Consider the following 115,343-nt stretch of genomic DNA (forward strand, 5'->3'; position numbering starts at 1 on the left):
AAACGACAGTACCTTCTGAACGAGTATCCTGGATTATCTTAATAGGAGTGTTCGAAGGGGGCAGCTTTTTGATTTGTGCTTGCTGATCTGTTGATTTTCCACGAACATCAATTACCACACGAAATGGATCCGGAAGGCTATAAATTTTATAGCTATCAATACTTTCAATATCAAGCACAACCCTGACCGTGTCTTTACTGAATTGTCCTGTCCTGATGCGTTTAAGCAGACCATCTTCTATGGGTACCGGAGCCCTGTATTGTGGCTCTATATAGCTCTCATGAAAATCGACATATAACCTGCGAGGAGTATTTTCAGTTACCTTGAGAAGTTTTTCCTTATAGTTTACGGGACCTGAAGCCATGATAACCACACGGGAATAATCAGATGATGACCAATACTTTACGGGGAGTACATAGTTAAGTTTACTGAGATTTGAACTCCCAACCATTTCTTTTGGCAGTGCAATGTCGTGATCTGTTGATAATTGCTTCATTTGGTCTGCAGCCTGTGCATGCATATCGCCGGATGGGTAGTCCTGTATGACTTTAATGAAGTTATTTGCAGCTAACTGTGGATTTGGTCTGTCAGTAAGATAAATCAAGCCTATAGCATAATAGGCATCGTCAGCCAGCTTATGATCGGGGAATAGTCGGGCAGCATCTTTGTAATAGCCAATAGACTCATCTAATGCTGAATCCTGCTTGAATCGATGAAACATTTGGTTATTGAGGCGTCCGAGCATATACAGGCAAGCGGCAGCTTGCGGAGACTTAGGACTTGCCAGGTAAATTCTTCTAAAGTTCTGTGCGCCCTTTTCCCAGTTAATCTCTTTTTGGGCTAACTGTTCATTGGTAATCAATTCGTTGAGGTAGAATTTTGCCTGATCGTAGCGCTTATCAAGAGATGGCATATCTTCACCAATAGCCAACGCGATGTTTATTTGAAAGCATTGAAATGCAACAAGAAAAACAAAGGTAGTGAGGATGAATATTGTTGACTGTGAAGGCTTTTTAATCATCAAGAAGTATGTGAGATATTTATCAGGTTTCTCAGCTCAATTAGAATCGCTGAAGGTTGGGGGAGAGCGTAAAAATGAAAGGTCTCTCAGTATTGTATAAGTAGTATTGAATATACAAAAAAGCGGAATGTATGGCAAAGTAAAAGGGCTGACGACTACTTAAGAAATAATCGACAGCCCTGCAGATTGTGCGTGATCCGTGAAAAACAATACAACGGACTGAGTCCTTTTACCTTTAGCCTAAGTCCTGCTTTCATTCTATGCAGAATGCTGGAAAAGCAAAAGATTTGGCAAAGAAAAATGAGAATATATCAGTAATAGACCGTGTTAATTGTTTAAATCCTTTAAGGCGTATATTGCTTCCAAAGCTTTACGTGGAGTGAGATCATCAGCATCAATGTTACGTAAAAGGTCTCTGAGTGGATCAATCGGTGGTTGAAAGAGTGAGAGTTGGTCTGGGTGTGCTCGGTTTTTCTTGTTCTTTCCGGGAGAGGATTTTGCAATTACTGGTTTGCCGGATTGGTCGAATTCCCCTTGTTCAATGTTCTTAAGAATTTCTTCGGCACGTTTAACAACATGCTCAGGAACGCCGGCAAGGGCAGCAACCTGAATACCATAGCTGCGGCTTGTGCCTCCAGCAACGAGTTTGTGAAGAAAAATAATAGAATCATTCCACTCTCTGACAGCTATAGAGAAATTTTTAACTCTAGGCATGGTGGCGGCGAGGTCTGTGAGTTCGTGATAATGCGTAGCGAACATTGTTTTAACGCCAATACCGTTTTTTTGCACAAGATCTTCAGCAACAGCCCAGGCAATCGAAAGACCATCATATGTTGATGTGCCGCGTCCGATTTCGTCGAGGATAACCAGACTTCTTGGAGTGGCATTGTTCAGAATATTTGCCGTTTCACTCATCTCTACCATAAAGGTGGATTGGCCTCGACGAAGGTCATCCATTGCTCCGACTCGTGTGAATATTTTGTCTACGATCCCGATTTTTGCTTCAGCAGCTGGTACGAACCCACCCATCTGAGCAATCAGAACAATGAGAGCTGTCTGACGAAGAACAGTTGACTTACCTGCCATATTCGGACCGGTGATAATCTGGAGTTGCTGGGAGTCGTGATCAAGGTGCGTGTCGTTGGGTACGAATTTACCAGAGGGTAGAGATCTCTCAATTACAGGGTGACGTCCTTCGCGAATAATAATTTCATTGTCATCAGAGATTACTGGACGAGTGTAATTGTAACGCTGGGCTACTTCTGCCAGTGAGCTAAGCAGATCTATTTGTGCAAGTTGATGAGCTGTTTTTAAGAGCTGCGAACTATGGGATGCCAACGTATTACGGATATTGACAAACAACTCGTATTCAAGCTCGAGTCTTCTATCCTGCGCTCCAAGAACTTTACTCTCAAACTCTTTGAGTTCAGGTGTGATGAATCGCTCTGCATTAACAAGTGTTTGTTTTCGTATATAATGATCAGGAACGTTCTCCGAGTGGATTTTGCTTAATTCAAAATAGTACCCGAATACCTTGTTGAACCCGACTTTAAGCTTTGCAATACCGGTAGCTTCACGTTCGCTCTTTTCTAATTCAAGTATTGTTTTTTTCCCATCTCGTTGAATACCAATAAGCTCATCAAGTTCCTCGTTATACCCTTCCCTGATAAGGTTACCATCACGCAAGGTAATAGGTGACTCCGGATTAATCGATGATTCGAGAAGTTCGTATAAGCTGCCCTGAGGATCAAGGTTATGGGCTACGTGGTGGAGTTTTTTTACCTCGCACGATTCAAGTAATGTACAAATAGCAGGGAGCTGCCCGAGTGATTGTTTTAAGGCAAGCATGTCGCGACCATTGCCTGTACCAAGAGTCATTCTGCTTGTGAGTCGTTCGATATCATACACAGAATCAAGAAGAGTACGGAGATCCTGGCGAATGGCAGTGTGCTGGAATAAATAGCTCACAGCACTAAGTCGATTGTTTATCCTGTCTTTATCCTGAAGAGGAAAGAGAAGGCTCTGTTTCAACATGCGGGCACCCATCGGGGTACAAGTCTGGTCGAGAACCGAAAGGAGTGATCCTTCGCGTTTGCCACCAATCAACGTCTGGGTGAGTTCGAGATTGCGCCGCGAGGAGTCGTCAATCTGTAAAATTGCCTGTATATCGATCGGTGTGAGTTGTACGATATGATCTACAGCAGACTTTTGGGTTTCGATTATGTATTCGAGCAGGGAACCTGCTGCTAAAATCCCCTGAGTAAACCCACTGCAGCCAAACCCATCAAGTGTAGCGACACTAAAATGATCATGCAGCTGCTCATGTAGTGACTCCGGGTGATACAATGCTTGGGGACGGAGAGTTAAACAAACACCTGGTAACAGTAATTGCGCACTTTCAAGCAGGTCAGCAAATTGAGTGAGATCGTTTTCGTTCACTATTATTTCTGATGGTGTGAGCCTGGTAATCTGATCGATTACAGGTTCTCCGGTGGATGTCTTATCTGCAAATTCACCTACAAGAAACTCACCTGTACTGGCATCTAGAAAACTGACTCCGTAAAGAGTTTCTCCGGAAAACTCCTTACCAACGATAGCACAGACATAATTATTTGACTTATCGTCGAGCAAAACATCATCGGTAATAACACCGGGAGATATTATTCGAATTACTTCTCGTTTAACTATTCCTTTAGCCTCGGAAGGATTTTCAACCTGTTCACAGATTGCTACACGTTTCCCGGCCTTAACAAGTTTTGTGAGATAGGTTTGCGCTGCATGGTAAGGAATACCGCACATCGGGACTTTGGGGGCGTCACTTTTATTATTACGGGCAGTGAGGGTAATTCCAAGAATCTTTGAGGCAATCTCAGCGTCCTCAAAAAACATTTCGTAAAAATCCCCCATTCTATAAAAAAGAATCGTATCTTTATGTTGTTCTTTAATTTCCAGGTACTGCTGGAGCATGGGGGTAAGCTTGAGATTGGCAGTCATTGCTATATGTAAAGAGTAAAGGTGAAGGTTAATACCTGATAATGATCTACTGATTGCGGCCAAGTGTACATTGAAGGGGATTTAATCTCAAATGAAAGTGGCGTATAAAGTGTTCTGTTGGCTTAGTAACATGAACTTGAAGAATCTATATGAATGTAAATAATGAGTAGGAATGTGCGACATTGATCATTGTTAACATGTTGATGTGATGACTAATAACTGAGCTCTTGGCGCATTCTTCTTAGGTGAAATCTCTTGAATACGGACTGATGTTATTGCAATGGGACTTCATGTATTTTGGCGTGAAGGCCGTTATCAGCAATAGTGAGTATGCAGAAGGTAGCGGGAGCGCCATAGCGACCGGTAGATTGAAAACTGCCTGGATTGATCAGTAAGGTCGGGCCAAGTTTATGGCAAACCGGAATGTGTGTGTGGCCGTAAATGATACAGTCTGCCAGCGGGAAGAGATCGTACATCCTATCCTCAATATTATGACGCGGTCCTGCTCCATGACAAAGGGCAAATGAATAACCGTCAATAGTGAAGGTTCTGTGTGCAGGTAGTACTTTATGTGTATGGGGATTACACATGTTGCCATGAACTGCGTACATTTCTTTACCCTCGAAAGCCTCTAAAATTGATGTGTCGGTCAGGTCGCCTGCATGTACGATAATTGTGCAATCGTTAAAGCACGACTTTACTGCTTTTGTGAACGTTAAGCTGTTGCATTCGATATGAGTGTCTGAGAGTATTCCTATTTTAGTCATTACATGTCTCCTTGAGTCCAGCGTTATCTTGGGATTGTATACCAGGCTTCTGATTGTAACCATCACAAAAGAACGTACATTAAAGAAAAGGGTGACCTTGCCCGAAAAAAACGTCTACCATCGAGCCATGTAAAGTCAGGACAGTTTGGGCTAAATTTTAAGAGTTGCCAAGATAGCCAGAAGGCAGGTATACTGTGTCTTTATGCTATGCTTTTGGGTGCAAAAAAAATTGTATATAATGCACTCCAGATAAAAAATTTGAACTAATCAAATTATCACCAAGAGTTCGGCTTGGCCGAAATTGATGGAGAAATATTATGCTGAGTGCTTCGGACTTACGTAAAGGACTTAAGATACAAATTGACGGCAACCCATATCTAATTACCAACTTTGAATTTTCAAAACCAGGTAAGGGGCAGGCACTATACCGCTGCAAAATGCGGAATATGATCAACGGAAACCAGTTGACCAAGACCTATCGCTCTGGTGACAAATTTGAAAAAGCGTTCCTCGAAGAGCGGAAAATGCAATTTTTGTATCATCAGGATGGTGAATACCACTTCATGGATACTGAAAATTATGAACAGCTTTTCCTGACAGTGGATCAGCTTGGTGATAATGTAAGTTTCCTGATGGACAATATGGATTTGGAAGTTTTATTTTTTAATGATAAACCCATTGATGTGAGTTTGCCGATTTTTGTTAACCTGACTGTTACAAAAGCAGACCCTTGGGTTAAAGGTGACACCTCAGGTACAGATACCAAGCCCGTAACTGTTGAAACAGGATATCAGCTTCAGGTACCTCCTTTTGTTGAGGAGGGAGATAAAATCCAGATAGATACCCGCACTGGAGAATATGTAACTCGGGTGAAAGAGTAAGATATTATGTTGGATGTTCAAGGGTTGCACACTCGTGCAACCCTTTTTTCATTTCTTAGAGCGTTTTTTTCTGAGCAGGGTTTTCTGGAAGTTGATACTCCAATCCGTCAACCGGTGATTCTTCCTGAATGCAATATCGAGCCGATAATTGCGGATGGACAATATCTGCAAACGTCTCCGGAACTGTGCATGAAAAGGTTACTGGCTGCAGGTTGCGATAAAATCTTTCAGATTTGTCATTGTTTTCGAAAAAACGAAGTAGGTAATCGGCATTTAGAAGAATTCACAATGCTGGAGTGGTATCGTCGGGGGAGTGACTATCACCAATTGATGGAGGATTGCGAGTGTCTTCTGAAATTTGTTGTTGATGCGTTTATTAAGAATTCCGGAAATAATCTGATAAAAATCAGAAAATCACTTCTGCTTGAACAGCTTACAAATACCCCTGAAAAAATCACGGTGAGTGATGCTTTCAAAAAATATTCTCCAGTACCTCTTGATCAAGCACTCAAAGAAAATGATTTTGACGAGCTGTTGGTTGAATATGTTGAGCCGCAACTTGGAATTCAGAGGCCAACATTTCTTATTGAATATCCAAGAGAAATGGCCTCACTTGCCATCTTGAAGCAATCGGACCTATTAGTTGCAGAGCGTTTTGAGCTATATTTTAACGGCATTGAACTTGCGAATGGTTTTTCAGAATTAACAGAATCAGCTGAGCAGGAAGCACGTTTTATTGAAGAACTTTCCATCATCAGAACGACCCACGGCCGCAAGCAGAAGATGCCAATCCGCTTTTTAGCTGAAATTGATTCAATTGGTTCTGCTGCAGGTATAGCTTTTGGATTTGACAGACTCTTGATGTTGCTGACTGGTACAAATGTAATAAATGATATTGTCTCTTTTTCCCCGGAGGATTTTTAGCAACCTGCTTTTCCTGAGTACCTGACTTTGGGATGCTGGTTAGTTTTCGTACTAAAGATGGTTGTTCGTTCAGGCGAAAAGACTCTTTTTGTTGTTAGATGTTGATTGTTGGGGCGATATGCTCTAAAGTCACTATACTTTCAACATTATCATTGTATTGCGGGATATCTATTAAGAAATTAATGCTGACATATTACTCATTATGGAAAAACAACAAAGCCTGCTTCTAAAAAAATATTTCGATCTTCTTCTTCGCTGGAAGCTTCTGCTTATAATTTTGCTGTTGATTAGCCTGCCGGTTGGCCTGGTGTATTATGTAAAAACACCTAAGGTCTATATGTCATCGAGTTTACTGAGCTACCAGCAGCAGAGCGTGAGCCCCAACAAAATGTCGCCTGATGTACAATCACGTATAAAAGATATCGTTAGCACATTAACGCAGATTGTAACTTCAAGAACGAATTTGGAAAATTTAATTATAACATTTGCTCTTTATCCTGAAGAACGTGAACGTTTCCCGATGGAAGACGTAATCGATATAATGCGGAAGCATATTGACATTCAGCCGTCAAGAAGAGGTGATACTTTTAAAATATCATTTTCAGGAGAAGATGCAACCAAGGTTGTGAAGGTAACCAATGCTCTGGCGGCGAAATTTATTGAAGAAAATCTTAAATATCGGGAAGAACGGGCTAGTGAAACATCTGCATATACCAGCAACGAACTTGAAATGGCTAAGTCTACAATGGACGCCAAAGAAGCTGCTATGCGTGATTATAAATTAAAATATTATAATGAAATGCCTGGCCAAAGAGAGGCAAATGTGTCTCGTTTGGTATCGCTGCAGGAGCAGTATCAAGGGATGCAGTTGAGCATTCTAGAGCTTGAACGAACAAAAGTCATGATTCAGGAGCAGATTGCAATACGTAAAAGAACAATTGCTGCTGAGGCCGCAGCGCTTGCTGCTACCCTCCCTGAGGGAGCAGTCTCGTCACCTGAATCAGACTTTACATCAAGTTTGGAGCATTTGCGTAAAATGCGGATGTATCTTGAATCCTTAAAAATCAAATATACGGAAAACCATCCTGAGGTTAAGAGGACTCAAAAAATCATACGAAAGCTTGAAGAGGAATTTCAGGCAACTGATGAAGACTCAGGCTTGGCTAAAGGCAAACCTGGTAGAAGCAGGAAGAAGGTCAGTACACCTGATAAAGATCTTTTAGATTTTCAAACGCAGTTTATGAAAACTTCCTTCAAGATTGAAACTATGGAAGCTGAAAAAGAACAACTCAGTGGCAAGATTTCAAAATATGAGGAATGGATAGCTGCAACTCCTGAACGCGAAGCTGAGTGGTCGTCTATAATTAGAGAATATGGACAATTAAAAAGCCATTATGATTCACTGGTAGGACAGGATCTGCAAGCCAAGTCAATGCTGAATCTTGAGAGAAGACAAAAGGGGAGTCAGTTTAAGGTCGAAGACCCTGCCAGATTTCCTGAAAAACCGATCAAGCCGGACTTTTTGAAAATTATGGCATTATGTGTTGTCGGGGGGCTGGGACTCGGTGTAGGCGGAATTCTAGTAGTTGACTTCCTTGACGGGTCGTTCAGAGATCCTGATGAGATTGAGGCGTATCTTGGCGTTCCTGTTATCAGCACAATAGCCCTTATAACTACTGATCGCGAAAATAAGAAGACTCGGCTTTTTGATATCGGTTCTGTGCTGGTTGTCGTTATAGGCATGGTTATGGTACTTGCTCTATTTTGGTATGCATGGAGTAACGGGAAAATCGTATTTTGACAATAGATCGAAGGTGATTTTGATCGAAACAACATTGCCAAAAATATTGCAGAGGTTTATTGGTTTATGGGGAATATAGCAGATGCATTGGAAAAAGCAGGGGTGGAACTCATTGATAAGGGAGTTGCTTCTGAAGGTGAAAATTTCAGGGTGGACAACGAGCGGGAAACAAGAAACGATAATCACAATTTCAGCGATGATTCTAATAGCCCTTCTGATCACCTGACAAATTTGAACACTAATAGTTTCGATGATTGGGATGAACGGATCGATATGGTATCCAACAGGTCCTCTCAAGCATCTGAGGCCTTTAGAGTACTACGATCCCGGATCATGTTTCCAGAAAATGGAATTTCCCGCCCAAAAACTATCATGGTAGCCTCAAGTGCTCCGGAGGAAGGGAAAAGTTTTGTGTCTATCAATCTTGCCGTGGCAATCGCCAGAGGGCTTGATCAGTATTCCTTGCTTGTTGATTGCGATCTACGCCGACCAAGCATTTTGCGACTACTCGGGATGGAGGGAACTGTTTCAGATGGCCTGACTGAGTATCTACGTGAGGAATCAGATTTACCTGCCCTTATACACAAAACTGCAGTTGAAAAGCTCTCTTTCATGGGGAGTGGAACCATTCCGGCTAACCCAGCAGAGCTGCTGTCATCCGGAAGGATGTCGCGGCTTGTTAATGAGTTATCGGGTAGATACACTGACCGCTTTATTATCTTTGATAGCCCCCCCTTCCAGGTAGCTTCCGAAGCAATTGTGCTTTCCAAGAAGGTAGATGGTGTTGTAATTGTTGTAGGAAGTGGAAAATCTGACAGGACCAAGATTAAAACGATGGTTGAAAATATCGGCCCGGATAAGGTTATTGGTGTTGTTTTTAACAGCCATAAGGAAGGGTATTTTGCAAAAAAATTGTTTAATCCTTATGGTGGATACGGTCACTATTACGGAGATGATAAAATTTAGGTACGGCTTCCCCCTGATCTCTGATCAGTTCCAGTGGCGTCAGGTTTGAAATTTTTGTCAGTGAATCATAGTTGGTTCTGTTTACTGACAAAATACTGAAGAAGATGGCGCCGCAAGAACTTTCCTTTGGTGAACATTCTGTGCATTTGTAAAATGGGGGGATTCAACATTCAGAATTGTATATTTAATTCAAGAATGACTCACTTTGTTCACGAGAAATTCGGGCTAAGGTCAAAATGCATCAGCCACTAACGCTCACTATTTTTTACGGTATGGTTTCGGTTTTCGAGTGAGTGAGGATTTCTGGTTTTTCTGCCTGAATCTTCGCTCGATCAAATCTCTTTGTGTTCTCCGCATATTTGCATCTCTTGCTACATAGATCGGTTTTTTACTATCTCTGTCCAGGCCTGTAACATACATTGCTGTTGATATTGTTCCAGGCGTAGGTGTGAAGTCCTGAAATTTGGAAATCTGCATACCGAGTTTAGCCATGTCATCTGCCATTTCCTGGGCATGTTTATCTGTGCAACCAGGGTGAGAGCTTATTACGTAAGGCACAAATTTGAGTTGTTTACCTGCATTTTTACTAAGTGATTCACAGTGGTTAATAAATCTCTTGAGTAAGTTGTGGGGCTCTTTGTGCATCAATCTGAGAACCTCATCACTACTATGCTCGGGAGCAATTTTCATAACTCCTGGTATATGTTTTTTTATGAGCTTTTGCAGTAGTGAGGGGGTGCGAAGCAACAACTCCATCCTCAGACCTGACGAAATGAAAACATGACGAATGTTTTCAATTGATGCAACTTTGTCTAATAATTTAATGAATCGTTTTTCGTCTATAACAAGATGTTTGCAGAGCTTCGGGTAGAGGCAATCCTGTTTTTTGCACCCGCCAATTGCACATGAGGTTCCATAGAGGTTTGCAGTGGGGCCACCAAGATCGCTTATTGTTCCTTTAAAGTCATCCATAGCTGCGAGGGTCTTACACTCGTCGGTTATAGATTCAATTGACCTTGATTGGACTGTAGCTCCCTGATGGCGTGTTATGGCACAGAATGAACAGTTGCCTGAGCAACCTCTCACAATTGTCACCGAGTCTTTTATCATCCTTAGTGCAGGGATGTCGGGTGTTGATGGATGCGGCAGTCGGGTATAGGGCAGTTCGTAGAGTGCATCAAGTTCCCGTGTTGTCAGCGGAGAAGAAGCGGGGTACTGAATGACCCAGTGAGACTGCTGTTTCTGGAGTATAATCTTTTCAGAAGCTGCTCTGCCATGTGCGTCGAGAGCTAATTCAGCATCCAGAAATAGTTTGGAATCCGCTGTGATTTCTTCAAAGGAAGGCAATGACAGAAGAGTACTATTTGTTGTTGAGGTGTCTTCCTGGAATCGCTCTTGAAGCTGTTTCTCTGTTAATCGTTCACAACATCCGCGGATATTTTCTAACGGCTTATTTGCTGCACGCTTTCTTGCAATATCAAGTATTGCATGTTCACCCATTCCATAGATAAGCAGATCTGCTTTCGCGTCAGTGAGAATCGATGCGCGTAGCTTATTTTGTTTATAATCATAATGAGTAAATCGACGCAGCGACGCTTCAAGCCCGCCTAAAACAATTGGTGTGTCGGGAAATGCAGATCTTGCCAGGTTGGAGTAGACGAGGGCTGCGCGATCGGGTCGAAAACGATTGTTTTTGTTCTTCTCAGCTGACCTCCATGGCTGTCCACCGGGAGAGTATGCATCAGTATCTCTGACCTTTCCATTACCTGTATAATTGGCAACAACAGAATCCAGATTACCTCCGGTAATTCCACAGAATAACTTGGGACTAGGAAACGATTTGAAGTCTTTATTGGAGGTGTAGAGGGGTTGTGAGAGTATCGCAACTTTATAGCCATGATGCTCTAGATAGCGCCCTATAAGAGCAACACCAAAGGATGGGTGGTCGACATAAGCGTCACCCGTGACAAGAAGGATGTCTAATTCCTTCCAGCCACGGAGCTTACACTCCTCCCATGAGACAGGTAATGGGTGAATCGTAGGAGGAGTCATGTGTGAAATGCGTAAGATTAAAATTAATGGTTATTCCATATTGTCTAGTTTGGACCTGAAAACTCGACATAATGCCTGAGATGAAAATCAGTTTAACGCCGAGATCAGGTAAAAAGCTAGTTTTAAGCGACAACTATTTAATAACCATTAACCATTAGGTGTACAACGATTGATGCAACATAACCTAGAGCAATTACAGGAGTCCATTTGAGGTGTGCTCCAAAAGTGTAAATTCCTCTGGCAGCGCCCATGAGTGCAACGCCGGCGGCTGAGCCAATTGAAAGAAGGCTTCCACCAACTCCTGCTGTTAATGTTACCAGGAGCCATTGGTTGTGAGACATTTCTGGCAGCATGGTGAGAACAGCGAACATTACAGGAATGTTATCAACGATCGCAGAAAGGACACCAACAATTATGTTTGCAGTTGTTGGACCCATATCATGATACAGAAAAGAAGATACTGTTGCCAGATAACCAAACTGTGAAAGACCACCAACACAAAGTATTACACCGTAAAAGAATAGAAGAGTATCCCACTCTGCCCGTGCAACTTTTCTGAAAAGATCGAATGGGTCCGGCTTAGCGTGATATGTCTGATGTGATAATGGGTTATCGTCAACATCATAATTACGATGTTCTTTTTTCTTCAGATAGTATGAGAAGAACCCGAGGTAACCGAGACCAAGCATCATTCCTGTCGCAGGGGGAAGGTGGAGAAAATTGTGGAATGATACGGCAGTGGTAATAGTGAGCAGAAACAGTGCAATGATTCGTTTCGCTCCAAGCTTCATCTCTTTCTTTTCTTTTGCTGGTTTGGGTTGCTTATTTTCGACAGCAAAGTTCATGAAGAGGGCAGGTACCAGCCAGTTGACGAGTGATGGCAAGAAGATAGCGAAAAATTCGGTGAATTGTACCATCCCTTTCTGCCATACCATAAGGGTTGTAATATCGCCAAACGGCGAGAATGCCCCACCTGCGTTAGCTGCAACTACAATATTGATACACGCTAAAGTGACAAATTTTTTGTCATTGCCACCTACAGCCATAGCAACAGCGCCCATGAGTAAAGCTGTTGTTAGGTTATCTGCAATGGGAGAAATGACAAATGACAGTGCTCCGGTCACCCAGAAGACAGTACGGTAGGAAAATCCACGACTTACAAGCCAAGAGCGTAAGGCCTGAAATACGTTTCTTTCGTCCATACTGTTGATATAGGTCATTGCACAGAGGAGAAAGAGAAAAAGCTCTGCATATTCAAGCAGGTTATGGCGAATTGCTTCTTCGGCAGCATGAGTGTTTCCCATGGATGCAAAAGTGATGGCTACGCAAATCCAGATTATACCCGCTGCTAATAAAACCGGTTTGGATTTACGTAAGTGAATCTGCTCTTCAAAGATAACCAGCGAGTATGCAGCTACAAATAACACAACTGAAAAAATACCCAGTGCTGATGTTGTGAGGCCAGAGGTGTCAACAGCTCCGGCACTACCAGCGCTGGCCATGGCTGTTCCCGTCAGGGTTGCCAAAAACCCAGCGATAAACAATAGCTTTTTCATCTGTAAATCCTTCAATATTAGTGGGGTGCAAAAACAGAAAAACTGATAACTGGGCTAATATAACAGTGAAAGAGGGAGTTGACAAGGGAAGGTGACCGTCCCATCTCAAAGAAAAAGATGGGACGGTCTATTTGTGGTACTAAGGAGTGAGTAATTAACTGTCAGCAGGAATATACTGTGTTAACGGACAGCTTTTACATCCTTTTTCAGGCAGATCTGTATTGGTGTGAACTTTATCAATAAGGGCTGCAACGGCAGCCCGGCTATCTGCAAAAATTTCATCTTCTCCAATTTTTGCCAGAAGGCCGGTGCGTTCCATAACGCTTAGTACCTGACCTTTAAGGCCGCACATAGCAAAGCCAACACCTGCACTGCGTAAACGTTTAACCAGCATTTCCAAGGCTTCTTCACCTGACGCATCCATATCATTGATACCGCGGGCATCAAGAAGGATGTATCGGAGATCCGGTTGCTCGTTGCGATACTTCAGAACCTGCTCGTCAAGATAACTGGCATTAGCAAAAAAGAGTGCACCATCAAAACGAACAACCGAGATATGGCGACAACCTTTGAGGCGGAAATGTTCAGCACTCTGCAGAACTTTTTCTTCGTTCATTGAGAGACTCGCAACAACAGGTCGCATAGATTTATACAGGAACACCGTCATGGAGAGAGCAACACCGACCATGATACCCTTGTCAAGATGCGGGGCAAAGTAGAGCGTAACAGCAAAACTCAGGATAGAGATTGCACCATCATACCACTGGGCCTTCCAGGCATGCACAAACCCTTTAATATTAACAAGGCCGATAACAGCCATCATGATTACTGCTGCAAGAACCGCCTGCGGGAGATGGTAGAGCAGAGGGGTGAAGAAGAGCAGTGTAACGATAACCATAATAGATGTTACAACCGAAGAAATACCGGAAACTGCTCCTGCCTGCAGGTTAACTGCTGAACGGCTAAATGAACCGGATACGGCGTAACTCTGGCCAATAGAACCAATCATATTGGCAAGCCCCTGTCCAACAAGCTCCTGGTTTGGATCAAGTTTTTGACCGGTCTGAGCAGCCATTGCTTTGGCGATGGCAATGGCTTCCATGAAACCTAACAGGGAAATGATAATAGCTGTAGGTAATAATTTCAGGAAAGACTTACCGTTAAGCTCAGGAATAGAGAGAGTTGGTAAACCTTTAGGGATGTCAGCAACAATTGCACCGCCACCCATGAGTTTGATCTTGGCTGCATTGAGTACTTCATTACCAACTTTGATGCGCCATGTATTATTATCAGTGGTGATACCTGCAGGAACCGCGCCTTTAGGGTAGAAAGTGTATGTGCCATCTTTTTCAACACCTTCAAATTTCATATAGCGGATTTCTTCACGCATCATGCTCGCGTCATGTTTGAGAACATCCATCTCTGAGGTGAGAATGGCGATTTCACTCTCAAGTTTTATAAGGTCAATGGATTTGCCATAGCCTGCACTATGTTTAGCTTTTTCTTCATCAACAGCTATACCGGTAGTTGCACGTTTCTGACCGGTTTGAGTAATTGCCTTGATAGTAGTATTGAATTGAGAAATCTTTTCAGAAAGAACCGGATCCTGGATGGCACTTACGTCAACATACGCGTCTTTATTAAAGCCGGTTGCCCATGAGATGACTGTGGTGAGGGCGACAGCAATAAGTACGTTGGGAATTCTCGGGTTTATCTTTTTGAGGGTGACCATTATGGCGACTGCAGCGGCACCATATAACAATGTTGGAAGATGAGTGTAATCCATAGCGGCCTGCGCTACTCTCATCATTGTTTCATAATGATGTGGTGCTTTATCAACATAAACTCCAAAGAATTTTGAGAACTGGGAGGATGCGATGATAATTGCTGCTGCGTTAGTAAAACCGTTAACAACAGGATGAGACAGAAAATTCACTACCAGACCAAGGCGAAGTACACCAAGAGAAAATTGAAAAATACCAACAGTCAGAGCCAATGTAACAGAGTAGGCAATAAACTCAGCTGATCCTGCGGTAGCAAGTGGCTCAAGGGATGCCGCCGACATTAAAGAAACAACGGCAACCGGTCCTGTTGCAAGTTGCCTGCTGGATCCGAAAAGTGCAGCAACCATTGGTGGCAGGAAAGCAGCATACAAACCGTAATATGCAGGGAGTCCGGCAAGCTGTGCATAGGCCATGGATTGCGGAATAAGGACGAGAGCAACAGTTATACCGGCAAGCAAATCGATTTTGAATTTGCCGCCGCTGTAGTCCTTGAACCAGGCGAGGAAAGGGAAAAATTTTAAAATGATATTCATGGTAAACCCTTATATTTTAAAATAATAAATATGTGCGATTACGTATCCAAAAAGATGACTTTTCCTGTGTGAAGGTCGTAGAAAGCAGGTACGACTTTTACTTTGCCTGCCTTAACAAGGTCAGCCACAATAGGCTCTGACTCCGCGATCTTTTTAGCGATCTGCCTGGCAAGTTCTTTTGAAGCATTGTTAACGAGGTCACCGCTTGTCTCTTCAACGCTTTTAATAGCAGTCTGGATTGCTGGTCCAAGGGTGGCTATGTGGCCTTCAAGCGCTGCACCACTGGCGACAGCACTGACAGCTCCACAACTCGTGTGACCCATGACAATAACAAGCGGGGTGTGAAGATGTTTTACAGCGTATTCAATGCTACCGAGTGAATGGTCACCAATGATATTACCTGCCACACGAACGACAAATAAGTGACCAAGTCCCTGGTCAAAGATGTCTACAGGTGGTACGCGTGAGTCTGCACACGTTAATACTGTTGCAATAGGCTCCTGGCCTAGTGCAAGAATCTGCCTGCTTTCCTCGCAGTGATTCGGGTGTTCCAGGTTACCGTTGACGAAGCGTAAATTACCTTCTTTCAAGGTTTTAAGCACGTCTTCAGCTGTGGGGCGGGTGGAATTTTCCTGTCCCATACTCATTCTCCTTTAGTGTAAAAAATTATAAAAAAACATATAAAAAAAAGGTGTTTAAACCGTATAAATTTTGGCAGTGACCTATATATAGTAGGTTCTCTTATCCCAATATAGTAGAACCGCTAATCAAAGCCCTATCAGGGATAAAGTCAAGTAAAAATCCTTGGTTGATGTGTGCATATGAGCACTTTGGTGGTAAATTTGTTACCACTGTTGTGTATAGTGCATATTTTCGTTTGGCGAATGCGATTAACCTAGTAAAACCTGTTTGATGTTATGTTTGTGAAATGCTGTGAACTGCATGGCCTGTGAAATATATAGCTATTTGAACAAGGAGGGGGAGTGATAATGGCTGAAAATGATCCGTATAGAATAGTGTTGGCTGATGACCATGTACTTATACGACATGGTATTAAAAATATTATTGCAAAAAATTGCAATTTTCAGGTGGTTGGCGAGGTCAGTAATGGCGAAGAGCTGTTGAGCCTGCTCGAAACTGAGAAAGTTGATTTAATCATTCTTGACATCTCAATGCCAAAAATTGGTGGTATGGAGGCTGTTGGCCTTGTAAAGGCGAAGTGGTCATGGATAAAAGTGCTTATTCTAACGATGCATAAAACTAAGCAATATTTTTATCATGCGATGACTGCTGGAGCTGATGGGTATCTTGTAAAGGATGATCCAGATGAAGAGCTTTTAACTGCTATCAGGAAGATTCAGTCTGGGAAAAAGTATATTTCGCCCGTTTTAGCTGATGATTTTACAGATGATGTCATCAACAGCTATCAAAATGAAAAGAAAAGTCCATTTCAGGAGCTGACCAAAAGAGAAAAAGAAATCCTGCAGCTTGTAGTGGATGGATATACTTCCAGGCAAATGGCTGACAGTCTCGGACTGAGTCCAAGAACTGTTGATCATCATCGCTCTAATCTGTTACGAAAATTCCAAATGAAAAATAGTGTTGACCTTGTCAACTTTGCCGTACGTAACGGATTTGTGACTCCGGCAAAGTATTGATTGCCCAGCTGCCGGTTTTTTGTCTGACCTTTGTGCTAGTATGTGCTCTATCAAATTGTTATGACGTGTTTTTTTTCAATGTTTATTCATTATTCTTGCCAGAATTTAGGCAGAAACAGGCAGTTGTGCTTTTCTTATCATATTGAATTGGCAGTGAAAAATATATAAACAGGTCGTTAATAGGTATATATACCTAGTGGGATACTGGTATATGCAACAATTGTATTTTTCCCTGAACACATTAATAATACAGCGGCTTGTGGAGAGAAGTTCAGATTTGATTGTGGTAATAGGAGAATGGAAGATGAATAAAGGGGAACTTGTAGCAACAATAGCTGAAACCAGAGGTATTACCAAAGTGCAGGCTGAAAGGGCGCTGAACATCGTCCTGAAAAACATGGCTGATGCAATGGAACGTGGTGAACGTGTAACTTTGGTCGGATTTGGTTCCTTCAGGGTGGTAGAGAGAGCTGCCCAGAAAGGTCGAAATCCTCAGACTGGGCAGACAATCACTATACCGGCTCATAATGTAGTGAAATTTAAACCGGGTAAACGTCTCTGCGAAAAAGTTCAGTAGTCCTTCTCGTGTCACTTCTCTGGGTGTCGTGTTGATCTAATACGCAACACCCAGAGAGCGATTCCTGTCACCACCATGATGGTACTTAGTAGTTGTCCCATGGTCATCATGCCGAAAAGAAATCCTATTTGCTGGTCCGGCTCTCGTGCTAATTCAACAATAGATCTAAAAATTCCATAACAGATCAGGAATAGGGCGAGAATAGAGCCGTGCGGCCAGTTGGGTCTCTTGTCCCACGGACGATTTCTACACCACCAGAGTAGTGTGAATAATACTAGCCCTTCAAGAAACGCCTCATATAGCTGTGACGGGTGTCGTGTCACAGGGCCTCCTGTAGGAAATACCATTCCCCACGGAAGATCAGTTGACCTTCCGTATAACTCGCCATTGATAAAATTGCCGATACGACCAAAGCCGAGGCCGATTGGAATTGTCGCAACATAAATATCAGCACTGGGCCAGAAATCTATTTTATGCTTTCTGGTATAAATCCAGCCGCTGACTATGAGTGCAAAGCAGGCGCCATGAAATGATAATCCTCCTGCCCAGATCGCCAGCAATTCACTGGGGTGTGAGAGGTAATAATCCAGATTGTAAAAAAGTATATATCCGAGTCTGCCACCAATAACGACACTGAGAATAAGAACGAGGTTGATATCCTCAAAATGTTTAGCGAGCTGGGTGAAGTTATGTTGCTTGATCTGCTTGCGAACCAGGAAATAGCTGGAGGCAAATCCAAGAACATACATCAGGCCATACCATCGCACGGCAAGCGGGCCAAGGCTGAAGATTATCGGGTCTATTTCAGGGTAAGTGAGCATTGAGGATTTATAAGGATCCGAGTCTGCGCAAGTGAACCTGCAAAACTGAGATCGCAGCAGGTGTTATTCCGGAGATCCTTGAAGCCTGTCCTAGAGATAACGGTTTGACTGTTGTAAGTTTTTCGACAACCTCATTAGATAGTCCTGACATCGAAGCATAGTCCAAGCCTTCAGGTAGCTTAAGCGCTTCAAGTTTTCTAAAGCGTTCAACTTGTTCTTGTTGTCTGACTATATATCCATGAAATTTTACTTCTAGTTGCACTTCTTCACATTCTTTAGATGTGCTCAGTGTGTTTATCTGTGCTGCGAATTCCTCAGGGAGTGGAAGCATGGCGATTTTTGAGAGGTTCAGCTCAGGGCGTCTGAGGAGATCGGCCAGAGAACATTTTTGCCTGGCGGCTACGCTGTTCAACTGCTCCAGGGCAGCATTCATTTCGTTTGTGGGCTTGATGAACGACTCATTCAGAAGTTTCATGCCTGACTCGACAGCCAATTTTTTCTGAATGAAGATTTCGTAACGATCCTTAGTGAGCAGGCCTGTGTCGTAACCAATCTGGCAGAGTCGCATATCAGCATTGTCTTCTCTCAATAGGAGTCGGTATTCAGCCCGTGAGGTGAACAATCTGTATGGTTCTTTAGTTCCCCGTGTCACAAGGTCATCTATAAGTACACCAATATACGCTTCTGATCTGTTCAGAATTAAAGGATCATGTCCGCGGGTAAAACGAACGGCGTTAATGCCGGCCATTAATCCTTGAGCAGCAGCTTCTTCATAGCCTGAGGTGCCATTTATCTGGCCTGCAAAATATAATCCTTCATACTTTTTAGTGGCAAGCGATGGTAGCAGCTCAAGCGGGTCTACATAATCATACTCAATCGCATATCCCGGTCGAATAATACGCGCATTCTCAAGGCCTTTTATTGAGTTGAGCATAGCTTTTTGTGTAGCAAGCGGTAGACTTGTCGGAATGCCGTTGGGATATACTTCTGTCGTGTCAAGACCTTCAGGTTCAATGAAGATCTGATGTCTGGTCTTTTCAGGAAAGCGCATGACCTTGTCTTCAATTGATGGACAATATCTTGCACCAATTCCCTGGATTACACCGGTGTACATGGGTGACTGGTCAATCCCCTGACGGATTATCTCGTGTGTCTGCTCATTTGTATAGGTGATATGACAAGGCAATTGTGGCAATGTGTATCTGCCACTTGAGCTAAACGAAAAATGAGCAGGAGGATCGTCACTATACTGTGCTTCCAGCTCTGAATAATTGATGGTGTTAGCATCAATTCGCGGAACAGTTCCTGTTTTCATCCTGCCGACCCGGAAACCGGCTTCTTTGAACCATTCGGCAAGATTCGTTGATGGTGCATCTCCAAGCCTTCCTGCGGGGAAGTTTTTGAGACCAATATGAACAAGGCCGTTAAGAAAGGTTCCTGTAGCCACGACTACTGCTCCTGCACGAATCTCCTCATTGAGTGACGTTCTCACTCCACAAACTTTTCCGTCTTCGACAATAAGTGAATCTACAACAGTTTGGCTGATAGAAAGATTTTCCTGACGCTCAAGCACGGATTTCATGCGGAGGTGATAAAGCATTCTGTCAGCTTGTGCTCGTGAAGATCGTACCGCCGGTCCTTTACTGGTATTCAGACGACGAAACTGAATAGACGTTGCGTCGATGTTCCTGGCCATTTCACCACCAAGAGCATCAATCTCGCGTACCAGGTGACCTTTGGCAAGTCCGCCGATAGCAGGGTTGCATGACATTGCCCCTATAGTGTCAGCGTTGATAACTGTAACAAGAGTATTGCAGCCCATTCTGGCACTGGCCAGAGCTGCCTCACAGCCGGCGTGACCAGCTCCGATAACTATCACATCATAGGTGTTCATTAGATATTATGTAGGACTTAAAAGTTTATATAAAGTTTAGCTGAATAGTAAATTTTCTAATCTTTGCTTAATAGTAAAACATTAAAGATTACTGCAATCCCACCAGATGAGAGCCCATCGTGGTGGTGGATCCCGGTGAATTACCAGCTGCCCTTGCTCGTCCTGGGTAGAGGTGTTTTCTAAGTAACGTTTTAACGTATGTTCTTCACTTGTAGTAAGATCCTTGATCATCCATGAATACGATTGTAATGCCTGATCGATATTGTCAAAACGAAGTTCGCGTTCAAGTTCAAGGATGGTTACATTAGGGTGAATTCCCATGGTGTAGAGAATATTCAGTGTATAAATATAGTCCGGGCCTGATTCGAAATTTCTGCCAAGTGCTTCAAAGAGTAATGGGTCGAATGGCGTTGGGGAAATACGATCGGTTATAAAAACATATTTTGAAGAATGAGCGTTGAGTTTTTTAATGGCCTCTGCAATATTATCAACACTCATTGAACGTGATGCTATTGCAATGTCGTGTGGGAGAATGGATTTAGCGTCCCAGTCGTCTTCCCACGCACACTCCACTGTCCGTATGTTTTTCTGCCCGTTTTCCCTGGCGCTGTCTTGTAATATTGCCAGCATTCCCGGGGAGAAATCAAGGGCGGTAACGGAGCGGACTTTTTTTGCTATTGGTAAAGCGAGCGTTCCGGGGCCTGATCCAACATCCAGCACTGTCATGTCTGCTTCAAGGGGGAGGTGTGACATCAGCAGGTCAATATATGGTGATGTTTTATTTCGTGATGCAAACGATGAAGATTTTTTATCCCACTCGGCAGGCCCTTTGCTGGCCCAGCCTTTTCGGTTCCTGGCATTTTGCCAGAGCTTGATCCAATCTATATCTGAATGTGTGATTTGGTTGAAATCTGTCATTAAAGTCACTGAGAAATAAACACTGAAATTTGAGTATGTGCCGGAAAAAAGGTCATGGCTGAAAGTAGCACAGCAAAACATCTTCTGCAAGATGAGGAGTTGTTTGCCAATGAAAATGTTTGACAGTATGATTCTAGTGTGGTTAATATTCTTCTTTTGTGATTTTGAGATCCCCGGTCGAAATTCAGGCAATACTGCCAGAGGGGAAGCAGGGGCTACACAATAGTATTTTAACAATGTGGGCCTGCAAGAACTTGGAAAACTAACATACTCCACCTACTGTGGATTTGTACAACGAGGAAGTGAACAATGAGCAAACGTACTTTTCAGCCAAGCAATATCAAACGTAAACGCACACATGGATTTCGTGCCCGTATGGCAACCCGCGGTGGACGTGCTGTCCTGAATGCCCGCAGAGCTCGCGGTCGTAAACGTCTGGCAGTATAAGTTTACTTTTTTGAAAAGATTTCCATTCTCTAAAGACTCCCAGATTCGTAAAGGCTGGGAGTATGATAGAGTTTACGACCAGGGAAAACGCTTGCACGGTAAGGGGTTTACACTCATTTGCCGTGCAAATGACCTTGGGCACAGCCGGATTGGTGTAAGTGTCAATCGTAAAATTCGTGGCGCAGTCAGAAGAAACCGGCTCAAGCGAATAATTCGTGAGTCTTTTCGTTTGCAGCGCGACAACTATCCATCCGGGGCAGATATTGTGTTCGCTGTTCGTCCTGATTTTGAGTTTTCATCACCCATCAGTATATGCCAGGCTGTTGAACCACTGACCTGTAGGTGGAGAGGAATCCATGAAGGCTGAGATGAAATTATCTCAGGTTCCAAGAATAATTGCATTGGGATTAGTGAGGGGATATCAATATGTAATCTCTCCTTTATTACCACCCAGTTGTCGTTTTATCCCCACCTGTTCGACGTATACCATCCAGGCAATAGAGAAATATGGCGCAATTCGTGGTTCGTTCCTCGGAATTCGTCGCATTTTGCGTTGTCACCCATTTTCCCGAGGCGGTTATGATCCTGTGCAGTAAGCTGTTGCCGCCATTTTTTTCAACCCCATTATCACTGGACCCAGTCTTGTGTGGTAACTTTCATTGGTAAGGACATGGATACCTATAGAACCATTCTGGCAGTAGTACTCTCTTTCGCCATCCTGTTTGGATATCAATATTTTTTCGTAGGATTTGGACCGCAGGAAGTGCCGGTTGAAACCACTGTCGAGGCAACCACCTCAACGGGTGGTACCGGATCAGGAACAACGCAGATTGTTCAGGCACCTGTTCCTGCAGCGGCAGTACCTCAGCCGGCTGTCCTTAATCCTGATGCTAAAGATATTACTGTAGAAACAGAGTTGTATACTGCTGTATTTACCGAGAATGGCGGTGCATTAAAAAATCTTGTTTTACGAAATCATAAGGAAACTAACGCGAAAGATTCGCTTGGTATGGAGCTTGTCAATAGTGATGACTCTACCGGTTATCCTTTGAAGTTCTCCTGGGGTAGTGTTGCAACACAGGACCTACTTTATAAAAGCAGTGGTGCTGATGTAACGTTTGTTAACGGAACGGCTCAACTTGTTATGGAGGCTGATGCTGGCGGTGGTTTGATCATCGTTCGGACGTATACCTTCCAGCAGGACAGCTACCTTATTGACCTTGATGTCAGTGTGCAGAACATGTCAGGTCAGCCCCTTCAAGGTAATGCTCAGCTGCATCAGGTAAACACACCATTCCAAAAGACCGGCAGTCCTGCTGATAGATTTTTATTTAGAGGACCAGCTAGTTATGTGAATGGTGAGCTCTCTGAGGTTAAGGCTGGTGATTTTGAAGAGGGTCCGGTTACAATTCAAGGCAATGTTGAATGGGCAGGATATGGCGGTAACTACTTTATTCGTGCCATGGTGCCACTCGATGGAGCCGGTAACAGTTATGTTATGCAGGGTACCGAAGATCTTACTTACACTACACTGTCCGGTAACCTCGATACTTTACAGTCAGGAACTCAGAAAAATTATCAATACAAGATTTACTATGGCCCAAAGAAGGTAAAACTCCTTCAGGAACTTGGTTACAATCTTGAACGATCTGTGAACTTCGGTTGGTTTGATATTATTGCAAGGCCTACATTGTGGCTGCTCAATTTCTTCTACGGATTTGTCAAAAACTACGGTATTGCCATTATTATGGTAACCATGATGTTTAAGGCAGTTTTCTGGCCGATTACCCAGAAGGGTATGAAGTCTATGAAGAATATGCAGAAACTTCAGCCTAAGATGGTGAAGCTGAAAGAGAAGTATAAGGATGATCCTACCAGGATGAACCAAGAAGTGATGAGCCTGTATAAAACCTACAGAGTAAATCCTCTTGGTGGTTGCCTGCCGATGGTATTGCAGATTCCGGTTTTCTTTGCATTGTATAAGGTTCTACTTCAATCCATTGAGTTGCGGCATGCACCATTTATGTTATGGATAAGTGACCTTTCAGCGCCAGATCGTCTCTGGATCGGGTTTGATCTTCCTTATCTTGGAGGTATTCCGGTTCTGACACTCATGATGGGTGCCTCAATGTATTTTCAGCAGAAGCTTACTCCAACAACTGCAGATCCTGCGCAGGCAAAGATTCTTCAGTTTTTACCAATTATTTTCACCTTTATGTTTCTGAATTTTGCATCCGGTCTGGTACTGTATTGGTTTGTTAACAACCTGCTGTCCATTTTGCAGCAGCAGTTGATAAATCGGGACACTGCAAAGGCTTCATAGCTCCGAACCTGATTTGCTGGCTTGGAGATCGTAAAGCTGTCTGAAGAGAAACTTAAAGAGCAGAGAATATCAATGTCTGTGGAAAAAAAAGATTTTTACGGAAAAGAAGTTACTGACGCGATCAAAAGTGCTTGTGAAAACTTAGGTGTTTCCCAGGAAATGCTTGATATAGAGGTCCTGGAAACAGGTTCAACCGGAATATTCGGACTCATACGAAAGAAAGCAAAAATTCGTGTATCGCTGAAAGGTAAACCTGAGCCGAAGATAATTGAAGAAGTTGTTGAGACAGTTCCTGTTCCTGAGCCTGCTGTAGTAGAAGAGGTTAAGGAAGAGATATCTGTTGAAGAGCCGGTAGCAAAAACTGCAAGTGAACCTGTGAAGGAGCCTGAAGTTAAAGAAACAGTTCCTGCCGATAATGCTATTGCTGAGAGTTCTTCAGAGGCAGAAGAGGTTGATGCATCACCAGAGAGTCTTGAGATTGTGAAGTCTGAAGTCGAACAGCTTGTTACTCTGATGGGTTTTCCCTCGGATGTGCAGGTTGCCGCCGAAGGGCTTTCAATAACATGTGATATTAAGGGTGAACACGAAGAAGCATTGGCTGGACCGGAAGGGAAGACTTTGGATTCCATCCAATATCTTGCACGAAAGATGGTCGCTAGAAAATGCCCTGAACGACTTCGGATAGCTATCAATGTTGGTAACTTCAGAGAGCAACGACTCGAACAGTTAAAAGAGCGTGCTGTTGAGTTAGCTGGCAAGGTTAAAGAGACAGGGAAAACGCATGTTCTTCCGGCGCTGAATCCATCTGAAAGACGTGAGATTCATATGGTCCTTCAGGAGGACAAAGATGTTCGAAGCCGATCTGTCGGTGACGGTCTCTTCAAAAAAATACTGATTTATAAACCCGGTAAAGGTAACCGAGGTGGGCGGCGGAAAAGTCCACCACGTGGCCGAAGAGGGAAAAATAACCGAAACGGCAATTCTTCTAACGAAGAGTAAATATCATCAACCACCCTGTGCCTGCAGGGTGGTTTTTTCATTTGGGCTATTGCGTGGAACACAATCAAACTATTGCAGCCATATCCACTCCTCCTGGATCCGGTGGAATCGGCATAATCCGGATAAGCGGTGAGTTGTCTCTGCCTGTGCTGAAGCAGATTTTTCAACCTCTTGATCAGAACTGTAACTATTTGAGTCATCAGTTGTACTATGGTCATATAGCCGATCCTGAAAGCAGCAAAATTCTCGATGAAGTTTTGGCTGTGTACATGTGCTCTCCCCGCACCTATACACGTGAGGATGTTGTAGAGATACATTGCCATGGTAGCTATCTTGTTTTGCAGAATGTTCTGCAATTGATTCTATCTCGCGGTGTGCAGTTGGCTCAACCTGGCGAATTCACTAAGCGTGCGTTTTTGAATGGACGGATCGATTTAACCAAGGCTGAAGCTGTAATTGATATACTTTCTGCACGTACCCGTAAAGGTGTTGATTTGGCCCAGGAGCAACTCTCCGGGGCTTTGTATAACCAAATAGATGCCATCCGAAAAAGTCTCACGAATATGCGGGCAGTGATAGAGGTCGCTATCGATTTTCCTGATGAAGATCTTGAAATAGTTGATCACTCTCACATGTTGGCTCAGCTTGATACTGATGTAGCCAAGCCAATTGTACAGCTGTTACAAGATGCTGATCATGGCAAAATCTATCGGGATGGAATTGCAGTTGTTATTGCAGGTCTGCCAAATGTCGGTAAGTCCAGTCTGTTGAATACCCTTCTTCAGGAAGAACGAGCTCTGGTAACCGAGATAGCAGGTACAACCAGAGATACAATTGAAGAATACCTCGATATTCATGGAATGCCGGTTCGTTTGATTGATACTGCTGGTATACGTGATAATGCTGAAAAGGTTGAAGAGCTTGGAATACAGCGGGCAAAAAGCCAGATTAATGAAGCAGATCTTGTGCTTTTCATGGTTGATGGTTCCCGTGAAATAACTGATGATGATGTGAAGCTATTCAACTCTGTATCGCATAAACCTCTTGTAGTTGTCGTTAACAAGATTGATGTGGTAGGCAGAAGTGCGAGTTTTACAGAACAGCTTAATACCGATGCGCCTGCTGTGTTTATCTCTGCCAGAGAGCAACGGGGGATTGGTGATCTGAAAGATGGAATATTCCAGCGAGTCACTACCGGTGGAGAACAGTGGGAAGAACGAGGCTGTGCACCTAATGTGCGGCACAAACATGCTTTGCAGCTAGCGCTTGAGGCTGTCAGGCGGGTTGAGGATGCATTTGTAGCAGGCCTTACTGCTGACTTGATAGCAGTTGACCTGCAGGAGTGTCTGGACCAGCTTAACGATATAGTTGGAGAGACGACCACCGAAGACATTCTGGATGTTATTTTTGAGCAGTTCTGTCTCGGCAAGTAATAGAGTAATTGAGGCTGCATCTGGGCAAGGATAACTTTCACAAGCAAAATGGGTATTGCTTGATCAGTGCCAAAGTGAACTCTTTTAACAATTCACTTTGGCACTCTCCTTAAGAAATCAGATCATTTCTAAAACTGCCTTCACAAGTTTTTCCGCACCTTCTGCAATTTGATCAACCCTTGAATCCAGCATGTAGCAAGGAGTTGTCACTAATTTATTCTCTTTATCTATACAGATCTCACAGTGAGTTGTATTTTTATGTGAGGCGCCCATTGCCTGCACATTACCAGCGGTGCCGGGATCCCCTCCGATTGTCAAATATGCTCCAGGAATGAGGCGTGCCAGAATAACCGGTGCAATGCAAAGAGCACCAACAGGCTTTCCCGTAGCGTGCATTGCAAGTATGGCCCTGGAAACTTCATCGTTTACCGTGCATTCAGGACCGGTAAAAGCATAGTCCGATAAATTCTTCGCAGCACCGAACCCACCGGGAATGATAAGCGCGTCAAATGTATCCGCACTAAACTCTGCGAGAGGTTTAATCTTTCCTCTGGCAATTCTGGCAGATTCAGTAAGGACATTTCTCTTTTCATCTACTGGCTCAGCAGTAAGATGATTAATAACATGGGTTTGAATAATGTCTGGTGCGAAGCACATGTAGTCCGCATTGTTTTTATGAATCGCCAGTAAGGAAAGGGTGGCTTCGTGTATTTCGGAGCCGTCCATGTGACCACAGCCGGAAAGAATAACAGCAAGTGTTGGATGTTTCAAAAGGTGTACCTCCTTTTGAGATTGGAAAAGATCAGCTGCCATTGAAGCATAGTTCCAATGGCAGCTGCCTGATAGATCGTAAACGTTCTTCCAAAACGAAAGCCGAACTTGGTATGTCAAACGAGAGCACTTTAAACCTCATCTTTCACACTAAGCACCCTACTGAAACAATATTATTGCCATTTTTAACAAGATTTTGATCATATAGGGGGAGGTGTTGTATACTCTCAGTCCTCAGTCCTCAGTCCTCAGTCCTCAGTCCTCAGTCCTCAGTCCTCAGTCCTCAGTCCTCAGTCCTCAGTCCTCAGTCCTTACCCCTATCACCTCACACTTTACACCTCACATTTTAGCGCTTCAAATTATTGTTGAATTTCCTTTAAAAGTTCCTCAGCTTTTTCTCTTTCTGCAAATGGAGTTTTTGATTCAAGCGCCTTTTGCAGTGCAGGTAATGCTGCAGCTTTATCATTATTGGCGAACTGTGCTTGAGCGAGATGGTAATTAATTACAGGATCATCAGGCTTTTCAGCGAGTGCCTGTTCGAATTGAGAGATTGCAAGTCCGTATGCTTTTCGCTTGTAATGTACCGTCCCCAGTGTGTCCGAAATCCGTGGGTCATCAGGCAGGGCTTGTTTAGCCAGCATTGCCAGACGTAACGCCTCGCCAAGGTCACCATTTTCATCTTGTGCAATCAGGTAAGCAAGGTTATTGGCGGCAGCTGGTTGGTCTGATTTAAGCTCAAGGACACGTTTATACTGTGCTATGGCTTCAGGTATTTGCTGCCTAGCCTCATGTAATGTTGCAAGGCCTAAATTAGCCGGTATTGAATTCGGTTGAGTTTTAAGTAACTCGTTAAATTCAGTGATAGCCTCTTCAGTTTTACCAAGTGAGTGCATCACTTGAGCCCGTATAATATACGGCTGAGGGTTTTGCGGAGCGAGAGCCTGGGCCTTTGCAAAGGCGGTGAGAGCTGGTTCAGCCTGCTTGTCCCTCATAAGAAGCTCGCCCAGCAGCATATAATGGCCGGGTGCGTCTTCTGCGAGTCTTATTTGTTCTTCAACAGTTTTTATAGCAGCTTTTATATCGCCTTTTGATTGAATAGAAGTATACAAGCCAAGCGCTTTTGAGTTGTCAGGAGCTTGTTCAAGCAATTGCTTGAAGAGCTTAGCTGCCTCTTCTGGCTTGTTGTTGCCGAGATATGCAAGACCAAGGCTACCCATTACTTCTATATCGTTAGGGACAGTTTCCTGTATTTTCGATAGAAGCTTTATTGCATCGTCAAAACGCTTGTCCTGAAGGAGTGCTTTAGAGAGAAGCTTTGCAGCGGCGAAGTTGCGAGGGTTGAGGCGAAGTGCCATCGTTGCCTCTTTGCCTGCATTTTCAGAGTCTCCCTGGATGAGCAAAATTTGTGATTGCAAGGTATGGAATCGACTGTTTGCCGGAGACAATTGTAAGGCAGTTCGGCCAGCTTTTTGTGCCAGTTCTATTTCACCAAGGCGGAGATGGGTGAGAGCCAGAAAGTAATTTGGATCGGCCCATTTGGGATAGTTGGTGGTTAACGAGGTTAACAGGTCAACAGCTTCCCTGAGCTTGTTGTCGTTAAGTAAAAGTTTTGCTTTAACAAAGTTTGCTCCACCGTGTGCGGGGTTGGAAGCTAAAATCTCTTCCATGAGTGTGCGGGCCTTGTCGAAATTTTTCAGCTCAAAGTTGATGTCAGCCAAGGTTGATTTGATTTCGAGAGAATCAGGTAAATCTACTAATGCAGATTCAAGAAATTCCAAAGCTTGAGGGAGTTTCCCCTGAGTTTTGTAAAAATTTGCCACGATGAGGCGTAAAGAATCCGATTCGGGTTGTAATTCGATTCCTTTTAAAAAGGCTTTTTCAGCTTCATTAAATTTTTTATTATCATTGTAGTAATTGGCAAGCAGAATGTGTACTTGAGCATTGTCAGGGAAGGCGCTTACAGCTTTTTCAAAGAGTTTTTCAGTGTCTTCAACACGTTTTTGCTGTTGGTAGAGTATCAATAATGAACGATAATTTGTAAAATTCTCAGGGCCTTGTTCGATGGCTTTTAAAAACATTTCTTCACTTTCAGCGAACTTTTCCTGCGCAGCAAAGATTCGGCCCCGAATGTTATAAAAACGGTCTGATTTAGCTTTATCTGCATGTACCTTGTCAAGATACTGTAAGGCAGAATCAAAATTGCCGGAGACCAATTCGAGATTTGCCATAAGCGCAAGTGCGTCCGGATTGGCCGGTGCTTGTTCGAGAACTTTTTCGACATACTTTCTGCTCTCTTCAGTATTTTTTGAGAGTAGATAAAATTCTGCAACCTTAACATTGGCATCCAGATTTGCAGGGTCGAGATTTGCACTTCGCTGCAGCTCGCCAAACGCGGCACGCGGATTACCCTCTTTTAATTGAAGCAGGCCGAGTTGATAACGCGCATCGGCAAACTTCGGGTCGAGTTGGATTGCGTTCCGAAGCTCCAGGATTGCAGATTTTTGGTCTTCTTGTTGGATGTACTCCATTGCCCTACTATAGTGTTTTTGTTTTTTCTGCTCCGGGTCTTGGCAGGCGGATAGAAAAGAAAGTAGAAGCACGATGCAACAAAGGCTGAACCAGCGAGAATGTATCATAGGATTACCTTGTCAAAGATGTTAGTAAATTTCTTATTCTGGATAGGTTATTCGGAACATGTTGTCTTTATATAGTAATTATCTTTGGACAATTTAAGATAAAAAACTACTGTATAATAAATAAAAACGTTTTCCTATCGAAATCAGTGATTTTTTTGTCTGATTATTGTAAGTGTTAGGCGTTTGATCGTTTAGATTTTATAAATAATTGACAGATATCCGGAAATATGATCGAATTTACGATTCTGTTAATAGTTATTAATTTAATTAGAGAGGGTGCTATGACATGGCTTCGTGTAATATTTGCGAGTATTTTGTTTATTGTATTATTTTCGTCTCAGGGGTTTTGTGCACAATCAACTAAGGATATCACAGCATCCGATGATTTAAAACAGAAAGCAAAGGTTTCTGTTCTTGGTTCAGGGGCAGCCACAAAAAGTAGCGAAGTTGAATATATAATTGGTTCAGGGGATTTTCTTGAAATCCAAGTGTATGGTGAAGGGAGTATGGCAGTTTCAGCTCCTTATCCTGCTCCCAGCGGAGTTGGGGAAACTGGGACAGCTGGCAGTGGAGTGCAAGTTAGAATAGATGGGAGAATCTCGGTTAAGCATATAGGTGATGTTGAAGCTGACGGTATGACTTTAACGCAGTTGGCTGATTATCTAAAGATCCTGTATAGCACAGTATATGATGATCCAATAGTGACTGTTGTTCTCAATAAGAGCAACAGTAAGCGTTATACAGTTATGGGCAAGGTTGCCCAACCTGGTATTTTTCAGCTGGAATTTCCTATTAATCTTGTGCAGGTTATTGCAAGATCTGGTGGTTTTACTGAATGGGCAAATTCCGAGATGACTGTTGTGAGGAAAGAGTTGAGCAAAGATTCAAAATTATTTAACGGTAATACCTTACGGTTTGATTATGATGATTTTTTAGGTGGTCGTAAACTTGAGAGAAATATTCTCATTAAATCTGGCGATATAATTATTGTTCACTAAAAAGAAACTCGGGAATTCGCTATGAATATTCGTCTAATATTTTTGACTGTGCCTCTTAGTGTTACATTTGTGATGCAAAGTTATGCTGGTGTAAATACTTTGTCGGGCGGGATAGCTGCTGGATATGACCTAAGTGACAGAGCGTATGTTTCAGATACTCAGGAAGACGACAATACCTCCCGATTCACCATTTCTCCTTATATTACTATTTTGACAGAGTCGATAAAGCAATCTACTGAATTTAGGTACTCACCAACGTTTTATTATGACTTTGATGACAGTGAAAGTGATGTGGACCATAATCTCTCATTAGATTACACAAGGCGCTTAACGCGTAAATGGGATCTTGCCGTATCAGATACCTTCACAAATACAGATCAGTTTACCTCATCTACCCCGGCTGAGTCTGGCAATACTGATACTTATATTTCGCCTGCTGTCGGGTCGACTTATGTTTTACGAGACGAGAATGGTCGTAGGCGCTACTCCAACAACAGTCTATCTATCTCCACATCATATACGTATTACGAAGATAGTAGATTGTCTGTGGCATATGTATATGACATCCTGCGAAATGATGATGATGATTTCGGTACTTCATATGAGGATTACGATAAACACGATCTTGGCTTGGCGGTTGATCACAGAATTAACTCAAAATGGAGGACGGTCGGTTCTCTAGGTTACGTTCGAGGATTGTATGAAACTGTTGGTGCTGAAGATAGTGGTTCTCAGTCTGAGTCAACAGATGATTCTGATGACGTTCATGAATATCGCGCAGGCTTATCCTTGGAGAATGAGTATGTAAGGCATAAAACTTTGAGCTTAGCGTATGCTTTTAATGAAAGCGATTATGATTCTGAAGTGAGAGCTGACGAGCAAATACATGATATAACGTTGGGGTGGAAATGGATTGTTTCACCAACTTTGGACGTTAGTATTGGTGGTGGACCGACGTACAGTACGCGGGATGATACCAGTGGCGAATGGGATTATAATGGTAATGCTTCATTGAACTATAAAATCGAAAAGGGATCATTTACATTATCCACATCAAGTGGGCAGGATTTTGAAAATTTTTCGGGAACTGGTGAGCGTGGGAAAACTGAATTCTGGCAGACAAGGGCAAACTTTAGCTATACACCTATTCAGTACATGACAGTATCAGCATATGGATTATATCGTAACGAAGATCGTGAACAGATTTTAGAGAATACCGAGAATCAAGCAATACTGGATGATTTGGTTTCAGGGGATTCTGTTTCTGATACTCTTGCTTTGGGAACGGAGAATAATCAGAAATTCTCGGTAGGTTGTGGTTTGAGTTATAGGTTTGCTGAGAAGTATGTTGCCGATATTACATATGACTTTACTAATAATCAATCTGATGATGAGGGGAAAGAATACGACGATCACCGTGTACAGTTAACGTTGTCGTATGAGAATGACTTTTTTCAGTGGTAACGCCCTGATAATATATACGAAGAGTTTTTATAATGATAAGTAAAGCCAGAGTTTTAATCGTGCTGGTTTTGTTCGTAGTCACCTGGTACGTGATGGATGTTACCGGTGAGGTTAAACCGGTACCTATTAAAAAAACACTCTCCAAATTTCCACATTCCGTGGGTGAATACTCTTTGTCTAATTCTTTTCAGTCTTCATCTGAGGTTGTTGAGTTATTGGGGGTTGAGGACTACATTCAATACAACTACATTCACCCGGATGGCCGGAGAATAAATTTGTACGTTGGGTATTATGAGGCCGTTGGTATGGGGGCAGGCTATCATTCACCACGTAATTGTATTCCTGGGGGGGGGTGGGGTATAGATAATGTTATACCGCGAACATTAGACGTAAACTCACGAAGTAATGAAAAATCCAATATTTCAGAAATGGTTATCCGAAGGGGTAATGAGTTACAGGTAGTGTATTACTGGTACCAGAACCGAGGTCGGGTTATAGGTTCTGAATATTGGGAGAAGATATATCAGGTTATGGATGCACTTCTATCTGGTCGAAGAGATGGGGCATTTGTAAGAGTTATGGCATCTGTTCCAGGGAATGACCTTAGTACTACCAGGCTTGAGTTGGAAGACTTTTCTGAGAAGGTGATGGAGACCCTTAAAGATTATCTTCCAGGAGCACAAATATGACTAAACAGATGACACAGTTAAATAAGCAGGGGATGATTTGCTGCGGCGTTGTCATTGCTACGCTCCTAGCAATATATTTACCATTTCTGCAAAAACTGGTTTCTGACTGGGGAACAAATGAAGACTATTCTCATGGCTACTTTATTCCGGTCCTGAGTGCGTATTTCATCTGGTCAATGCGTTATCAGCTTGAGAAGATAGAGGTTCGGCCGAATAATGCAGGGTTGATCCTCATAGGGATTGGATTGCTCCAGCTTGTAGTCGGGAAGGTAGGTTCAGAATTATTCCTCCAGAGAACATCTCTAATATTGGTGCTGATCGGAGTAATACTGTTCTTACTTGGTTGGGAGTATTTTAAAAAGCTCCTTTTTCCAATTTTCTATATGGTATTCATGATCCCATTGCCAGCTATTGTATGGAATAATATTGCATTTCCAATGCAACTTTTCTCATCAGCAATTACTGAACAGGTCGTTTATCTATTTGGTATTCCAATCTTTCGGGAAGGAAATGTTCTCCATCTGCCTGAGACTACACTGGAGGTAGTTGCAGCATGTTCAGGTTTGCGATCATTGATGACAATGTTTGCTCTCAGTAGTGCATTGGCCTTTATGTCAAGGCTGAATAAATTAGGGAAATTTATTCAGTTCACTTCAGCTGCACCTATTGCGGTTATCGCAAATATTATTCGGCTTACTGGTACTGCAATTTTGGCCTCACGATTTGGCCCTGAAGTAGCTCATGGTTTTTTACACGACTTTTCCGGTATAGTGGTGTTCGTGCTTGGGCTAAGCCTGCTAATTGCAGTGAACACGTTATTGGCAGGACTGTCTTTCACTCAACAGACTCGATATTGAGATGAGTAACACTGTTCCTGGTGGCTGTTAATAAGCAATAAACGGTTGGTAACACAACGTTTGGCCATTCCTTGGCAGGGTTAGATGCCTAGTCGTAAAATTGAGTGAATTAAGCAGGGGCTTTTGTGGATTTTAGAGAGAGGTGCTCTTAAGTGTTAAGAAACACAGAAATTTGGTTGTTGTCGTATTTTCGACAAATAGGGAAATTTCTCTTGTCTGGTGAGAGAAAACAAGGAAAGCTACATATTCTTTTTACAATTTGCGATCATTATGAACCATATTGGAACAAAGTTGATAGGTCAACTGCATACTCTCGAGTGATGCGATGGCTAAAGCAATACCAAGCAATTGCTGAAAAACATACAGATTCATTTGGTCGAAATCCTAAGCATTGTTTTTTTTACCCAGAAGAAGAGTATGAAGCCGGACTATTGGAGATGGTCAAAGAAATCTGTGACAACGGATTTGGCGAAACCGAAATTCATCTCCATCATGACAATGACACAGCAGATAATCTTCGTTTGACTCTTTTAGATTTCAAACGGAGGCTAGCGGAGGAACATGGGCTTCTTTCTGTAGATAGGGATACTAATGAAATAAAATATGGTTTTATCCATGGCAACTGGGCATTAGATAATTCTCGTCCTGATGGAAAGTGGTGTGGTGTTAATAATGAAATAACGGTTCTCCAAGATACTGGTTGTTATGCCGATTTTACTATGCCGTCAGCGCCAAGCGATACGCAAACATCTACTATTAACAGTATTTATTATGCTATAGATGATCCTAATACACCTAAGTCGCATGATCGTGGCCGAAATGCCTTCGCCGGTGAATCTCAGAGAGATGGCTTATTGTGTATACAGGGCCCGTTAGCTTTCAATACACACAATAGAAAGTTTGGAATTCTACCTCGTATTGAAAATGGACGGGTGGCGGCTAATTCAGGGGTAGGTGTTGATCGACTGAAAGTATGGGATCGATGCAATATACATGTGGCTGGTCGCCCTGATATAGTTTTTGTAAAACTGTATAGTCATGGAACCCAGGAAAAAGATATGGACTTCTTTTTTGATAAAGGTGGTCTGGATGCACTGTTTACAAATTTGGAGAATTACTGTCAAAAAAACGAGTATTGTCTGCACTATGTGTCGGCGAGAAATATGTATAATGTCATTAAAGGTTTAGAAAGAGAAAACAGTCCAAATCCTCAGGATTTATATGATTATGAACTAAAACTCATTCGCTAAATACGGCCTGAGGTCTTTAGCCATATTTACATTAAAATGACGACAAACGTGGTGGATTATATCTTTCTGATATTAGAAATTTTTCGAGAGGGTATGTCGCGAGAAATATGAAATGTGTATAGATCTTTCTTTTATTATTCTTACATGGAATTCCGAAGACTATATTGAGCAATGTATTTTCTCATTTTCAAAGCAATGTGAAAATGAACATATTAATTGTCAATTTATAGTTGTTGATAATGGATCAAACGATACAACATTAGAGAAAATCAAGGAGTTGAATGACGGGTTGGATAATTCAATTACTCTCATTTCCCTTCCCGATAATATGGGTACAACGTATACTCGAAATATTGGTATAAAAAAATCAGTTGGGAAATATGTTTGTGTATTGGATTCTGATACAGAATTTGGTGCTGGATCTATTAAGCAGGTTCTTGATATATTAAATAGTGACAAACGTTTTGGAATAATAGCACCTAAGTTGGTTTTGGGGGATGGTACAATTCAGAATTCTGTGAAAAAGTTCCCAACCTTTATGTTGAAATTGAAAAAGACAATAAAAGCAATATTTAAAGTTAGAATTGTTGATAATGATTTTTATGAAGATTTTCCATTTGAAAAACAATGTGAAGTGGATAGTGCTATTTCCGCATGTTGGTTTTTTCGTAAAGAGTTAGTGGGGGAAGTTGGTTATCTGGATGAAAATATTTTTTATGCACCTGAAGATGTAGATTATTCAATGGTGGTCAAGAAAGCTGGTTATTCAGTTGTTTTTTTCCCAGAACTCAAAATCACACATTTTACTCAACAGATATCACATAAGCAGCCTTTTTCAAAATTATCACTTAGTCACTTTTGGGGGCTAATGTATTACTTCAGAAAACACGGCGGATGGTTTAAAGCATAGTGACCATTGATCTAATTGTAAATTTCAGCCCTCGAATGCAGTTATAGTCATTTGTTGTTTTTATGTTTGATTTTTAAGAAATATGTTGTTGACGAGATAATGCTAAATATGATCTACAAATGACTTTTAGGCCAAGGAAATGAAATTTATATTTGCGTGTCTTTTTGTTAGTCTCTACATTGTTAGACCCTTTGAATTTATTCCTTCACTCTATGGAAGTAGAATTTTACTCCTGTGTGGGGTTTTAGGATTATTGAGTGTAATTCTATCATCGATTAATACTAACCATAAAAAATGGTGTGCAAACGATAGCCTAATTGTTGGGTTCTTTCTTGCCATTCTACTATCACATGTCACTCAATTTTACTTAGCTGGTGTCATAGCGTCGTTCAATAAATTCTTGCCAGCATTTTTTGGATATTTTCTACTGTCTTACTCTGTTGAGACAAAAAAACAAGTGATTATGGTGTGCTATGTCATCGTTTTTTGCTGTTGTTTTGTTGCTGTTGAGGGGTGGTTTGAATACTCTCGGGGGGTATCTTATTTTGGTGTAGAACCCCTATTCCAGGCGTATACATCCAACGGTGAAAGACTGATTCATACGAGGATCAAATGGCTTGGGCCATTTTCAGATCCGAATGATTTAGCATTATTGTTTGTATTGCCTTTTCCTTTTTTAATTGCACGATTTAAACAGAACAAAATAATTTCGTTGATCGCACTGGCACTACTTGTTTTAGGCATTTATCTCACCAATTCTCGTGGTGGAGTGCTATCACTTTTCGTAGCTATCACGGTTTACTTTGTATTGTTGTACCGTAACACTAAAGGGATGATTTTAAGCGTAATTGTAATAGGTTTACTTTTTATACTCGGGCCAAGTAGATTGGGAGAGATATCAGCTGGAGAAAGTTCAGCCTCTGGAAGACTGGATGCATGGTATGCCGGATACCAAATGTTTAAGGAGAGTCCTCTGTTCGGAGTGGGAATGGGGATGTTCACAGATTTTCATGAACTTACTGCTCATAATTCTTTTGTCTTGATAATGGCTGAGTTAGGAGTGTTTGGTTTATTCTTTTTTGTAGGATTTTTTTGGATACCATTAAAAAGTTTTAAATCTTTTTTGTGGGGGGAACAACGTAATGACTTGTCACCCGAGGACATAGCTCTATTTTCAGCATTTGGCGCATGTCTTGCGGCTGTTGTGACATCTATGTCTTTTCTCAGTAGGTCTTATGTTTTTCTTCCATACCTCTTGGTTGCCCTAATTGTCAGGTTTGGATGGGTATTTTCTTCACGAGAATTTATGTTTGAGCCTGGCAATAATGTAATAAAGCAAATATCTATGTTAACGGTTTTAGGTATTATAGGTGTTAACATATTTATAAAAATATTTATATAAGATATTATTTCACTAATGTATTTTAAGGATTAACATTGAGCGGTTCACGCATTTTCAGGGTTGCTAAGAATTCAGCCATATTGGGCTTGCAACAGGTTGCTGTTAACCTTTTGTCAATTGTGGTCGTAGGTTATGTAGCAAGAAGTTTGGGGAAAGTTGATTATGGGATTTTCTCTCTGGCATTTACCTTTTCTATATTTTTCGCTTTTCTGGGGCAATTAGGATTAAGGACTCTTACTATCAGAGAGGTTGCAAGAGAGCGTGGTAAAGCAAATGTATATTTAGGTAAAATAATTCCAGCCCGAATTCTGCTCATAGGAATTATGACTGCAGTAATTCCTATGGTTGCAATGATCATGCAATATGACAAAAAGGCAGTGTATATTATATTTATTGCTGCTTTAGCAAATATGTTTGAACAGCTGTCTAAAATCATCAGTGATATATTTCAAGCTAATGAAGAAATGGGGAAGGTGGCTGTAAGGGACATATTGGTTAGAATATTTACTGGAGTGGCATCAATTGTTGTGCTGAAGGTAGGTTGTGGGCTAGTTACTGTTAGTTGGGTTTACGTAATAGGTGCTATGCTCGGATTATCTTTTAATGCCTATTTGTATAACAGGAGGTTTGAGTTCCCAGCCTTAAGTGTTGATCTGAAATTTATATGGACGAATATTAAGGAGGGCTTGAGTTTCATGTTGCTGGGTATGGCATCGACCATGTATACAAATGTAGATGTGTTCCTTATATCCAAAATACAGGATTTACAATCTGTAGGCGTATATAATGCTGCAGCGAATTTATTTTACAGGTTGAGCTTTGTAGCAGATGCAGTAGCAACTGCAAGCTTTCCAGCTATTGCTCAGTTATATTGGAAAGACTATCAGGGTGCAAGTGAGGTGATGTCTAAATCAATCAATGGAATTATACTTCTTTCAGTGCCTACTGCTATTGGTGGATGGCTACTGGCAGATGATATTATACTTTTGATTTTTGGACAAGAGTATCTGCTCTCAGCAGATGTTTTTAAAATACTCATTGTCTCTGTTCCATTTTTGTTTATTTCACTTCAGATACGTTATTCGCTTGGGGCTATAAAGTTACAGGGTACAGTGCTTAAAGTTGTATTAGTAGGTCTAGTGGTAAATATAGTTCTTAATTGTATTGTTATTCCGATATACGGAGTTATTGGAGCAGCGTGTGCTACTTTGTTTACGGAAATATTAACTTTTATATGGTTAGCTGTACTCGCGAGTAAGCATTTTATTTTAGCTGGAATGTTTAGGGGCATTCGGCTTATGTCTTTACCATTGACACTGATGGTGTTAGTCGTTTTTCTGGATCCTTTAAATAATATTATTATACGTATTGTTTTCGGAGCACTATCATATGTAGGAGCTCTCTATATCCTCGGGAAAGATGAGATCTCTCCTTACTTTAAAATGCTCAAAAAATGAATTGAAAGTTCAATGGAATACAATGATTACAAAAGAATTAAAGTATTGCATGTTGTTCTAAGCCTGAAAATAGGTGGCTTAGAGAAATTTGTGATTGATCTAATGCATCATCATTTGAGCAGTATCGATAGTCATGTGGTTTGCCTGGAAACGTTAGGTGCTTTTGGGGAACAACACGCTGGATTTCCAGTGTTGGTATTAGATAAAAAACCTGGTGTTAAATTGAACTGTGCATTAGCTATCCAAAAGTATGCGAATGCAAACAACATCGATGTTATTCATACACACAATGAGGGGGCTCATTTTTATGGTGCAATCGGCGGTTTTTTGTCCAAGGTCCCTGTTATTCACACCAGGCATGGTGTACACGATTTTACTAGCACTCAGTCTAAATTGCTTGAACGCTTTTCAAGCATGTTATCAGAACGAGTGGTTGGAGTTTCAAAAGATATTTCAGATTTGTACATTAATAGTTTAAACCTAGATGCTAATAAGGTTGCAACTATCCTAAATGGTGTTGACACTGATATATTTTCAGCCAGAAGCTGCAATAGGCAGGAAATATTATTAGCAAATATAGAAAACGATGTCATTCTAATCGGCATTGTAGCGAGACTGGCTCCAGTTAAAGATCATAAAACTCTCTTCACTGCATGTGATTTACTGTCACAATCCTATTCTAAATTTAAACTGGTTGTCGTTGGTGGGGGGCCTGAGGAAAATACGCTTAGACAGCTATCGACTGAACTTGAAATGGAAGACAGAATTATATTTTTAGGTCCTCGATATGATGTGTCAGTTATATTGAATTGCATAGATATTTTTGTTTTGTCCTCTAAAAGTGAGGGGATATCGATAACATTGCTTGAAGCGATGGCTAGTGGGTTGCCTGTTGTAGCAACAGATGTTGGTGGTAATCCTGAAGTTGTTATTGATGGCGAAACAGGGATACTCACACCTCCGGAAGACCCAGAGTCTTTCGCGGAACAACTTTTGAAACTCCTGCAGAGTCGTGAATTGCGTGACGCATATGGTTTAGCTGGCCGACAGCGGGTACTAGATAAATTCAGTATAAGAAGATCAGCAAAAGAGTATGAAGCACTATATCGTAGTATGCTAAAGGGGACGGTTTGAAAAAAAAGTTACTTTTTATCTCTACAATTTTCCCTAATAAATTGTCTAATCAGAATGCTACTTATAGCGTTCATACACTTGAAGGCTTGAAAGATTACTATGATGTTAAGGTCGTTAATCCCATTCCTTGGCATTTGAAAATTAAAAATAATATACAATTTCATTATAAAAAAAATGGGATTTCTGTCTATCATCCCACGCTGTGGTACCCTCCTGGTGTCTTGCGCAATTATTATGGCTGGTTTTATTTGAATTCTATCAAGTCGTGTGTGTCACAAATATTTGGAAGGGATAAAACAGATCTTGTTTTCTCAACATGGCTTTATCCTGATGGGTGGGCAGCTTCTAAAATTGCTGAACTATATTCGATACCTTCTGTTCTGAGGGCTATGGGTACTGATGTTAACAGGTTAAGTAATAATAATTCCGTTACAACAATGACTTTGGAAGCAATAAGTAATGCCAGGTTAACTATCTGCGTAAGCGCAGCATTAAGGGAAAGATTGATACATCTTGGTGCGGATTCTAATAAGTTAGAAGTCTTATATAATGGTATTCATAGAGAGATTTTTCACAAGATGGACCGATCCAAGGTACGGGATGAATTTGCTTGGAGTGAAGAAGAGACAATAGTACTTTATGTCGGTAATCTATTAAAAACAAAAGGGTTAGCTGAATTGGCGATAGCTTATGCTGGATTGATTGATAATCCATTGTATTCAAACGCCAGGCTGGTTATTGCTGGGGAAGGTCCATATAGACGACAATTGCTGGATGATCTGAAACACTATAATGTTGCCGATCGCACCTTATTCATGGGTAATTGTCCTCCACTTCAAATCGCTAAATTAATGAATTCAGCCGATGTTGTATGTTTGCCAAGCTACAGTGAAGGGCGACCTAATGTTGTCGTCGAGGCTTTAGGATGTAATGCTAAAGTTGTCGCTACAGCAGTTGGCGGTACACCTGAATTGAAAAAATTACACAAGAACTTGTATTTAATTCCAGCTAAGGATCCCCAACAGTTACAACAAGCTATAATTAAGGCATTAAACTCCCCTCCTTATGATGACAATGCCGAAGATTTGTATACCTGGCAAGATTATTCAAAAAAATTAGCTAATTGTTTCGAAAAATGAAAATAGTCGATGATTTTAGAGTAAAAGGTAAATGGTTATATGGTGAGGAATCCCAAAAGTCATTTTTTCGATCTCTGTGTAGCGATGCCTCTCTCAGTATGGTCCTTTTTCGCTCAATGGACTTTTTTAATACCCATTTAGTTACGAAACCTCTTGCAGCTGTTATCTGTAAACTTAATGCAATATTATGTGGAGCAGTCATTGGATGTGGGGCTTCCTTCGGTAGAGGCTTCGTTATATTGCATAGCGTTGGCGTCGTTATTAATAAAAAAACATGTGCTGGTTGTAATGTCGTTATTGAAAGTGGTGTAGTTATTGGTGAGGAAAAGCAGGGATGTCCTGTTTTAGGAAATGATATATTCATTGGGTCAGGTGCCAAGGTCTTCGGAGGTATAACCATTGGCGATAATGTGACCATAGGTGCCAATGCAGTTGTTAATAAATCGTTTCCGAGCGATGTCGTAATAGGCGGTGTGCCTGCCAGAATTCTTCTTCATAAAAAATCCAACCAGGCAACTGCTAAATTATGAAAAATGTCCTTGTTGTAGCATATGCCTTCCCCCCCATAGGGGGAGGAGGGGTTCAGCGGGTTACTAAATTTGTAAAATATTTACGAGATTATAGCTGGGAACCTATGGTATTGACAGTAGCCAACCCATCAGTACCAGTTATAGATCAGGCCATGCTGGATGAAATTCCACATGGAATTAGTATCTTTCGTGCCGGGTCAATTGAACCATCATATGCTAAGAAAAAAACACGCTCAGTCTCGGATCCTGGAATCGGAATCCGCTTAATAAAGGTATTGAAAAATATATTATCAAATATATTACTGCCTGATGTTCAGATCCTGTGGTGGCCAGGTCTTATTTTTAAACTGATAAAAATCATTCGCAACGAAAAACCTGATTGTTTGTTTGTTACCGCACCTCCATTTTCTACTTTTATTCCTGTCGTAGCTATTGGCAACATTTTTAAAATACCTGTGGTTCTTGATTATAGGGATGAGTGGAGTTTTTCGCGTAGTCAGTTGGAGAATGCATCTAAGAATCGGTTTGCAAAATTTTTAGATCAGTATTTAGAAAGATACGTAGTATCTAAATGCGATGCTATTACAGTTGCAACTCAGAGCTATTTAGACTCGCTTGTCATGCTATACCCCGTCAATGCAAGTAAGGTGACCGTAATTACCAATGGGTATGATGAACAGGATTTTATTTGTGGTGGTTTTAACGACTCTAGTTGTAATACTTCCGATATTACAATTATTTACTCAGGGACTGTCTGGAAGGCTACTTCTCTTCGCACATTTTGTGATGCTTTACGCTTAGTTTTCCAAAATGATGATACAACTGCTGCAGTTTTACGACTAAAAATATTTGGGAGGGTTGTCGATGCTGAACTTAAATATCTCGAAGAATTCGATTCCGGAAAAAGTATTGAACTGTTAGGGTATGTTGAGCATAAGACATTAATAGAAGAGTTTAGTAGTGGTGATGTTTTATTACTTGTCCTGAGTGACTTGCCTGGCGCCAATAAAATTATCGCAGCAAAAGTGTTTGAATATATGGCTACAGGAAAACACATTTTTGCCATCCTCCCAGATGGTGAACTCAAAAAACTCCTTTCTGAAAATTATGATAATGTTACCTTTGCTGAAGCCGGAAATGTTGATGATATAGCTCGAAAACTATTGATAATTTCTGAAAATATAGAAAGTATCCGAAAGAGAAAAGGTGTAGACATCTCTCGGTTTTCTAGAAAAGAACTAACAGGTCAGTTGAGTAAGGTCTTTGATCAATTGATTTAGATCTACAAAATGTGACAACTAATATGCCTCCTATTATGTTATGAAAATGAACATGATAGATCGAAGTATGATTGCACTATAACGTTAATAGTACCAATAAACTGGATTATGACTTTCTTTGGGTAATGCTATAACCTTACTAGCGCCCAAATATGAAGATCGATAATGTGGCTCTAACACTATGGTGTGTTAACTTGTATCTCATTGTAACTTAAAATAATTGCTTTCATAAAGTTGGAATTGGTTGAAGCGAAAAGACGTTCTGCGCAAGTAGAATAGAAATATGGAAGTATCCAAACCTAATTAGGAGTAGAATGGTATTCTACTCACAGAATGGAGTGTTCTACGGAATTAATTATGAAAGTTGCTATTATAGGTTGTGGACAAATTGCAGATGCACACGTGCAGGAAGCACAAAAAATTCCTAATGTCTCAGTTGTGGCAGTGTGTGATTTGAATAAATATTTGGCCAAGCAATTATCATTACGCTTCGGTATCCAAGGGTGCTATACAGAAGTTCAGCATATGCTTCAAGACGCTCAACCTGATGTTGTTCACATCACTACTCCCCCTGGAAGTCATTTTCTGTTAGCAAAATTGTGTTTGGAAAATGGTGCACACGTCTATATAGAGAAACCATTTACCATCAATGTCAATGAGGCTGAAGAAATTGTAGAAATTGCTCATAATGAAGGTAGATTGGTTTGTGTTGGGCATAATAGTGTTTATGACCCGGCATACCAAAGATTACTAAAGATGAGTAATGATGGACAACTAGGAAAAGTAACACACTTAGAGGCAACAATGGGTTACAATTTGGACGGACCTTTTGGGGCTGTTTTCATGGGTGATCCGAGTCATTGGCTGCATTCACTTCCTGGTGGCTTGGCTCAGAATAATATCTCACATCCGATATCCCTCATACTGGGTATGATGCCGGGCAACAACATATGTGTTAAAGCTTACGGTTATCGATTTCGGCCTCAGCGCTTTCATGATTATCGAGATCGTTTTTTTGATGAGATTCGTGCTGTTTTAGTCTCAGGAGATATTACAGCCAATTTGGTTTTTACCTGTAGATCGAGACCTGTTCAAACGTTTATTCGTGCGTATGGCAGCAAAGCAAGTGTTACAGCCAGTACTGACTCTCGCACTTTAAGACTCACTTGTGGTGCAAATATGCCAGGCCCATTTGCAAAAGTGCAATGGGCAGCTCGTGACGCTAAAGAGGCTATGCGAGAACTGTATTTTAATATTAAGGGGCTAGCCTTCGCGAGATTACACTATTTCCAAGGGCTGGGTGACCTGTTTAGCCAGTTTTATGAAGCCATTGAGGGGAGGCAGGAAATGCCAATACCTATGGGCGAAGCTGTGAGAGTAACTCGAGTAATGGATGCAATTATTCATGAGTGTGAGATAAACGATATTGGTTTTGGATCTGGAGAAAGCTCATGATTTTAGTTACAGGTGGTGCTGGTTATCTTGGTAAGGAAGTTGTTCGATTACTTGTGTCGCAATACAATCAGAATGTTAGATGTTTGATTCGTCCCGGTGCATCTGACCAAGTTTTTAGAGAATTATTTGATGGCGAGTTACCAGAATCACTAGAATTATTCCATACTAGTTTCAATGACCTTGATGCTCTTAGAGATGCAGTGTCTGGAGTAGATATTGTACTTCATTTAGCGGCTTCTGTTACAGGGAGTGTGCCTGCACAGGTAGCTAATACTGTTGTGGGTTCAGGAAATTTGTTTGCTGTGTGTGCAGATAGTACAATCTCACGATTTGTTCTTTGCAGCTCATTTGGTGTTATTGGGGCAACTGAGGTTGCTAAAAACGGAATAATTGATGAAACGATTCCCATGGATCGTCACCCTGAGCTTCGTGACCCTTATTCTTTTACCAAGCAAATGCAGGAAGAGTTAGCCTGGGAATTTTACAATGAAAAGGGATTACCCTTGGTAGTTGTGCGGCCTGGGGTGATTTTTGGCCCTCCTTTTTCAATATTATCATCTCGTATTGGATTGTCGCTATTTGGTCTATTTCTCCATCTGGGAGGACGAAATCAGATACCTTTAACCTATAAAACCAATTGTGCTGATCTTATAATAAAAGCTGGTTTGGTTGCCGGGGTGGAAGGCGAGGTGTTCTGTGCAGTTGATGATGATTTACCGAAAAGTAACTATTTATTAGCTAGGTACAAGAAGGAAATTAGCAGTGTTCGGTCAGTTCGAATCCCTTACCTTGTGTTGCGGCAGCTGGCTAAACTTAATGTTTGGTATAGTAATTTGACAAAAGGGCATTTACCCACCGTTTTTACACCTTATAAAGTTGATGCAATGTGGAAAGGGCACAGTTTTTCTAATAGGAAAGCTAAAGAATTACTTCAGTGGAGTCCAATAGTTACGATGCAGGATGCTCTTCAACGTTGTTATGGAAATATAAAATGAAGTAGCTCTATTGTAGTAAGCGCCTCATAAACCCTGAATCATAAGATCAAAGGAAGGAGAAAAGAAATGGCAAAAGATGGCGCTCATTTGCTGACGATTTGTACGAAAATATATTTGTAACCACTAGTGGAGTAAGAAAAAGAGGAAAATATTAAGAATATAATATTCTCATATTCAAGAAGTAATGTTTTCCCTCTGCGTTTCACCACGATGTCGTATTGTGATTTTATTCCATAGCCAAGGTTTGGTACCTAATCTTAAAAAAGTTAAAAAAGTTGTGAACTTGAATGTTGTTTGTTGTGGCGGTCAGTGTTTAAAATAAAATCAATTATTTTGAGCTGCGATTCTATTTTACTAGAATATTTAAAATCATGGGTGCACCTTGTTCTGTGTAAAAATGCATTGCACCTATTTGGCTAATATCTTCTCTGTTTGTATATGTCCTTGGATGAGTGTATTGCTTGTCGATGTCGTGATTTAATGTCCAGGAAGAAGGTAGAGTGATACCTCCATTAATTAGTGGAAGACCTGGCAGGCCCTGATTTGCAGAATTTACCACTACACCTGTATTATCCCCCTTGAGAATTGGTACATTTTCGTTGAAAACAGCCGTATATCCGCTACGCACATTAGTGTATCCACTTGTTATCCAGTTACCCCCGTCCATGTTATAGGTACCTGATTTTGTAGACTTAGAGTGATAGGCTATATGGAAATTTGTATCACCCAAAGAAAGTACTAAATTATTTCGGACATTTACTGTGCCTAGCGGTGCTATATCAAATAGCGCACTATTCCAAGAGTCACTGGCGTCTATGTCGTGGATTACTGTATTGTTGTAAAAGTTTAAATTACCATTTCTAGATAAATCGGGACAATTGTCATAACCATAATGCATCAAGTAAGCAGCTGAGGGAATTGTACCAATTTTTCTATTGATAAAAAGATTACCGTAAACCCAAGAATTTTCAAATCCGGGTTCATCGTGCATTTTTCCAGGGACATGACCGGTGCCGTCACATTCATACGATGATTGGTTTTCTGGTTCTACCAGGTCGATTGTTCTTGAGCCTGAATAAATAACATTGTGTCTGATTATCGTGTCAGCTCCTCGGCTTTTAATGGCAGAGTTCGATGTACCATCTCTTGGGGGGCCGATGATATTATATTCTAAAACTAGACTCGAGGCTTCTGTATAAACGCCATGCTCAAGGAACTTGCGTCCGTCAGTACGACCAAAATCATATAAATGCGATGAGCGAACAGTGAGATTTTTTACCATAGCATCGACCCCTTGGCATTCTACACCATTACCTGTGTCATGAATGATGAGGTTTTCAAGCGTTATATTTTCTCCTGTCTTAATGTACACTCCAGCGTTTCCATTTGGATATTGTTGTACAACACCGTTGGTATTGGTGAAACTATAGGATTCTGGCGTGTTGGATTTGATTTCAAAATTCTTGATTGTTATCCATTTTGGTGATGTCCCGTAAACGGTATTCGACCAGTGAATGAATATCATGCCATATCCTTGTGCCAATTTCCCATCACCACTCGCATCATATTTAGATAAGTGTCCATCGTACGACGGAGGTATAATCATGTTGTCGCCGTCTAGTACAGGCAGTCTACCTTTATCATCTGGGACACCTTCAATTACAATAGGGTTTGATTCGCTACCTACTCCACTGAGCCAGATCATTTCTTTATAGATGGCATAGTGAATGTAAACATGATCTCCAGCGCTTAATGACGGCCAGTTAAAAGATGCTATTGTAGGGTATGATTGATCTGGTCCGATGTGATAGTCGGCACTGAAGCATAAATTTGGAAATATTAATAAAAAAAACAATATTTTTTTCATGTTTATCCTGCTTTCTAATAAACGAAAATTTGAACACCTTTGGGAATAAAATAACTTTTCCCTGAATGTTAAGGGTGTTGATTGGACTGTAATGGCTTTCGCTGTATCCGCGTTACCAAATAACATTCGTCAATGCCAAAGGTAAAGAATAACAATTTCGATTGGTTTTTACTTTACTCCCCTGCAAGATTATCAACAGTTATAAGAGCCCCTTTTCCATTGGGTTTAAGATATAACCCAATAGAGTTACCGGTTAGATAGCTGTTATCAGTTGTTTGTATAGCAACATTTCCATTTACAGAGATACTTATGCTGTTCCCTTGGGTTTCAGCTCGAAGTTGATAGTTACCTTCGGAATAACCGCCGGCAAATTGACTGAGCCAGGTATTCTTACCGGCACTGTATTTATACAATACGACCTTTCCACCTGAGAATGAGGTTAAATATCCAGTATTATTTGATGTGTCAAATCTGAAAATCACTCCGCCTGTTGAGTTAGATCCATCTGTGTACACTGTCGCTTCAACAAAGTGGTCTCCGGACTTAAGACTGTTATTATGAATTGCATATGCGGAAGTCCATGAACTGTTGGAATAAGCTAGGCCATCATGTATATCAAGTCCGCCAGAGATGACTGTGTAGTCTGCTGTGGAGTTAATGCTGAAATCATCGAATACGCTATTGCTTGAGGGGGATATTGTCTGCTGGGTAAGAGCAACTCCATTATTATTATCAATAATGGTAAGCGTGACCTGAATTTTAGCAGTAGGGTCTGAGAGTGTATAACTGGCCGCAAGTCCCTCTGCCTTCGTTCCATCACTAAAGTCCCATTTATATTTGGTTATACTCCCGTCTGAATCAGTCGAGCTGCCAGCATCAAAGGTGATAGTGTCTGCTTCCTGCGAATATGAGAATTTAGCAACTGGAGGGATGTTTGTGCTGGCTGCGTCTGTAATGGTTACTCCAGTGAGAGAGCCTTGAAAATCTGCGGCAAATGTACTGGTTGGTATTAACGCAGCGAGCATTAAACCTGTGAATTGCAACAACGATTTTGTATTACGAATCATATTTTTCCTTCCGTAAATGTTAATTTCAGGTTTCATTATATTCCTCCACTCTGGTAAATCAGTTGATCTTACGGTGAGTAGTTTAATTCGTTTGTAGGGTTAGATGTAGCTCCGGATTCATCAGTTGCCTTAATAGTGAATTTGTTGTTTTGGCTAACTAGTTGGATTTCGCAAATAAGGTCTCGGGCAGAAGGGTCTGATGTCTCACAAATCTGGATATCGTTATTATATACTCTGAAACCTGCAATTGAGTTCTCCTGGGAAGGGTCGTATTGCCAGGAAAATCTTGCTGAATAAATATCAAATAATTCTGGGAATTCAGACGAATTGAGGCTGGAAATGACTGCAGGGTTACTTTCAGTCCCATCTGGGTGCAACATTGTGATGGCGAAAGTCAATACGTCTGTTGTAAATGGTGTGTAGCAGGTTAAATCTCTAGCTGCAGGGTTTGTTGTTTCACAAATAGGTGAGCTGTTCAGATAAACTCTGAAGCCAGATATAGTTGTTTCATCGCCATCAAAAAGCCATCTTAACGTTAGTTTTTTGCTTTGAGGATCTGTTGGTTCAGGGGGAGGAGCTGGGACGATATCAGACGACCCTAATGTTAAGTAGCCAAGAACCTCTGGAAGGTGAATGGTTTCATCATCCTTTGCCTGTTCCTCTTCTATACGAAAATCAGCCCCTGACACTGATTGAGCTTTTGTTCTAAGGCTTGCTGTATCAATTTCATTGGTAGTCTGAAGTTGGGAAATTATAAATGGTAAAGACGAGAATGCGTTGCCGAATGATATTGGAGTCCAATTATCGGTTATAGACTCTGTGGCTATAGCTGCTTCATACCCAAGAATACCTTCTGTTCCGCTACCTTGTTCCCAGGCAAGATAAGCAACGATTTGATTAGCGTGAATTCCATCACTATTTTCATCTTCCTGCAATTCGAAGTTAAAACTCTGAGGTGATACCTCGGAGATCCTGCCAATAACTGTATCAGATTCGGTTACTGTGAGAATGGATGTAAAAACAATTGGGGGATTCGCAAAATCATGTTGGAAAGATATGGTACCTTTTGTTGTCATTCCGGTAAAGGTCCCTACCTCTATTTCCGTACCGTCACTAAGAGAGGTTTGACCTTGTTCCATCACTAAGTAACTTACTGCTTCTGCGGTATGAACCCTATCTAGGTACTGCCATTCCTGAAGACGAATCTCAAAACTCTCAGGTGTTATGTTACGTAGCCTAATAACAACGGGGTCTTCTTCGTTGGCTGTTGGGGCACTAGTAAATATTGCTGGGTTAACAAATGGGTTTTCAAGTTTCACCAGGGCCCATTCATGGTCTACGTTTATTTCTGCAAGTTCATACCTGAAATTAATTTCAGGTAATGATGTATTACAAGCTATCTCTTTAGAAGATATCGAACTCTCACCTTTGTCATCAGTGACTAGCAAAGAGACAGTGTAAGTGGCTGTATTATTGAAGGTATGCTGTGCAGATATGCCGAATGATGTTGTTCCGTCACCAAAGTCCCATTTATATGTACTGATTGTACCATCGAGGTCATAGGATGAAGATGCATCAAAACTAACTGTGAGTGGTGCATTGCCCTGTGTTGGGTTTGCTGATAATACTGCTACTGGTTTCACATTTGCTACTGACTGCCCGACAACGACTACTGGGGTGGTTGTAGAATCTGTCAGTCCTTGATTATCGGAAACTGTTAACTCGGCAATGTACGTGCCGGTAATACTATAAATATGTGATGCTATTTCACCCGTGGAATTTGTACCATCACCAAAAAGCCAGTCGTAGCTGAGTATTGGGGGGTTAGGTGTGATGGATGAGGAACCGTCAAAAATCACATCCAGCGGAGCTTGGCCAGCTGCGGTGGATGACGACAGGATTGCTGTTGGTGGTTCTGAGCTTGTATTAGATGTCTCAGCAATGATCGGTATTGATTGTATAGCTGTCAATCCACTGGTATTTGTCACTTCAAGACTGGCAGAGTATGTTCCTGGGATAGTATATGTATGATTAATTGTTGGGTTACTTCCTTGGTCACCGTCACCAAAGTCCCAGCTATAACTTTTTATATCTCCAGTAGAGTTTGTTGCTGAGAAGGCGACCAAAAGAGGAGTATTGCCTGTAGTTGGAGTTGCTGTGATAATAGATGTGAGTTTTTCTGGCGATGGTTCTGGTGTAGTTAAATCTGCAAAGGGCGTGTATGTAATTGCATTTGAAAGTGTGGTAAGATTGCCTTGGTTGTCAACTGCTACAATGGTGAAGGTGTGAGAGGGGCTAAGTATGTCAATTGGGCATGTAACCTCTCTAGCTGTCGAATCACGTGTTTGACACAATAGCTCTGAGTTGCTGTAAATTTGGAATCCACCGGAGTTTGAGGGGGAATCTGAATATTGCCATGTGAAAACGAGGTCTTTTTTTTGAAACAACTCAGGAAAATCAGTCGGGTCCAATTGTAGGAAGTTTGACTTAGAACTTTCGACTCCACTTGCATCAACTGTTGCAATTGAAAATGCCATTAGAGAGCTGATAAGGTCGGTTAAACAACTTATAGAACCATCGGTTGGAGGAGCGACTTCGCATAGTAGAGACTGGTTCATATACATGCGATATCCAGTAATATCGGTTTCATTGCTATTCGAGCTGAATGAATATGTTATTTTGTGATCTCCAGAGCCTCCATCAGTATCGGTTCCTCCGCCAGTATCGGTTTCTCCGCCAGTATCGGTTCCTCCGCCAGTATCGGTTCCTCCGCCAGTATCGGTTCCTCCACCAGTGGTCAAAGTTAATGTGAAAGCGGGAGATTTTGAGCTCTCTGTCGAATCGGAATAAATTGCTGTAAGGTAAAAATCATAGGTTCCATCCTCCTTAAAAACTGAGCAGGTGAGGACGTTTGCATTAGGATCAGTGGTTTCGCAGACCAGTGAATCTTCCAGGTAGAGTCTATAACCAGTGTGCGTGTTGTTAGAGACATTAGGGGCGGTATAAGCCAAATCAAGGTATAGCGTATGAGTCCCCACTGCATAAGAGGATGACAACAGTACCGAGCAGAGAAGTAAGAGAACAGCGCAACTAACACTCAACAGTTGTTTGGTTCTAGACATAAAAGTCCAAATTTTAGTTTGGGAAGTCAACATATCCGACCCGATCTCCATTTTTAAAACTCCAAGAATCTGGTGTTCAGTATGCAAATTCTAAAGGCAGCGAGAACTTAGTTTTGGGCGAGAAGACTTTTTTCATTATTTTGGTCTGCTGTTTGGATCGCCCACTTTAACCACTTGTGTTGCTTGTCTGAGAAATCGTTTTGTCTTTGATTTACAAACTTTTCCAAATATTGAATATCGGAAAACTCAGCCTTGTACAACCCATCAGCAAAAGCACCATGGCCCTGTAGGGAGTACGTACCTTTATTGTCTACAGCAAGAGTTAGGTCATGATTGTGATAAAGGGTCATGTCTGCGGAAACGGAAATAGTACCGTCGCGTGCTTCTTTTACATAGTTCAATGTGTATAATCCAACGCTTACTGCACAGATGAGAGCGAAAGATGCTATCGCTCTGGTCAACAACGTGTTTGCTTGTGGAGAGAAAATATCCCGTATACCGAAGGGGATACGGCGTGGAATTTCATTCTCAATGTCTGAATGTCTTGCCAGGCAAGGGGCAATAACTGTGCCTGTATAATGTTCAAGATCACTAATAGCTTCGTGGTCGGAAGGATTTGCCATAGCGATTTCTAAAACATTGTTTGCTTTAAATCTGAGTGGCATAACACCATACTGTCGACATAAATAGCGCGGTAAGGTCTTCTTTACTTCCTCGGAGTAGGCCTCACTGATTTGAGTAATAGGGACATCAAGCTGGCTTGCAAGAATTTCGGCTAACTGATCGTCGGTTATAGCTTTCATGCGGACAAGGATGTGGCCTAACCTACGTAGTCCTCCAACCTGTAGTTTTAGCGCTTGATTGACTGTTTCCTGTGATACCATATTTTTTTGGACTAGTAATTCGCCAAGAAGCGGTTTGCTTGTCATTAGAACTCCTCCAGTTTACCAGTGGAAATAAATGTCGTATTTCTGTAACTGTCAAAATAAACATCTTTGCTGAATTTGCATTGATGGTGGTGATTTTTGTTCGATAATGTAGCAATTTCCGTACAACTCTTATTAGTCAGGCATTTAAGGCCAGCCATGTCGTGACAATGAAGAGGACAAAGCTTAAAATCAAGTCCTGTTAATACTTTCCTTGTATTAGTGCCGTTTGAGGTTTCAGGCTCATCTGTTTATCAGGCAACGTAGTGAATATGCCTTGTGTGTTATTAGAACCTGCAAGAATGATTCCAGGTATGTCGTTTATGATTTCTAATTGTTTTCCCTTTGGTTTCATATCAATTTCAAATTTAGCTGTAATGAATGATGGTAGATCTTCCATTTTAACGGAAAAAGATGTTCAGGTAAACGGAAGCTATAAGGTGCTTTACAGCATGTTTCGAATTGGTTAAATGTCTGAATGAGTGTCGTATTTTGAAAGAGAAATCGCCTAGGGAATCAACTGATTTAACAGAAAGACATCAAGAAACGTTCTGGGCGTAACTTTTATGTAACAAACTTCATGGTGAGCAATGAGAGTGTGTTTGAAGGTGACTTTGCCATGTTAACGCAATTGTTATGCCATTTCTATGTATTGTGCTGTTGTTATGTATTTAATAGGATGCTGGATTTTAGCAATAAATGTATGGAATTATTAGTGGGTTACGACTTCCTCGGCTGTCTCAGTTTTAATAATCACCTATCGCATTGATTCATCTATATAAGTGATGGTACGATTATGCAGGATTATCAAGCGCCACGTTCGAGGAAAACAGTTCAGAGAGATGTGTTTCTCGTCGTTATGAGAGGTTACTGCTTGAAATAAATTTTTGGTTAAAATGTGGGGCGGTTGCTTTCAAACCTGAACTGTCTGATTGACTAGTCGGGGGGAATTTATACATAGGTTGACAATAGGTTAGGGAGTAGGTAAGACTTAACGTATTTAAAGTGAGAGTAAGTAGTGTGGAAGTTGTCAGTCATCCAAATGTTTTAGAGTGCTAATTATTATGCCATATATCTTTAATAAGTATTATCCAGCAAGAAACATTATGTTCTTTGTTGGCGAAGGATTCTTGATATTTTTATCTATGATATCTGTTTACTGGTTATTTAAAGGGACCGGTTTGTTCATGATAGATTTGGGTTTGTATACTGCCCAAGCGATGATAGTGACATTAATCTTCCAATTATGTTTGTATTTTTTTGATTTATACGACCTGAGTAAGCATCAAAGCCTGCCGGATACAGCTACCAGGATTACTCAGGCTTTTGGGGTTGGGTGTATTTTACTGGCTTGGGTGTATTATATTGCTCCCCCAGTTATTATTTCAACTCGAATCTTCTGGTCCGGTTATTTAATTACGAGTGTTATACTATTGTTATATCGCTTCATGTATTACAGGGTTTTGCGAAAGAAGATGTTTGTGCAGGATATCGTCGTTATAGGTGATGGGCGTCTTGCTAATGAAATCTCAATGGAAATTGAGGGCAGGCAAGACTCAGTATATAGAATTCGTGCTTTCATTGGTAGTAAGGAACTTCCATATAATCCTAACAAGGCTCCGGTTCTTGAAAGCATCGGGGATGTAAGTAAAATATTTCCTGAAGAGCAGATTTCTCGTATTATTGTTGCACCAGACGACAGGCGGGGGGCAACTCCTGTTCGAACCCTGTTGAATTGTAAAATGCGGGGTGTAATAATTGAGCAAGGGGTCACCTTTTATGAGCGTATGACTGGGAAAATATTAGTCGAACGGGTTGACCCTAGTTGGATTATTTTTTCGGATGGATTTACACTCTCACGCTTTAAATATATGCTCAAGCGGGTACTTGATATTTTTTCTGCAGGTTTTTTGCTCATTCTATCTTTGCCGATAATGGTGTTGTCAGCAATTATTATTAAACTTGAATCGAAAGGACCAGTATTTTACCTGCAGGAACGTGTTGGTGAGAATAGTGCTGTATTTAAGGTTATAAAATTTCGTTCAATGGGCCAGGATGCAGAAAAAAACGGAGCTGTATGGGCAAAAGAGAATGATGATCGGGTGACTCGTTTTGGTGGTTTCATTCGAAAAGTTCGCATTGATGAAATTCCTCAATTATGGAATGTGCTGAAAGGAGAGATGAGCCTTGTCGGTCCTAGGCCGGAAAGGCAGGTCTTTGTCGAGGAATTAGTAAAAGAGATACCCTATTATCATATTCGGCATGGTGTAAAGCCGGGAGTGACTGGATGGGCTCAGGTGTGTTACCCGTATGGGGCGTCAAAAGAGGATGCATTGAGAAAGCTTGAATACGATTTGTATTACATTAAGCATATATCGATCGCTTTGGATTTGTTGGTAATATTTCAAACGGTTAAAACGGTGCTGTTTGGAAAGGGGGGGAGGTGAGGTGTTCCACGAATACTTGGTATTGTATTAATTTATACTTTCTAATCAGATGTAAAGTAAATTGATATATCAGACTTCATCCCTTTGTTTTCTTGGCCGCCCAGCTTTGCCAGCTGAGACTTGACGTCCAAGCACATCTCCTATCTCTTTAATGGATCGTTCATTGCCAAGTGTCAAATTTCCATTCGTTGCTTTTCTGATTTTGTCTACCTCTCCTGTTTCTAACTCATAACGAAACATATTCAGGTAAACCGTCTGCCTTTCGATCTCTGTTTTACCAAGGCTATAGTAGAGATAATGGTGATCTATCAAAGATCAATTTTTTCCTTGTGTATTAGCAGAGTGGCTCGACCATCTATATTATTCCGGATGCGTAACCATCCCTGCGCATACCGGATTCATTTCAATATATCGCTGGCAGAAAAAGAGATACTTCTGTTGCTGAACAACGCAGGAGCGAAATCTCCCCTCCCATAATGTTCCGCTGCGTTTATATGTTCGGTTTATGTACTGTACGTAGCGTTGGCTTAATCGTTTCATCAGGTTGCCTGCACTATCCTGTTTTAGAAGAGTCAGGAGGATGTGGACATGGTCAGTCATCAAGACAAAAGCATGAATATAACAACACGTAGCCTTGGCGTATTACTCCAGCTAGTCCAAGTAAAACAAATAGTCTTCATCTGCGAAAGCAGATGCTTGTCGGTTATTTCCATGCTGAATGATGTGAAGGGGTACCTCCTGTATGATAATTCTTGATCGTCTTGGCATAGAGTCAATAATCAGGACATTGAGCTACTATACAAGGATTTAATCGTAGTATGTCCCGAATGGCGCTAGTTTAATGTGCTTTTTTACATGAAAACGACCTGGAAATGTTGGCACAAACTGTTAAGCTGAGGCATGAAAAAACACAAGAATTCACACCCAAATTTGCTCGGCTTTTACAGACCTCTTCGAGGCCGAAAACCTCGTTCAGCTCAGCATGTACTAGCAGACAAAATTGCTTCTCTAAGACAGAAATTGTTTAAACAAATCGGGGAAAATTTCGACCGGTTCATTCCTTGAAAATATCTTAAACCTGAGCAAGCTGGAGATATGAGTCGCAGGAGTATATTTTCTAAGGAGAATACATTCTGGGCTTTCTTAGGCCAAGTTATTGATGCTGACGGTGGTTGCAAAGAGGTTGTCAGAAAACTTCAATCCTATGCTTCAGTTAAAGGGGGCAGAATTTCGTCATCAACGACAGCATCCTATTGTACAGCCAGAAAAAAATTGGATCAGCAGAGCCTTACCAGCATTTTTCAGCACACAGCGGTACTGGGGGATAAATCGACCCAAACAGGTCTATTATATAACCGTAGGGTCATCGTTGTTGATGGTACAGGCCTTAGCATGCCGGATACTCATGAAAACCAAGAAGCGTGGCCACAATCTTCATTACAGAAACCTGTCTGTGGCTTTCCATCTGCACGGGTGTGTGCCTGCTTTTCCATGGAAAGTGGTTCTTTGCTCAGTTATGAAATTGGAAACAAAAAGAATCATGAACTCCCACTGCTACGTAAGCAGTGGAAGACATTCAAGGCAGGTGATATTTTTCTTGGGGATAAGGGGTTCTGTAGTTATTACGACACCGCAAAATTGAAGGAAAAAGGCGTTGACAGTGTCATAACACTTGCTAGGAGGAAACCTGTTGGCAAGTCAAAGTGTCTGAAATTTCTTGGTCCTAATGACCTACTGATAAAATGGGATCGCCCCAAGTATACACCTCAGTTATCATATTCCAGAGAAACCATGGCAGAACTTCCCAAGGAGCTAACTTTAAGGCAAATTCGGGTCGTGGTGGATAATCCAGGGTTCAGGACAAAAGAATTCCATATCGTAACTACTTTGCTTGATTCCGTCAGATATCTCAGTGATGAAATTGCGAGCTTGTACTTGAAGCGATGGGATGTAGAATTGTTTTTTCGAGATATAAAAATAACAATGGGTATGGATATTTTACGTTGTCAGACACCTGAGTTGATACGTAAAGAATTAGTTATGCACTTTATCGCCTACAACTGTATTCGCAGGTTAATGTACGAAGCAGCGGAAAAGGCTGATCTGCCTGTAAGAAAGCTCAGTTTCAAAGGGATTTTGCAGGCAATTCGCAGTTGGAGCCCACAAATCAATCGTGAGGAATTGAGTAGAGTTGAGATGAATAAACTGCTCAATGATTTGCACGAGGCATTAGCAGACTCACCTCTTAAGCAAAGACCAGGTCGTAGTGAGCCGAGATGTAGGAAACGACGTCCTAAAGCCTACCAACTTTTGACCAAACCAAGGCATAAAATGAACCAAATAACCCACCGTGACAACTATGTGGCCAAAGCCTTAAACTAGCGCCATTCTAGTATGTCCCCTATTGTTCCTAAAACCCGCTGATGCCGGAACATCAGCGGGTTTTAGGATGAAAGAAGAGAACAGATTGTCAGAGCTATTTTTTCTTTCTTCTGCTAATTCCGGCAAGCCCAGCAAGCCCAGCACCGAAGAGCAGCATTGTTGTAGGTTCGGGTACCGGAGCCGTTATTCCGAAGGTTCCACCTGTTCCTGAAACTATCTGGGTGGCACCGTCACCGAAATAAATTGTATCACCGAAAGAATGGCTATTATTAATTGACAAGTCAAAAGCCAAATAACCAGGCATAGAAAGGTTATTTATTGTAAATGTAAAACCATCATACCAGGAGTTAGGCCCACTTCCTGCAGTCGCATCTAAATCAAACTGATCATTGATAGCAATACCAGGTATAGCATCGACAGTTAACGTATCGTCATTTGACTCGAATGCTATTTCGCTGTATGAATCAATGTCACTGTTAACTAGATTAATGACACCGTCGAATAAGGTAGTGCCAGTACCACCTGTCCATAAAATGGTCCACTCAGTCCTCAAGGCATTAGCAAATATATAATAGCCTACATCTCCAGCATCATTAGTATCAAACAGAGTTGCCACACTAGCATAATCATATGGGTCAACAGTACCATATGTATCCGGATTGATGATTTCGTGCTCAGGAAATCCTGGAACTGTTGCAGCGTTCGAAAAAGTTGCTGCAATACAAAGACTCATACCAGCAATAGTTAACAATGCCGTTTTTTTCATTACCTTTTTCATAGGTTTCCCCCCAATTGAGATGGTTTTCAACATCTGTAAATCAGATGTTGAATTGCAGATGCACCTGCAATTTTGAACAATTACGTTGACCTCTTGTTTGTTTTCCTATCGTGAGAAGAAAATTCGACCGGTTGTCATTGACATGAATATCTGTTGACAATTGCTGCGCTGAAACGATCTTAGAGACTGGTACAGTGCGGAGACAATCCTCTCAAATAAGCAAATCGTAGTTGCATTAAGACTGGCCAAGCCTACAAAAGCCTGACGAAAAACGTGTTCCGTCTAATGAGTGAAGATATGTAACTTTAAATGAAATATCACCCACTTTAAAGATATGCCAAGTAGGTGTTGCTAACATACAATAGAGTATTTGTTGGCGCAAGTGGTAAAGCGTGTATGTGTTAGGTTTTTTTGAGGTTAAAAGCGATGGGGCTTGAAGATGTCAGTATTTGTAGTGCCTTGGCGGGTGGTGTCTGTTTTTTTTAAAGTTTTGAGAGTGAGGAATGCCTTTTAGCAGAAGCTGACTGTGTCTATAAAAAGAGTTTTAAGGAAAAGTGAATGGTCATTGGGGGGGAGGTGAGTGCCAGGTCGAGAGTAGATGTGATTTATGAGACTTGTAATACTCCATCGGTCGTAGGTGAAAACAAAAAAACGAGCTGCCATAATGTGATAGGGATTTGATTGTAAAGAAGTATTTTTGACAAGTGACACAGATGTATCGTTTGTGCCGAAATTGAAATACACTTCCTCTGAACACAAATTATTTTTGGCACTTATCGCAAAAAAACGTTGCCCGTCCACCAATAACGGTTTTTTGGATGATAGATTTGCACAGTGCGCATGTATCTCCATCCTTTCCATAAACCTTGAAGTTTATCTGAAAATATCCAGTTTCCTGGCTCGCGTTTACGTAATCGCTTATCGTTGAGCCGCCGCACTCAATAGCATGCGACAAGACTTTTCTGATATTGCTTATAAGTGTTTCCCATGAACCCTTGGATATCTTGCCGACTGGTGTTTTAGGATTAATTCCTGCAACGAACAGGCTTTCATTGGCATAAATGTTTCCGACGCCTGCAACTATCTGATTGGTCATGATAAAGCTCTTAACTGGTTGGGATTTCCCCTTTGCTGCCTTGAAGAGATAGGCTGCGTTGAAGATATCGCTGAATGGTTCTGGCCCGGTGGTCTTGAGAAGAGTATTTTCAATATTGGTTGCCTTCCGTCGGTCCAAAATCTCTATAAATCCAAAACGTCGGACATCTGTGTAGCGTAACTCCATTCCGTCATTTAAAAGAAATTGTAGATGGCAATGTTTGTGAGGGGTGGTTTCCGGGGTGAAGAGTCCAAGATTGCCAGTCATGCCCAGATGAATAACCATCAGTGTGCCATTTTCTATATGGATAAGAAGAAATTTGGCTCTTCTTTGTACATCTACAATTCTATGTCCAATGAGCAGGGTCCGAAGTTTTTCAAGTGGGACATCTTTCCTTAGCCTTTTTCCGCTATGATGAATTTTTAGAATTGTACGGTTGAGGATATGTGGGCGAATGCCTCTACAGATAGTCTCGACTTCCGGCAACTCAGGCATGGTTTACCTCATGATTAAGGCAAAGGGCGATAGCATGAGTTTGATATAATTCTGTAACTACAGAAATTGTACTCGGGTATGCTTCATGCTCTTTTTTGCTAACAAGGAATGTGAGTATCCAGCCGGTTGTATGCGGCTCTGTTGTTGTGAGTATCAATTCTAAAAAACCCGGCATTCTTTTGTGACTGAGTGCTTTTTTAGCAGCTTCCTTGGCTGTCCAGATAAGAGTGAGATGCTGAAGCTCGTTTAATTCTGGAAGTTGTAGTTGCAACAGTTCCTGCTCTACTTGGGTGCAGAATTTTTCACGAACACGTGTAAGTGTGTCCTTCGGGGCCTGTATATCTGTACCGCATATACTATCTGCAATAAGAGCGAGGCCGTAGTCGGCACCATGGGAGATAGAAAGATCTGCGTTTTGCAATTCCTCTGTAAGGTTGCCGGATAAAAACGGTCGACCATTATCATCATTTTCTGCGGATATTTTGAAAAGGTCAGGTTCAGTATTGGTACTGATGAGATTATGGTACATTAATGCAGCAGCCTTGGCACAGATTCTACCTGTGAGCCACTCTTTACGTCGTTTAGGTATGCTGAATGAGTTTGCTTTCGCTAGTTCTTCTGGAGTAATCAGGTGGCGGTGATGCGGAACATCTTTTGCTCGGGCGGTATATTCTTTAGGCGATATGAGGGGAAGCATCACGGCCTGGAAACGATGTCGTGGGTATGTCTGTTTCATCAGGCTTAGAAGAGTTTTGGGGAAAATATTTACAAACATTCAGGATATTCCGTGTAGGGGTGAAAAGAGAAATTACTTGCAATTTCAATAGACATTGCTAACTACTTGTGTGTTTATTCAGGATGGCTATGCGAGCGTAACAGTAAATATAAATGGGGATATTCATGGAATCTGCAGTAGGCATAACAATGTATGACATGGTGGTCTTAGGCCTTTTCTCTCTACTGATAGGTCGAGGGATATGGCTTGGATTGCTCAAGCAGGTTACAGGCCTACTGGCCCTTTATATCGGTTATCTTGTTGCCAGCCAGTATCATGACAAATTCTTTCCTTTTTTACGAGAGGTATCAGATAATCCGCAAATCGTATTTCTGGTAAGTTATGTAATTATGTTTATCGCTACATATATAGTGATAATGCTTCTGGGCAAAATGTTAACCCATGCCGTTCAGGTATCTATTGTCGGTTGGTTCGATAGAGTTCTTGGTGGTGTTGTTGGTTTTCTGCAGGCGCTTATTGTTGTTGTGCTGATGCATATGATTCTTGGAAGTGTGCTTCCTCCTGAGAATAAAATGCTTAAAACATGTGAGACCTGTGGAGTGTTGAATGAGGCAGTTGATGTAACGAGAGAGATGATAAAAAACGAAGATGTACGAAAGGCGTTACAGCAGAAAAAACCGGCAATTGCTCTGGATGCCTTTAAAGAATATCTTGAACCAATTTCTTCAAAATTGCTGGGTAAAAAAGAAAAAGATACAAAGGTTGAGGCCAAGCCTGAGGAGTAAGTATGCCAAAAGAGACGGATCTCTTGAATAGCAGGTCCTGTTTGGCATATAGTTTTACGAAGACTAACGAATTACATGCGTAAGATGGTTATTGGATGGCGGATAGAGTAATGAGGTCTCAGTCTAAGAAAAAAGAGCCTGAGTCATATGTTGAACGTGAGTATCGTGTAGTAGCTGCAGGAAATGAACTTGTTTCATCCCTGGTTAGAGTGGCTGAAACGGACTTACACATACGTGCTGATGTACATGTCGAGGAACAGGCTAAGGGGTTGGTGCTTGAAGCCCGATTACAGATAGAACGATATATCCATAAGCATCCTGAATTCTTGTCTGCCCTGTCACCATTACCGGCTGATTCTTCTGCCACTCCCTTAATTGCAGATATGATGAGCGCAGGGCAAAAAGCTGGCGTAGGTCCAATGGCTGCGGTTGCAGGTGCCGTAGCCGGTTTTGTTGGTCGCAGGTTGCTTGCAAGTGGTGTGCAGGAGGTGATCGTCGAAAATGGCGGCGATATATATTTACACCGAAAAGAAGACTGTACAGTCGGTATTTTTGCCGGAGAGTCTCCTTTGAGTTATAATATTGGTATACGCATCACCAAAGACCAGCTTCCATGTGGAGTGTGTACTTCGTCCGGCACGGTGGGGCATTCCTTGAGTTTTGGCATAGCAGACTCGGTAACCGTGGTGGCCGGCTCAATAGCTCTTGCAGATGCAGCGGCAACAAGGCTTGGGAACGAAGTTGGTAAAACTGAAGATCGTGCAGCAGCTATTCAGCACGCACTGGCATGCGCAAGGCAGATAGATAATATTCACGGTGTGGTTATAATCTGTGATGAACTGCTGGGGGCAGCAGGTGATGTCGAACTTGTCAGGTTGTAATGAGGAGTAAGAGATGGATGAGCAAGGAGCTGTTAAAGATCGAAAGGACATGCGAGGGGTGGAGAGAAGACATCTCGTGTTTTACCTGCGGGTGTTTGATGGAATGAGCAGCAAGGTTATAGGGCATATAGTCGACATTTCTTCCAAGGGGCTCATGTTGATAAGTGACAACCCGGTGCCGGTAAATGAAAATTATAGATTGAGAATGCGTTTACCGTCAGAGATCGGTGACAAGGATGAAATACTGATTGATGCGACCAGCAGATGGTGTAAGCCGGATGAAAACCCTGATTTCTTTATAACCGGTTTTCAGATCTTCAATCTGACAAGCGATATTGAAAAATACATTCTCTGTTTGATAAATGATTTTAGTTTTAATGATCCGGCTTAACAGCTAAGGACTTAGGGGATAGGTCATAGGACTGAGTGTTTAAAGCCGGATGTTTGTCGGAGGTAGTAAGCCTACCTGGAATCTATGCAGGTTATTGCTGACTCTTTGCCTCGTCTAGAAGTTGTTCTCTGTATTTATCCACAAAAGTATCAAGATGTTCCTGCCAGCTGGCAAAGCTTGAAATGCCTGCTTCATCCAATCTGCTATTAGAAAGAATTGAATTTGCCGGGCGGTGCGCTGGTGTTGGGTAGTCTGCAGTCGTGCACGGTTTCAGGTTGTGCTTAACGCCCATTATGTCAAGAAAGTAGCAGGCAGCTTCATACCACGTTGAATATCCATCAGAGGTAGTATGTACAATTCCCTGTATATCAGGCGAGAGCAGTTTCTGAATCTGTAAAGCAAGCGTGTATGACCATGTGAGGGACCCGTACTGGTCATTTACAACCTTGATTTCGCGATCTCCATCCGCCAGTGTGAGCCGGAGCATGGTTTTTAAAAAGTTGCCACCGTAAGGTGAATAGAGCCAGGCTGTGCGAAGAATGAGATGGTTTTCTGCATGGGCTATAACAGCTTTTTCTCCTGCAAGCTTTGATCGGCCATATTCAGATAACGGATTTGTCTTGTCCTGTTCTTTATAGGCAGCAGGAGGCGCCAGTTTACCATCAAAAACATAATCGGTAGAAATGTGTATCAGGCGGGATTTGTGTCTATTGGCTGCCTTTGCGAGAAACTCAGGGCCGGTTGCATTTACTCTCCAGGCAAGTTCCTGTTCAGATTCACATGCATCAACGGCAGTATAGGCAGCACAATTGATAATTACATCAGGGTTAGTCTCGGTGATATAGTTGTCTACACTCTTCTGGTCACCAATATCCACTGTGGGGATGTCACAACCGACAACTGAATTGTCCTGAGAGAGGATGTCGCAGCAATCTCGTCCTAGCTGGCCTTTTGAGCCGATAATAACAATTTTCATAACATATCTAATTAAGTTGCAGCTCAGCAACAAGCTCAGCAATATATTGACCGTATTGGTTTTTCATCATATCCTTTGCCAACTCAATGAGTTGATCCTGACTGATATACCCAAGTTGGTAGGCAATTTCTTCAATGCAGGCAATTTTTAAACCCTGGCGTTCCTGTACGGCCTGGACATAGCTTGAGGCCTGCATGAGGGATTCATGAGTTCCTGTGTCAAGCCAGCAGAAACCGCGTCCCAGTGGTTTAACCGAAAGCTTTTTGCGTCTCAGGTACTCATTGTTGATATCTGTAATTTCAAGCTCTCCACGAGCGGATGGCTCTATGCTCTCTGCAATGGAAATGACATCGTTGTCGTAAAAGTAGAGGCCGGGTACGGCATATTTCGATTTAGGTTTTTCAGGCTTTTCTTCGATGCCGATTACCTGATTATCTCCATTAAACTCAACAACACCATATCTTTTAGGATCTTTAACGAGGTAGCCAAAAATAAGCCCGCCTTCTTTAAGTTCGGCAGCAGAATGTAAAATACTTGAAAAGCCGGGTCCGAAGAAGATATTGTCACCAAGTATAAGGCATACCTGATCGTCGCCGATAAACTCTTTACCTATAATAAAGGCTTGAGCAAGTCCTTCAGGTCGTGGTTGTTCTGCATAGCTGATACTCAGCCCGAGATGTGAACCGTCATCGAATAGTTCTTTAAAGCCTGGCAGGTCGTGTGGTGTCGAAATAATGAGAATATCCCGGATCCCGGCAAGCATTAAAACTGAGAGAGGGTAATACACCATTGGCTTGTCATACACCGGGATCAGTTGCTTGCTAACAACCCTGGTGAGTGGATACAGTCTGGTGCCGGATCCACCGGCAAGAATAATACCTTTCATAACGTTTCTTTTTATATAGATATGGGTTGCTGCTTGATGTCAGGAGGGATATCTTTTACTATCGCAGAATAGTCAAGGAACTATAACGATCTTAAATAGAAAATGAAACGGAAAAATGGCAAATCAACGACCCGCCTGTTTCAAGGCATATGATATTCGAGGCAAAGTACCTGAAGGTCTGAATCCTGAACTGGCACGCCAGATAGGGAAGGCATACAGTGCGGTTTTCGGGGTAACGAAGGTGGCTGTGGCATATGATATACGGCTCAGTAGTCTTGGGTTGGCAACTGCATTGATCTCAGGTCTTGTTGAGAGCGGTGTGGATGTGGTTAATCTTGGCCTCTGCGGCACCGAAGAAATTTATCATGCAGCCTTCAGCATGGAAAACGATGGAGTTGATGGCGGGATAATTGTTACTGCCAGCCATAACCCTGCAAACTACAACGGCATGAAGTTTGTTGTAAAAGGCGCAAAGCCTGTTTCCGGGGATTCTGGTTTAAATAGTATGGCTGAGATGATTGGTTCGGGTGATTTTGCTGAATCTCAGTCAAAGCCTGGCGCTATTGAGGTGTATGAGGATAAATCCACATACATCGACCACCTTCTGGGTTATATCGATCCGACCATCCTCAAGCCATTAAAGATCGTGGTTAATAGTGGCAATGGTTGTGCAGGTGCCATAGTTGATCTGCTCGAAAAGCACCTGCCTTTTGAGTTTATCCGAATGAATCATGAACCTGACGGAACATTTCCGAAAGGTGTGCCAAACCCTTTGCTACCTGAAAAAAGAGAAGAAACTGCAGAGATGGTCAGGCGCCATAATGCCGATCTTGGTCTGGCATGGGATGGAGATTTCGATAGATGTTTTTTCTGGGATGAAAATGGTGTATTCCTGGAAGGTTACTATATTGTAGGTCTGCTGGCATTGGAGATGCTGCAAAAAGAACCTGGTGCGAAAATACTGTATGATCCGCGTCTTACCTGGAACACTGAGGAACTCGTCAGCCAGGCAGGCGGTAAGCCGATCATTACCAAAACCGGTCACGCATTTATTAAAGAACGTATGCGCCTTGAAGATGCGGTGTATGGTGGTGAGATGTCGGCACATCACTATTTTCGTGAGTTTGGCTATTGTGATTCAGGTATGATCCCGTGGTTGCTTGTTTGTTCGTTACTGAGTCGTGGTGACAAATCGCTCTCGCAACTTGTTGAAGAGCGTATGAAAGCATTTCCGGTATCCGGCGAGATAAACAGCACGGTGGCTGATCCTGATGATGTTATACGTCGCATTGAGGCAGCATATAGTGATGGTGAAAAAACATATATTGATGGATTGTCAGTTGAATATCCGACATATAGGTTTAATGTTCGCAAGTCGAACACCGAACCGTTATTGCGGCTCAATGTTGAGAGTCGTGGTGATGTTGCGCTGATGGAACAAAAAACAGCAGAATTGCTCAAACTGATACAGCAATAAGCGTATGTGGTATTTTACACGTATGTTTACAATACATGAGGTGAAATAGTGCTCAAAATACAACCCGTAATTCTTGCCGGAGGCACCGGTTCACGGCTCTGGCCACTTTCGCGTGAACTTTACCCGAAGCAATTGCTTCAACTCACCGATGATACCTCATTGCTGCAGACTACTGTTCTTCGTGTCTGTGCTTTACCTAATGTGCTGCCGCCAGTCATTGTGGTTGGTGAAAATCATCGTTTCATTACCCAGACTCAGGTTGAAGAGTTGGATGTTGCAGATGGCTATAGAATACTCCTGGAATCAAAAGGGCGAAATACCGCGCCTGCAATTTGTGGTGCGGTAGAGTATTGCAGCTCCAATTCAGATGAGAATGCGGTAATACTTGTGCTTCCGGCAGACCATATTATTCAGGATGCGGATGCGTTTGAGGCTGCTGTTGCTCAGGCTGTTACCCTTTCTGAAAAAGGGGCGATTGTCACTTTCGGTATCGAGCCGAAACATCCAGAAACGGGTTATGGGTATATCGAACGTGGTGAAGGGTATGCTGTTGCATCTTTTAAAGAAAAGCCAAACTTAGCGGTAGCTCAGGAGTATCTCGATAGTGGTCGATATTTCTGGAATAGCGGGATGTTTGCTTTTTCTACAGAAGCATTTCTGGAAGAGATGCGTGCGCATGCACCGGAGATTGTTGATTGTATGGCGCAGGCTGTAGAGAAGGGCACAGAAGACGGGCGCTTTTTCCGCTTTGATGCAGAATTTATGGCTAAGTGTCCGAGTGACTCTATAGATTATGCACTGATGGAAAAGACGCAGAAGGCATCAGTCGTCGCAGCTGACCTTGGCTGGAGTGATATCGGCTCCTGGCAGGCGTTGTGGCAGGTGCTTGCAAAAGACGATCAGGGGAATGTCTGTCAGGGCGATGTCCTTTTAGAAGATACCAAAAACTGTCTGGTACGATCTGAAAACATGCTGGTCGCAGCGGTTGGACTGGAAGATACTCTCATTGTGGAAACGGCTGATGCTGTTCTTGTGGCACCTCTTTCAAGGTCTCAGGAGGTGAAGAAAATTGTCACCCACCTGAAAACAAAGAAACGAAAAGAGTTCAGTTATCACCGGACTGTCTATCGTCCCTGGGGGAATTACACTGTTCTTGAAGAGCAGGATCGATACCAGATGAAGCGGATTGCTGTAAGCCCGGGTGCTAAGCTTTCACTGCAGATGCATCATCATCGTTATGAACACTGGGTGGTGGTAAAAGGTACCGCGAGAATAACAAACGGGGAGACTGTAAAGCTTCTCCACGAAAATGAATCAACGTATATCCCCGCCGGAACTGTGCATCGGCTCGAAAACCCTGGTGTTATTGAGCTTGAGCTCATCGAGGTACAGATCGGCCCCTATCTTGGTGAGGATGACATTGTCCGTTTTGAGGATGTATACGGTCGAGAAGAAGAGTAATGCGTGAGGGGTGGTTGTTATCATGATGCTTTTGTGAAACAAATGGTGTGGAAGTTAATCTGTTCCACGCCATTTGTTGGGTGACAATTTCAGCTCTCACGTTTTGCTTGACACTACAAATTCTGCTCAAGTACTATTCTTCGCCTAACGCCTCACTTCTTCTCCACCTTCCTCTCATTGAACACATCAATATACAGAGCCAATATCCGTTTGGCTTCGCCATACAGGTCTGTAAAACACACACCTGAGATATATGTTCCTTCGTCAACCTTGTGGCAATGTGCTACGGTGACGCCCAGGTCAATTAGATCATCACCCAGCCCAACAGTAAGACGTAATGTGGATTCAGGTTTAATATAGTGAGTTGTTTCGAGCTTTAAACCGCTGGTGCTTACATCCAGGGTTCGCCCCATCGAATAGACCCCTTCATTGCCGTCATCGTCAATCACGACATAATCAAGCAGATGTATCGCATCATGTCGTATGAACTGCCTTTTCTCGACCATAATTATATCCTGTTTCAATAAGGCTGATCCGACTTACAGGCAGAATTGCCGTTGTTAAGGGTGTAAGACGGGTTCTGAATTATGGCTGTTGCCGGAGTTTCGGGGATTGTCCTGTATATTGAAGCACAGGTGTGTGTTTATCCAGCATTGTGGATTACAGCCAGGCTTATGAACTCGACTGGCTCCTGATCTAAATAGTTTCCATCCTAAAACGACCCTTCTGCTCAATATCAGCGTTGCGGCCCCAATTTTTATCCTCAGAATATTAGTTAAATGCTTGCGGTAAAAATCTGAGCCGTGCCTCGATCTTGAACAGAATGCTGAGTTTTAGGATGGAAACTAAAGAGATATGCGCCAGTCTCATTTAACCATTTAATGTCTAGTTTAGAAATGCTTACATCTATCTGTTTGCTAGGTCCGGGAACAAGTCGGCAATCGCTGCTCTATTGGCTCGGGTAATGCCGCGCTCTGTGATAAGGCCGGTTACGAGATGGGCTGGAGTAATGTCAAAGCTGTAGTTTTCAGCTTTGGTTCCCGGCGCTGCAAGAGCGACTGTCTGGATGGTTCCCGATGAATCTATACCACTCACTTGGGTAATTTCTTTCCCTGATCGTATTTCTATCGGAATTTCATGGCCATTGTCAAGGTTCCAGTCAAATGTGGATGATGGTAACGCAACATAAAATGGAACATTGTTGTCTTTTGCGGCCAACGCTTTCAGGTAGGTTCCAATTTTGTTGGCGACATCGCCGGAGCGAGTTGTCCTGTCTGTGCCGACAATTACCAGATCCACCATCCCGTTTTGCATAAGGTGTCCGCCTGCATTATCGGTGATAAGGGTGTTGTCGATTCCTTCCTGCTGTAGTTCCCAGGCGGTAAGTTTTGCACCCTGATTCCATGGACGGGTCTCATCCACCCATACATGTATAGAGATTCCTGCATCACGTGCTGCATAAATCGGTGCTGTGGCACTGCCATGATCAACAAAAGCAAGCCAGCCTGCGTTACAATGCGTGAGGATGTTGACCGGAGCGCCACCTTTTCGTTCGCTTAGTTCTTCAATAATCGCTTTGCCGTGTTTTCCGATTCTACGGCAGAAATCAGCATCTTCGTCTGCTATTGTGCATGCTGCCTCAAACGCAGTGTTCCGTTTTTCTTCAACTGTCTCGATTGTTGAGATGGCTTCCAGCACTCTGTCGACAGCCCATTTTAGATTGCTTGCAGTAGGGCGACTGCTAATGAGCTTTGCGGCTGCAGCATTAACGAAGCCCATAAAGTTGTCGTCTGGTGCAGTGTGTGTGGCGATATACATTCCAAATCCAGCTGTAGCGCCTATAAGGCCAGCTCCGCGAACGTGCATGTCTTTTATCGCAGCGTACACCTGGTCTACTGACGAGAGTTCTTCAATAACGAATTGGTGTGGCAGTTGGCGTTGGTCAATAATGTTGATGATTCCGGAATTGTCCGGGCCTGGCCAGATTGTTCGATAATGCTTGCCGTCTATGTTCATGATTTTTAAACCGGAAAGTTGTGTTGATAGGTTCACTACAATGAGAAAATATAACAATACAGCGGGTAATTGAAAAAGTAAATGCGGATAGCATAGACCATGTTATGCACGACTGTGGCGGTGCAAAAACGCATGAGGTGCTGAAAACATATGACGACAGAAGGTGAACGGTATTGTGAGGTAAAACAAAAAAATAACAAAAACGTAATTGAGCGGAGTCCGGTTTTGCCAGCTATTGCCCAGTAATATCAGCAATTATCTACATCGAAACGCATGCCTAGGAGCCTGGAGAATTGATTTACGATTAAAAAACATTATTGATAAAAGATTCAATTCTGTTACTTTGGCTATATGTTATTTGAATATTTTTACATAAATGTAAAAATAAAAGTGCTGATTTCGTATTTGGAAGGTGCGACTATTGGCTGAATGTGTTTGCTGGAGGAGAGAAAATGAATAGTGCGGATACAGCGTTTATTCTGGCGGCGGCCGGACTGGTGATGCTCATGACACCGGGTCTGGCTTTGTTTTATGGTGGCATGGTTCGGGGTAAGAATGTTCTGGGCACAATCATGCAAAGTCTGTTTCTGATTGCTCTGATTTCATTTGAGTGGGTGTATATAGGGTATTCGATGTCTTTTGGGCCGGATGTGGGTGGAATTATCGGCAACCTTTCCTGGTTTGCTTTGAATGGTGTGACTACAGCGCCGAGTCCGGATTATGCGACGACTATTCCGCAGACAGTTTTTATGATTTACCAGTGTATGTTTGCTATTATCACTCCTGCGCTTATCACGGGTGCTTTTGCTGAGCGTGTACGTTTTGTTCCGTTTCTTATTTTCTCAGTGCTTTGGTCGATTCTTGTGTATAACCCGGTCTGCCATTGGATCTGGGGCAAGGGTGGCTGGCTCGGTAACATCGGAGTGCTTGATTTTGCAGGTGGTCTGGTTGTTCACGTTACCTGTGGCGCTGCGGCACTGGCCGGTGTGCTGGTTATTGGTAATAGAAAAGGGTATGGCAGAACGAGTTTTATGCCGCATAATCTGCCAATGACCATGCTGGGAACCGGTTTGCTGTGGTTTGGCTGGTTTGGATTTAATGGTGGGTCTGCGCTTGCGGCTGATGAGGTTGCTGCAACAGCTTTTGTGGCGACGCATCTGGCCGGCATGGCAGGAATGTTTATGTGGGTTGTGATGGAGTGGTTTACGCAAGGGAAGGCAACAACTCTTGGTGCTGCCTCGGGTGCGATTTCTGGTCTTGCTACAATTACGCCGACCGCAGGGTTTGTTGGTCCCAATGCAGCGATACTTATCGGCTTGATGGGCGGTATGTTGTGTTTTATGGCTGTCAGTTACAAGGCAAAGCTTAAGCTCGATGACTCACTTGATGTCGTTGGTATTCATGGCGTGGGTGGGTTGCTTGGAACCTTGTGTCTTGGTGTTTTTGCCTCTACAGCTGTTAATCCCGGTGGTGTTGACGGGTTGTTGTACGGAGGTGTATCTCAGTTTTTCAAGCAGCTTTTAGGCGTTGTGGTCGTGGGTGGCTACGCTTTTGTTATCAGTTGGGTATTGTTTAAGGGTATTAACTCCACTATAGGTATGCGTATGGGTGAAGAGGCAGAGGTTGAAGGTATGGATTCAACAGAGCATTCAGAAACTGCGTATAATAATTAATCAATTCTGTCGGGTTACGTGGCGTCAACCGGTTGTTATCCGATTGAATGTAGGATAGTATGTCACTTGGTGTTGTTGGTGTTCGGCTGATGTCGAGTGTGATTATCCTCCGTCGCGAAGATGGGAAATGATGTGTTTGCCCTGATCGCAGGATCGGGGCAAAATATAGAGGTGTGTCATGAAAAAAATTGAAGCAATAATAAAACCGTTCAAGCTCGATGATGTCAAAGACGCCTTGAACGAAATAGGCTTAAAAGGTATGACCATTTCCGAGGTTAAAGGGTATGGGCGGCAGAAAGGTCATACTGAAATATATCGCGGAGCGGAATATGTTGTTGATTTCATCCCGAAAGTGAAAATTGAAATAGTTGTCCCGGCTGATCAGGTTGATCTTGTCGTTGATAAGATAAGGGATGCGGCGAATACGAACAAGATTGGTGATGGAAAAATATTTGTTACTCCGGTTGAACGTGTTGTTCGGGTTCGTACTGGTGAAGAGGGCGAAGGCGCGGTGTAAGAAATGAGTGTGCAGCTTCGTGCGGACAGGGAGGCTCTGGAAAAACTCTGGGAGCAGGGTTTGACGGGGCAGGAGCTTTTGAGGCATCATAGTAAGCTTGTTGATGAGTTTATTGTTGAGTGTTTTGAAAGCGCTGAGTTGGAAGGGGTCAGGGGGCAGGTCGCTCTTCTGGCCCTTGGTGGTTATGGCAGAAAAGAACTGTTTCCGTTCTCCGATATTGATCTGATGATACTGTTTCATCCAGATATTGAAGATCGGGTAGGGGAGGTTGTGGATGCCATTCTTTATCCTCTGTGGGACACTGGTCTTGAGGTTGGTCATGGTGTTCGCACTATTTCGCAATCAATGGATCATGCTGAGGAAGATTATTTTTTTCAGGTATCCATGCTTGATGCCCGGCTGATTTATGGTTCTCAGTCTCTCTTTGATGATCTGGTCGGAAAATATCGTGAAAAGTATATAAGCGGGCATCGTGAGGGTTTTGTCGAAGAGATGAAGCGGCATCGTGATCGTCGGCGTGAGCGGTACGGCAGTCACAGTTTTCTGCTTGAGCCTCATATAAAGGAAGGTAAGGGCGGCATGCGTGACATTCAGTCTATGTACTGGGTTGCACGTGTTGTGTTCGGACTTCGTGGCTTGCATGATTTCTCAGCGGCGGGCCTGATGCTCGAGGAGGAGCAGAGCGAATTTCTCGAGTCCTGGGATGCCTTGGTTCAACTGCGTAACAGGCTTCATTATTTCAGCCGCAGAAAAAATGACCAGCTCTATTTTGAACTTCAGGAAGAAGTGGCGGAGGCTCTTGGCTATGTTGTTGTTGATGGTGTGCTCGGGGTTGAGCAGTTCATGCGTGACACGTATGCGCATATGGAGAATGTTGCGATAACGGTTGACCTCTTTTTTGACCATGTGGATGAGGTTCTGGGGCTGGTGCGTAGATCGGGTCCGGTCATTCAGGACCGTGAAGTCGAGAAGGGTATCGAGATTCGCAGGGGGCGGGTTCATCTGACTGCATTACCCCGACAGATTGCCGCCAAGCCGCAACTCATGATGCGGGCGTTCCTGGCGTTTGCCAGAAGTGGTGTTCCGTTGCATCATCGCACCCGCAAACTTATCTCGTCTTCTCTTGAGATGGTAAATGATAAGATGCGCACCTCGCCAAGAATGTCCAAGGCGCTTGTAAATATCCTTGAGAGTGCAAAAGATGTGTTTGGTGTGCTCGAGGTGATGCTCGAAACAGGGTTGCTGTCAGCATATGTTCCTGAGTTTTGTAAAATCGAGACGCTCGCTCAGCACGATATATATCATATATATACTGTTGATCGTCATTCCCTTCAGGCTGTAGCTGAATTGCGGACGGTGATTGATGAAGAGCCGCAGGTCTACGCATTGGTCAAGATGCCGCAGATGCTATTTCTGGCCGCACTGTTGCACGATATAGGTAAAGGGTCTGGTCGCGATCATTCGGAAGAGGGTGCCGAAGTGGCTGCGAGAGTTGCGAGGCGGATGAGTTTTTCTGATGAAGAGGTTGAGAATCTGGCATTTTTAATAAAATATCATCTCTTTGTTCCTGAAAATGCACTGCGGCGTGATCTTAATGATGTGGCGTTTATCAAGCGATGTGCCGGAGAGATTGGTGATGTGAGCAGGCTGGCAATGCTCTATCTGTTGAGTGTGGCTGATTCAAGAGCTACAGGGCCTTCGGCCTGGAGTGATTGGAAGGCGGCGCTTATGCAGGAGATGTTTTTTAAGGTCAGGTCATCTCTTGAAACGATGGAAGTGGTCCCCGGCGATAATACAATCCTCGGCGAACATGTAGAGCAGAATGTTGGTTGGCTGCGTGAGCAGGTGAGTGAGTTGCTGGCAGATGAGAAGGATGTGCGGATTGATCTTGCAAGTCTTCCAAATGATTATATTCTTACTTTTTCTCCTGAGACCGTAAAGCAACATATCTGTGTGCATAGGGATAACTACAGGTTGTTACGCCAAAAGTCTCTGGTTGTTGCTGAGGATCGTGATGACTACTGGTCGCTTCTTGTTATGTCACTCGATCGTCCCGGTTTGCTTGCTAAAATTTGCGGTGTACTGTCACTCCATAATCTGACTGTTGTCCGGGCTCGAATTTTTACCTGGGATGATGGTACAGTTGTCGATATTCTCGAAGTCAGACCTACTGATGGGCTGCGATTCGTGGAAAAAGAGTGGAAGGCGGTAAATGATGATTTGGATAAGGCGATCAGTCACAGGCTCGGACTTGGGCATCGACTTTATCAGAAACTGACATCCACATATGGCAGGCGTACTGATTTGGTAAGTAAAGTTGAGCCGCGGGTTGTTATTGATAACAGCAGTTCTGATGAATTCTCGGTAATTGAGGTGTATTCGGGGGATTTGCCCGGGCTCCTGTATCATATTACCCAGACCCTTGCAGACTTTGGCATGAACATTCATAAGGCAATAATTGCTACGGAGGTTGAGCAGCTTATTGATATTTTTTATGTTCTGGACTCATCCGGTAAAAAGATAGTCGATCAGGACTTTCAGAAGGAGATAACTCAGGGCTTGCTTTACTCCCTTGGACGGTCGGAAAAATAGAATAATATGAACCCTCAGGCTAGTCTGAGGGTTTTTTTTGTGTATAAAAAATAACAATTGTGTAAGAAAAAAGCATTTTGCTCTTGCATAGTTTATCAGAAATGTTATTTTGTCACCATTCGATTGCAGTACAAAAAGATGATCAGTAGTGACGAAATTAACTCTAGTAGACAAGGAGACTCCTGCAATGACCAGGGAAGAAATTTTACAGATTATTGAAGACCAGAATATCCAGTATTTTCGCCTGCAGTTTGTTGATATTCTTGGTTTTATGAAGAACGTAGCTATTCCTAAAAGCCAGATTGGTAAGGCTCTTGATGGTAACATGATGTTTGATGGTTCTTCCATTGACGGATTTGTTCGAATCAATGAATCAGATATGTATCTGAAGCCTGATTACAACACATTCACAGTTCTTCCTTGGAGAAACAAGGATGGTGTTGCTGCTGCCCGTATTATCTGTGACGTATACAAATCTGATGGTACCCCGTTTTCCGGTTGTCCACGTGTGAATCTCAAGCGCGTACTTGCTGAAGCAAAGAAGCTTGGTTACACCATGAACGTTGGAACCGAGGCTGAGTTTTTCCTTTTCGAACGTGATGAAGACGGTCTGCCTACAACCATCACCAACGATACTGCCGGTTACTTCTCTCTTGATCCTGAAGATATGGCTAACGACTGTCGTCGTGAGATCATTGAGACTCTTGAGTCTATGGGTTTTGAGATTGAAGCATCTCACCATGAGGTTGCAGAAGGTCAGCACGAGATTAACTTCAAATATGCTGATGCACTTGAAGCTGCTGACAATACCGTAACTTTCAAATGGGTTGTTAAGTCTGTTGCCGCTAAATACGGTCTGCACGCTACCTTTATGCCGAAGCCTATTTTCGGTATCAACGGTTCCGGAATGCACACCAACCAGTCTTTGTTCAATCTTGACGGTACCAATGCATTCTTTGACGAGACTGATGGACTTCAGCTCTCCAAGACCGCTTATTCATACATCGCCGGTCTCTTGAAGAATGCTCGTGGTTTTGCCGCTGTAACCAATCCACTTGTTAACTCTTACAAGCGTCTTGTTCCTGGTTATGAGGCTCCGGTTTATGCTGCTTGGTCTGCATCTAACCGCTCTGCGCTTATTCGTATTCCTGCATCCCGCGGTATCTCAACCCGTACTGAGCTCCGTTGTCCGGATCCAGCATGTAACCCATATCTTGCACTGGCAATGATGATTGTTTCAGGTCTCGATGGTGTTAAGAATGACTTGACTCCTCCTGCTGAAGTGAAGAAAGACATCTTCGAGATGAGCGCTGCAGAAATGGAAGCAGAAGGTATCAGCGTAATGCCTGGTAGTCTCAAAGAAGCTATCGAAGAGTTGAAAGTTAATCCTGTAGGTGAGGAAGCTCTTGGACCACATATCTTCCAGAAGTATATTGAAGCAAAAGAGACCGAGTGGGATAGCTATCGTACTGCCGTAACTGACTGGGAACTCGAAGAGTACCTGACCATTTACTAACTCTCAACAGCTTTACCTTCTAGCCTGTTGTCAGATCCCGTATGCCTTGCCAGAGGTATACGGGATTTTTTTGTTTGTGGTGCAGGGCTTGATCATTACTGTATGAGAAGGTATTAAGGGGGATATTCATATCGGGAGAGATGTTATGCGTGGAAACAGGAAAAATGATAAAAAACGTTCAATGGCCACAATCATGCCGGGAGTGTTGCGTGATCGCGGCTGGGAAGCCAAGGTTGAATTGCACTCTATTTTTCCTAAGTGGAAACAGGTTGTTGACGAAACAACTGCAGAGCATACCGAGCCGCTTAAAATCGTCAAAGGTACGTTGTGGGTTGAGGTGGAAAACTCCGCCTGGTTGCAGCAGTTTCAATTTCAGAAAGTGTTGTTGATAAAAGCTATAAACTCACACTTGAAAAACGTCGAGATAAAAGATATTCGTTTTGTTCTTCCTCAGGATGAAAAAAGGGAAGAACCGGAAGAGCAAAAAGTTCAGTTTGTAGCGCCGCCTCCTGATCTGGTGAAAAAATTTGAAGAACAGGCGGCATTTATAGAAGATGATGAAGCGCGTGAATCGCTTATCAGATTCTGGTATCTGGCAAAGGCGTGTGTCCGTAAATGATCTCTGCAATCCCCCCTGCCCAAAAAATGTCTTGACCCTGCCGTGACACGCTGTATTTTCCATGAAGCACAATGAATAATTGGAAAAACAGCACATTAATAAACATATACTCACAATCGTCCGTATTGTGATCAGTCTTCGGTTTACCAATGTTATATGACAATATTCTAGAGGTAATTGGCAATACCCCCCTTGTTCGTATTAATCGGCTACTTGACCAGTCGGGCGTAGAAATTTACGGCAAGGTGGAGTCCAGGAATCCGGGTGGTTCGGTTAAAGAGCGAATTTCGCTCTCGATGATCGAAGCAGGCGAAGCTAGCGGTGAGCTGACAAAAGACAAAATAGTTCTTGAGGCTACCAGCGGAAACACAGGGATCGGTCTGGCAATGGTGTGCGCTGCTAAGGGTTACAGGTGTGTCCTTGTAATGCCTGAGTCTGCATCCATAGAACGTCGAAAGATTATGCAGGCATATGGTGCCGAGATTTTACTGACACCTGCCAAGAGGAGCACCGATGGCGCGATAGAAAAAAGTTATGCCATGGCACGGGAGTTTCCTGACCGTTACTTTTTGACTGATCAGTTTAATAATGAAGCGAACTGGGGAGCACATTATACGAACAGTGCACCGGAAATATGGGCGCAAACCGAAGGCAGGGTTACACATGTTGTAGCGACGCTCGGTACTTCCGGCACGGTCATGGGTCTGTGTAAATGGTTTAAGGAACATCAGCCGCATGTCAAGGTTCTGGCGGTTGAGCCTCATCGTGGACATAAGATCCAGGGTCTGAAGAATATGAAGGAGTCATATCGGCCTGGGATTTTTAATAAAAACGAGCCGGATGTTATTCTTCCCATAGAAGATGAAGATGCGTTTACCATGGTTCGCAAACTTGCGCGCCACGAAGGGATTCTTGTCGGTATGTCGAGTGGTGCCGCAATGTCGGCCGCGATCGATTATGCCAAAAATATCGACAGTGGTTTGGTGGTGGTTATCCTCCCTGATGGTGGTGAACGTTATTTGTCGACACCACTTTTTACTCCGCCTAAAAAGGTTGAAGAGAAAGAGTCTCAACTTCGTTTTTTTAATACACTTAGCAAGAAAAAAGAGGTTTTTACTTCGTTAAAGGAAGGCAAGGTCACTCTCTATAGTTGTGGGCCGACTGCTTACGAACCTGCAAATTTATTGCTTTGCCGCCGTTTCGTATTCTCAGATCTTGTTACCCGATATCTTGAGGTTAAAGGGTATGAGGTTGATGCCTATATGAACTTCACGGATATTGATGATAATACCATCGCCGGCGCAGAGATTGCCGGGCTGCCGCTCAAAGAATTTACTCAGGAATATATCGACGGTTTTATGGCCGATATTGAGGCGTTAGGGGCGAAGCGGGCTAAGGGGTATCCTAAGGCGAGTGATCATATTGATGATATGATTGAAATCGCTCACGAATTACTTCACAAGGGATATGCTTACGAAAAGAACGGCTCTATCTATTTTGATATTTCGAAATTCAGTAATTACGGGAAGCTCTCGGGAATTGATCTGAGCAAAATTCAGCTGGGCAAAACTGTTGATCTTGACGATTATGAAAAAGATAATCCTCGTGATTTTACTCTCTTGAAACGTTCTACTCTTGCAGAACTTAAGAAAGGCATTTTCTTTGAGACGGACTGGGGCAACGTGCGTCCAAGTTGGCATGTTGAGTGTTCTGCCATGGCAATTCATAACCTGGGCGAAACCCTGGATATTCATACTGCCAGTCGAAACCTTATGTTCCCGCACCATGAAAATGAGATTGCGATTTCTGAGGCACTTACGGGTAAGTCGCTTGCCAAATATTGGCTGCATTCTGAAATGGTGCTGGTTGATGGTAAGAAGATGTCGCTTGAAAATGGCAATGTGGTCACTTTGCGCGATGCGATTGAACGTGGTTTTACCCCGCGTGAAGTGCGACTCATGTTACTCACCATCCATTATCGGAAGCCAATCGACTTCACCTATAAACGATTGGAAAGTGTCCGCACTGCGCTTCGCAGGATAGATGAGTTTACCTGCAAGTTGCTGTGTCTACCTCCGGGGAAACCGCATCCTGAGGTTGCTTCGTATGTTTCAGCTATGGAAGAGCAGTTTCATGAGGCATTAGATGATGATCTGAACGTATCCAAGGCAATGGCGACAATCTACAACTTCATCAAGCGAACCAATCCCATCCTGCTTGTGAATAATCTTGATCGCGATCAGAAAGAATATATTCTTGAAAGCCTCAGAAAACTCGACGAAGTATTGCAGATTTTCAGGCTCAAAGGCTGCCCTCTTGCTCCGGATGTAAATGCCCTGATTCAGCGTCGCGAAAAGGCTCGGTTGCAAAAAGACTGGCAGGCTGCAGATGATGCACGGGAAGAATTAGCTAAGAAAGGCATCTCTGTAATTGATACGGATAGTGGTCCAGTCTGGAAAAGAATTCGCGGAATGGAATAATACGCAAAACACATAAAGAACCTGTTGCTTTTTGCTTCGGTTTGATTATAGTATCCGCCGTGCTTGTACTATCATAAAAAGTCGGCACCCATTTCTAACCCCAAGCGCTCTTAGCTCAGCTGGATAGAGCAACGGCCTTCTAAGCCGTAGGTCGCAGGTTCGAATCCTGCAGGGCGTACCATATAAATAAAGGGCTTCAGCGATTTTGCTGAGGCCCTTTATTCGTTTCTCTGGTCATCTTCCGGTACTTTGGGTTTTAAGTCTTGTCGTAATAGGGGATTCGGTAATTCATGATGGAAGGGGTGGGGCAAGCCCACTACGTCCACCAAGCCAACATTGAAAATTGATTTGATAGTGGCTTCATGGAAGGTGTGAGATCAAATCCGAAACATTCTAAATTATACGCCATAAAAGTCCTGCTCATACAAAAGGTTTGCATAACTCAAGCCCAAATGCAACAACACCTGGCACTTTCATTTTAGCTAATGGAGTTTCCGGTTGCCCATAGTGAGTTACAGTTATTCTTTGACTTACATTATACATTGCGCTTCTTGGTAAATAAATTTCCTTTGATAACCCCGTCTGCTTCTCTTCTTCTGCACTTCTCTGTCTAACCTTTACCTTCTGTTCTGCGTCACACCAAATTTTTCTGCTAGTTGCTTTTTCTTGTGCATTCTTGATGTTTTCATCTTTTGATCCCTAATCTGTGACCCCATACTGACCAATATTGCCTAACTTATTGTTTACTCACGGTGTTGATTGAGTTAAAGTAGTCAGAAATCTATAGTGGGCTCCGGAAATGAGGCAGTGTGTTAAAGTAGAATGCACACTATTCATAAGGGGATTGCATGAAATGGAAAAACCATACAAAGAACTGTAAATCCAAGGTTGCTTTGGCCGCCATAAAAGGCCAAAAGACAACAAATGAACCTGCGTCAGAGTTTGGCATCCACGTCAGACAAATAAATCGCTGGAAGAAGGAAGTCATAGATGCGATCCCTGAAATTTTCGGGAGCAAGAAAGAGCAGGCAATTGAAGTAATGGAATCAGAAAGAGATCGACTCTACCAGCAAGTAGGCAGATTGCTGGTAGAAGTTGACTGGTTAAGAAAAACACAGATTTCTGAAAGGAGTATCACTGAGAAGTGGTCTTGCATAAATCCTATGCGCAAGGAACTCAGTACTCAGAGATAATGTGATCTGATCGAACTACCCGCTCAAGCTGCTATCGACCAAGCATTTACAGTATGGAATCTGATGATAACCAGGTTCTTATGAGCCTTATTGATAAGGAATACACTAAACACTCGTTTTACGGCATCGGGAAGATTCAGGACTACCTGCGGAAGCAAGGGCATAAAGTGAATCGGAAGCGCATGCAGCTTCTGTGCGATAAATCGGAATACAATCTTTAGCACTAAAGTTAAACACCAGCAAACCGCATCCTGAGCACAAGGCCTATCCTTACCTGCTCCGTAATTTGGTAATCACATGTTTAATCAGATATGGTGTTCCGATATCAACGATATCCGGATCCCAGGCGGCTTCGTTTACCTGACAGCTGTGATGGATTGGTATAGTAGATTCGTTCTCTGAAGGTCTATTTTGAATTTCATAACAATGAGCGCCCTCATGCAGGACTCGGTAGAAAAACACCGGCAGAGGTATATTGTGGATCCCCAGATCTACAGTTGGCAGCTTAAGGGCGCAGAGTGAGTCGAGTTAATCTGAAAGTGGCGATGACGGAGAGGCGTCTCCGGCGGGGCTCCGGCATACAGACCGCAAGAAATAACAGACTATTTTTTCTCTACCTTAAATTTGAGAAAGGTTGTCTTGACTATATGGTCCACTTCAACTTTCGTGTTTCCTTAAAATACAACTAGGAGTCATTATCCAAAATGAAAGGCTATATAACCACAAACGGTTGTCCTGAAAACAGAATTGATTGTGCAAAAATTGAAGTTTTTCTAGTAAATAATGGATGGACAATAACTACTAACATTATTGAAGCAGATTTGATTATTTTTAATTCATGTGGACTAACCAAGGGGACCGAGGATCAATCTGTCAAAATCATTCAATTATTGAATAGAAAGAAAAGAAAAGATACAAAGCTCATTCTAACCGGCTGTCTTCATCATATAAATAGAGATCGGGTAGAAAAAAATTTTCAGGGTGATATTTTCGAATACAATGACTTAGACCGCCTTTCGGATTTATTAAAAATTCAAATCCCGTCAAAAGACCTTCCTGCCAATTATTTGATTCCTGAAAGAGTAACTATGTTAGGCGTTGGAATGAAAGATTATCTATCAAAGCTATTGCATTTTAATATTTATAGCTTTCTAACCAAAGTGAATAGAAAGAAATATAAGCAAATTTGGGATTCAGTAAGCATTGTCCAGCCTAATACTTTTTATGTAAAAGTATGTTCAGGATGTTCCAAGTCGTGCTCTTACTGTGCAGTCAAGCTTTCAAGAGGTGCAACTAAAAGCAAACCCATTAATAAAATCAAGAATGAAGTTATTGCTGGGCTTGAGGCTGGATTCAAAGATTTCGCGCTCATCGGTACTGATCTCGGTTCATACGGTGTAGATCGCCAATGCGATTTGATAGAGTTACTAAGGGAATTAAATTCAATTGATGCTGATTTTCATATCAAACTACGTAACGTTCATCCGAAGCTGTATATTGATAACTTACCACGCTTCTTAGACGTGTTAAAGCCTGGTAAAATAAATTTTATGACTTCGGCAGTACAATCAGGGAACAATCGTATTCTTAATGAAATGCATCGGGGATATAAAATTGAAGATTTCATATTTGCAATCAATTCTGTAAAATCTGCTTTCCCAAATTTTGTGATTCGAACTCAAATAATGGTAGGGTTTCCAGGAGAAAGTGATGCAGAATTTCAGGATACGGTTCAGCTTCTCGACAAGGTCCAGTTCAATTTTATAGAAGTATACAATTATTCTCCACGCCCAGGAACATTGGCAGCGACTAAGCTCAATCAGATACCACACCTGAAAGCAAAAAAAAGAGAGTTCTTGTTAAAAAAGGTAGTTATGAAATCAATGTCAAGTTGATTGTATAAATAATTCGGTTCATCCGACTAAAACCTACTTTGTTTCATGAAGGGCATAGATTTTCAGCTTAAAGAAGTCCAAGTCCCGAAAGCCGTATGCTTGTTTTTGTTGTGTTTTTAATTTGTTGTTTGTTCTCTCAAGGAGCCCCGTGGAAATAGGGCGGTCGTAATATGCCAGGATTCCGTCGCGGTGCCCTTGCAGTATCACCGAAAAGGCTGTGAGCATATGGATGCCTAAACTTATTGCCCGCGATATCCCGTCGTCAAGGAAGGCAGATGCCTCTTCTTTGCTGGTTTGAAAGCATAGCTGGCGAAGGTCCTCTTTAAGGTAGTAGGCTGTAGCCAGAGATTTATTGAGAAGCAATGCATTCCTCAATGCGCTGTTTTAGAAGTTGATAAAACATCTTGTTACGTACACATCAGGAAGAAGCTCAACTCCCTGGAAAGTCATCATAGATTAGTATTACCATAGTACATTTACATAGAAATATGACTTGTTCTCTTAATGAAAATTGCATTGGATCACATGTTGTTACGTGCATCTTGTAAAAAATCACACAACTAAACATCCACTTTGTGGTATTGAATATTCTTTGTCTGACACATGTAGATAGTTAGGATAGCCTGTGAATAATAGAAGACAAAACTGTTGAAAGATTGGGGTGAAAAGTCACAGAAGGAATCTGTAATATATATTTAGGAGGATGTGATGAAAAAGTTACTGATCACTTGGTGTATGGCAATTACGTTGGGCATGACTTTAACCACTGACAATTCGCTGGCTACCACATTGTTGGTTGACGATGAAGGCATGCTCCTCGGAGCGACACATGTTTTAGTAGATGAACTTTTTTTTAACGTCACTTTCAATTATGGATCATTCCTTGATTTATATGTAGGGACAGGTGGTACAGTTAATGACCTATTCGATTTTGATTCATCAAGGCTCGCCGCACTAGCACTTCTAGACCAGGTACTAATAGATGAGGGACAATATCTGTTTGATTCAAACCCAGGCCCTGGTCTTGCGGGCAGATACCATATATACACCCCGCAATTCTTGTATGAGGGAGATGGCGAATATGTATATGCCTGGATTACCAAAAACTCTCCAGCTACAGATGAAGAAGAATTCCCCGACCATATCTATGCTTATTGCACTATGGTCGACACCCCCAATACTTGGGCGGTTTGGGAGAAATCTCCACAAGTCCCTGAGCCCACAACCATTATCCTCTTCGCTAGCGGTTTATTTGGTCTTATCAGTACAAGGTTGAGAAAGAAAAAATAGTAATATTCCGTCAATCAGGAATACCAAGGCAGAGTCAGAAATGATTCTGCCTTTTCTTTTGATGGTCTCCAAAGTTGTTTCCAGTCGTACCGAGATAAATCCACAACCTTGTAAATCCCGTTAACCAGGAAGAAATGTAAGTGCCAATTAAACCACATCTTCACAGGATGACATACCAGGGTAAACATATAGCGATCCCCCACCGCTCGTCATTTTTTATTGCTGAGATTTAGGGGTAATTAGATAGTTTGTTAACCTGAAATTCCTATAAAGATAAAGCCTTGACAGATTCTTAGTAATCCGCCCAATTCCCGAGCATAGATTTAAAATTTGACTTCAGGAATGGAATTACCTGAATGACAGTTGGATTACAAAGACGAAAGTGAGATTGCCAAAGCGACATATACGCCGAGGAAACCGTCAGCTATTTCCTCCTGGAAAAAGGTAGGTATGCCTTAGGTGACGGCAGCAAGATAGAAGCGGGTTCTTCCAGCAGCTCTACGTCATTTGCACGGATTCTTTTAGAAGAAAAAACAATATTATGGCTCCAGTTGTTCTCAGCTGGGTAGTAGCATAGGAAGACGATCCCGTTGCTGTGGCCGGTTGGTTGAATAGTATACGTGTCGAACCTTTTGGCATGCATCTTGCTTTGGTTACGTGAGTATTTGTTAATACGTCGACTGAGAATTCAGGAAGGAAAGGAGATTCTTCAACCAACAGTTTCACTTTCCCAACATACAAACACGTGCATAGAGATAACCAGCATAACAAAAGGGTATTCGTCTTCTCCCTCTCCGAAACTTTTCCCATTGTTGCATGGTATTAAGTTTGGGCAGAACGAGTAGGCGGAGTTCAATTGTGATCAATTCGTAAATAATTCCAAAACGAGTAGGAGCAATCCTCCAAAAAACAACAACAAGGTACAGTGATTAACCGTTGGTTTTCGTTGTTTTTCACGAAGCCAACAATTTTGAGTAAGGATTTTTCTCTTGGGAAATTTCCCGATAATGGCAAAGCGATTCCCGAAAGGGCGTGACGCAAAACCACCGGCCTACGTTTCTCGACAGAGAAATACGGTAGCGGGGTCACCGAAAGAGGTAACCCATGGCAGTATTCAAGACGACCCAACCCGTTATTATTTCCATTTTGCTGTTCTTTTCATCAAGCATTGCGGCACATGCTGCTAGCGCAACTTTCCGCTGGACACCAAACAATGAACTCGTTTCCGGTTATAAAATTCATTACGGCACAAGCAGTCGAAATTACACTTCAGTATTTAACGTCAATCCTCCGGCAGTAGTCAATGGTATGATCGAGGCAACGGTGCCAGGACTACTGGAGGGCAAAACATACTATTTTGCGGCAACAGCATACTCGGCAATCGAAGAGAGCGGCTATTCCACGGAAATCGTGCACACCGTGCCTGGCACGGCTACTCCCCAGCCCCCCGTCGCCGGTAATGTTTCACTGCAGGGGAAAGAGGATACACCTCTATCCGGGCAGCTGAACGCCAACGACCCGGATGGTGACGCTCTGGTATTCGCGGTTGTTGCGCAACCGGGCCATGGAACGGTAACGGTAAAAGGTGATACCGGTTCATTTACCTATATCCCTGCGCTCAATTACTTTGGTTCCGACACATTTTCCTATAAAGTCAGCAATAGCGTCGGTGCATCAAATCTTGCAACCGTAACCATCAATGTGAGCCAGGTGAACGATGCCCCGTTAGCAAGCAGCACAAGCATCTCCCTTAATGAAAACGCTTCGTACTCCGGGCAGCTCACGGCAAAAGATGTTGAAGGCAGCAGCCTCACATACGTTTTGGTCGCTCAGGCTGGAAACGGTACAGTTAATCTTAGCACCAGCGGCTTTTTTAACTACATACCACAACAGAATTACTCCGGTTCCGACTCATTTACCTTCAAGGTCAGTGACGGCAGCAGTACTTCAAATACAGCCCAGGTGAACATAGCCGTACAGCATGTTAATAAGGCCCCTATCACCGAGAGCAGCAGCTTTACCGTTGACCAGGGTGTTCCATACAGCGGGCAACTTGTTGCAACTGATGAGGATGGAGATAAAGTAAGTTTTGCCACAGTTACAGCTCCTGAAAAAGGTACTCTTCTCCTTGCTGGCAATGGTTCCTTTACATATACCCCGTACAACAATACTTCAGGGCCAGACCATTTTACATTTCTGGCAACAGACGGAAATATTGCATCCAACCAGGGAACTGTAAATATCCTCATCAATGAGGCGGCCAATAATGATCTTGCCTTCGAATTAGGTGAACTACTGGTTACATCAGATTGGCAACATGTCGATTTCGATGCTAAATATATGTCGCCATCGGTGATCGCCAAATCAACAACTACGAACGATCCTGAGTCAGGTGTAGTGTCTATCCGCAACCTAACCAGTACAGGATTCGACATCCGGATCCGCGAGTGGGACTACTTAGATGGTCTCCATCCAGCGGAGATGGTCTCCTATATCGTAATGGAACGAGGTCACCATCAGCTGGCTGATAATGTTTATGCTGTCGCCGAATGTACCGCTTTATCAGGTCTTAACACCTTCAAGACGATAAAATTTGCCAATTCTTTATCAAGCCAACCGGTAGTTTTGTCATCGATTGTGAGCGAAAACGATACCAACACAGCAACCCTCAGGATGAAAGGAATAACTCCCCAGGGCTTTTCTGTCACCATGCAGGAGCAGGAGAAAAACGATGGGAAGCATGCTACAGAAACAGTGTGTTACATTGCTATGGAAAAGTGGTCCGGCGAGGTAGATGGTCTGATGATTGAGGCAGGAACAACCGAAAAAATCCTCACCGATAAGGCCTCGACAATTTCTTTCGAACAGCAATTTTCCGCCATGCCCTTCGTTTTGGCTGATATGCAGAGTGCCAATGGTATGGATACTGCGATTGTCAGCATGAGTGATATTTCCGTCACCGACACCAGGATGACAATTGTTGAAGAACAATCAGCAAATAATGAGGTGTATCATATTGCTGAAATTGGAGGATACTTTGCTATCGCTCCCGTCAAACCGGAAGAAGATTCTCCTGTTGAAATGGGTGAAACATCAGTGGGGAGTGCTCCTGTGTGGGTAAGTTTCACAAAACACTACAAACAGCCTGTCATTATTGCCAATACTGTCACAAAAAATGACACATCCCCGAATGTTGTCCGTATCAGCAATATTACTGAAGACGGTTTCAATATTCAGTTACAGGAATATGATTATCAGGATAACATCCACGGCGTGGAGATAGTGAATTACATTGTTATGGAAGAGGGAAGTTATATCTTAGACGATGGGTCTCAGATTGAAGCCGGGCTGTTTAACGCAAGCGCTTCATCATCCTCAACCTCTCTGATTAGTGCATTTTCCGTCAAACCAGTCATTCTAACAAGCATCAATAGTAAAAATGGTAGTGATGCTGTTATTGGGCGTGTTCAGAACATCACTTCAAGTGGTTTTGATTACAAACTACAGGAACAGGAAGTGAACAGCCAAGATCATGGTATGGAAACTGTCGCCTACCTGGCGTGGACTCCTGGTTCAGGCGTAACGAACGGGATCCGCTTTCAGGCGGGAACTACAAGTGACAGCGTTACCCATGCGAACTATAGCATCAACTTTGATCAACAGTTCGATGATCTGCCATTCCATTTCGCAGCAATGCAGACAACTGATGGATATGACACTTCAGCCCTGAAAATTGCCCAGGCAGGAATCGATAGCATGGCGATTATGGTTGAAGAGGAAACTTCAAAAGATTCAGAAATATATCACACTGCAGAAGTTGGTGGCTTTCTTATCATTAAGCCGGAGTAAGCTCTATCTAAATGAAATGGTCGAGTAGATAAAGGTAATTTTTGGCTCTTCATGAGTGAATAGTATGACTCTTATACTTATAGTCATACTATTCACGAACTGGAAAGTTGAGTTAAGAAATACAATACGACAACAATATGAAACCTCAAACAAGTAAAGGTATTTCGGTAGTTGGTGAAGCCTGCATTACTGGTTCGCATTTATGTGAACGTTTATTGAAGGAATTGTAGCGAAATACTGAATTTCACAGGTGATAGATAGTATCCAGTTGTTGCAGCCGGCTACAATAGTGCGGTTTTAGAAAGTGATTATTCAACTTTTGCAGAATTGTTAGTCACTGAGCTTTGCGATGAGATACACCCGATTACAAGAAGTATTGCTTCGAATTAGATCCTTTGGGATCTGCAAAGGAGAACAAAAATGTCTTTAAAAAGTATTAAACAGATGAAAAAAACAAAATATATAATTGGTGCATATCTAACTATTTTTTGCCTTGCACCATATTCCATAGCCCATGCTAAAATAAACGCCCCGATAAACTTCCAGCTAGGGGACGACGTCTCCATCCCACTCACCTGTAAACGCACTTATTATGTTTCCAACAGTGGCAATGATACTGCTAATGGTTTAACCACTGCAGCTGCGTGGGCAACTGTAGGCAAAGTAAACAAGACTTCTTTTTCGCCTGGGGACTGTGTATTGTTCAATCGTGGTGGCACTTGGAGACAGCAGTTATTAATACCGAGCAGCGGATCAGCTAGTGGTGGAAGTATCACGTTTGGGGCATATGGAACAGGAAATAAACCAGTTTTTGATGGTACTGGGGTTAATCTCGCTAAGTATCATGGTTTAATTAGAGGGACAAATAAAAACTACATCATTATAGACAATATCAGAGTACAAAATTCTGGGATTGGTAAGGCAGCAGAAAATTCAGGTATAGGTTTCTATGGTGGCACAAATATAATAGTTCAACATTCCGAAGTAAACAAAACTGAGTCATCCGGAATCAGAATGAATACCAGCTCTAATGTTGGTGTATTTTACAATGATGTTTCAATGACCAATTGTAGTAGCGCCAGCGAACAAATCTCTCTGTCTGCTGTAAACGGGTTTGAGGTCGCGTATAATGATTCATATACTAACTGCAATCCGTCTTATCATCCTCCAGGCGGTGCTGGCATAGATTCTAAGCAAGGTTCCAAAAATGGTGCAATTCACCATAATAACGTAAGGGATATAGCTGGTGGTTCCAACGGTATATACGTCGATGCTTACAACCAAGACACATATAATATTCAAGTGTATAACAACCATGTTCAAGATATAGGTGCGGGTGGAATATCTATAGGTGCAGAAGCCGGAGGTGCTTTACATAATGTTACGGTGCATCATAACATTGTTGAGAAGGCTGGAAGAGGAGGAATAGTATTTCATAATGCGGGGACGACTGGTAAGAATGTTTATGATATATTCGTCTATAATAACACGTTGTATCTTAATGGGACAAGCGGCACCAAGTACTTTGGGGGAGTAAGAATATTTGATACCCTACTGACAGGCGTAACATTCAAAAACAATATTCTCTCTCATGGTTATAATTTTCAAATCGGTGTAGATTATATTAGTCCTTCAGTAGTAACTTTGGACAACAATGTAATTTACGGAGTAAATGTTGATTCCGGTGGATTTTCTCATTTGAACGGTAAAAATACGATTTTTAGTGATCCGTTATACACTGCTCCCGGAAGTAACGACTTTCATTTACGGGCTGGTTCACCGGCAAAAGATGCCTGTGATAATTCCGTGTGGCAGGGGATTCCAAATATAAAGGACTATGACGGTGTGCCTATAACAGACGGGAGCGGAAAAATTGTTGCCCCTGGCGGAATAGTCAACTGTGGCGCTTATGAATAGCAGTGGGAACTCTGGTTTTTACTGTCCGATTTTTTGTTTCTGAGAAGTGGTCCCATACTTTAAACCACACGTTTTAGCGGTTTTTAGTTGTGAAGCATAGGGGACCTGGGTTACGCCCCTTCAGCCCCTTTTTCTCGCGAAAAAGGGGCTGAAGGGGCGCTCTGGTTCAAATTGCGATGATCGCCTCCTTTCTGTAAACCTCTTCTGGAGTCGCTCCTAAAAGGGTTTGATGATGCTGGTTATTATAAAGATTGATATAGGTTGCAATCCCTTTTTCTAGTTCGTTCGGGTTTTCACAGGACTGCAGGTAAATATCTTCGTATTTTATACTCCGCAAGAATCTTTCGACGACGACATTAACAAGCCACTTTCCTTTACCATCCCTATGCTGATTCGATCCCCAACTGCCTTTAAAACAGAACTCCATTTTTCAGAGGTGAAATGACAACCCTGATCGGTATTCCCGAAATCTTCATTGTCCGCTGTAAACAATTGACGTAGAGCCTGGGAGCATGATGACATACCAAGGTTATCATATAGCGATCCCCCAGTCATTTTCTATCGCTGAGCTTTAGGAGGAATATGATAGTTAATTAACCTGAAATTCCAATAAAGATAAAACCTTGGTAGATGCTTAGTAATCCGCCCAATTCCCAGGCATGGATTTGAAATTCGACTTTATGAAGGGAATTACCTGGATGACAGTTGGATTACAAAGACGAAAGCGAGATTGCCAAAGCGACATATACGCCGAGGAAACCGTCAGCTATTTCCTCCTGGAAAAAGGTAGGTATGCCTTAGGTGACGGCAGCAAGATAGAAGCGGGTTCTTCCAGCAGCTCTACGTCATTTGCACGGATTCTTTTAGAAGAAAAAACAATATTATGGCTCCAGTTGTTCTCAGCTGGGTAGTAGCATAGGAAGACGATCCCGTTGCTGTGGCCGGTTGGTTGAATAGTATACGTGTCGAACCTTTTGGCATGCATCTTGCTTTGGTTACGTGAGTATTTGTTAATACGTCGACTGAGAATTCAGGAAGGAAAGGAGATTCTTCAACCAACAGTTTCACTTTCCCAACATACAAACACGTGCATAGAGATAACCAGCATAACAAAAGGGTATTCGTCTTCTCCCTCTCCGAAACTTTTCCCATTGTTGCATGGTATTAAGTTTGGGCAGAACGAGTAGGCGGAGTTCAATTGTGATCAATTCGTAAATAATTCCAAAACGAGTAGGAGCAATCCTCCAAAAAACAACAACAAGGTACAGTGATTAACCGTTGGTTTTCGTTGTTTTTCACGAAGCCAACAATTTTGAGTAAGGATTTTTCTCTTGGGAAATTTCCCGATAATGGCAAAGCGATTCCCGAAAGGGCGTGACGCAAAACCACCGGCCTACGTTTCTCGACAGAGAAATACGGTAGCGGGGTCACCGAAAGAGGTAACCCATGGCAGTATTCAAGACGACCCAACCCGTTATTATTTCCATTTTGCTGTTCTTTTCATCAAGCATTGCGGCACATGCTGCTAGCGCAACTTTCCGCTGGACACCAAACAATGAACTCGTTTCCGGTTATAAAATTCATTACGGCACAAGCAGTCGAAATTACACTTCAGTATTTAACGTCAATCCTCCGGCAGTAGTCAATGGTATGATCGAGGCAACGGTGCCAGGACTACTGGAGGGCAAAACATACTATTTTGCGGCAACAGCATACTCGGCAATCGAAGAGAGCGGCTATTCCACGGAAATCGTGCACACCGTGCCTGGCACGGCTACTCCCCAGCCCCCCGTCGCCGGTAATGTTTCACTGCAGGGGAAAGAGGATACACCTCTATCCGGGCAGCTGAACGCCAACGACCCGGATGGTGACGCTCTGGTATTCGCGGTTGTTGCGCAACCGGGCCATGGAACGGTAACGGTAAAAGGTGATACCGGTTCATTTACCTATATCCCTGCGCTCAATTACTTTGGTTCCGACACATTTTCCTATAAAGTCAGCAATAGCGTCGGTGCATCAAATCTTGCAACCGTAACCATCAATGTGAGCCAGGTGAACGATGCCCCGTTAGCAAGCAGCACAAGCATCTCCCTTAATGAAAACGCTTCGTACTCCGGGCAGCTCACGGCAAAAGATGTTGAAGGCAGCAGCCTCACATACGTTTTGGTCGCTCAGGCTGGAAACGGTACAGTTAATCTTAGCACCAGCGGCTTTTTTAACTACATACCACAACAGAATTACTCCGGTTCCGACTCATTTACCTTCAAGGTCAGTGACGGCAGCAGTACTTCAAATACAGCCCAGGTGAACATAGCCGTACAGCATGTTAATAAGGCCCCTATCACCGAGAGCAGCAGCTTTACCGTTGACCAGGGTGTTCCATACAGCGGGCAACTTGTTGCAACTGATGAGGATGGAGATAAAGTAAGTTTTGCCACAGTTACAGCTCCTGAAAAAGGTACTCTTCTCCTTGCTGGCAATGGTTCCTTTACATATACCCCGTACAACAATACTTCAGGGCCAGACCATTTTACATTTCTGGCAACAGACGGAAATATTGCATCCAACCAGGGAACTGTAAATATCCTCATCAATGAGGCGGCCAATAATGATCTTGCCTTCGAATTAGGTGAACTACTGGTTACATCAGATTGGCAACATGTCGATTTCGATGCTAAATATATGTCGCCATCGGTGATCGCCAAATCAACAACTACGAACGATCCTGAGTCAGGTGTAGTGTCTATCCGCAACCTAACCAGTACAGGATTCGACATCCGGATCCGCGAGTGGGACTACTTAGATGGTCTCCATCCAGCGGAGATGGTCTCCTATATCGTAATGGAACGAGGTCACCATCAGCTGGCTGATAATGTTTATGCTGTCGCCGAATGTACCGCTTTATCAGGTCTTAACACCTTCAAGACGATAAAATTTGCCAATTCTTTATCAAGCCAACCGGTAGTTTTGTCATCGATTGTGAGCGAAAACGATACCAACACAGCAACCCTCAGGATGAAAGGAATAACTCCCCAGGGCTTTTCTGTCACCATGCAGGAGCAGGAGAAAAACGATGGGAAGCATGCTACAGAAACAGTGTGTTACATTGCTATGGAAAAGTGGTCCGGCGAGGTAGATGGTCTGATGATTGAGGCAGGAACAACCGAAAAAATCCTCACCGATAAGGCCTCGACAATTTCTTTCGAACAGCAATTTTCCGCCATGCCCTTCGTTTTGGCTGATATGCAGAGTGCCAATGGTATGGATACTGCGATTGTCAGCATGAGTGATATTTCCGTCACCGACACCAGGATGACAATTGTTGAAGAACAATCAGCAAATAATGAGGTGTATCATATTGCTGAAATTGGAGGATACTTTGCTATCGCTCCCGTCAAACCGGAAGAAGATTCTCCTGTTGAAATGGGTGAAACATCAGTGGGGAGTGCTCCTGTGTGGGTAAGTTTCACAAAACACTACAAACAGCCTGTCATTATTGCCAATACTGTCACAAAAAATGACACATCCCCGAATGTTGTCCGTATCAGCAATATTACTGAAGACGGTTTCAATATTCAGTTACAGGAATATGATTATCAGGATAACATCCACGGCGTGGAGATAGTGAATTACATTGTTATGGAAGAGGGAAGTTATATCTTAGACGATGGGTCTCAGATTGAAGCCGGGCTGTTTAACGCAAGCGCTTCATCATCCTCAACCTCTCTGATTAGTGCATTTTCCGTCAAACCAGTCATTCTAACAAGCATCAATAGTAAAAATGGTAGTGATGCTGTTATTGGGCGTGTTCAGAACATCACTTCAAGTGGTTTTGATTACAAACTACAGGAACAGGAAGTGAACAGCCAAGATCATGGTATGGAAACTGTCGCCTACCTGGCGTGGACTCCTGGTTCAGGCGTAACGAACGGGATCCGCTTTCAGGCGGGAACTACAAGTGACAGCGTTACCCATGCGAACTATAGCATCAACTTTGATCAACAGTTCGATGATCTGCCATTCCATTTCGCAGCAATGCAGACAACTGATGGATATGACACTTCAGCCCTGAAAATTGCCCAGGCAGGAATCGATAGCATGGCGATTATGGTTGAAGAGGAAACTTCAAAAGATTCAGAAATATATCACACTGCAGAAGTTGGTGGCTTTCTTATCATTAAGCCGGAGTAAGCTCTATCTAAATGAAATGGTCGAGTAGATAAAGGTAATTTTTGGCTCTTCATGAGTGAATAGTATGACTCTTATACTTATAGTCATACTATTCACGAACTGGAAAGTTGAGTTAAGAAATACAATACGACAACAATATGAAACCTCAAACAAGTAAAGGTATTTCGGTAGTTGGTGAAGCCTGCATTACTGGTTCGCATTTATGTGAACGTTTATTGAAGGAATTGTAGCGAAATACTGAATTTCACAGGTGATAGATAGTATCCAGTTGTTGCAGCCGGCTACAATAGTGCGGTTTTAGAAAGTGATTATTCAACTTTTGCAGAATTGTTAGTCACTGAGCTTTGCGATGAGATACACCCGATTACAAGAAGTATTGCTTCGAATTAGATCCTTTGGGATCTGCAAAGGAGAACAAAAATGTCTTTAAAAAGTATTAAACAGATGAAAAAAACAAAATATATAATTGGTGCATATCTAACTATTTTTTGCCTTGCACCATATTCCATAGCCCATGCTAAAATAAACGCCCCGATAAACTTCCAGCTAGGGGACGACGTCTCCATCCCACTCACCTGTAAACGCACTTATTATGTTTCCAACAGTGGCAATGATACTGCTAATGGTTTAACCACTGCAGCTGCGTGGGCAACTGTAGGCAAAGTAAACAAGACTTCTTTTTCGCCTGGGGACTGTGTATTGTTCAATCGTGGTGGCACTTGGAGACAGCAGTTATTAATACCGAGCAGCGGATCAGCTAGTGGTGGAAGTATCACGTTTGGGGCATATGGAACAGGAAATAAACCAGTTTTTGATGGTACTGGGGTTAATCTCGCTAAGTATCATGGTTTAATTAGAGGGACAAATAAAAACTACATCATTATAGACAATATCAGAGTACAAAATTCTGGGATTGGTAAGGCAGCAGAAAATTCAGGTATAGGTTTCTATGGTGGCACAAATATAATAGTTCAACATTCCGAAGTAAACAAAACTGAGTCATCCGGAATCAGAATGAATACCAGCTCTAATGTTGGTGTATTTTACAATGATGTTTCAATGACCAATTGTAGTAGCGCCAGCGAACAAATCTCTCTGTCTGCTGTAAACGGGTTTGAGGTCGCGTATAATGATTCATATACTAACTGCAATCCGTCTTATCATCCTCCAGGCGGTGCTGGCATAGATTCTAAGCAAGGTTCCAAAAATGGTGCAATTCACCATAATAACGTAAGGGATATAGCTGGTGGTTCCAACGGTATATACGTCGATGCTTACAACCAAGACACATATAATATTCAAGTGTATAACAACCATGTTCAAGATATAGGTGCGGGTGGAATATCTATAGGTGCAGAAGCCGGAGGTGCTTTACATAATGTTACGGTGCATCATAACATTGTTGAGAAGGCTGGAAGAGGAGGAATAGTATTTCATAATGCGGGGACGACTGGTAAGAATGTTTATGATATATTCGTCTATAATAACACGTTGTATCTTAATGGGACAAGCGGCACCAAGTACTTTGGGGGAGTAAGAATATTTGATACCCTACTGACAGGCGTAACATTCAAAAACAATATTCTCTCTCATGGTTATAATTTTCAAATCGGTGTAGATTATATTAGTCCTTCAGTAGTAACTTTGGACAACAATGTAATTTACGGAGTAAATGTTGATTCCGGTGGATTTTCTCATTTGAACGGTAAAAATACGATTTTTAGTGATCCGTTATACACTGCTCCCGGAAGTAACGACTTTCATTTACGGGCTGGTTCACCGGCAAAAGATGCCTGTGATAATTCCGTGTGGCAGGGGATTCCAAATATAAAGGACTATGACGGTGTGCCTATAACAGACGGGAGCGGAAAAATTGTTGCCCCTGGCGGAATAGTCAACTGTGGCGCTTATGAATAGCAGTGGGAACTCTGGTTTTTACTGTCCGATTTTTTGTTTCTGAGAAGTGGTCCCGTGCAAGCTGATTCAGTCTTCCATCTCTTCCATAGTGCTATATAGGGAAAAGATCATAAAAAAAAAGCATACTTGGCATGGAAATCTAATGCTGGCACCTTGTTAACCAAGGTGCCAGCATTAGAAAGAGCTTGGAGAAAAAGCTCCCCGGAGTGCAGAAAAAATGACTAGAGGTCATGGCAAAAACGGCGTAAACATCATTAAAATCAACCATGAGACTCTGCAACATTGCGATTTGGCCGCTTTTCCTGACCCGGGAGGTCGCCTCCATCTTTCTGGACGATATAGGTGAGATTGTTATACCGCCAAGGGAGGTTTCCGAGCGAAATCAAAGATGCCGTTGCGACGAAAAGGCGCATGAGTCTTGACGCCAGGCCCGGCCACTCCAGGTAATACCCTTGGCCATACTCCTCCATGAGGAGGCAGTCATTGTCTTGGCAGAACTCATGCATCCCTCGCCGCGACACGACGGGCTCATGATAGGTCGGATAGGGACCGAACCCCGGCCTTCCTGCCTGGCGAAACCCCTTAACATGCCGGGCAAACATGACGTGAACGAAGAATGGCATAGTTCGGGTGAAATACCCGTAAACGGAATCGCGGTCCGGTATCCGCACGATAAGGATTCCAGATGGCTTCAACCACTTATGGAAATTGTCAAGTACCTTTCGGGCGTCCACCACATGCTCTAGAACGAACGAGTTATAAATGACATCGAATGTCCCCTCTTCAAACTCCACCGTACGCAGATCGCCGACAATGACCTCATCGAGATCCCCGATTTGCGTCTTTCTGATCTCCAATGCCTTTTCGTTGGTATCTACCCCGACAAGGCTGTACTCGATTCCCGCAAGCTCAAGCGGCCAATTTCGGCCACACCCCGCCTCCAGGATACGTAACGGCGCGGCGTTCGCCGCCCGCATCCTGATATGGGTCTCCAGTAACTCGCGCTCCTGAACCCGGCTTTCGAATAGTTTCACTTGCTTCATCCGATACCTCCGTTGGTATATTGACCGTGCTTTCTTTCCACTCTGTCCGATAGGGCAGAGTTCGTTGTAATGTTCAACGTATCTCCCCACCACCTGCCGGGCGTATTCAAGTGGCGATTCCATTAATTAGCTGTTTCAGTTTCATGTCTTCTTAGTCACTGCTGTCTCATAAATATTTGAATAAATACTAATAAATTAAGGCTCAGAGAGCTACTTGTGTTAAAATGTTCCAAAAGAAGTGGTCCCGTCTTTAGGGCCACCGCCTTCTCCCAGCTGGGAGAAGGCGGTGGAGGTTTTTACGCGGCTTTTTTTAGCTCTTTGTAGTACACCTCATCGGGTGTCTGATCGCCAAAACGTTCGTGCGGTCTTCTGGTATTATACCGTTTTCTATAAGCTCGGATCCCTTCCCCGAGTTCCCGAGGGTTTTCATACGATTTCAGATAAATAACCTCGTATTTTATCGACATCCCAAAGCGCTAGATGATCACGTTATCGATCCATCGCCCTTTGCCATCCATACTGATGGCTATTCCATTCTCTTTGAGCAGGGTTGTCCATCTCGCTGAGGTAAATTGACAAGCTTGATCTGTATTAAAAAATCTGGTTTTGTGTTTCTCAGTAATGCTCGTTTCAGGCAGCGTATACAGAGTTTTGTGTCGAGTGTGGTTGAAATTTCCTAATCTACTATTCTTCTAGAATACCAATAAATTATGGCGAACAGATACATAAACCCACGTTTCATTGGGATGTAGGTGATATCCGCTGCTCATAGCAGGCTAGGAGCAGTTCACTTATTCCCTACTGACAGCCATAATGTCTAAGTTACTGTATTTTTGTTGACGATCAAATTGCCAAATATGCTTATGAATGGTCAGGCAGGCAATTTGGAGCACGGAAAACCAGTAGCTTACTTAAATGGAATAGAGTTGAAGTGCTTTTCACTGTTGTCACCTAATAAGTAGTGCGTATAATGTATTTAATTTGCAAGATAATATGGCAAAAGTGGATTTGCCAGGCTACAACGCAATCTTAGTTTTCATCTTTCGAATAATTGTTTTTGATAATTCATTATCAGCAGGATTTAATCCAAAAAAATACAATAATAGAAGATACAGAATGGAGAAAAAACATGAAGCAATAATTGCCCCTGTAATCGTTGAATCACCTATCCAATTTCTAAGATACCATGTGGTAAGAACAGACACGAATGCAAGGAGCATTGGCGGCACAACCCATCTGTCAAACGGGAAAAAATGATAGAGTTTACAAACGATGGTCAGTCTGACAATATTTACAGTTAATATTGCAATAACAGTAGCAATCGCAGCACCAATAATACCATATTCTGGTATTAATATATAGTTAAGACAGGCATTAATAAAAAGCCCTAGCAATGACACAGGCAGCTCTGCCTGATAATTCTTTGTCATGGATAATGCAAAACCTACTGAAGAAAACAGGGCAACTATTAATTGTCCTCCGGCTAGTAGAATGATAGTTGCAGTCGGCAGAGTAAATGCTTTGCCGAAAATCAGGAGTAAGTCTTTACCCCAAACAGCAAAAACCAAAAAAAGAGGAAAGGAACTTATCACCATCCAACGGGAGTGCTGCTGCATTGCATTGGCCATGCCTCCATAGTCATTGTCTGCAGCCAGTGCGGCAATAGTAGTTCCTAGCAAGCTATTGAAAGCGCCATTAAAAAGAATAATTACTGGAACTGCTATTTTGATGATTGCATAATTTCCGACCTCTTCAGAACCGTTAAAGTATCCGATCATAAAACCATCCATTTTGTCCATCAACAGGTTTACTGAACCAGTTATTGCTATGACAAATGAATAACTCCAGAAATTACGGATATTAATCTTAGGAAGATGTTTTGGTGAAAAAAGGTTGTTCAGCAACCAATTTCTCGAATCATACAGTAAATAGCCGACTGCCAATAAGTACGAGAGCAATGTTCCCCAGATAACTACTCTCAGGTCCATAGAAAATATAAACAGGCATACAATCAACAACAACCTGGTAGAGGGCTGGCCAATATTTATTACAATCGAGCTTTTCTGAACTTTAAAATAGGCTCTATAGCAAGCATTAAGGAGGTCAAGAAAAGTTAAAAGAGGGACCAGCAGAACCATGACCCTGAATGTTGAAGAAAAACGTTCATCTGGAAAAACATTGGTAGCAAGATAATTTCCTCCCCAAACCCATGCGAATAACATCAGGAGCAAGGATATGGTACCCGAGATATAAAATGCATGAACGATATAGCTTGATTGTAGGAGAGAGTTTCCTTTGCTCTCACGAATCTTTCTGATAATCCCAATCGGAAAGCCAGATCTGCAGAACATTGAACCAGTCAAGCACAGGTCTCGACACAGAACAAAAAGACCATAACCTGCCGGACCAATGGCTGGTGCGATAACCACTCCCGACAGAAAAGCCAGTGCTCGGCCAACGATACTGCTGACACTTACAATTGCACCGGCTTTAAGCACATCTTTTGCGTTTGGCTGCATAGAACTAACCGTGTCACTCGTTATGGTTATTTAACCTAAAGGTGTTTTTTGTAGGTAACATTAACAATGTGTACATAATTGCGAATATCATCAGATTTTTGTTGTCTGTAACGGTAAAGTCCAATACAGAGGAAACGATTGAACCATCCGCATCGTCTGATCCAGAAGCATTAAAGTTCACTGCCAGTGGAACTTCACCAAATGCTGGATCGGCCGTAAAGCTTGCCACTGGCTGGGCGCTAGAGCCTCAGGGAAGCTGAGTAGGGAGCTGATCTACAGGACATCGATCTCCTTCGATAAATACCTGATCGGCAGCATCCCCGCTGTTCGCTTGAACGTCAAAATAGACAGTGGCCCCAGCTGGAAACTCGAAATCAAGCCCGTCGAAATAGGGCCGCGACATTTGTATTGCAAAAGTAATCACCTGAGAAGTTGTGGTGTCCAGAATATCATTTGGCTCAAAGTTGACAGGGGTTACACTACTAAGCGGTATATCTGAAACTATCCTGCCAGTATACTTTTGCCACCCACTGAACCCAGCAACAGCCCTCAAGTGCCAAACATTCCCTTCTTTCCACAGAAAAACTCCATCCTCTGTTGCTGGATCATAATTCGGCGCTCTATCTCCATACTGATAACAAGTAGTCGACGTTCCCACAGTGATACTCTGGCTGGTCGTATCGGTGAAACCATAGTCGTCGGTAACGGTGAGGCTAACGTCGTAGATGCCAGTTGCGTTGTATGTATGGCTTGTTGTTACGCCGCTGCCTTTACCATCGCCATAGTCCCACTCATAGGATACGATCGAACCATCAGCATCCGGGTCGTATGACAGAGATCCGTCAAAGCTCACGTATAGCGGAATCGTCCCAAAAGTTGGATCGGCCGTAAAGCCAGCCACTGGAGCTGTGTTAGAGTCTGAGGAAAGTTGAGTAGGAAGCTGAGCTACAGGACATCGATCTCCTCCGATAAATACCTGATCGGCAGCATTCCCACTAGTCGCTTGTACATCAAAATAGACAGTGGCCCCAGCTGGAAACTCGAAATCAAGCCCGTCGAAATAGGGCCGTGACATTTGTATCGCAAAAGTAATCACCTGAGAATTTGTGGTGTCCAGAATATCAGTTGCCTCAAAGTTGACAGGGGTTACACTATTAAGTGGTATATCTGAAACTATCCTGCCAATATACTTTTGCCACCCACTGAATCCTGCAACAGCTCTCAAGTGCCAAACATTTCCTTCTTTCCAAAGAAAAATCCCATCTTCTGTTACTGGATCATAATTCGGCTCACCATATGGATAACAAGTATTCGACGCAGCTTTCACAGTGACGATCACGGTTGCGGTATCAGTGAAACCGTGATCGTCATCAATTGTATAGGTAAAGGTATCCGTACCTGAAAAACCTCCAAGTGGGGTGTAGTCGATAAAGTCATCATCTGGGTTATTAGGTGAACCGTTGTCATTGATAGTGGCTATACCGCCCTGGTCGGTTGGGCTCTGTACTGCAGTAATGGTCATTGTATCATTGTTTGGATCGTAGTCGTTAGTCAGGACCTCCACAGTGATTGCGGTATCTATATCCGTCCTTGCACTATCATTCACCGCCAGTGGCGGCTGAGGGTCACCCGAAGATTCCACTACCTGGATGATTTTATCTGCTTCAAGATTTTCTATTACCTGAACAGTCCCACTTGGCCATTGTACTTCCAAGCTCTGGATGGTTGAATTTTGCCCAAGGCCGAAGTGGATGCGCGTATGATTTTGTGAAAATTTGTGCATACCACCACCTTGCTCACGCAATTGAGTCTTCCCTCCGGCGGTCACTAACACGCGAGCGCCAATACCGTCTCGATTGGAAGTCGTGCCGACTAAGTCGATTTCAATCCAGTGATTACTGTTTCCGTTATTTTTAAAGAGCTGGATAGGCCCCAAATGATCAAAAGGAGATGGATACATACCATTAGTGACGAACAAGTCCAGAAAACCGTCACGGTTATAGTCCGCAGAGACTACATGGTCCCCTGCTCCCAGCAAGGACCCTGCCGCTCCTCCAGCTTCTGCGACTTCAGTAAATACACCTGTTCCGTCATTCTCAAAGAGAATATTCGGTGTATTCATGACTCTTAAAGAATTCACCACATAAATGTCCATGTCCATATCATTATCAAAGTCACCCGCAACAACACTTCTTCCTGGTAAATGCTTATTGATTCCGTTTTGTTGTAATGAACTTTGTTCCAGCTTGGCTCCGTTATGAATATAGAGGCTATCTATAGCAGCTGGAAACATATTAATATTCAACGGATTGAATTCGGTTATTGGACCGTCAGATTCGACGATAAAACGGCACAAAAACGTATTGTTAAGAGATTGTGAAGATACAATTTCCCATTCATTCAAATCCGCGTCAAAACCGATATAAACACCGACATCAACGCCAGGTTCATGGGGGTAAATGCCAGAAACTCTGGGGTCGTCAGGGTCTAGCTCTACATAGAGCGGGATTCTTGGCCAAAATCCCCATATTCGCGGATCATCTGGAGAAATGTAGGATGGAAATGTTTCAGGAGAGAGCCCCGAAGAACCAATATAGAAGGGCTGGTCTGAAGAAACAAAAGGTATTGAAAACAATATTGTTATTTTACCAGAGGATTTGAATGTTATTCCCTTTTCACACCCACAGCCTTGTTCTGGAATATTCGCTGCCAGTTTAGTGGATGTTACTTGTGCGGCTTGTTCTTCTCCTCCGCTTCTTGCTAAATAAAGATCTGAGCGAAGGTCACCGTTGAAATCCGCGAAAGCTGCGTCAGCACCCCATCCAGTAGCAGCTGGGAATATTGTATTCCGATGCTCAGTGAAAGGAATAGTCGCAGTGCTATACAAAGATGTAGGAAACGGTTCTTGATCATTATAAGATATAATATCTAATACCCCATCGCCAGTAAGATCGGACAATATGCTATAGACAGCATAATGATTTTCAAACCCAACAAGGGAATTTGCATTTTCAAAAAATCCGGTTTCTTTATTCTGTTTAAATAAGGCGGCAGACGCTTCTGCTTCAGTACCGATCCCATTTATATAAACATCTAAAAGTCCATCATTGTCGAAGTCCAGCCACAATGGCATACGCCCACGATTTTCAAGATATGAGACGCCGTATTCTTCGGCACTTTCGTAAAGGATTCCGCCATCATTTACAAAAAAAAGGTTGTCCTCGAACATGGTACCACCATTGACCAGCACATCCTGGTCTCCATCATTATCAAAATCTGCCCAACCAGCACCATGCATATCAATATATGGCGATGGCATTGTATCCCAAATTTTATCAGAAATCTGTTCAAATGTTCCATCTCCCATATTAAGGTAGAGGCTCGGCTCTTTCGACTGATGATTGGTAACCCAAATATCTGGCCAACCATCCCCATTATAGTCTGTCCATTGTGTACCCCAAGTGGGGCCGGTATAGGTTAGGCCTGCTTCTTCTGTAGTTTCAGTAAATCTTATCTCAGCTCGAGCGTTATTAGGTATGTACACTGATGCTATGAATATAAAAAAAACTGTGAGAAATGAATTGCTATTACAAACACAGTTCTTAGAAAATAAGGACAATAATATATCGAGCCGAAAAAAATTTATGTTTGATAACATCGTCTTCCCCCCCCCCCTCATTTATAGAATTAACTAGTAAAATTTATGTTTATTGATCATCCGATATAAGCGTATTTTTTCTCATGTAGTGCAAATACTCATGATATTGCTATGACAAATGAATATTTTCACAAACTACAGATATTGGTTCTAGGAAGATGTTTTGGTAAAAAAAAGGTTGTTCTGTAATCATTTTCTGGAAAAAATACAGTAAATAGGTAGCTGTCAATAGATACGAGAGTAATGTTCGCCATATAACTACCTTCAAGTCGACTGAGAATGTAAACACGGATACAATAAACACCAACCTGATGGATAGATAATATTTATGGCAACCGAACATTGTGAACTTTAATATAGGCTCTATAGCAACCATTAAGGATCTCAAGAAAAGTTAAAAGTGGCACTAGCAGAACCCTGATCCGGAAAGCTGCAGAAAAACGTTCATCCTGGTAAATGTTTGTTGCGAGGTAATTTTCTCTCCAAAACCATACGAACAGGATCAGAAGCAAGGATATGGCACCTGAAATATAAAATGCATGAAAGATATAGCTTGATTGCAGAAGAGGTTTTCCTTCGTTCTCACGAATCTTTCTGATAACCCCAATAGGAAAGCCAGATCGACAAAGCATTGAACCTGTCTGGCATAAGTCTCGGCACAGAACAAAAAGACTATAAGCAGTCCGACCAATGGCTGGTGCGATAATCACTCCCGATAGGAAAGCCAGAATTTTGCCAACGAGACTGCTAACACTTACAACTGCATAAGCTTCAAGCACTTCCTTTGCTTTTGGCTGCATAGAACTTCCGAGATTACTCGTCATGGGTATTCAAAATAAAGTTGTTTTTTTGCAAATAACTTAACAATGCGTACATAATTACGAATATCATCAGGTTTTTGTTGTCTGTAACAGTAAAGAGCGTAACAAATCCAAAAGAAAAGGCAACTAAAGCAAAGCTTGCCGATATAGCAATATTGGTCGATACTGTTTGCTCTGATGCAAAAAAGGACTTAGCGGCCTTACGCACAATCCCTAGTGAAAAAAGGAACAGGCCAACCAGGCTGAAGAGGCCGGTTTCATAGAGTATTTTGAGATATCCACTTTCCGGCTGGTCAGGAACATATCTACCTTCAGCCTTATCATTTCGCCGCTCAGGGTCGGCCCGCATTATTAACTCCTGATAATTACCAGGTCCAACGCCTGCGACCAAGTTTCCGTAATTCTGAAACGCCAACCAGCTTTCATGCCAGATGTTAACCCTGATGTTAGAAGATTGACTTATCTCGGTCATCCTAGTTCCAGCGGAAGACTTAAGGATCATGGTAGTTAAGGCGTTTTGAAAAACAAGGAGCATAAGAAGAAAGAGTGGAAGAAGGAAAAACAGGAATGTGCTTTTTAGTTTATTGTTATTATTGAATAAAATTATTGAAAGAGTAGGTAGTAGGAGCCCGATGATTATCCCATTTTTTGATGCGGTCAATAATAGTGCACCATAAGAAACAGGCAAACTCGCACTGACTAAACGACTGACGGTTTTTCCTAATGGGACATTCCTGCAGAGTAATAGTATGAAAAAGGTTATACCAACAGCCAGAAACTGCGCTGCTTTTTGTGGATCCTGAAAAAAACCTGCACAGCGTGTAAATTTCTTTAATGCATTTAAGTTCTTTTCTTCCCCCGACAGATTAATACCGGTAATGAATTCAAAAAAAATGGCTAAGGAAATAAAAATCAGGGCTAAAGCAAGATATTTCACAATATCACGAAATGCATTTTTCTCTGACAGGAAATCATATATAACAATAAAGAATAGATAGTCCAATATCAATACTTTGAAAAAAAACTCAATTGAATTAAGTGAGTCAAAACCCAAAAAAACAGGTGGCAAAGCAGAGAGCAAGAAAAGAAAAGCAAGTTTGTCCGGAATAAGATTTATTGCATCTTTCTTCAATAATACGCGAATGAGCAAGACTAAAAAGCAGATAATAAGCAGCACTGTGAAAACGCTAAGATCAAATCGTTTTGGAGGCAGAGTAATGTTTATAATAGGAATCAAACTCAAAATGGCTAATCTGGTTGAAAAAAAGATGTCAGGCCTTGAGAGCAAATATAATCCGGAGCATGCAGCAAGTAACAAAGCACCCAATTTTACATATGAAAATGTGGAAAAATTATTCAACAAATTTATAAGATAAAGATTGCCAAAGGCCAATGTAACTGCAAAAAACAGGAATACAAGGAGTTCCTTGCTTGATTTTCGAGTAAAAGGGGCAGATGCCTTTCCTTTGAGAAGCAGGTAATTATTCTTCATAATTCAAACCGTTTTTAACGAAAGTCTAGCACTACACTTCCACAGATTATTAAAGGGAGAGGGAATAAACTAGCCTCGCAAGAGCTATGTATTAGTAACTTTCATATTAATAGTTAACGAGACTAGATCATTCAACTCATGACGTATCACTTATTGTTGGAATTTAGTTTTGTTCGACTATTTTCCACTGCGTCATTTCTATTTTACGTCTCCCGTGTTTTGTTGTTATTCAACCGTGATGGTCTGGTTTGCTGTATTGGTGTCATCATCATTGTCGGTAACCGTGAGGATAACGGTGTAGGTGCCATCTTCGGTATAGGTATGGTTTGTTTCGCTCCCGCTTGTACCATCGCCATAGTCCCAGGCATACGAGACGATTAAACCGTCTTCATCGGTTGAACCGGAAGCATCAAAGTTCACCTCCAGCGGGTACACACCGGAAACTGGATCGGCCGTGAAAATGGCCACTGGCGCAATGTTTTCAGGCTCTGCTACCGTAACGGTCTGGGTGGCCATGCTGCTGGCGCCATCTTCATCGGTAACAGTGAGGATAACGGTGTAGCTGCCATCTTCGGTATAGGTATGGTTTGTTTCGCTCCCGCTTGTACCATCGCCATAGTCCCAGGCATACGAGACGATTGAACCGTCCTCATCAGTTGAACCGGAAGCATCAAAGTTCACCTCCAGCGGGTACACACCGGAAACTGGATCGGCCGTGAAAATGGCCACTGGCGCAATGTTTTCAGGCTCTGCCACCGTAACGGTCTGGGTGGCCATGCTGCTGGCGCCATCTTCATCGGTAACCGTAAGGATAACGGTGTAGGTGCCATCTTCGGTATAGGTATGGTTTGTTTCGCTCCCGCTTGTACCATCGCCATAGTCCCAGGCATACGAGACGATTGAACCGTCCTCATCGGTTGAACCGGAAGCATCAAAGTTCACCTCCAGCGGGTACACACCGGAAACTGGATCGGCCGTGAAAATGGCCACTGGCGCAATGTTTTCAGGCTCTGCCACCGTAACGGTCTGGGTGGCCATGCTGCTGGCGCCATCTTCATCGGTAACCGTAAGGATAACGGTGTAGGTGCCATCTTCGGTATAGGTATGGTTTGTTTCGCTCCCGCTTGTACCATCGCCATAGTCCCAGGCATACGAGACGATTGAACCGTCCTCATCGGTTGAACCGGAAGCATCAAAGTTCACCTCCAGCGGGTACACACCGGAAACTGGATCGGCCGTGAAAATGGCCACTGGCGCAATGTTTTCAGGCTCTGCCACCGTAACGGTCTGGGTGGCCATGCTGCTGGCGCCATCTTCATCGGTAACCGTAAGGATAACGGTGTAGGTGCCATCTTCGGTATAGGTATGGTTTGTTTCGCTCCCGCTTGTACCATCGCCATAGTCCCAGGCATACGAGACGATTGAACCGTCCTCATCGGTTGAACCGGAAGCATCAAAGTTCACCTCCAGCGGGTACACACCGGAAACTGGATCGGCCGTGAAAATGGCCACTGGCGCAATGTTTTCAGGCTCTGCCACCGTAACGGTCTGGGTGGCCATGCTGCTGACGCCATCTTCATCGGTAACCGTAAGGATAACGGTGTAGGTGCCATCTTCGGTATAGGTATGGTTTGTTTCGCTCCCGCTTGTACCATCGCCATAGTCCCAGGCATACGAGACGATTGAACCGTCCTCATCGGTTGAACCGGAAGCATCAAAGTTCACCTCCAGCGGGTACACACCGGAAACTGGATCGGCCGTGAAAATGGCCACTGGCGCAATGTTTTCAGGCTCTGTCACCGTAATGGTCTGGGTGGCCATTCTACTGGCGCCATCTTCATCGGTAACAGTGAGGATAACAGTGTAGCTGCCATCTTCGGTATAGGTATGGTTTGTTTCGATCCCGCTTGTACCATCGCCATAGTCCCAGGTATACAATACGATTAGACCGTCCTCATCGGTTGAACCGGAAGCATCAAAGTTCACCTCCAGCGGGTACACACCGGAAACTGGATCGGCCGTGAAAATGGCAATTGGTGCAATATTTTCAGGCTCTACCACCGTAATGGTCTGGGTGGCCGTGCTGCTGGCACCATCTTCATCGGTAACAGTGAGGATAACGGTGTAGCTGCCATCTTCGGTATAGGTATGGGTTGTTTCGATCCCGCTTGTACCATCGCCATAGTCCCATGTATACGAGACGATTGAACCGTCCTCATCATCGCCATAGTCCCATACATACGAGACGATTGAACCGTCCTCATCGGTTGAGCCAGAAGCATCAAAGGATACAGTCAGCGAGGCCTCGCCCGCTATCGGATCGGCCGTGAAGCTTGCAGTTGGGGCTGTGTTAGAGTCTATGGAAAGCTGGTAGGGGAGCTGAGCTACAGGACATCGATTTCCACCGATGAATACGAGATCTGCAGCAACCCCACTGTTTGTTTGAACATCAAAATAAACAGTGGCCCCAGCAGGAAACTCGAAATCAATCCCGTCGAAATAGGGCCGCGACATAGTCATATCAAATGTAATCACTTGAGAATTGGAGGTATCCAGAATATCACTTGCCTCAAGGTTGACAGGAGTTACTCTGCTAAACTCCATATTTGAAACTATATTGCCGGTAAACCTTTGCCACCCACTGAGTCCTGCTACAGCCCTCAAGTGCCAAACATTTCCTTCCTGCCACAGAAAAATCCCATCCTCTGTTGCTGGATCATAATTAGGTTCTCCATAAGGATTACACGTACTCGAAGTTCCAACAGTGATTATCTGGCTGGTCGTATCGGAGAAACCATCGTCGTCGGTAACAGTTAGGCTAACGTTGTAGATGCCAGGTGCGTTGTACGTATGGCTTGTTGCTGCGCCACTACCAGTACCATCGTCATAATCCCATTCATAGGATACAATCGAACCATCCCCATCAGGGTCATACGACATAGAAGCATTGAAGGTCACTTCCAGCGGGGCATTACCTAAAGTTGGATCGGCAGTGAAAATAGCCACTGGGGCTGTGTTAGAGTCTAAGGAAAGCTGATAGGGGAGTTGATCTACCGGACATTGATTTTCACCGATGAATACGAGATCGGCAGCAACCCCGCTGCTTGCTTGAAAATCAAAAGAGACAGTGGCACCAACTGGAAACTCGAAATCAATCCCGTCGAAATAGGGTCGCGACATAGTCATATCAAATGTAATCACTTGAGAATTGGAGGTATCCAGAATATCACTTGCCTCAAGGTTGACAGGAGTTACCCTGCTAAACTCCATATTTGAAACTATGTTGCCGGTAAACCTTTGCCACCCACTGAGTCCTGCTACAGCTCTCAAGTGCCAAACATTTCCTTCCTGCCACAGAAAAATCCCATCCTCTGTTGCTGGATCATAATTAGGTTCTCCATAAGGATTACACGTACTCGAAGTTCCAACAGTGATAATCTGGCTGGTTGTATCGGAGAAACCATCGTCGTCGGTAACAGTTAGGCTAACGTCGTAGATGCCAGGTTCGTTGTAAGTATGGCTTGTTGTTACGCCGCTGCCTGTACCATCGTCATAGTCCCACTCATAGGATACGATTGAACCACCATCTGGGTCGTATGACGTAGAAGCATCAAAGGTCACGTATAGTGAGACCTCCCCCGAAGTTGGATCGGCCGTGAAGGCAGCCACTGGTGCTGTGTTTTGTGGGTCTTCCACAGTGATAATCTGGCTGGTCGTATTGGTGACACCATAGTCGTCGGTAACAGTGAGGCTAACGGTGTAAGTGCCAGGTTCGTTGTATGTATGGCTTGTTGTTACGCCGCTGCCTGTACCATCGTCAAAGTCCCACTCATAGGATACGATTGAACCATCCGCATCCGGGTCATACGACGTAGAAGCATCAAAGGTCACGTATAGTGAGACCTCCCCCGAAGTTGGATCGGCAGTGAAAATAGCCACTGGCGCTGTGTTTTGTGGGTCTTCCACAGTGATAATCTGGCTGGTCGTATCGGTGACACCATAGTCGTCGGTAACAGTGAGGCTAACGGTGTAAGTGCCAGGTTCGTTGTATGTATGGCTTGTTGTTACGCCGCTGCCTGTACCATCGTCATAGTCCCACTCATAGGATACGATTGAACCATCCGCATCCGGGTCATACGACATAGAAGCATTGAAGGTCACTTCCAGCGGAGCATTACCTATAGTTGGATCGGCAGTGAAAATAGCCACTGGCGCTGTGTTTTGTCGGTCTTCCACAGTGATAGTCTGGCTGATCGTATCGATGACACCATAGTCGTCGGTAACAGCGAGGCTAACGGTGTATATGCCAGTTGCGTTGTATGTATGGCTCGTTGTTACGCCGCTGCCTGTACCATCGTCATAGTCCCACTCATAGGATACGATTGAACCATCCGCATCCGGGTCATATGACATAGAAGCATCAAAGGTCACGTATAGCGGGACCTCACCCGAAGTTGGATCGGCCGTGAAGGCAGCCACTGGCGCTGTGTTAGAGCCTAAGGAAAGTTGATAGGGAAGCTGAGCTACAGGACATTGATCTCCACCAATAAATACGAGATCGGCAGCATTCCCATAATTCGCTTGAACATCAAAAGAAACAGTGGCACCAGCTGGAAACTCGAAATCAAGGCCGTCGAAATAAGGTCGCGACATATTCATGTCAAATGTAATCAACTGAGAATTTGAGGTGTCCAGAATATCATTTGCTTCAAAGCTGACAGGGGTTACCGTGTTAAACGGCATATCTGAAACAATGCTTCCAGTATACCTTTGCCACCCACTGAGCCCCGCTATAGCCCTCAAGTGCCAAACATTTCCTTCTTGCCACAGAAAAATCCCATCCTCTGTTGCTGGATCATAATTCGGTATTCCATACGGATTACAAGTAGTCGACGTTCCCACAGTGACGGTCACGGTTGCGCTATCAGTGAAACCATTACCGTCATCAATTGTATAGGTAAAGGTGTCCGTACCTGAAAAACCTCCCGGTGGGGTGTAGTCGATAAAGTCATCGTTTGGATCAGACGGCGAGGCGTTATCATTGATAGTGGCAATGCCGCTTTGGTCAGTTAGGCTCTGTACTGCAATAATGGTCAGCGTGTCACCATTTGGATCGTAGTCATTACTCAGGACACTCACAGTCGTCGCAGTATCCGTATCCGTTGTGGCGCTATCACCAACTGCCACTGGCGGTTGAGGGCCTCCTGAAGATTCTACAACCTGAATGATTTTATCAGCTGCTAGATTTTCTAATACCTGAACAATCCCACTAGGCCACTGTACTTCCAGGCTCTGGATGGTTGAATTCTGCCCAAGGCCGAAGTGGATGCGCGTATGATTTTGTGAATCCCTGTGCATACCACCACCTTGCTCACGCAACTGAGTCTTCCCCCCTGCGGTGACTAGCACGCGAGCGCCAATACCGTCTCTATTGGAAGTCGTGCCGACTAAGTCGATTTCAATCCAGTGATTGTTGTTTCCGTTATTTTTAAATAACTGAATAGGCCCTAAATGATCAAAAGGCGGCGGATATCTTCCATTGGTGACGAACAGGTCAAGAAAACCATCGCGGTTATAGTCCGCAGTGACTACATGATCCCCCAGTCCCAGCGTGGTCCCTGCCGCTCCTCCCGCATCAGGAACTTCAATAAAATCGCCTGCTCCGGTATTTTCATAGAGAGAATTGGGTGTATTCTGAACAAACATCGAATTAACTACATAAATATCCACATCCATATCATTGTCAAAATCACCAGTAACAACACTTCTCCCAGGTAGATTCTTAACGATTCCACTTTGTGATGTTCTCTTTTCCAGCTGAACTCCATTATGAATATAGAGACTGTCTACAGCCGGTTGAAACATATTAATATTTAAAAGAGTCAAATCAGATATTGGACTGCCATCGGTTTCGGCGATGAATCTGCACTCAAAGTCTTCGTCAAAAGGGACTGAAGAAACAATTTTCCATTCATTCAAAACCTCATCAAAGCCGATAAATACGCCATAATCTACTCCCGGTTCATAGGGAAACATGCCAGACGCCTTGGGGTTATCAGGGTCTAGCTCTAAATAAACCGGAACTCTAGGCCAATAGCCCCATATTCTCGGGTCATCTGGAGCGATGTAGCCCTCAAATTCTTCAGCGGGGTACCCTGATGAACCAATGAATATGGGATGGTCTAGATATTTTTGCCTTAATGAAAACAGAAGTGTCAGAATGCCATTGGTCTTGAATGTAACTCCTCTCTCACATCCACATTCATCTGTTATGAAAGACGCTGCCAATTTGGTGGATGTTACTTGTGCTACTTGATTTCCCCCACCGGGTCTTGCCAAATAAAGGTCTGGAAGAAGGTCGTTGTTGAAATCTGAGAAGGCGGCGTCAGTACCAAATCCAATGTCAAGTGGGAATATTTCATCACGATGATCCGTGAAAGGAATGGTTGCCATGCTCCACAGATGGTTGGGAAATCCAGGGAGACTGGTGTCATCATCATAATGTATCAGATCCAATATTCCATCGCCCGTAAGGTCAGACATCATGGAGTAGGCAGTGTTATGAGGCTCCATGCCTACTAGAGAAGTTACATTTTCAAATATAGCTCCATTTTGTTGGAATAAGCCTGAATAGCCTACTCCACCCATTGAGAACCCATTGACATAAATATCCAAAAGCCCATCATTGTCGAAATCAAGCCACAACGGCATACGTCCTCGATTTTCAATATATGAGATGCCATATTCATCAGATCTTTCGGAAAGCGCTCCGTTATCGTTTACATAAAAATGGTTGTATTGGGTATAGGTACCGGCACTGATATAAACATCCTGGTCTCCATCGTTGTCAAAATCTGCCCAGCCAGCGCCATGTGTGTCAAGAGGAAATGGCATTTGATCCCAAATAGTATCAGGAAGCTGTTCAAATGTTCCGTCCTGCATATTCTGGTAGAGATTAGGAACTTTCGCCTCATGATTAGTAACAAATATATCAGGCCAACCATCCCCGTTATAGTCTGTCCATTGTGTACCCCAGGTAGGTCCGGTATAGGTTAAACCTGCTTCTTGCGTGGTTTCAGTAAAGCTTATCTCAGCATCCGCAGAAGTAGTCAGGGATGCTGATACCATGCATGTAAAGAAAAATATAAAAAATGAGTTGCGGTTACAAAAGAAATTTTCATGAAATATAAGTAAAAATATACCTAATTTCATTTTTAGATACTTCAAATAGTCTGTCACAATTTCCCCCCTTCTCAATAAATGTTATCAAAGAATAACAAGTAAGACTCCTGGCTCACTAGAACTATACAAATCATGAGAATTGAATTTGTTCTGCATATGATCTTGAAACTTTGCTGGCGCAGTTAATAGAGAGATAAAAAAACCAATAAGAATATTTTTGAGCATAAAGCTAACCTTGATAAATGTTGTTCGGCTAATATGTTGCCATATGACGAATTACAGTAGGGCACTGCATTGTTTTACAGTGACCATCACGGTTGAGGATCAACCGTGATGGTCTGGTTTGCTGTATTGGTGGCACCATCATCGTCGGTGACCGTGAGGGTAACGGTGTAGCTGCCGGCTGTGTTGTAGGTATGGCTGGCGGTTACGCCGCTATCCGTGCCATCGCCATAGTCCCATTCATACGATTCGATTGTACCGTCGTCATCGGTTGAGCCGGAAGCATCAAAGGATACAGTCAGCGGTGCCTCACCCGCTGTAGTATCGGCCGTGAAGCTTGCAATAGGCGCAATGTTTTGCGCATCAACCGTGATGGTCAGGTTGGCCGTATTGGTGGCATCATCATCGTCGGTGACCGTGAGGGTAACGGTGTAGCTGCCGGCTGTGTTGTAGGTATGGCTGGCGGTTACGCCGCTATCCGTGCCATCACCATAGTCCCATTCATACGATTCGATTGTACCGTCGTCATCGGTTGAGCCGGAAGCATCAAAGGATACAGTCAGGGGGGCCTCGCCAGCTGTACTATCGGCTGTGAAGCTTGCAGCTGGCGCAGTGTTAGAGTCTAAGGAAAGCTGATAGGGGAGCTGATCTACAGGACATTGATTTCCACCAATGAATACGAGATCGGCAGCAACCCCACTGTTTGCTTGAATATCAAAATAAACAGTGGCCCCGGCTGGAAACTCGAAATCAAGCCCATCGAAATAAGGCCGCGACATAGTCATCTCAAATGTAATCGCCTGAGAATTGGAGGTGTCAAGAATGTCGTTTGTCTCGAAGTTGAAAGGGGATACGCTACTAAACTGCATATCTGAAACTATGCTGCCAGTATATTTTTTCCACTCACTGAGCCCTGCTGCAGCTCTCAAGTGCCAAATATTTCCTTCTTGCCATAGGAAAATTCCATCCTCTGTTGCTGGATCATAATTCGGTTCTCCATAAGGATTACACGTACTCGAAGTTCCAACAGTGATTGTCTGGTAGGTCATATCGGTGAAGCCATAGTCGTCGGTAACCGTGAGGCTAACGTCGTAGATGCCAGGTGCATTGTACGTATGGCTCGTTGCTGCGCCGCTATCCGTGCCATCGCCATAATCCCATTCATAGGATACGATCGAACCATCCGCATCCGGGTCATACGACATAGAAGCATTGAAGGTCACTTCCAGCGGGGCATTACCTAAAATTGGATCGGCAGTGAAAATAGCTACTGGCGCTGTGTTAGAGTCTAAGGGAAGATGATAGGGGAGCTGATTTACAGGGCATTGATTTCCACCGATGAATACGAGATCGGCAGTAATCCCGCTGTTCGCTTGAACATCAAAATAGACAGTGGCACCAGCTGGAAACTCGAAATCAAGCCCATCGAAATAAGGCTGTGACATAGTCATCTCAAATGTAATCACCTGTGAATTGGAGGTGTCCAGAGTGTCATTTGACTCAAAGCTGAATGGAGTTACCCTGCTAAACTCCACTTCTGAAACTATACTACCAGTATACCTTTGCGACCCACTGAGTCCTGCAATGGCCCTCAAGTGCCAAATGGTTCCTTCTTTCCACAGAAAAATCCCATCCTCTGATGCTGGATCATAATTCGGTATTTCATAAGGATTACACGTACTCGAAGTTCCAACAGTGATTGTCTGGTAGGTCATGTCGGTGAAGCCATAGTCGTCGGTAACCGTGAGGCTAACGTCGTAGATGCCAGGTGCATTGTAAGTATGGCTTGTTGCTGCACCACTGCCCGTACCATCGCCATAATCCCATTCATAGGATACGATCGAACCATCCGCATCCGGGTCATACGACATAGAAGCATTAAATGTCACTTCCAGCGGTGCATCACCCAAAGTTGGATCGGCAGTGAAAATAGCCACTGGTGCAGTGTTAGAGTCTAAGAAAAGCTGATAGGGGAGTTGAGCTACAGGACATCGATTTCCACCGATGAATACGAGATCGGCAGCATTCCCACTGTTTGATTGAACACCAAAATAGACAGTGGCACCAGCTGGAAACTCGAAATCAAGCCCGTCGAACCAAGGCTGCGATATAGTCATCTCAAATGTAATCATCTGAGAATTGGAGGCGTCCAGAATATCACTTGCCTCAAAGTTTACAGGAGTTACATTTATAAATCCCATATCTGAAATTATGCTGCCAGTATACCTTTGCGACCCACTGAGCCCTGCTGTAGCCCTCAAGTGCCAAACATTTCCTTCTTTCCACAGAAAAATCCCATCCTCTGTTGCTGGATCATAATTCGGTACTCCATACGGATTACAAGTAGTCGACGTTCCCACTATCGTGACGGTCTGGTTGGTCGTGGTAGTAGACCAAGCGTTGTCGGTAACGGTGAGGATAACGGTGTAGATGCCAGGTGCGTTGTATGTATGGGTAGTTGTCAAGCCGCTACCTGTACCATCGCCATAGTCCCACTCATAGGATACGATTGAACCATTCGGATCTGGGTCATACGACATAGAAGCATTAAATGTCACTTCCAGCGGGGCATCACCCAAAGATGGATCGGCAGTGAAGATAGCCACTGGCGATGTGTTAGAGTCTGAGGGAAGTTGATAGGAAAGCTGATCTACTGGACATCTATCTCCACCAATAAATACAAGATCGATTGCATTTCCACTGTTCGATTGAACATCAAAATAGACAGTGGCACCAGCTGGAAACTCGAAATCAAGTCCGTCAAAATAAGGCTGCGACATAGCCATCTCAAATGTAATCATCTGAGAATTGGAGGTGTTCAGAATATCACTTGCCTCAAGGCTGACAGGAGTTACACTGCTAAATTCCATATCAGAAACTATGCTGCCAGTATACTTTCTTTGTAATGCACTGGATCCTGCTGCAGCCCTCAAGTGCCAAACATTTCCTTCTTTCCAAAGAAAAATCCCATCTTCTGTTACAGGATCATAATTCGGCTCACCATACGGATAACAAGTATTCGACGCAGCTTTCACAGTGACGATCACGGTTGCGGTATCAGTGAAACCGTTGCCGTCATCAATTGTATAGGTAAAGGTGTCTGTACCTGAAAAACCTCCAGGTGGGCTGTAGTCGATAAAGTCATCACCTGGATAATCCGGCGAACCGTTATCATTGATAGTGGCTATACCGCCCTGGTCGGTTGGGCTCTGTACAGCAGTAATGGTGAGTGTGTCATAGTTTGGATCGTAGTCGTTAACCAGGACCTCCACAGTCATTGCGGTATCCATATCCGTCCTGGCACTATCATTCACAGCCAGTGGCGGCTGAGGGTCACCTGAAGATTCAATTACCTGGATGATTTTATCTGCTTCAAGATTTTCTATTACCTGAACAGTCCCACTTGGCCATTGTACTTCCAAGCTCTGGATGGTTGAATTTTGCCCAAGGCCGAAGTGGATGCGCGTATGATTTTGTGAAAACTTGTGTATACCACCACCTTGTTCACGCAATTGAGTCTTCCCCCCGGCGGTCACTAGCACACGAGCGCCAATACCGTCTCTATTGGAAGTCGTGCCGACTAAGTCGATTTCAATCCAGTGATTGCTATTTCCGTTATTTTTAAAGAGCTGGATAGGCCCCAAATGATCAA

At 42.9% G+C, this 115,343-nt stretch carries 82 protein-coding genes, 1 tRNA gene and 2 riboswitches (2 of these 85 cut by a window edge); of the genes, 48 read left to right on the top strand and 35 right to left on the bottom strand.

The features are described 5' to 3' along the window. The 3 genes from FCL46_RS00500 to FCL46_RS00510 form a co-directional block, all read right to left on the bottom strand. Positions 1 to 913, bottom strand: partial view of an N-acetylmuramoyl-L-alanine amidase gene (locus tag FCL46_RS00500; protein ID WP_167505898.1) — the 5' portion only. Its footprint begins 812 nt before the window's first position; only the first 913 of its 1,725 coding nucleotides appear in the window; it begins with the start codon at positions 911 to 913; its stop codon lies off the left edge, out of view. A gap of 435 nt (positions 914 to 1,348) precedes the next feature. After that, positions 1,349 to 4,015, bottom strand: a complete 2,667-nt coding sequence (mutS, locus tag FCL46_RS00505; protein ID WP_136807986.1) for a DNA mismatch repair protein MutS — start codon at positions 4,013 to 4,015, stop codon at positions 1,349 to 1,351. A gap of 272 nt (positions 4,016 to 4,287) precedes the next feature. Next, complete coding sequence (locus FCL46_RS00510) at positions 4,288 to 4,782, bottom strand: metallophosphoesterase family protein (protein ID WP_136807985.1); 495 nt, start codon at positions 4,780 to 4,782, stop codon at positions 4,288 to 4,290. Positions 4,783 to 5,099: 317 nt separating this feature from the next. Between FCL46_RS00510 and efp the strand changes: the two genes are divergently transcribed. The 4 genes from efp (at position 5,100) to FCL46_RS00530 (ending at position 9,354) form a co-directional block, all read left to right on the top strand. After that, on the top strand, positions 5,100 to 5,663 hold the full coding sequence (gene efp, locus FCL46_RS00515) for an elongation factor P (protein ID WP_136807984.1): 564 nt from the start codon (positions 5,100 to 5,102) through the stop codon (positions 5,661 to 5,663). A gap of 6 nt (positions 5,664 to 5,669) precedes the next feature. After that, entirely contained in the window at positions 5,670 to 6,587 is a 918-nt protein-coding gene (gene epmA / locus FCL46_RS00520; RefSeq protein ID WP_136807983.1) for an EF-P lysine aminoacylase EpmA, read from the top strand. A gap of 202 nt (positions 6,588 to 6,789) precedes the next feature. Further along, a complete protein-coding gene (locus FCL46_RS00525) occupies positions 6,790 to 8,388 on the top strand; it encodes a hypothetical protein (protein WP_136807982.1) in 1,599 nt (532 codons plus the stop codon). A 66-nt stretch (positions 8,389 to 8,454) separates the two neighbouring features. Continuing rightward, entirely contained in the window at positions 8,455 to 9,354 is a 900-nt protein-coding gene (locus FCL46_RS00530; RefSeq protein WP_136807981.1) for a polysaccharide biosynthesis tyrosine autokinase, read from the top strand. Positions 9,355 to 9,612: 258 nt separating this feature from the next. Here FCL46_RS00530 and FCL46_RS00535 read toward each other — a convergent pair whose 3' ends face one another. The 4 genes from FCL46_RS00535 to FCL46_RS00550 form a co-directional block, all read right to left on the bottom strand. Continuing rightward, the gene (locus FCL46_RS00535; protein ID WP_136807980.1) at positions 9,613 to 11,406 is read right to left on the bottom strand and encodes a YgiQ family radical SAM protein; all 1,794 of its coding nucleotides are present in this window, start codon (positions 11,404 to 11,406) and stop codon (positions 9,613 to 9,615) included. Between the two features lie 137 nt (positions 11,407 to 11,543). Next, entirely contained in the window at positions 11,544 to 12,962 is a 1,419-nt protein-coding gene (nhaD, locus tag FCL46_RS00540) for a sodium:proton antiporter NhaD (protein ID WP_136807979.1), read from the bottom strand. 154 nt (positions 12,963 to 13,116) lie between these two features. Beyond that, complete coding sequence (locus tag FCL46_RS00545) at positions 13,117 to 15,279, bottom strand: SulP family inorganic anion transporter (protein WP_136807978.1); 2,163 nt, start codon at positions 15,277 to 15,279, stop codon at positions 13,117 to 13,119. A 38-nt stretch (positions 15,280 to 15,317) separates the two neighbouring features. Continuing rightward, entirely contained in the window at positions 15,318 to 15,920 is a 603-nt protein-coding gene (locus FCL46_RS00550) for a carbonic anhydrase (protein ID WP_136807977.1), read from the bottom strand. A gap of 348 nt (positions 15,921 to 16,268) precedes the next feature. Here FCL46_RS00550 and FCL46_RS00555 point away from each other — a divergent pair, with 348 nt between their 5' ends. Then, a complete protein-coding gene (locus FCL46_RS00555; protein WP_136807976.1) occupies positions 16,269 to 16,937 on the top strand; it encodes a response regulator in 669 nt (222 codons plus the stop codon). Between the two features lie 304 nt (positions 16,938 to 17,241). Beyond that, positions 17,242 to 17,514, top strand: coding sequence for an HU family DNA-binding protein (locus FCL46_RS00560; protein WP_136807975.1), 273 nt, complete (start codon positions 17,242 to 17,244; stop codon positions 17,512 to 17,514). Positions 17,515 to 17,525: 11 nt separating this feature from the next. Here the strand turns inward: FCL46_RS00560 and lgt are convergent, their stop codons facing one another. From lgt to FCL46_RS00575, 3 genes are all read right to left on the bottom strand, one after another. Further along, entirely contained in the window at positions 17,526 to 18,335 is an 810-nt protein-coding gene (lgt, locus tag FCL46_RS00565) for a prolipoprotein diacylglyceryl transferase (protein ID WP_136807974.1), read from the bottom strand. A 7-nt stretch (positions 18,336 to 18,342) separates the two neighbouring features. Continuing rightward, positions 18,343 to 20,229, bottom strand: a complete 1,887-nt coding sequence (gene mnmG, locus FCL46_RS00570; RefSeq protein ID WP_136807973.1) for a tRNA uridine-5-carboxymethylaminomethyl(34) synthesis enzyme MnmG — start codon at positions 20,227 to 20,229, stop codon at positions 18,343 to 18,345. 81 nt (positions 20,230 to 20,310) lie between these two features. Then, the gene (locus tag FCL46_RS00575; protein WP_167505897.1) at positions 20,311 to 21,147 is read right to left on the bottom strand and encodes a methyltransferase domain-containing protein; all 837 of its coding nucleotides are present in this window, start codon (positions 21,145 to 21,147) and stop codon (positions 20,311 to 20,313) included. Between the two features lie 309 nt (positions 21,148 to 21,456). Between FCL46_RS00575 and rpmH the strand changes: the two genes are divergently transcribed. From rpmH to mnmE, 6 genes are all read left to right on the top strand, one after another. Further along, positions 21,457 to 21,594: a 50S ribosomal protein L34 gene (rpmH, locus tag FCL46_RS00580; RefSeq protein WP_136807971.1), complete on the top strand. Its 138-nt coding sequence runs from the start codon at positions 21,457 to 21,459 to the stop codon at positions 21,592 to 21,594. A 10-nt stretch (positions 21,595 to 21,604) separates the two neighbouring features. After that, complete coding sequence (gene rnpA, locus FCL46_RS00585) at positions 21,605 to 21,961, top strand: ribonuclease P protein component (RefSeq protein WP_136807970.1); 357 nt, start codon at positions 21,605 to 21,607, stop codon at positions 21,959 to 21,961. A gap of 1 nt (position 21,962) precedes the next feature. Then, the gene (gene yidD, locus FCL46_RS00590; RefSeq protein ID WP_136808212.1) at positions 21,963 to 22,190 is read left to right on the top strand and encodes a membrane protein insertion efficiency factor YidD; all 228 of its coding nucleotides are present in this window, start codon (positions 21,963 to 21,965) and stop codon (positions 22,188 to 22,190) included. Between the two features lie 74 nt (positions 22,191 to 22,264). Beyond that, a complete protein-coding gene (yidC, locus tag FCL46_RS00595) occupies positions 22,265 to 23,917 on the top strand; it encodes a membrane protein insertase YidC (RefSeq protein WP_136807969.1) in 1,653 nt (550 codons plus the stop codon). A 72-nt stretch (positions 23,918 to 23,989) separates the two neighbouring features. Continuing rightward, positions 23,990 to 24,916 carry a Jag family protein gene (locus tag FCL46_RS00600; protein WP_136807968.1) on the top strand — a complete coding sequence of 309 codons (927 nt, stop codon included), beginning with the start codon at positions 23,990 to 23,992 and terminating at the stop codon, positions 24,914 to 24,916. Positions 24,917 to 24,969: 53 nt separating this feature from the next. Next, the gene (mnmE, locus tag FCL46_RS00605) at positions 24,970 to 26,349 is read left to right on the top strand and encodes a tRNA uridine-5-carboxymethylaminomethyl(34) synthesis GTPase MnmE (protein ID WP_136807967.1); all 1,380 of its coding nucleotides are present in this window, start codon (positions 24,970 to 24,972) and stop codon (positions 26,347 to 26,349) included. Between the two features lie 117 nt (positions 26,350 to 26,466). Here mnmE and elbB read toward each other — a convergent pair whose 3' ends face one another. Both elbB and FCL46_RS00615 read right to left on the bottom strand, forming a co-directional pair. Continuing rightward, positions 26,467 to 27,120: an isoprenoid biosynthesis glyoxalase ElbB gene (elbB, locus tag FCL46_RS00610; protein WP_228723303.1), complete on the bottom strand. Its 654-nt coding sequence runs from the start codon at positions 27,118 to 27,120 to the stop codon at positions 26,467 to 26,469. 359 nt (positions 27,121 to 27,479) lie between these two features. After that, on the bottom strand, positions 27,480 to 29,648 hold the full coding sequence (locus FCL46_RS00615) for a tetratricopeptide repeat protein (RefSeq protein ID WP_167505896.1): 2,169 nt from the start codon (positions 29,646 to 29,648) through the stop codon (positions 27,480 to 27,482). Positions 29,649 to 30,037: 389 nt separating this feature from the next. Between FCL46_RS00615 and FCL46_RS00620 the strand changes: the two genes are divergently transcribed. The 14 genes from FCL46_RS00620 to FCL46_RS00685 all read left to right on the top strand — a co-directional run bounded on the left by FCL46_RS00620 (position 30,038) and on the right by FCL46_RS00685 (position 45,316). Then, positions 30,038 to 30,754: a polysaccharide biosynthesis/export family protein gene (locus tag FCL46_RS00620; protein ID WP_176371575.1), complete on the top strand. Its 717-nt coding sequence runs from the start codon at positions 30,038 to 30,040 to the stop codon at positions 30,752 to 30,754. A 21-nt stretch (positions 30,755 to 30,775) separates the two neighbouring features. After that, positions 30,776 to 32,218: a hypothetical protein gene (locus tag FCL46_RS00625; RefSeq protein WP_136807963.1), complete on the top strand. Its 1,443-nt coding sequence runs from the start codon at positions 30,776 to 30,778 to the stop codon at positions 32,216 to 32,218. 32 nt (positions 32,219 to 32,250) lie between these two features. After that, the gene (locus FCL46_RS00630) at positions 32,251 to 32,907 is read left to right on the top strand and encodes an exosortase C-terminal domain/associated protein EpsI (protein WP_136807962.1); all 657 of its coding nucleotides are present in this window, start codon (positions 32,251 to 32,253) and stop codon (positions 32,905 to 32,907) included. Then, positions 32,904 to 33,764, top strand: coding sequence for an exosortase/archaeosortase family protein (locus FCL46_RS00635; protein ID WP_136807961.1), 861 nt, complete (start codon positions 32,904 to 32,906; stop codon positions 33,762 to 33,764). Before FCL46_RS00630 ends, FCL46_RS00635 begins: the two co-directional genes overlap by 4 nt. A 212-nt stretch (positions 33,765 to 33,976) precedes the next feature. Next, positions 33,977 to 35,014, top strand: a complete 1,038-nt coding sequence (locus FCL46_RS00640) for a hypothetical protein (protein WP_136807960.1) — start codon at positions 33,977 to 33,979, stop codon at positions 35,012 to 35,014. Positions 35,015 to 35,126: 112 nt separating this feature from the next. Next, the gene (locus FCL46_RS00645) at positions 35,127 to 35,924 is read left to right on the top strand and encodes a glycosyltransferase family 2 protein (protein WP_136807959.1); all 798 of its coding nucleotides are present in this window, start codon (positions 35,127 to 35,129) and stop codon (positions 35,922 to 35,924) included. 139 nt (positions 35,925 to 36,063) lie between these two features. Next, positions 36,064 to 37,326, top strand: coding sequence for an O-antigen ligase family protein (locus tag FCL46_RS00650; protein WP_136807958.1), 1,263 nt, complete (start codon positions 36,064 to 36,066; stop codon positions 37,324 to 37,326). A gap of 35 nt (positions 37,327 to 37,361) precedes the next feature. Next, a complete protein-coding gene (locus FCL46_RS00655; RefSeq protein ID WP_136807957.1) occupies positions 37,362 to 38,783 on the top strand; it encodes a flippase in 1,422 nt (473 codons plus the stop codon). A 12-nt stretch (positions 38,784 to 38,795) separates the two neighbouring features. After that, the gene (locus FCL46_RS00660) at positions 38,796 to 39,917 is read left to right on the top strand and encodes a glycosyltransferase (RefSeq protein ID WP_136807956.1); all 1,122 of its coding nucleotides are present in this window, start codon (positions 38,796 to 38,798) and stop codon (positions 39,915 to 39,917) included. Continuing rightward, positions 39,914 to 41,056: a glycosyltransferase gene (locus FCL46_RS00665; RefSeq protein WP_136807955.1), complete on the top strand. Its 1,143-nt coding sequence runs from the start codon at positions 39,914 to 39,916 to the stop codon at positions 41,054 to 41,056. Before FCL46_RS00660 ends, FCL46_RS00665 begins: the two co-directional genes overlap by 4 nt. Beyond that, positions 41,053 to 41,586 (top strand): serine O-acetyltransferase, encoded by a 534-nt coding sequence (locus FCL46_RS00670; RefSeq protein WP_136807954.1) that lies wholly within the window; start codon positions 41,053 to 41,055, stop codon positions 41,584 to 41,586. Before FCL46_RS00665 ends, FCL46_RS00670 begins: the two co-directional genes overlap by 4 nt. Then, positions 41,583 to 42,866, top strand: a complete 1,284-nt coding sequence (locus tag FCL46_RS00675) for a glycosyltransferase (protein WP_136807953.1) — start codon at positions 41,583 to 41,585, stop codon at positions 42,864 to 42,866. Before FCL46_RS00670 ends, FCL46_RS00675 begins: the two co-directional genes overlap by 4 nt. A gap of 357 nt (positions 42,867 to 43,223) precedes the next feature. Beyond that, positions 43,224 to 44,321: a Gfo/Idh/MocA family protein gene (locus FCL46_RS00680; protein WP_167505895.1), complete on the top strand. Its 1,098-nt coding sequence runs from the start codon at positions 43,224 to 43,226 to the stop codon at positions 44,319 to 44,321. Next, entirely contained in the window at positions 44,318 to 45,316 is a 999-nt protein-coding gene (locus FCL46_RS00685) for an NAD-dependent epimerase/dehydratase family protein (protein ID WP_136807951.1), read from the top strand. Before FCL46_RS00680 ends, FCL46_RS00685 begins: the two co-directional genes overlap by 4 nt. A 346-nt stretch (positions 45,317 to 45,662) precedes the next feature. Here the strand turns inward: FCL46_RS00685 and FCL46_RS00690 are convergent, their stop codons facing one another. From FCL46_RS00690 to FCL46_RS00705, 4 genes are all read right to left on the bottom strand, one after another. Beyond that, the gene (locus FCL46_RS00690; protein ID WP_136807950.1) at positions 45,663 to 47,183 is read right to left on the bottom strand and encodes a right-handed parallel beta-helix repeat-containing protein; all 1,521 of its coding nucleotides are present in this window, start codon (positions 47,181 to 47,183) and stop codon (positions 45,663 to 45,665) included. 173 nt (positions 47,184 to 47,356) lie between these two features. Continuing rightward, positions 47,357 to 48,286, bottom strand: a complete 930-nt coding sequence (locus FCL46_RS00695; RefSeq protein WP_136807949.1) for a PKD domain-containing protein — start codon at positions 48,284 to 48,286, stop codon at positions 47,357 to 47,359. 32 nt (positions 48,287 to 48,318) lie between these two features. Continuing rightward, positions 48,319 to 51,372, bottom strand: coding sequence for a PKD domain-containing protein (locus tag FCL46_RS00700; RefSeq protein ID WP_136807948.1), 3,054 nt, complete (start codon positions 51,370 to 51,372; stop codon positions 48,319 to 48,321). Between the two features lie 107 nt (positions 51,373 to 51,479). Then, on the bottom strand, positions 51,480 to 52,301 hold the full coding sequence (locus FCL46_RS00705; protein WP_136807947.1) for a cyclic di-GMP-binding domain-containing protein, MshE-related: 822 nt from the start codon (positions 52,299 to 52,301) through the stop codon (positions 51,480 to 51,482). Positions 52,302 to 53,443: 1,142 nt separating this feature from the next. On the opposite strand from FCL46_RS00705, the gene FCL46_RS00710 reads away from it, so the two are divergent. After that, positions 53,444 to 54,745, top strand: coding sequence for a TIGR03013 family XrtA/PEP-CTERM system glycosyltransferase (locus FCL46_RS00710; protein ID WP_167505894.1), 1,302 nt, complete (start codon positions 53,444 to 53,446; stop codon positions 54,743 to 54,745). 69 nt (positions 54,746 to 54,814) lie between these two features. On the opposite strand, the gene FCL46_RS27910 is transcribed toward FCL46_RS00710, so the two are convergent. After that, positions 54,815 to 55,057 (bottom strand): hypothetical protein, encoded by a 243-nt coding sequence (locus FCL46_RS27910; RefSeq protein WP_217909538.1) that lies wholly within the window; start codon positions 55,055 to 55,057, stop codon positions 54,815 to 54,817. A 48-nt stretch (positions 55,058 to 55,105) separates the two neighbouring features. Continuing rightward, positions 55,106 to 55,345 (bottom strand): transposase, encoded by a 240-nt coding sequence (locus FCL46_RS27915; RefSeq protein WP_217909539.1) that lies wholly within the window; start codon positions 55,343 to 55,345, stop codon positions 55,106 to 55,108. Positions 55,346 to 55,840: 495 nt separating this feature from the next. Between FCL46_RS27915 and FCL46_RS00720 the strand changes: the two genes are divergently transcribed. Further along, entirely contained in the window at positions 55,841 to 57,127 is a 1,287-nt protein-coding gene (locus FCL46_RS00720; protein ID WP_217909540.1) for an IS4 family transposase, read from the top strand. A 94-nt stretch (positions 57,128 to 57,221) separates the two neighbouring features. Here the strand turns inward: FCL46_RS00720 and FCL46_RS00725 are convergent, their stop codons facing one another. The 3 genes from FCL46_RS00725 to FCL46_RS00735 form a co-directional block, all read right to left on the bottom strand. Beyond that, on the bottom strand, positions 57,222 to 57,905 hold the full coding sequence (locus tag FCL46_RS00725; protein ID WP_217909541.1) for a PEP-CTERM sorting domain-containing protein: 684 nt from the start codon (positions 57,903 to 57,905) through the stop codon (positions 57,222 to 57,224). A gap of 760 nt (positions 57,906 to 58,665) precedes the next feature. Then, positions 58,666 to 59,496, bottom strand: coding sequence for a bifunctional DNA-formamidopyrimidine glycosylase/DNA-(apurinic or apyrimidinic site) lyase (gene mutM / locus FCL46_RS00730; protein ID WP_136807945.1), 831 nt, complete (start codon positions 59,494 to 59,496; stop codon positions 58,666 to 58,668). Beyond that, a complete protein-coding gene (locus FCL46_RS00735; RefSeq protein WP_136807944.1) occupies positions 59,489 to 60,271 on the bottom strand; it encodes a 4'-phosphopantetheinyl transferase family protein in 783 nt (260 codons plus the stop codon). Before FCL46_RS00735 ends, mutM begins: the two co-directional genes overlap by 8 nt. 125 nt (positions 60,272 to 60,396) lie before the next feature. Here FCL46_RS00735 and FCL46_RS00740 point away from each other — a divergent pair, with 125 nt between their 5' ends. The 3 genes from FCL46_RS00740 (at position 60,397) to FCL46_RS00750 (ending at position 62,289) form a co-directional block, all read left to right on the top strand. Further along, entirely contained in the window at positions 60,397 to 61,017 is a 621-nt protein-coding gene (locus FCL46_RS00740) for a CvpA family protein (RefSeq protein ID WP_167505893.1), read from the top strand. 110 nt (positions 61,018 to 61,127) lie between these two features. Next, positions 61,128 to 61,898, top strand: coding sequence for a UPF0280 family protein (locus tag FCL46_RS00745; protein WP_217909542.1), 771 nt, complete (start codon positions 61,128 to 61,130; stop codon positions 61,896 to 61,898). Positions 61,899 to 61,911: 13 nt separating this feature from the next. Beyond that, entirely contained in the window at positions 61,912 to 62,289 is a 378-nt protein-coding gene (locus tag FCL46_RS00750; protein WP_136807942.1) for a PilZ domain-containing protein, read from the top strand. Between the two features lie 91 nt (positions 62,290 to 62,380). Here FCL46_RS00750 and rfbD read toward each other — a convergent pair whose 3' ends face one another. Further along, a complete protein-coding gene (gene rfbD, locus FCL46_RS00755; protein ID WP_136807941.1) occupies positions 62,381 to 63,265 on the bottom strand; it encodes a dTDP-4-dehydrorhamnose reductase in 885 nt (294 codons plus the stop codon). Between the two features lie 7 nt (positions 63,266 to 63,272). Then, the gene (gene rfbA, locus FCL46_RS00760) at positions 63,273 to 64,151 is read right to left on the bottom strand and encodes a glucose-1-phosphate thymidylyltransferase RfbA (RefSeq protein ID WP_136807940.1); all 879 of its coding nucleotides are present in this window, start codon (positions 64,149 to 64,151) and stop codon (positions 63,273 to 63,275) included. A 115-nt stretch (positions 64,152 to 64,266) separates the two neighbouring features. On the opposite strand from rfbA, the gene FCL46_RS00765 reads away from it, so the two are divergent. Then, positions 64,267 to 65,628: a phosphohexomutase domain-containing protein gene (locus FCL46_RS00765; protein ID WP_136807939.1), complete on the top strand. Its 1,362-nt coding sequence runs from the start codon at positions 64,267 to 64,269 to the stop codon at positions 65,626 to 65,628. A gap of 48 nt (positions 65,629 to 65,676) precedes the next feature. After that, positions 65,677 to 67,089: a mannose-1-phosphate guanylyltransferase/mannose-6-phosphate isomerase gene (locus FCL46_RS00770; protein ID WP_275942842.1), complete on the top strand. Its 1,413-nt coding sequence runs from the start codon at positions 65,677 to 65,679 to the stop codon at positions 67,087 to 67,089. A 152-nt stretch (positions 67,090 to 67,241) separates the two neighbouring features. On the opposite strand, the gene FCL46_RS00775 is transcribed toward FCL46_RS00770, so the two are convergent. Together FCL46_RS00775 and mtnA are read right to left on the bottom strand one after the other, a co-directional pair. Then, positions 67,242 to 67,595 (bottom strand): PilZ domain-containing protein, encoded by a 354-nt coding sequence (locus FCL46_RS00775; protein ID WP_136807937.1) that lies wholly within the window; start codon positions 67,593 to 67,595, stop codon positions 67,242 to 67,244. Between the two features lie 400 nt (positions 67,596 to 67,995). Next, complete coding sequence (gene mtnA / locus FCL46_RS00780; protein WP_136807936.1) at positions 67,996 to 69,105, bottom strand: S-methyl-5-thioribose-1-phosphate isomerase; 1,110 nt, start codon at positions 69,103 to 69,105, stop codon at positions 67,996 to 67,998. A gap of 452 nt (positions 69,106 to 69,557) precedes the next feature. Here mtnA and FCL46_RS00785 point away from each other — a divergent pair, with 452 nt between their 5' ends. The 10 genes from FCL46_RS00785 (at position 69,558) to FCL46_RS00830 (ending at position 81,590) form a co-directional block, all read left to right on the top strand. Then, positions 69,558 to 70,778: an ammonium transporter gene (locus tag FCL46_RS00785; protein WP_136807935.1), complete on the top strand. Its 1,221-nt coding sequence runs from the start codon at positions 69,558 to 69,560 to the stop codon at positions 70,776 to 70,778. A 178-nt stretch (positions 70,779 to 70,956) separates the two neighbouring features. Continuing rightward, positions 70,957 to 71,295 (top strand): P-II family nitrogen regulator, encoded by a 339-nt coding sequence (locus FCL46_RS00790; protein ID WP_136807934.1) that lies wholly within the window; start codon positions 70,957 to 70,959, stop codon positions 71,293 to 71,295. 3 nt (positions 71,296 to 71,298) lie between these two features. Further along, positions 71,299 to 73,887 (top strand): [protein-PII] uridylyltransferase, encoded by a 2,589-nt coding sequence (gene glnD, locus FCL46_RS00795; protein WP_136807933.1) that lies wholly within the window; start codon positions 71,299 to 71,301, stop codon positions 73,885 to 73,887. A 187-nt stretch (positions 73,888 to 74,074) separates the two neighbouring features. After that, positions 74,075 to 75,403 carry a type I glutamate--ammonia ligase gene (gene glnA, locus FCL46_RS00800; protein WP_136807932.1) on the top strand — a complete coding sequence of 443 codons (1,329 nt, stop codon included), beginning with the start codon at positions 74,075 to 74,077 and terminating at the stop codon, positions 75,401 to 75,403. A gap of 145 nt (positions 75,404 to 75,548) precedes the next feature. Further along, on the top strand, positions 75,549 to 76,022 hold the full coding sequence (locus FCL46_RS00805; protein ID WP_136807931.1) for a DciA family protein: 474 nt from the start codon (positions 75,549 to 75,551) through the stop codon (positions 76,020 to 76,022). 149 nt (positions 76,023 to 76,171) lie between these two features. Further along, positions 76,172 to 78,502, top strand: coding sequence for a cysteine--tRNA ligase (cysS, locus tag FCL46_RS00810; RefSeq protein WP_136807930.1), 2,331 nt, complete (start codon positions 76,172 to 76,174; stop codon positions 78,500 to 78,502). 104 nt (positions 78,503 to 78,606) lie between these two features. Next, a tRNA-Arg gene (locus FCL46_RS00815) sits at positions 78,607 to 78,683 on the top strand. A 667-nt stretch (positions 78,684 to 79,350) separates the two neighbouring features. Continuing rightward, the gene (locus tag FCL46_RS00820) at positions 79,351 to 79,695 is read left to right on the top strand and encodes a hypothetical protein (protein ID WP_136807929.1); all 345 of its coding nucleotides are present in this window, start codon (positions 79,351 to 79,353) and stop codon (positions 79,693 to 79,695) included. An 80-nt stretch (positions 79,696 to 79,775) separates the two neighbouring features. After that, positions 79,776 to 79,916 carry an IS3 family transposase gene (locus FCL46_RS28625; RefSeq protein ID WP_420811299.1) on the top strand — a complete coding sequence of 47 codons (141 nt, stop codon included), beginning with the start codon at positions 79,776 to 79,778 and terminating at the stop codon, positions 79,914 to 79,916. Between the two features lie 483 nt (positions 79,917 to 80,399). Further along, positions 80,400 to 81,590 carry a radical SAM protein gene (locus FCL46_RS00830; RefSeq protein ID WP_136807927.1) on the top strand — a complete coding sequence of 397 codons (1,191 nt, stop codon included), beginning with the start codon at positions 80,400 to 80,402 and terminating at the stop codon, positions 81,588 to 81,590. Positions 81,591 to 81,623: 33 nt separating this feature from the next. Here FCL46_RS00830 and FCL46_RS00835 read toward each other — a convergent pair whose 3' ends face one another. Next, positions 81,624 to 81,953, bottom strand: coding sequence for a transposase (locus FCL46_RS00835; protein WP_167505892.1), 330 nt, complete (start codon positions 81,951 to 81,953; stop codon positions 81,624 to 81,626). 345 nt (positions 81,954 to 82,298) lie between these two features. Here FCL46_RS00835 and FCL46_RS00840 point away from each other — a divergent pair, with 345 nt between their 5' ends. The 3 genes from FCL46_RS00840 (at position 82,299) to FCL46_RS00850 (ending at position 88,646) form a co-directional block, all read left to right on the top strand. Next, the gene (locus FCL46_RS00840) at positions 82,299 to 82,880 is read left to right on the top strand and encodes a PEP-CTERM sorting domain-containing protein (protein WP_136807925.1); all 582 of its coding nucleotides are present in this window, start codon (positions 82,299 to 82,301) and stop codon (positions 82,878 to 82,880) included. A 999-nt stretch (positions 82,881 to 83,879) separates the two neighbouring features. Beyond that, positions 83,880 to 83,973, top strand: a riboswitch (cyclic di-GMP riboswitch). Between the two features lie 11 nt (positions 83,974 to 83,984). Next, positions 83,985 to 86,729, top strand: coding sequence for a fibronectin type III domain-containing protein (locus FCL46_RS00845; RefSeq protein ID WP_136807923.1), 2,745 nt, complete (start codon positions 83,985 to 83,987; stop codon positions 86,727 to 86,729). A gap of 420 nt (positions 86,730 to 87,149) precedes the next feature. Continuing rightward, entirely contained in the window at positions 87,150 to 88,646 is a 1,497-nt protein-coding gene (locus FCL46_RS00850) for a right-handed parallel beta-helix repeat-containing protein (protein WP_136807922.1), read from the top strand. A gap of 166 nt (positions 88,647 to 88,812) precedes the next feature. Here FCL46_RS00850 and FCL46_RS28630 read toward each other — a convergent pair whose 3' ends face one another. After that, positions 88,813 to 89,073, bottom strand: a complete 261-nt coding sequence (locus FCL46_RS28630) for an integrase core domain-containing protein (RefSeq protein WP_136807924.1) — start codon at positions 89,071 to 89,073, stop codon at positions 88,813 to 88,815. A gap of 914 nt (positions 89,074 to 89,987) precedes the next feature. Continuing rightward, positions 89,988 to 90,081, top strand: a riboswitch (cyclic di-GMP riboswitch). An 11-nt stretch (positions 90,082 to 90,092) separates the two neighbouring features. Between FCL46_RS28630 and FCL46_RS00860 the strand changes: the two genes are divergently transcribed. Beyond that, on the top strand, positions 90,093 to 92,837 hold the full coding sequence (locus FCL46_RS00860; RefSeq protein WP_136807923.1) for a fibronectin type III domain-containing protein: 2,745 nt from the start codon (positions 90,093 to 90,095) through the stop codon (positions 92,835 to 92,837). Between the two features lie 420 nt (positions 92,838 to 93,257). Continuing rightward, positions 93,258 to 94,754, top strand: a complete 1,497-nt coding sequence (locus tag FCL46_RS00865; RefSeq protein WP_136807922.1) for a right-handed parallel beta-helix repeat-containing protein — start codon at positions 93,258 to 93,260, stop codon at positions 94,752 to 94,754. A 260-nt stretch (positions 94,755 to 95,014) separates the two neighbouring features. Here the strand turns inward: FCL46_RS00865 and FCL46_RS00870 are convergent, their stop codons facing one another. The 8 genes from FCL46_RS00870 to FCL46_RS00905 form a co-directional block, all read right to left on the bottom strand. Continuing rightward, entirely contained in the window at positions 95,015 to 95,797 is a 783-nt protein-coding gene (locus FCL46_RS00870; RefSeq protein ID WP_167505891.1) for a class I SAM-dependent methyltransferase, read from the bottom strand. 296 nt (positions 95,798 to 96,093) lie between these two features. Beyond that, positions 96,094 to 96,264, bottom strand: coding sequence for an integrase core domain-containing protein (locus FCL46_RS28635; RefSeq protein ID WP_136807920.1), 171 nt, complete (start codon positions 96,262 to 96,264; stop codon positions 96,094 to 96,096). A gap of 549 nt (positions 96,265 to 96,813) precedes the next feature. Further along, positions 96,814 to 98,316, bottom strand: coding sequence for an oligosaccharide flippase family protein (locus tag FCL46_RS00880; protein WP_136807919.1), 1,503 nt, complete (start codon positions 98,314 to 98,316; stop codon positions 96,814 to 96,816). A gap of 247 nt (positions 98,317 to 98,563) precedes the next feature. Next, positions 98,564 to 101,974: an FG-GAP-like repeat-containing protein gene (locus FCL46_RS00885; RefSeq protein WP_167505890.1), complete on the bottom strand. Its 3,411-nt coding sequence runs from the start codon at positions 101,972 to 101,974 to the stop codon at positions 98,564 to 98,566. A 326-nt stretch (positions 101,975 to 102,300) separates the two neighbouring features. After that, positions 102,301 to 102,774 (bottom strand): oligosaccharide flippase family protein, encoded by a 474-nt coding sequence (locus FCL46_RS00890; protein ID WP_167505889.1) that lies wholly within the window; start codon positions 102,772 to 102,774, stop codon positions 102,301 to 102,303. Positions 102,775 to 102,787: 13 nt separating this feature from the next. After that, positions 102,788 to 104,188 (bottom strand): O-antigen ligase family protein, encoded by a 1,401-nt coding sequence (locus tag FCL46_RS00895; RefSeq protein WP_167505888.1) that lies wholly within the window; start codon positions 104,186 to 104,188, stop codon positions 102,788 to 102,790. Positions 104,189 to 104,512: 324 nt separating this feature from the next. Continuing rightward, on the bottom strand, positions 104,513 to 111,415 hold the full coding sequence (locus FCL46_RS00900) for a PKD domain-containing protein (protein WP_176371576.1): 6,903 nt from the start codon (positions 111,413 to 111,415) through the stop codon (positions 104,513 to 104,515). 365 nt (positions 111,416 to 111,780) lie between these two features. Beyond that, a protein-coding gene (locus FCL46_RS00905; RefSeq protein ID WP_176371577.1) for a PKD domain-containing protein crosses the window boundary here: on the bottom strand, positions 111,781 to 115,343 show its 3' portion. 1,717 nt of this gene lie beyond the right edge of the window; only the last 3,563 of its 5,280 coding nucleotides appear in the window; its start codon lies beyond the right edge, outside the window; it ends in the stop codon at positions 111,781 to 111,783.

It is taken from the genome of Desulfosediminicola flagellatus (assembly GCF_005116655.2).
GTDB classification, from domain to species: domain Bacteria; phylum Desulfobacterota; class Desulfobulbia; order Desulfobulbales; family Desulfocapsaceae; genus Desulfopila; species Desulfopila flagellata.

Bases quoted from the DNA above. Each gene is read 5' to 3' on its own strand.
- FCL46_RS00575 (WP_167505897.1), bottom strand. From the start codon at position 21,147: ATGACAGATTTCAACCAAATCACACATTCAGATATAGATTGGATCAAG.
- FCL46_RS00850 (WP_136807922.1), top strand. From the start codon at position 87,150: ATGTCTTTAAAAAGTATTAAACAGATGAAAAAAACAAAATATATAATT.
- FCL46_RS00860 (WP_136807923.1), top strand. From the start codon at position 90,093: ATGGCAGTATTCAAGACGACCCAACCCGTTATTATTTCCATTTTGCTG.
- FCL46_RS00765 (WP_136807939.1), top strand. From the start codon at position 64,267: ATGGCAAATCAACGACCCGCCTGTTTCAAGGCATATGATATTCGAGGC.
- FCL46_RS00675 (WP_136807953.1), top strand. From the start codon at position 41,583: ATGAAAAATGTCCTTGTTGTAGCATATGCCTTCCCCCCCATAGGGGGA.
- rpmH (WP_136807971.1), top strand. From the start codon at position 21,457: ATGAGCAAACGTACTTTTCAGCCAAGCAATATCAAACGTAAACGCACA.
- FCL46_RS00700 (WP_136807948.1), bottom strand. From the start codon at position 51,372: ATGTCTAGAACCAAACAACTGTTGAGTGTTAGTTGCGCTGTTCTCTTA.
- FCL46_RS00745 (WP_217909542.1), top strand. From the start codon at position 61,128: ATGAGGTCTCAGTCTAAGAAAAAAGAGCCTGAGTCATATGTTGAACGT.
- FCL46_RS00785 (WP_136807935.1), top strand. From the start codon at position 69,558: ATGAATAGTGCGGATACAGCGTTTATTCTGGCGGCGGCCGGACTGGTG.
- FCL46_RS00750 (WP_136807942.1), top strand. From the start codon at position 61,912: ATGGATGAGCAAGGAGCTGTTAAAGATCGAAAGGACATGCGAGGGGTG.
- FCL46_RS00710 (WP_167505894.1), top strand. From the start codon at position 53,444: ATGATATCTGTTTACTGGTTATTTAAAGGGACCGGTTTGTTCATGATA.
- FCL46_RS00630 (WP_136807962.1), top strand. From the start codon at position 32,251: ATGATAAGTAAAGCCAGAGTTTTAATCGTGCTGGTTTTGTTCGTAGTC.
- FCL46_RS00740 (WP_167505893.1), top strand. From the start codon at position 60,397: ATGGAATCTGCAGTAGGCATAACAATGTATGACATGGTGGTCTTAGGC.
- FCL46_RS00680 (WP_167505895.1), top strand. From the start codon at position 43,224: ATGAAAGTTGCTATTATAGGTTGTGGACAAATTGCAGATGCACACGTG.
- rfbD (WP_136807941.1), bottom strand. From the start codon at position 63,265: ATGAAAATTGTTATTATCGGCTCAAAAGGCCAGCTAGGACGAGATTGC.
- FCL46_RS00840 (WP_136807925.1), top strand. From the start codon at position 82,299: ATGAAAAAGTTACTGATCACTTGGTGTATGGCAATTACGTTGGGCATG.
- FCL46_RS00805 (WP_136807931.1), top strand. From the start codon at position 75,549: ATGCGTGGAAACAGGAAAAATGATAAAAAACGTTCAATGGCCACAATC.
- mutM (WP_136807945.1), bottom strand. From the start codon at position 59,496: ATGCCTGAGTTGCCGGAAGTCGAGACTATCTGTAGAGGCATTCGCCCA.
- FCL46_RS00775 (WP_136807937.1), bottom strand. From the start codon at position 67,595: ATGGTCGAGAAAAGGCAGTTCATACGACATGATGCGATACATCTGCTT.
- FCL46_RS00510 (WP_136807985.1), bottom strand. From the start codon at position 4,782: ATGACTAAAATAGGAATACTCTCAGACACTCATATCGAATGCAACAGC.
- yidC (WP_136807969.1), top strand. From the start codon at position 22,265: ATGGATACCTATAGAACCATTCTGGCAGTAGTACTCTCTTTCGCCATC.
- FCL46_RS00720 (WP_217909540.1), top strand. From the start codon at position 55,841: ATGAGTCGCAGGAGTATATTTTCTAAGGAGAATACATTCTGGGCTTTC.
- FCL46_RS00625 (WP_136807963.1), top strand. From the start codon at position 30,776: ATGAATATTCGTCTAATATTTTTGACTGTGCCTCTTAGTGTTACATTT.
- FCL46_RS00535 (WP_136807980.1), bottom strand. From the start codon at position 11,406: ATGACTCCTCCTACGATTCACCCATTACCTGTCTCATGGGAGGAGTGT.
- mtnA (WP_136807936.1), bottom strand. From the start codon at position 69,105: ATGAACATAGACGGCAAGCATTATCGAACAATCTGGCCAGGCCCGGAC.
- mutS (WP_136807986.1), bottom strand. From the start codon at position 4,015: ATGACTGCCAATCTCAAGCTTACCCCCATGCTCCAGCAGTACCTGGAA.
- FCL46_RS27915 (WP_217909539.1), bottom strand. From the start codon at position 55,345: ATGACTGACCATGTCCACATCCTCCTGACTCTTCTAAAACAGGATAGT.
- FCL46_RS00870 (WP_167505891.1), bottom strand. From the start codon at position 95,797: ATGAAGCAAGTGAAACTATTCGAAAGCCGGGTTCAGGAGCGCGAGTTA.
- FCL46_RS00660 (WP_136807956.1), top strand. From the start codon at position 38,796: ATGGAATACAATGATTACAAAAGAATTAAAGTATTGCATGTTGTTCTA.
- FCL46_RS00900 (WP_176371576.1), bottom strand. From the start codon at position 111,415: ATGGTATCAGCATCCCTGACTACTTCTGCGGATGCTGAGATAAGCTTT.
- FCL46_RS00845 (WP_136807923.1), top strand. From the start codon at position 83,985: ATGGCAGTATTCAAGACGACCCAACCCGTTATTATTTCCATTTTGCTG.
- FCL46_RS00525 (WP_136807982.1), top strand. From the start codon at position 6,790: ATGGAAAAACAACAAAGCCTGCTTCTAAAAAAATATTTCGATCTTCTT.
- lgt (WP_136807974.1), bottom strand. From the start codon at position 18,335: ATGCTCACTTACCCTGAAATAGACCCGATAATCTTCAGCCTTGGCCCG.
- FCL46_RS00820 (WP_136807929.1), top strand. From the start codon at position 79,351: ATGAAATGGAAAAACCATACAAAGAACTGTAAATCCAAGGTTGCTTTG.
- FCL46_RS00645 (WP_136807959.1), top strand. From the start codon at position 35,127: ATGTGTATAGATCTTTCTTTTATTATTCTTACATGGAATTCCGAAGAC.
- glnA (WP_136807932.1), top strand. From the start codon at position 74,075: ATGACCAGGGAAGAAATTTTACAGATTATTGAAGACCAGAATATCCAG.
- FCL46_RS00555 (WP_136807976.1), top strand. From the start codon at position 16,269: ATGGCTGAAAATGATCCGTATAGAATAGTGTTGGCTGATGACCATGTA.
- cysS (WP_136807930.1), top strand. From the start codon at position 76,172: ATGTTATATGACAATATTCTAGAGGTAATTGGCAATACCCCCCTTGTT.
- FCL46_RS00830 (WP_136807927.1), top strand. From the start codon at position 80,400: ATGAAAGGCTATATAACCACAAACGGTTGTCCTGAAAACAGAATTGAT.
- FCL46_RS00550 (WP_136807977.1), bottom strand. From the start codon at position 15,920: ATGGGACAGGAAAATTCCACCCGCCCCACAGCTGAAGACGTGCTTAAA.
- FCL46_RS00690 (WP_136807950.1), bottom strand. From the start codon at position 47,183: ATGAAAAAAATATTGTTTTTTTTATTAATATTTCCAAATTTATGCTTC.
- FCL46_RS00705 (WP_136807947.1), bottom strand. From the start codon at position 52,301: ATGACAAGCAAACCGCTTCTTGGCGAATTACTAGTCCAAAAAAATATG.
- FCL46_RS28630 (WP_136807924.1), bottom strand. From the start codon at position 89,073: ATGGAGTTCTGTTTTAAAGGCAGTTGGGGATCGAATCAGCATAGGGAT.
- FCL46_RS28625 (WP_420811299.1), top strand. From the start codon at position 79,776: ATGAGCCTTATTGATAAGGAATACACTAAACACTCGTTTTACGGCATC.
- FCL46_RS00635 (WP_136807961.1), top strand. From the start codon at position 32,904: ATGACTAAACAGATGACACAGTTAAATAAGCAGGGGATGATTTGCTGC.
- nhaD (WP_136807979.1), bottom strand. From the start codon at position 12,962: ATGAAAAAGCTATTGTTTATCGCTGGGTTTTTGGCAACCCTGACGGGA.
- FCL46_RS00545 (WP_136807978.1), bottom strand. From the start codon at position 15,279: ATGAATATCATTTTAAAATTTTTCCCTTTCCTCGCCTGGTTCAAGGAC.
- FCL46_RS00650 (WP_136807958.1), top strand. From the start codon at position 36,064: ATGAAATTTATATTTGCGTGTCTTTTTGTTAGTCTCTACATTGTTAGA.
- FCL46_RS00890 (WP_167505889.1), bottom strand. From the start codon at position 102,774: ATGCAGCCAAAAGCAAAGGAAGTGCTTGAAGCTTATGCAGTTGTAAGT.
- epmA (WP_136807983.1), top strand. From the start codon at position 5,670: ATGTTGGATGTTCAAGGGTTGCACACTCGTGCAACCCTTTTTTCATTT.
- FCL46_RS00530 (WP_136807981.1), top strand. From the start codon at position 8,455: ATGGGGAATATAGCAGATGCATTGGAAAAAGCAGGGGTGGAACTCATT.
- FCL46_RS00885 (WP_167505890.1), bottom strand. From the start codon at position 101,974: ATGTTATCAAACATAAATTTTTTTCGGCTCGATATATTATTGTCCTTA.
- efp (WP_136807984.1), top strand. From the start codon at position 5,100: ATGCTGAGTGCTTCGGACTTACGTAAAGGACTTAAGATACAAATTGAC.
- FCL46_RS00790 (WP_136807934.1), top strand. From the start codon at position 70,957: ATGAAAAAAATTGAAGCAATAATAAAACCGTTCAAGCTCGATGATGTC.
- FCL46_RS00685 (WP_136807951.1), top strand. From the start codon at position 44,318: ATGATTTTAGTTACAGGTGGTGCTGGTTATCTTGGTAAGGAAGTTGTT.
- FCL46_RS00880 (WP_136807919.1), bottom strand. From the start codon at position 98,316: ATGCAGCCAAACGCAAAAGATGTGCTTAAAGCCGGTGCAATTGTAAGT.
- FCL46_RS00725 (WP_217909541.1), bottom strand. From the start codon at position 57,905: ATGAAAAAGGTAATGAAAAAAACGGCATTGTTAACTATTGCTGGTATG.
- mnmG (WP_136807973.1), bottom strand. From the start codon at position 20,229: ATGAACACCTATGATGTGATAGTTATCGGAGCTGGTCACGCCGGCTGT.
- FCL46_RS28635 (WP_136807920.1), bottom strand. From the start codon at position 96,264: ATGTCGATAAAATACGAGGTTATTTATCTGAAATCGTATGAAAACCCT.
- FCL46_RS00695 (WP_136807949.1), bottom strand. From the start codon at position 48,286: ATGAAACCTGAAATTAACATTTACGGAAGGAAAAATATGATTCGTAAT.
- FCL46_RS00735 (WP_136807944.1), bottom strand. From the start codon at position 60,271: ATGTTTGTAAATATTTTCCCCAAAACTCTTCTAAGCCTGATGAAACAG.
- FCL46_RS00615 (WP_167505896.1), bottom strand. From the start codon at position 29,648: ATGGAGTACATCCAACAAGAAGACCAAAAATCTGCAATCCTGGAGCTT.
- FCL46_RS00600 (WP_136807968.1), top strand. From the start codon at position 23,990: ATGTCTGTGGAAAAAAAAGATTTTTACGGAAAAGAAGTTACTGACGCG.
- rfbA (WP_136807940.1), bottom strand. From the start codon at position 64,151: ATGAAAGGTATTATTCTTGCCGGTGGATCCGGCACCAGACTGTATCCA.
- FCL46_RS00560 (WP_136807975.1), top strand. From the start codon at position 17,242: ATGAATAAAGGGGAACTTGTAGCAACAATAGCTGAAACCAGAGGTATT.
- FCL46_RS00670 (WP_136807954.1), top strand. From the start codon at position 41,053: ATGAAAATAGTCGATGATTTTAGAGTAAAAGGTAAATGGTTATATGGT.
- yidD (WP_136808212.1), top strand. From the start codon at position 21,963: ATGAAATTATCTCAGGTTCCAAGAATAATTGCATTGGGATTAGTGAGG.
- glnD (WP_136807933.1), top strand. From the start codon at position 71,299: ATGAGTGTGCAGCTTCGTGCGGACAGGGAGGCTCTGGAAAAACTCTGG.
- FCL46_RS00865 (WP_136807922.1), top strand. From the start codon at position 93,258: ATGTCTTTAAAAAGTATTAAACAGATGAAAAAAACAAAATATATAATT.
- FCL46_RS00620 (WP_176371575.1), top strand. From the start codon at position 30,038: ATGACATGGCTTCGTGTAATATTTGCGAGTATTTTGTTTATTGTATTA.